At 65.3% G+C, this 111,630-nt stretch carries 103 protein-coding genes, 4 tRNA genes and 1 pseudogene (1 of these 108 only partly in view); 62 read left to right on the top strand and 46 right to left on the bottom strand.

All coding sequences use genetic code 11. From position 1 onward, the window contains the following. The 15 genes from ACF8ML_RS16245 to ACF8ML_RS16175 all read left to right on the top strand — a co-directional run. A protein-coding gene (locus ACF8ML_RS16245; protein WP_392407408.1) for an IscS subfamily cysteine desulfurase crosses the window boundary here: on the top strand, positions 1-323 show its 3' portion. 898 nt of this gene lie to the left of the window's left edge; only the last 323 of its 1,221 coding nucleotides appear in the window; the start codon falls outside the window, past its left edge; its stop codon occupies positions 321-323. Positions 324-366: 43 nt separating this feature from the next. Continuing rightward, positions 367-765 (top strand): Fe-S cluster assembly scaffold IscU, encoded by a 399-nt coding sequence (gene iscU, locus ACF8ML_RS16240; RefSeq protein ID WP_016447123.1) that lies wholly within the window; start codon positions 367-369, stop codon positions 763-765. A gap of 1 nt (position 766) precedes the next feature. After that, positions 767-1,090: an iron-sulfur cluster assembly protein IscA gene (gene iscA, locus ACF8ML_RS16235; RefSeq protein WP_016447122.1), complete on the top strand. Its 324-nt coding sequence runs from the start codon at positions 767-769 to the stop codon at positions 1,088-1,090. 116 nt (positions 1,091-1,206) lie between these two features. After that, complete coding sequence (gene hscB, locus ACF8ML_RS16230; RefSeq protein WP_212645384.1) at positions 1,207-1,725, top strand: Fe-S protein assembly co-chaperone HscB; 519 nt, start codon at positions 1,207-1,209, stop codon at positions 1,723-1,725. Positions 1,726-1,809: 84 nt separating this feature from the next. Continuing rightward, positions 1,810-3,678, top strand: coding sequence for a Fe-S protein assembly chaperone HscA (hscA, locus tag ACF8ML_RS16225; protein ID WP_016451691.1), 1,869 nt, complete (start codon positions 1,810-1,812; stop codon positions 3,676-3,678). A 25-nt stretch (positions 3,679-3,703) separates the two neighbouring features. Beyond that, a complete protein-coding gene (gene fdx / locus ACF8ML_RS16220; RefSeq protein ID WP_013802212.1) occupies positions 3,704-4,042 on the top strand; it encodes an ISC system 2Fe-2S type ferredoxin in 339 nt (112 codons plus the stop codon). Between the two features lie 11 nt (positions 4,043-4,053). After that, a complete protein-coding gene (dnaQ, locus tag ACF8ML_RS16215; protein ID WP_017403941.1) occupies positions 4,054-4,770 on the top strand; it encodes a DNA polymerase III subunit epsilon in 717 nt (238 codons plus the stop codon). 42 nt (positions 4,771-4,812) lie between these two features. Further along, positions 4,813-4,887 (top strand) — tRNA-Val (locus tag ACF8ML_RS16210). Between the two features lie 37 nt (positions 4,888-4,924). Further along, a tRNA-Val gene (locus tag ACF8ML_RS16205) sits at positions 4,925-4,999 on the top strand. A 40-nt stretch (positions 5,000-5,039) separates the two neighbouring features. Next, positions 5,040-5,114: transfer RNA gene (locus tag ACF8ML_RS16200), tRNA-Val, on the top strand. Between the two features lie 40 nt (positions 5,115-5,154). Further along, a tRNA-Val gene (locus ACF8ML_RS16195) sits at positions 5,155-5,229 on the top strand. A 159-nt stretch (positions 5,230-5,388) separates the two neighbouring features. Continuing rightward, positions 5,389-6,489, top strand: a complete 1,101-nt coding sequence (locus ACF8ML_RS16190) for an NAD(P)/FAD-dependent oxidoreductase (protein WP_017405839.1) — start codon at positions 5,389-5,391, stop codon at positions 6,487-6,489. A 201-nt stretch (positions 6,490-6,690) separates the two neighbouring features. Beyond that, on the top strand, positions 6,691-7,002 hold the full coding sequence (locus tag ACF8ML_RS16185; protein WP_016447117.1) for a DUF883 domain-containing protein: 312 nt from the start codon (positions 6,691-6,693) through the stop codon (positions 7,000-7,002). Positions 7,003-7,010: 8 nt separating this feature from the next. Beyond that, on the top strand, positions 7,011-7,430 hold the full coding sequence (locus tag ACF8ML_RS16180) for a phage holin family protein (RefSeq protein WP_392407405.1): 420 nt from the start codon (positions 7,011-7,013) through the stop codon (positions 7,428-7,430). Positions 7,431-7,432: 2 nt separating this feature from the next. Next, on the top strand, positions 7,433-7,804 hold the full coding sequence (locus tag ACF8ML_RS16175; RefSeq protein ID WP_017405841.1) for a hypothetical protein: 372 nt from the start codon (positions 7,433-7,435) through the stop codon (positions 7,802-7,804). Positions 7,805-7,888: 84 nt separating this feature from the next. Here the strand turns inward: ACF8ML_RS16175 and ACF8ML_RS16170 are convergent, their stop codons facing one another. Next, positions 7,889-8,935 carry a quinone-dependent dihydroorotate dehydrogenase gene (locus tag ACF8ML_RS16170; protein ID WP_046239218.1) on the bottom strand — a complete coding sequence of 349 codons (1,047 nt, stop codon included), beginning with the start codon at positions 8,933-8,935 and terminating at the stop codon, positions 7,889-7,891. Between the two features lie 34 nt (positions 8,936-8,969). Here ACF8ML_RS16170 and rpiA point away from each other — a divergent pair, with 34 nt between their 5' ends. Further along, entirely contained in the window at positions 8,970-9,662 is a 693-nt protein-coding gene (gene rpiA, locus ACF8ML_RS16165; RefSeq protein ID WP_392407404.1) for a ribose-5-phosphate isomerase RpiA, read from the top strand. Between the two features lie 30 nt (positions 9,663-9,692). On the opposite strand, the gene ACF8ML_RS16160 is transcribed toward rpiA, so the two are convergent. The 6 genes from ACF8ML_RS16160 to ACF8ML_RS16135 form a co-directional block, all read right to left on the bottom strand. Beyond that, the gene (locus tag ACF8ML_RS16160; RefSeq protein ID WP_223275203.1) at positions 9,693-10,067 is read right to left on the bottom strand and encodes a hypothetical protein; all 375 of its coding nucleotides are present in this window, start codon (positions 10,065-10,067) and stop codon (positions 9,693-9,695) included. A gap of 39 nt (positions 10,068-10,106) precedes the next feature. Further along, a complete protein-coding gene (locus ACF8ML_RS16155; RefSeq protein WP_392407402.1) occupies positions 10,107-10,796 on the bottom strand; it encodes a glutaredoxin family protein in 690 nt (229 codons plus the stop codon). 206 nt (positions 10,797-11,002) lie between these two features. Further along, positions 11,003-13,051, bottom strand: coding sequence for a M3 family metallopeptidase (locus ACF8ML_RS16150; RefSeq protein WP_017405846.1), 2,049 nt, complete (start codon positions 13,049-13,051; stop codon positions 11,003-11,005). A gap of 75 nt (positions 13,052-13,126) precedes the next feature. Then, entirely contained in the window at positions 13,127-13,981 is an 855-nt protein-coding gene (folD, locus tag ACF8ML_RS16145; RefSeq protein WP_016447109.1) for a bifunctional methylenetetrahydrofolate dehydrogenase/methenyltetrahydrofolate cyclohydrolase FolD, read from the bottom strand. A gap of 89 nt (positions 13,982-14,070) precedes the next feature. After that, a complete protein-coding gene (locus tag ACF8ML_RS16140) occupies positions 14,071-14,721 on the bottom strand; it encodes a response regulator transcription factor (protein ID WP_012205807.1) in 651 nt (216 codons plus the stop codon). Further along, the gene (locus ACF8ML_RS16135; protein ID WP_016447108.1) at positions 14,718-17,291 is read right to left on the bottom strand and encodes a PAS domain-containing sensor histidine kinase; all 2,574 of its coding nucleotides are present in this window, start codon (positions 17,289-17,291) and stop codon (positions 14,718-14,720) included. Before ACF8ML_RS16135 ends, ACF8ML_RS16140 begins: the two co-directional genes overlap by 4 nt. Before the next feature lie 320 nt (positions 17,292-17,611). Here ACF8ML_RS16135 and aceE point away from each other — a divergent pair, with 320 nt between their 5' ends. From aceE to lpdA, 3 genes are read left to right on the top strand one after another with little or no spacing between them, the layout of a single operon-like run. Next, complete coding sequence (gene aceE / locus ACF8ML_RS16130) at positions 17,612-20,329, top strand: pyruvate dehydrogenase (acetyl-transferring), homodimeric type (protein ID WP_016447107.1); 2,718 nt, start codon at positions 17,612-17,614, stop codon at positions 20,327-20,329. Between the two features lie 19 nt (positions 20,330-20,348). After that, positions 20,349-22,058: a dihydrolipoyllysine-residue acetyltransferase gene (gene aceF, locus ACF8ML_RS16125; protein ID WP_392407400.1), complete on the top strand. Its 1,710-nt coding sequence runs from the start codon at positions 20,349-20,351 to the stop codon at positions 22,056-22,058. Between the two features lie 15 nt (positions 22,059-22,073). Continuing rightward, a complete protein-coding gene (lpdA, locus tag ACF8ML_RS16120) occupies positions 22,074-23,918 on the top strand; it encodes a dihydrolipoyl dehydrogenase (RefSeq protein WP_043790151.1) in 1,845 nt (614 codons plus the stop codon). 90 nt (positions 23,919-24,008) lie between these two features. On the opposite strand, the gene ACF8ML_RS16115 is transcribed toward lpdA, so the two are convergent. Continuing rightward, entirely contained in the window at positions 24,009-24,938 is a 930-nt protein-coding gene (locus ACF8ML_RS16115; protein WP_016447104.1) for a LysR family transcriptional regulator, read from the bottom strand. 63 nt (positions 24,939-25,001) lie between these two features. On the opposite strand from ACF8ML_RS16115, the gene ACF8ML_RS16110 reads away from it, so the two are divergent. After that, on the top strand, positions 25,002-25,619 hold the full coding sequence (locus ACF8ML_RS16110) for a LysE family translocator (RefSeq protein ID WP_047327341.1): 618 nt from the start codon (positions 25,002-25,004) through the stop codon (positions 25,617-25,619). Between the two features lie 343 nt (positions 25,620-25,962). Beyond that, positions 25,963-27,201, top strand: a complete 1,239-nt coding sequence (locus tag ACF8ML_RS16105; RefSeq protein ID WP_392407399.1) for a CynX/NimT family MFS transporter — start codon at positions 25,963-25,965, stop codon at positions 27,199-27,201. On the opposite strand, the gene ACF8ML_RS16100 is transcribed toward ACF8ML_RS16105, so the two are convergent. Next, complete coding sequence (locus ACF8ML_RS16100) at positions 27,202-28,227, bottom strand: aromatic acid exporter family protein (protein WP_016447101.1); 1,026 nt, start codon at positions 28,225-28,227, stop codon at positions 27,202-27,204. A gap of 180 nt (positions 28,228-28,407) precedes the next feature. Next, entirely contained in the window at positions 28,408-28,899 is a 492-nt protein-coding gene (locus ACF8ML_RS16095) for an EVE domain-containing protein (protein ID WP_203400928.1), read from the bottom strand. A 129-nt stretch (positions 28,900-29,028) separates the two neighbouring features. Here ACF8ML_RS16095 and yghU point away from each other — a divergent pair, with 129 nt between their 5' ends. Then, the gene (yghU, locus tag ACF8ML_RS16090; protein WP_016447099.1) at positions 29,029-29,868 is read left to right on the top strand and encodes a glutathione-dependent disulfide-bond oxidoreductase; all 840 of its coding nucleotides are present in this window, start codon (positions 29,029-29,031) and stop codon (positions 29,866-29,868) included. A 7-nt stretch (positions 29,869-29,875) separates the two neighbouring features. Here the strand turns inward: yghU and ACF8ML_RS16085 are convergent, their stop codons facing one another. From ACF8ML_RS16085 to ACF8ML_RS16075, 3 genes are all read right to left on the bottom strand, one after another. Next, positions 29,876-30,547: a hypothetical protein gene (locus ACF8ML_RS16085; protein WP_213757825.1), complete on the bottom strand. Its 672-nt coding sequence runs from the start codon at positions 30,545-30,547 to the stop codon at positions 29,876-29,878. 75 nt (positions 30,548-30,622) lie between these two features. Continuing rightward, complete coding sequence (locus ACF8ML_RS16080; protein WP_012205794.1) at positions 30,623-30,880, bottom strand: GlsB/YeaQ/YmgE family stress response membrane protein; 258 nt, start codon at positions 30,878-30,880, stop codon at positions 30,623-30,625. A gap of 167 nt (positions 30,881-31,047) precedes the next feature. After that, positions 31,048-31,683, bottom strand: coding sequence for a C40 family peptidase (locus ACF8ML_RS16075; protein WP_016447097.1), 636 nt, complete (start codon positions 31,681-31,683; stop codon positions 31,048-31,050). A gap of 191 nt (positions 31,684-31,874) precedes the next feature. Here ACF8ML_RS16075 and ACF8ML_RS16070 point away from each other — a divergent pair, with 191 nt between their 5' ends. The 4 genes from ACF8ML_RS16070 to ACF8ML_RS16055 all read left to right on the top strand — a co-directional run bounded on the left by ACF8ML_RS16070 (position 31,875) and on the right by ACF8ML_RS16055 (position 37,458). After that, positions 31,875-32,477 (top strand): isochorismatase family protein, encoded by a 603-nt coding sequence (locus tag ACF8ML_RS16070; RefSeq protein ID WP_016447096.1) that lies wholly within the window; start codon positions 31,875-31,877, stop codon positions 32,475-32,477. A gap of 203 nt (positions 32,478-32,680) precedes the next feature. After that, positions 32,681-34,567, top strand: a complete 1,887-nt coding sequence (locus ACF8ML_RS16065) for a propionate--CoA ligase (RefSeq protein WP_392407398.1) — start codon at positions 32,681-32,683, stop codon at positions 34,565-34,567. Positions 34,568-34,734: 167 nt separating this feature from the next. Continuing rightward, positions 34,735-36,123: a phosphomannomutase/phosphoglucomutase gene (locus ACF8ML_RS16060; protein WP_392407397.1), complete on the top strand. Its 1,389-nt coding sequence runs from the start codon at positions 34,735-34,737 to the stop codon at positions 36,121-36,123. Between the two features lie 15 nt (positions 36,124-36,138). Further along, on the top strand, positions 36,139-37,458 hold the full coding sequence (locus ACF8ML_RS16055) for a 3-deoxy-D-manno-octulosonic acid transferase (RefSeq protein WP_392407396.1): 1,320 nt from the start codon (positions 36,139-36,141) through the stop codon (positions 37,456-37,458). A gap of 59 nt (positions 37,459-37,517) precedes the next feature. Here the strand turns inward: ACF8ML_RS16055 and ACF8ML_RS16050 are convergent, their stop codons facing one another. The 10 genes from ACF8ML_RS16050 to ACF8ML_RS16005 all read right to left on the bottom strand — a co-directional run bounded on the left by ACF8ML_RS16050 (position 37,518) and on the right by ACF8ML_RS16005 (position 48,654). Further along, positions 37,518-37,931 (bottom strand): type II toxin-antitoxin system VapC family toxin, encoded by a 414-nt coding sequence (locus ACF8ML_RS16050; protein ID WP_043790155.1) that lies wholly within the window; start codon positions 37,929-37,931, stop codon positions 37,518-37,520. Between the two features lie 11 nt (positions 37,932-37,942). Continuing rightward, entirely contained in the window at positions 37,943-38,203 is a 261-nt protein-coding gene (locus ACF8ML_RS16045; RefSeq protein WP_016451713.1) for a type II toxin-antitoxin system Phd/YefM family antitoxin, read from the bottom strand. Positions 38,204-38,285: 82 nt separating this feature from the next. Beyond that, positions 38,286-39,716, bottom strand: a complete 1,431-nt coding sequence (locus ACF8ML_RS16040) for a cell wall metabolism sensor histidine kinase WalK (RefSeq protein WP_047474044.1) — start codon at positions 39,714-39,716, stop codon at positions 38,286-38,288. Positions 39,717-39,718: 2 nt separating this feature from the next. Further along, the gene (locus ACF8ML_RS16035; RefSeq protein ID WP_013802240.1) at positions 39,719-40,396 is read right to left on the bottom strand and encodes a response regulator; all 678 of its coding nucleotides are present in this window, start codon (positions 40,394-40,396) and stop codon (positions 39,719-39,721) included. Positions 40,397-40,766: 370 nt separating this feature from the next. After that, the gene (locus ACF8ML_RS16030) at positions 40,767-42,221 is read right to left on the bottom strand and encodes a TolC family outer membrane protein (protein ID WP_016451715.1); all 1,455 of its coding nucleotides are present in this window, start codon (positions 42,219-42,221) and stop codon (positions 40,767-40,769) included. 87 nt (positions 42,222-42,308) lie between these two features. Continuing rightward, complete coding sequence (locus ACF8ML_RS16025) at positions 42,309-42,656, bottom strand: rhodanese-like domain-containing protein (RefSeq protein WP_392407395.1); 348 nt, start codon at positions 42,654-42,656, stop codon at positions 42,309-42,311. Positions 42,657-42,733: 77 nt separating this feature from the next. After that, positions 42,734-43,444: a protein-L-isoaspartate O-methyltransferase gene (locus tag ACF8ML_RS16020; protein WP_016447088.1), complete on the bottom strand. Its 711-nt coding sequence runs from the start codon at positions 43,442-43,444 to the stop codon at positions 42,734-42,736. Positions 43,445-43,487: 43 nt separating this feature from the next. After that, the gene (locus ACF8ML_RS16015) at positions 43,488-46,715 is read right to left on the bottom strand and encodes an efflux RND transporter permease subunit (protein ID WP_392407394.1); all 3,228 of its coding nucleotides are present in this window, start codon (positions 46,713-46,715) and stop codon (positions 43,488-43,490) included. A gap of 2 nt (positions 46,716-46,717) precedes the next feature. Then, positions 46,718-47,959: an efflux RND transporter periplasmic adaptor subunit gene (locus ACF8ML_RS16010; protein WP_392407393.1), complete on the bottom strand. Its 1,242-nt coding sequence runs from the start codon at positions 47,957-47,959 to the stop codon at positions 46,718-46,720. Next, positions 47,956-48,654 (bottom strand): TetR/AcrR family transcriptional regulator, encoded by a 699-nt coding sequence (locus ACF8ML_RS16005; protein ID WP_047473219.1) that lies wholly within the window; start codon positions 48,652-48,654, stop codon positions 47,956-47,958. Before ACF8ML_RS16005 ends, ACF8ML_RS16010 begins: the two co-directional genes overlap by 4 nt. Before the next feature lie 145 nt (positions 48,655-48,799). Between ACF8ML_RS16005 and msrA the strand changes: the two genes are divergently transcribed. The 5 genes from msrA to ACF8ML_RS15980 all read left to right on the top strand — a co-directional run bounded on the left by msrA (position 48,800) and on the right by ACF8ML_RS15980 (position 53,335). After that, positions 48,800-49,336, top strand: coding sequence for a peptide-methionine (S)-S-oxide reductase MsrA (gene msrA / locus ACF8ML_RS16000; protein ID WP_016447084.1), 537 nt, complete (start codon positions 48,800-48,802; stop codon positions 49,334-49,336). A 148-nt stretch (positions 49,337-49,484) separates the two neighbouring features. After that, on the top strand, positions 49,485-49,940 hold the full coding sequence (locus ACF8ML_RS15995; protein WP_016447083.1) for a transcriptional repressor: 456 nt from the start codon (positions 49,485-49,487) through the stop codon (positions 49,938-49,940). Between the two features lie 48 nt (positions 49,941-49,988). Next, a complete protein-coding gene (locus tag ACF8ML_RS15990; protein ID WP_016447082.1) occupies positions 49,989-50,309 on the top strand; it encodes a hypothetical protein in 321 nt (106 codons plus the stop codon). 209 nt (positions 50,310-50,518) lie between these two features. Then, positions 50,519-50,899 (top strand): hypothetical protein, encoded by a 381-nt coding sequence (locus ACF8ML_RS15985; RefSeq protein ID WP_392407392.1) that lies wholly within the window; start codon positions 50,519-50,521, stop codon positions 50,897-50,899. A 237-nt stretch (positions 50,900-51,136) separates the two neighbouring features. Next, on the top strand, positions 51,137-53,335 hold the full coding sequence (locus tag ACF8ML_RS15980; protein ID WP_209669080.1) for a TonB-dependent receptor domain-containing protein: 2,199 nt from the start codon (positions 51,137-51,139) through the stop codon (positions 53,333-53,335). A 35-nt stretch (positions 53,336-53,370) separates the two neighbouring features. Here ACF8ML_RS15980 and ACF8ML_RS15975 read toward each other — a convergent pair whose 3' ends face one another. Then, positions 53,371-54,432 (bottom strand): tyrosine-type recombinase/integrase, encoded by a 1,062-nt coding sequence (locus ACF8ML_RS15975; protein WP_392407391.1) that lies wholly within the window; start codon positions 54,430-54,432, stop codon positions 53,371-53,373. A gap of 265 nt (positions 54,433-54,697) precedes the next feature. Here ACF8ML_RS15975 and ACF8ML_RS15970 point away from each other — a divergent pair, with 265 nt between their 5' ends. Continuing rightward, positions 54,698-55,651, top strand: a complete 954-nt coding sequence (locus ACF8ML_RS15970) for an AEC family transporter (protein WP_392407390.1) — start codon at positions 54,698-54,700, stop codon at positions 55,649-55,651. Positions 55,652-55,688: 37 nt separating this feature from the next. On the opposite strand, the gene pdxH is transcribed toward ACF8ML_RS15970, so the two are convergent. Further along, a complete protein-coding gene (gene pdxH / locus ACF8ML_RS15965; RefSeq protein ID WP_012205769.1) occupies positions 55,689-56,336 on the bottom strand; it encodes a pyridoxamine 5'-phosphate oxidase in 648 nt (215 codons plus the stop codon). Positions 56,337-56,388: 52 nt separating this feature from the next. Between pdxH and ACF8ML_RS15960 the strand changes: the two genes are divergently transcribed. Further along, the gene (locus tag ACF8ML_RS15960) at positions 56,389-56,961 is read left to right on the top strand and encodes an NTP transferase domain-containing protein (RefSeq protein WP_063325992.1); all 573 of its coding nucleotides are present in this window, start codon (positions 56,389-56,391) and stop codon (positions 56,959-56,961) included. A gap of 2 nt (positions 56,962-56,963) precedes the next feature. Here ACF8ML_RS15960 and ACF8ML_RS15955 read toward each other — a convergent pair whose 3' ends face one another. Beyond that, positions 56,964-57,530 carry a MarR family winged helix-turn-helix transcriptional regulator gene (locus ACF8ML_RS15955; protein ID WP_392407562.1) on the bottom strand — a complete coding sequence of 189 codons (567 nt, stop codon included), beginning with the start codon at positions 57,528-57,530 and terminating at the stop codon, positions 56,964-56,966. A 243-nt stretch (positions 57,531-57,773) separates the two neighbouring features. Here ACF8ML_RS15955 and ACF8ML_RS15950 point away from each other — a divergent pair, with 243 nt between their 5' ends. Genes ACF8ML_RS15950 through ACF8ML_RS15930 form a run of 5 tightly spaced genes read left to right on the top strand, consistent with a single transcriptional unit; the run spans position 57,774 to position 63,211 of the window. Then, positions 57,774-58,757, top strand: a complete 984-nt coding sequence (locus ACF8ML_RS15950; protein WP_392407389.1) for a Bug family tripartite tricarboxylate transporter substrate binding protein — start codon at positions 57,774-57,776, stop codon at positions 58,755-58,757. A 1-nt stretch (position 58,758) separates the two neighbouring features. Next, complete coding sequence (locus ACF8ML_RS15945; protein WP_016451724.1) at positions 58,759-61,053, top strand: xanthine dehydrogenase family protein molybdopterin-binding subunit; 2,295 nt, start codon at positions 58,759-58,761, stop codon at positions 61,051-61,053. Beyond that, entirely contained in the window at positions 61,046-61,942 is an 897-nt protein-coding gene (locus ACF8ML_RS15940) for a xanthine dehydrogenase family protein subunit M (protein ID WP_016447072.1), read from the top strand. The genes ACF8ML_RS15945 and ACF8ML_RS15940 overlap by 8 nt, the downstream gene beginning before the upstream one ends. After that, positions 61,939-62,445, top strand: a complete 507-nt coding sequence (locus ACF8ML_RS15935; protein WP_016447071.1) for a (2Fe-2S)-binding protein — start codon at positions 61,939-61,941, stop codon at positions 62,443-62,445. Before ACF8ML_RS15940 ends, ACF8ML_RS15935 begins: the two co-directional genes overlap by 4 nt. After that, a complete protein-coding gene (locus tag ACF8ML_RS15930) occupies positions 62,435-63,211 on the top strand; it encodes a CoxG family protein (protein ID WP_392407386.1) in 777 nt (258 codons plus the stop codon). Before ACF8ML_RS15935 ends, ACF8ML_RS15930 begins: the two co-directional genes overlap by 11 nt. Before the next feature lie 21 nt (positions 63,212-63,232). On the opposite strand, the gene ACF8ML_RS15925 is transcribed toward ACF8ML_RS15930, so the two are convergent. After that, positions 63,233-63,844: a superoxide dismutase family protein gene (locus tag ACF8ML_RS15925; protein ID WP_046985507.1), complete on the bottom strand. Its 612-nt coding sequence runs from the start codon at positions 63,842-63,844 to the stop codon at positions 63,233-63,235. Between the two features lie 150 nt (positions 63,845-63,994). Then, positions 63,995-64,618 carry a gamma-glutamylcyclotransferase gene (locus ACF8ML_RS15920; protein ID WP_034348165.1) on the bottom strand — a complete coding sequence of 208 codons (624 nt, stop codon included), beginning with the start codon at positions 64,616-64,618 and terminating at the stop codon, positions 63,995-63,997. Between the two features lie 238 nt (positions 64,619-64,856). On the opposite strand from ACF8ML_RS15920, the gene ACF8ML_RS15915 reads away from it, so the two are divergent. Further along, entirely contained in the window at positions 64,857-65,381 is a 525-nt protein-coding gene (locus ACF8ML_RS15915) for an OmpA family protein (protein ID WP_016447067.1), read from the top strand. Between the two features lie 96 nt (positions 65,382-65,477). Here the strand turns inward: ACF8ML_RS15915 and gloA are convergent, their stop codons facing one another. Further along, on the bottom strand, positions 65,478-65,927 hold the full coding sequence (gloA, locus tag ACF8ML_RS15910) for a lactoylglutathione lyase (RefSeq protein WP_026062330.1): 450 nt from the start codon (positions 65,925-65,927) through the stop codon (positions 65,478-65,480). Positions 65,928-66,275: 348 nt separating this feature from the next. On the opposite strand from gloA, the gene ACF8ML_RS15905 reads away from it, so the two are divergent. From ACF8ML_RS15905 to ACF8ML_RS15890, 4 genes are read left to right on the top strand one after another with little or no spacing between them, the layout of a single operon-like run. Then, on the top strand, positions 66,276-66,932 hold the full coding sequence (locus ACF8ML_RS15905) for a response regulator transcription factor (protein ID WP_016447065.1): 657 nt from the start codon (positions 66,276-66,278) through the stop codon (positions 66,930-66,932). Positions 66,933-66,951: 19 nt separating this feature from the next. Continuing rightward, the gene (locus ACF8ML_RS15900; RefSeq protein ID WP_392407385.1) at positions 66,952-68,124 is read left to right on the top strand and encodes an EAL domain-containing protein; all 1,173 of its coding nucleotides are present in this window, start codon (positions 66,952-66,954) and stop codon (positions 68,122-68,124) included. A 25-nt stretch (positions 68,125-68,149) separates the two neighbouring features. Further along, positions 68,150-71,083, top strand: a complete 2,934-nt coding sequence (locus ACF8ML_RS15895; protein ID WP_392407384.1) for an ATP-binding protein — start codon at positions 68,150-68,152, stop codon at positions 71,081-71,083. Positions 71,084-71,130: 47 nt separating this feature from the next. Beyond that, positions 71,131-71,823: a response regulator gene (locus ACF8ML_RS15890; protein WP_016447062.1), complete on the top strand. Its 693-nt coding sequence runs from the start codon at positions 71,131-71,133 to the stop codon at positions 71,821-71,823. Between the two features lie 7 nt (positions 71,824-71,830). On the opposite strand, the gene ACF8ML_RS15885 is transcribed toward ACF8ML_RS15890, so the two are convergent. Both ACF8ML_RS15885 and ACF8ML_RS15880 read right to left on the bottom strand, forming a co-directional pair. Further along, entirely contained in the window at positions 71,831-72,619 is a 789-nt protein-coding gene (locus ACF8ML_RS15885; protein WP_392407383.1) for an Hpt domain-containing protein, read from the bottom strand. Between the two features lie 268 nt (positions 72,620-72,887). Continuing rightward, positions 72,888-73,163, bottom strand: coding sequence for an H-NS family nucleoid-associated regulatory protein (locus ACF8ML_RS15880; protein ID WP_016447060.1), 276 nt, complete (start codon positions 73,161-73,163; stop codon positions 72,888-72,890). Between the two features lie 454 nt (positions 73,164-73,617). Between ACF8ML_RS15880 and ACF8ML_RS15875 the strand changes: the two genes are divergently transcribed. The 5 genes from ACF8ML_RS15875 to ACF8ML_RS15855 all read left to right on the top strand — a co-directional run bounded on the left by ACF8ML_RS15875 (position 73,618) and on the right by ACF8ML_RS15855 (position 79,990). Beyond that, positions 73,618-73,905, top strand: a complete 288-nt coding sequence (locus ACF8ML_RS15875) for a hypothetical protein (protein WP_016447059.1) — start codon at positions 73,618-73,620, stop codon at positions 73,903-73,905. Positions 73,906-74,534: 629 nt separating this feature from the next. Continuing rightward, positions 74,535-75,122 (top strand): (2Fe-2S)-binding protein, encoded by a 588-nt coding sequence (locus ACF8ML_RS15870; RefSeq protein ID WP_016447058.1) that lies wholly within the window; start codon positions 74,535-74,537, stop codon positions 75,120-75,122. Continuing rightward, positions 75,119-77,419 carry a molybdopterin cofactor-binding domain-containing protein gene (locus ACF8ML_RS15865; protein ID WP_203400941.1) on the top strand — a complete coding sequence of 767 codons (2,301 nt, stop codon included), beginning with the start codon at positions 75,119-75,121 and terminating at the stop codon, positions 77,417-77,419. The genes ACF8ML_RS15870 and ACF8ML_RS15865 overlap by 4 nt, the downstream gene beginning before the upstream one ends. A gap of 17 nt (positions 77,420-77,436) precedes the next feature. Then, positions 77,437-78,768: a c-type cytochrome gene (locus ACF8ML_RS15860; protein ID WP_392407381.1), complete on the top strand. Its 1,332-nt coding sequence runs from the start codon at positions 77,437-77,439 to the stop codon at positions 78,766-78,768. Between the two features lie 109 nt (positions 78,769-78,877). Continuing rightward, on the top strand, positions 78,878-79,990 hold the full coding sequence (locus ACF8ML_RS15855) for an acyl-CoA dehydrogenase family protein (protein ID WP_374725856.1): 1,113 nt from the start codon (positions 78,878-78,880) through the stop codon (positions 79,988-79,990). 4 nt (positions 79,991-79,994) lie between these two features. Here ACF8ML_RS15855 and ACF8ML_RS15850 read toward each other — a convergent pair whose 3' ends face one another. Next, positions 79,995-80,609, bottom strand: a complete 615-nt coding sequence (locus tag ACF8ML_RS15850) for a TetR/AcrR family transcriptional regulator (protein WP_209669100.1) — start codon at positions 80,607-80,609, stop codon at positions 79,995-79,997. Positions 80,610-80,751: 142 nt separating this feature from the next. Between ACF8ML_RS15850 and ACF8ML_RS15845 the strand changes: the two genes are divergently transcribed. Genes ACF8ML_RS15845 through ACF8ML_RS15835 form a run of 3 tightly spaced genes read left to right on the top strand, consistent with a single transcriptional unit; the run spans position 80,752 to position 83,726 of the window. Next, positions 80,752-81,807, top strand: coding sequence for a sugar phosphate isomerase/epimerase (locus ACF8ML_RS15845; protein WP_209801802.1), 1,056 nt, complete (start codon positions 80,752-80,754; stop codon positions 81,805-81,807). 39 nt (positions 81,808-81,846) lie between these two features. Beyond that, positions 81,847-82,743: an alpha/beta fold hydrolase gene (locus ACF8ML_RS15840; RefSeq protein ID WP_016447052.1), complete on the top strand. Its 897-nt coding sequence runs from the start codon at positions 81,847-81,849 to the stop codon at positions 82,741-82,743. A gap of 2 nt (positions 82,744-82,745) precedes the next feature. Then, positions 82,746-83,726 carry an alpha/beta hydrolase gene (locus ACF8ML_RS15835; RefSeq protein ID WP_392407380.1) on the top strand — a complete coding sequence of 327 codons (981 nt, stop codon included), beginning with the start codon at positions 82,746-82,748 and terminating at the stop codon, positions 83,724-83,726. 17 nt (positions 83,727-83,743) lie between these two features. Here the strand turns inward: ACF8ML_RS15835 and ACF8ML_RS15830 are convergent, their stop codons facing one another. The 3 genes from ACF8ML_RS15830 to ACF8ML_RS15820 form a co-directional block, all read right to left on the bottom strand. After that, a complete protein-coding gene (locus ACF8ML_RS15830) occupies positions 83,744-83,953 on the bottom strand; it encodes a DUF4287 domain-containing protein (RefSeq protein ID WP_013802290.1) in 210 nt (69 codons plus the stop codon). Positions 83,954-84,025: 72 nt separating this feature from the next. Beyond that, a complete protein-coding gene (locus tag ACF8ML_RS15825) occupies positions 84,026-84,937 on the bottom strand; it encodes a bestrophin family protein (protein ID WP_392407379.1) in 912 nt (303 codons plus the stop codon). 129 nt (positions 84,938-85,066) lie between these two features. After that, positions 85,067-85,969 carry a nitroreductase family protein gene (locus tag ACF8ML_RS15820; RefSeq protein WP_392407377.1) on the bottom strand — a complete coding sequence of 301 codons (903 nt, stop codon included), beginning with the start codon at positions 85,967-85,969 and terminating at the stop codon, positions 85,067-85,069. A gap of 275 nt (positions 85,970-86,244) precedes the next feature. Between ACF8ML_RS15820 and ACF8ML_RS15815 the strand changes: the two genes are divergently transcribed. The 4 genes from ACF8ML_RS15815 (at position 86,245) to ACF8ML_RS15800 (ending at position 92,389) form a co-directional block, all read left to right on the top strand. Further along, a complete protein-coding gene (locus tag ACF8ML_RS15815; protein WP_012205745.1) occupies positions 86,245-86,661 on the top strand; it encodes a hypothetical protein in 417 nt (138 codons plus the stop codon). Between the two features lie 102 nt (positions 86,662-86,763). Further along, a complete protein-coding gene (locus ACF8ML_RS15810; RefSeq protein ID WP_392407375.1) occupies positions 86,764-87,927 on the top strand; it encodes an efflux RND transporter periplasmic adaptor subunit in 1,164 nt (387 codons plus the stop codon). After that, positions 87,927-91,043 (top strand): efflux RND transporter permease subunit, encoded by a 3,117-nt coding sequence (locus ACF8ML_RS15805; RefSeq protein ID WP_392407374.1) that lies wholly within the window; start codon positions 87,927-87,929, stop codon positions 91,041-91,043. The genes ACF8ML_RS15810 and ACF8ML_RS15805 overlap by 1 nt, the downstream gene beginning before the upstream one ends. Before the next feature lie 77 nt (positions 91,044-91,120). After that, positions 91,121-92,389, top strand: coding sequence for a TolC family protein (locus ACF8ML_RS15800; protein WP_392407373.1), 1,269 nt, complete (start codon positions 91,121-91,123; stop codon positions 92,387-92,389). 29 nt (positions 92,390-92,418) lie between these two features. On the opposite strand, the gene ACF8ML_RS15795 is transcribed toward ACF8ML_RS15800, so the two are convergent. Continuing rightward, complete coding sequence (locus ACF8ML_RS15795; protein ID WP_392407372.1) at positions 92,419-93,321, bottom strand: LysR family transcriptional regulator; 903 nt, start codon at positions 93,319-93,321, stop codon at positions 92,419-92,421. A 75-nt stretch (positions 93,322-93,396) separates the two neighbouring features. Here ACF8ML_RS15795 and ACF8ML_RS15790 point away from each other — a divergent pair, with 75 nt between their 5' ends. Beyond that, entirely contained in the window at positions 93,397-94,353 is a 957-nt protein-coding gene (locus ACF8ML_RS15790) for a DMT family transporter (protein ID WP_392407371.1), read from the top strand. Between the two features lie 41 nt (positions 94,354-94,394). Here the strand turns inward: ACF8ML_RS15790 and ACF8ML_RS15785 are convergent, their stop codons facing one another. The 6 genes from ACF8ML_RS15785 to ACF8ML_RS15760 all read right to left on the bottom strand — a co-directional run bounded on the left by ACF8ML_RS15785 (position 94,395) and on the right by ACF8ML_RS15760 (position 102,171). Then, positions 94,395-95,990, bottom strand: a complete 1,596-nt coding sequence (locus ACF8ML_RS15785) for a bifunctional aspartate transaminase/aspartate 4-decarboxylase (RefSeq protein WP_016447046.1) — start codon at positions 95,988-95,990, stop codon at positions 94,395-94,397. Between the two features lie 54 nt (positions 95,991-96,044). Continuing rightward, positions 96,045-97,736, bottom strand: coding sequence for an aspartate-alanine antiporter (aspT, locus tag ACF8ML_RS15780; RefSeq protein WP_174538894.1), 1,692 nt, complete (start codon positions 97,734-97,736; stop codon positions 96,045-96,047). Positions 97,737-98,102: 366 nt separating this feature from the next. Further along, entirely contained in the window at positions 98,103-98,486 is a 384-nt protein-coding gene (locus tag ACF8ML_RS15775) for a hypothetical protein (RefSeq protein ID WP_392407370.1), read from the bottom strand. An 84-nt stretch (positions 98,487-98,570) separates the two neighbouring features. Next, positions 98,571-100,298: an L-arabinonate dehydratase gene (araD, locus tag ACF8ML_RS15770; protein ID WP_392407369.1), complete on the bottom strand. Its 1,728-nt coding sequence runs from the start codon at positions 100,296-100,298 to the stop codon at positions 98,571-98,573. 14 nt (positions 100,299-100,312) lie between these two features. Beyond that, positions 100,313-101,152 carry an HpcH/HpaI aldolase/citrate lyase family protein gene (locus tag ACF8ML_RS15765; protein WP_392407368.1) on the bottom strand — a complete coding sequence of 280 codons (840 nt, stop codon included), beginning with the start codon at positions 101,150-101,152 and terminating at the stop codon, positions 100,313-100,315. Between the two features lie 20 nt (positions 101,153-101,172). After that, positions 101,173-102,171, bottom strand: a complete 999-nt coding sequence (locus tag ACF8ML_RS15760; protein WP_392407367.1) for a Bug family tripartite tricarboxylate transporter substrate binding protein — start codon at positions 102,169-102,171, stop codon at positions 101,173-101,175. 169 nt (positions 102,172-102,340) lie between these two features. On the opposite strand from ACF8ML_RS15760, the gene ACF8ML_RS15755 reads away from it, so the two are divergent. Together ACF8ML_RS15755 and ACF8ML_RS15750 are read left to right on the top strand one after the other, a co-directional pair. After that, entirely contained in the window at positions 102,341-103,375 is a 1,035-nt protein-coding gene (locus ACF8ML_RS15755) for a LacI family DNA-binding transcriptional regulator (protein WP_392407365.1), read from the top strand. Positions 103,376-103,691: 316 nt separating this feature from the next. Further along, the gene (locus ACF8ML_RS15750) at positions 103,692-105,134 is read left to right on the top strand and encodes an iron-containing redox enzyme family protein (protein WP_046239096.1); all 1,443 of its coding nucleotides are present in this window, start codon (positions 103,692-103,694) and stop codon (positions 105,132-105,134) included. Between the two features lie 42 nt (positions 105,135-105,176). Here ACF8ML_RS15750 and ACF8ML_RS15745 read toward each other — a convergent pair whose 3' ends face one another. Next, the gene (locus ACF8ML_RS15745) at positions 105,177-105,365 is read right to left on the bottom strand and encodes a hypothetical protein (protein ID WP_236884633.1); all 189 of its coding nucleotides are present in this window, start codon (positions 105,363-105,365) and stop codon (positions 105,177-105,179) included. Here ACF8ML_RS15745 and ACF8ML_RS15740 point away from each other — a divergent pair. Beyond that, positions 105,364-105,672: a hypothetical protein gene (locus tag ACF8ML_RS15740; protein ID WP_236884632.1), complete on the top strand. Its 309-nt coding sequence runs from the start codon at positions 105,364-105,366 to the stop codon at positions 105,670-105,672. The genes ACF8ML_RS15745 and ACF8ML_RS15740 overlap by 2 nt on opposite strands. A 171-nt stretch (positions 105,673-105,843) precedes the next feature. Here ACF8ML_RS15740 and ACF8ML_RS15735 read toward each other — a convergent pair whose 3' ends face one another. Both ACF8ML_RS15735 and ACF8ML_RS15730 read right to left on the bottom strand, forming a co-directional pair. Then, positions 105,844-106,356 (bottom strand): hypothetical protein, encoded by a 513-nt coding sequence (locus ACF8ML_RS15735; RefSeq protein WP_080945326.1) that lies wholly within the window; start codon positions 106,354-106,356, stop codon positions 105,844-105,846. Positions 106,357-106,367: 11 nt separating this feature from the next. Further along, positions 106,368-107,303, bottom strand: a complete 936-nt coding sequence (locus tag ACF8ML_RS15730) for a hypothetical protein (RefSeq protein WP_046239097.1) — start codon at positions 107,301-107,303, stop codon at positions 106,368-106,370. 449 nt (positions 107,304-107,752) lie between these two features. Between ACF8ML_RS15730 and ACF8ML_RS15725 the strand changes: the two genes are divergently transcribed. The 3 genes and pseudogenes from ACF8ML_RS15725 to ACF8ML_RS15715 all read left to right on the top strand — a co-directional run bounded on the left by ACF8ML_RS15725 (position 107,753) and on the right by ACF8ML_RS15715 (position 109,061). Next, entirely contained in the window at positions 107,753-107,893 is a 141-nt protein-coding gene (locus tag ACF8ML_RS15725; protein ID WP_016447034.1) for a hypothetical protein, read from the top strand. 364 nt (positions 107,894-108,257) lie between these two features. Next, positions 108,258-108,554 (top strand): annotated as a pseudogene (locus tag ACF8ML_RS15720) (YkvA family protein); the annotation flags it as partial. A 285-nt stretch (positions 108,555-108,839) separates the two neighbouring features. Next, entirely contained in the window at positions 108,840-109,061 is a 222-nt protein-coding gene (locus tag ACF8ML_RS15715) for a hypothetical protein (protein ID WP_070080425.1), read from the top strand. Positions 109,062-109,312: 251 nt separating this feature from the next. Here ACF8ML_RS15715 and ACF8ML_RS15710 read toward each other — a convergent pair whose 3' ends face one another. Further along, complete coding sequence (locus ACF8ML_RS15710; protein ID WP_046239081.1) at positions 109,313-111,370, bottom strand: DUF4238 domain-containing protein; 2,058 nt, start codon at positions 111,368-111,370, stop codon at positions 109,313-109,315. Positions 111,371-111,630 lie beyond the last annotated feature (260 nt).

Genomic DNA, 111,630 nt, shown 5'->3' with positions numbered 1-111,630 from the left:
CTCAGAACCTGAACATGAGCTTCAACTTCGTCGAAGGCGAGTCGCTCATCATGGGCATCAAGGGGCTGGCAGTGTCGTCGGGCTCCGCTTGCACTTCGGCCAGCCTGGAGCCCAGCTATGTGCTGCGTGCCCTCGGCCGCAGTGACGAGCTGGCGCACAGCAGCCTGCGCATGACCATCGGCCGTTTCACGACCGAGGAAGAAATCGACTACGCGATCAGCACCATCCGCACCAATGTGGTCAAGCTGCGCGAACTCAGCCCGCTGTGGGAGATGTACAAGGACGGCATCGACCTCAGCACCATCCAGTGGGCGGCGCACTGAGCGTCGGCCGGCACGCGAATCAAGTATTGAAGAGGTAGACATCATGGCTTATTCCGACAAAGTGGTAGACCACTATGAAAACCCCCGCAACGTGGGTTCGTTCGACAAGAGCGACGAATCGGTGGGCACCGGCATGGTCGGCGCGCCTGCCTGTGGCGACGTGATGAAGCTGCAGATCAAGGTCAACCCCGAAACCGGCGTCATTGAAGATGCCCGTTTCAAGACCTATGGCTGTGGTTCGGCAATCGCCTCGTCTTCGCTGGTGACCGAGTGGGTCAAGGGCAAGACGCTGGATGAAGCGGCTGCGCTGAAGAACAGCCAGATCGCCGAAGAACTGGCCCTGCCTCCCGTCAAGGTGCACTGCTCCATCCTGGCCGAAGACGCCATCAAGGCCGCAGTGGACGACTACCGTGCCAAGCGCACTGCGGTGGTGGCCGCCTGATATGGCGATCTCGCTGACCGAGTCCGCGGCCCGCCATGTGAGCCGCTACCTGTCGCGCCGCGGCAAGGGCATCGGCGTGCGCCTTGGGGTCAAGACCACGGGCTGCTCCGGGCTGGCCTACAAGCTGGAGTATGTGGACGAACAGTTGCCCGAGGATGTGATCTTCGAGGACCACGGCATCAAGGTGCTGGTCGACCCCAAGAGCCTGGCCTATATCGATGGCACGGAACTGGACTTTGTGCGTGAAGGCTTGAACGAAGGCTTCAAGTTCCACAACCCCAACGAGCGCGATCGCTGCGGCTGCGGCGAGAGCTTTCGCATCTGACCGGCATTTGCCGGGGGGCCAGGCTCTGGTGGCCTGGCGGCATGCCCGGCAGGCCCTGACTTTTCTACTCCCTCAAGAGGCCGCCATCGCTTCGGTGCTGGCGGCTTTTTATCGACATGAACCTGCAATCGGACGATTTCGAGCTGTTTGCGCTGCCGCGCCAATTTGCGCAGGAGCGCAGCACCATTGACGCGCGCTGGAAGGAGTTGCAGCGCGAGGCCCATCCTGACCGCTTTGCCTCGCAGGGCGCAGCTGCGCAGCGTGTGGCCATGCAATGGTCGGTACGCATCAACGAGGCCTACCAACGGCTGAAAGAGCCGCTCAGGCGAGCAGCCTATCTTTGCGAATTGCTGGGTGCACCCGTGCGTGCCGAGGACAACACCTCCATGCCCACCGCCTTTTTGATGCAGCAGATGGAATGGCGCGAGGCGCTGGACGATGCGCAGGACGAGGCGGCCTTGGACGCGCTGGACGGCGAAGTGTCGCGGGCCAGAAAGAGCATGCTGGCCGAATGCGGCCGCCAGCTCGATGAACTGCACGATGCCCAGGCGGCCGTGCAGCAGGTCAGAGCCCTCATGTTTGTTGCGCGATTTGCGCAGGACATAGAGCGTCGCCGCGATCAACTGGGACAATAGTCCGCGACCCGAACCTCCCACGAGAGTCCCTTATTCACAAGGCAGGCCGGCCGGCCCGGACCTGCAATTTCCCCGAGTATTTCCATGGCGCTTTTGCAGATTTCCGAACCCGGTCAGTCCCCCGATCCCCACCAGCGACGCATTGCCGTGGGTATCGACCTGGGCACCACCCATTCGCTGGTCGCCGCAGTCCGCAATGGCGTGGCCGAATGCCTGCCGGATGATCAGGGTCAGGTACTGCTGCCTTCCGTCGTGCGCTATCTGCCCCAGGGGCGCCGCGAGATCGGCTACGCCGCGCAGGCGGCGCTGTCCACCGATGCGGGCAACACCATCGCCTCGGCCAAGCGCTTCATGGGCCGCACGCTGGCGGACATCGACGCGCCGGAGAAGCTGCCTTACCGCTTTGCTGAGCAAGAAGCCGGTCGTGGCGTGATCGGGATCGAGACCATCGATGGCACGAAGACCCCCGTGGAAGTCAGCGCCGAGATCCTGGCCACGCTGCGCTTTCGCGCCGAGGACACCTTCAACGACGACATCCATGGCGCGGTCATCACCGTGCCAGCCTACTTTGACGACGCGCAGCGCCAGGCCACCAAGGATGCGGCCAAGCTCGCCGGCATCAACCTGCTGCGGCTGATCAACGAGCCCACGGCTGCCGCCATTGCCTATGGCCTGGACAACGGCTCCGAAGGCGTTTACGCCGTCTACGATCTGGGTGGCGGCACTTTCGATATTTCGGTCCTGCGCCTGTCCCAGGGTGTGTTCGAGGTCGTCTCCACGGGGGGGGACTCGGCCTTGGGTGGCGATGACTACGATGCGGCATTGGCTGAGTGGGTGGCCCAGCAGACCGGCGTGGTTCCGCAGACCGCCGAGGACAAGGCCCGCTGGCGCATGGCGGCACGCCTTTGCAAGCAGGCATTGACGGATGCTCAGGCCGCCACGTTCACGGCAGAGCTGTCCACCGGCACTGTGCATTTCGATGTCAAGCGTGGCGACTTCGATGCGAGCACGGCCCATCTGACGGCGCGCTCGCTGGCGGCGGTGCGCCGCGCACTCAAGGACGCTGGCCTGACGCGCGACGAGGTGCAGGGCGTGGTCCTGGTCGGTGGTTCCACCCGCATGCCCCAGGTGCGCGAGGCAGTGGCCCAGTTCTTTGGCCGCGACCCTCTCGTCAACCTCAATCCCGATGAAGTCGTGGCGTTGGGCGCTGCCATTCAGGCCAATCAACTCGCGGGCAACAGTTCCAGCGGCGACATGCTGCTGCTGGATGTGATTCCCCTGTCGCTGGGTGTGGAGACCATGGGCGGTCTGGTGGAGCGCATCATCACGCGCAACGAGACCATTCCCACGGCCCGCGCCCAGGACTTCACCACCTACAAGGACGGGCAGACGGCCCTGGCCATTCATGTGGTGCAGGGTGAGCGCGATCTTGTGGCGGACTGCCGCAGCCTGGCGCGTTTTGAACTGCGCGGCATCCCGCCCATGGCAGCCGGCGCGGCGCGCATCCGCGTGACCTTCACCGTGGATGCCGACGGCCTGCTGTCGGTGGGTGCCAAGGAGCAGATCAGCGGCGTCGAGGCGCATATCCATGTCAAACCCTCGTACGGCCTCTCGGACGACGAGGTCGCCCGCATGCTGCAGGACGGCTTTGCCACGGCCCAGCAGGACATTCAGGCGCGCGCGCTGGTGGAGGCGCGTGTCGATGCCGACCGCATGCTCATGGCCACGGAGAGCGCGCTGCAGGCCGATGGCGATGTGCTGGCTGCAGACCAGCGCGCAGCCATCGACGCTCTGGTCGACGCCCTGCGCGCCAGCGTGGGCTCCGAGGATGCCGCCGTCATCGAGGCCGCAACACAGGCGCTGGCCAAGGGCACGGAGTCCTTTGCCGCCGAGCGCATGAACCGCAGCATCCAGCAGGCCCTGGCCGGCAAGAGCGTGCAATCCCTTTCCTGATTTCTGATCCGAACGCAGATCCGCCATGCCCGTTATCAAAATACTTCCCCACGCCGAATACTGTCCTCAAGGTGCCGAAATCGAGGCGCCTGCCGGCACCTCCATCTGCGAGGCACTGCTGGACAACAACATCAAGATCGAGCACGCCTGCGACATGAGCTGTGCATGTACCACCTGCCACGTGGTGGTCAAGGCAGGCTACAACTCGTTGAACGAGGCCGAGGAAGAGGAAGAAGACCTGCTGGACCGCGCATGGGGCCTGCAGCCGCAGTCCCGCCTGTCCTGCCAGGCCATCCTGGCGCGCGAGGACGTGACCATCGAGATTCCCAAGTACTCGCTCAACCACGCCAAGGAAAACCACTGAGGACCCAGCACATGTCGCGTCAAATCATTCTCGACACGGAAACCACGGGCCTGTCCGCCGACAACGGCGACCGGCTGATCGAGCTGGGGTGCGTGGAGATGGTCAACCGCAAGCTGACCGGCAACAACCTGCATCTGTACTTCAATGCGGGGCGCGACAGCCATCCGGACGCGCTGCGCGTGCACGGCATCACCACCGAGTTCCTCAGGGACAAGCCTCGCTTCGAGCAAAAGGTCGATGAGATCTGGGAGTATCTGCAAGGCGCTGAACTCATCATTCACAACGCGCCTTTCGATCTGGGATTCCTGAACAAGGAGCTGGAGCTTGCCAACCGCCCGCCGATCAGGCAGTGCGTGAGCGGCGTCATCGACACCCTGGTCATGGCCAAGGAAATGTTCCCAGGCAAGCGCAACTCGCTGGACTCGCTGTGCGACCGTCTGGAAGTGGACAACTCCGGGCGCACGCTGCACGGCGCCTTGCTGGATGCGGAACTGCTGGCCGATGTCTACATCAACCTCACGCGAGGCCAGGAGGCCCTGCTGATGGTGGAGGAGCCGGCCCAGTCCGAGGGCGGCCTGGTGGTCGCGCAGGTCGATCTGCGCAGCTTCAGGCTGCGCGTGGTGAGCGCCAATGATCAGGAGCTGGCCGCGCACGAGGACGTGATGGTGCAGATGGATAAATCGAGCGGCGGCAAGACAATTTGGCGCAGCTTCGAAAATCAGTCCTAGAAGTTATGACATAATCTAAGTCTTGTCGCAGTAACGACATATGGGTGATTAGCTCAGCGGTAGAGCACTGCCTTCACACGGCAGGGGTCACATGTTCGATCCATGTATCACCCACCAGTTTTTCCAGGGAAGCGGGCCTCACAGCCGGCTTCATGGGTGATTAGCTCAGCGGTAGAGCACTGCCTTCACACGGCAGGGGTCACATGTTCGATCCATGTATCACCCACCAGTTTTTTCCAAGGAAGCATGGCCTCGCAGCCATGCTTCACGGGTGATTAGCTCAGCGGTAGAGCACTGCCTTCACACGGCAGGGGTCACATGTTCGATCCATGTATCACCCACCAATTTTTTCCAAGGAAGCACGGCCTCGCAGCCGTGCTTCATGGGTGATTAGCTCAGCGGTAGAGCACTGCCTTCACACGGCAGGGGTCACATGTTCGATCCATGTATCACCCACCATTCAAGCCCTCCTGAAACTTGTTCAGGAGGGCTTTTCCGTTTTGGTTGCTCCCATTTGTTCCAGGTCCTGGATATTCCAGTGCAGCCCGGTGATCTGCGGCGTATTCGTATCTGGCGCGGTCTGATAATCAGTGGCTGAACGACGAAAGGGCAGGCAGGATGAGCGAGCAGGTCGATTGCGTGGTGGTGGGGGCGGGCGTCGTGGGGTTGGCCGTGGCCAGGGCCCTGGCGTTGCAGGGCAGGGAAGTCATGGTGCTGGAGGCAGCTGAAGCCATTGGTACGGGTACCAGTTCGCGCAACAGCGAGGTCATCCATGCCGGCATCTACTATCCCCAGGGTTCGCTGAAGGCCCGGTTTTGCGTCGAAGGCCGCCAGCGTCTCTATGCCTATTGCGAGGAACGCGGCGTTGCCCACCAGCGCTGCGGCAAGCTCATCGTGGCAACGGATGAGGCGCAGCGCGGCCAGCTCCAGGCCATTGCGCGCAAGGCCGAGGCCAATGGCGTCAATGACCTGCGCTGGCTGGATGGCCCCGAGGCACGGGCCTTGGAGCCTGCGCTGCAGTGTGTGGCGGCACTGCATTCGCCCAGCACCGGCATCATCGACAGCCACGGCCTGATGCTGGCTCTGCAGGGCGATCTCGAAAACGCAGGCGGCATGGTGGTCTGCCATGCCGAGGTGCAGGAGGCCGCTGCCACGTCTGGCGGCGTGTGGCTGCGCACCGCCGATGGCACGCAGCTGCAGGCGCGTAGCCTGGTCAATGCGGCAGGCCTGAATGCCCCGTTGCTGGCGGCGCGCCTGCAAGGCTTTCCGCAGCAGTTGGTTCCACGCGCCTTCTATGCCAAGGGCAACTATTTCACGCTGTCCGGGCGCGCGCCGTTCTCGCGCCTCATCTATCCCGTGCCCGAGGCTGCAGGTCTGGGCGTGCATCTCACGCTGGACATGGGTGGACAGGCCAAGTTCGGCCCCGATGTGCAGTGGGTGGAAAGCGCAAGCGATCTGCAGGTCGATCCAGCGCGCGCCGACGCCTTCTATGCAGAGATCCGCCGGTACTGGCCGGCCCTGGCCGATGGCGCGCTGGTGCCCGGCTACGCTGGCATCCGTCCCAAGATCAGCGGTCCTGGCGAGGCGGCGGCAGACTTCACGATCCAGGGACCGCAGGTCCATGGCGTTGCGGGCGTGGTGCAGTTGCTGGGCATCGAATCGCCGGGTCTGACCAGCTGCCTGGCCATCGGCGCACATGTGGCGAAGTTGCTGGCCTGATGGTCTGCCGGTCCACGACACACGGCCACGGCAGGCCTTGTCTGACAAGGCTCAGGCCCCCTCGCTTCCCGGAAGCCAGGGAACAATTGGATAAGATGCTTGCATGTAACAAGGGCCTGCCCATGTTGCGTGACAGGTATCGGGCGACATGATTGCCTGCTCCCCGCTGTATTTGTTTTCACCTCAATAGAAAGGCTCATCATGACGAAGTCGATCACTGAAACCGTCTCCACCGCGCAAGCCGATCTTGAAAAACTGGTCAGCGACCTGCGTGGCCTGCTGTCTGCCAAGGAGCTGGATGCCGTGCCGGAAATCCACATGCTGCGCCAGCGTATCGATGACGGCATGTCCAATGTGCGTGACTCGGCTGTGCGCGCCGCGCAGGAAGCGGCCCGCCAAGCCAAGGATGCCGCCTATGCGGCGGATCGCTATGCCCACGACGAGCCGTGGCGTGTGGCTGGCGCGGCCCTGGCTGTGGGCGCCTTGCTGGGCTTCATGCTGGGCCGTCGCTGATCAACGGCATGCCTGACCAGAAAAGGATGCCTGTGAACTGGATTTCCCTTCTGGGTTTGGATGCCTGGGTGGCGCGCTGGCGTGCTGCCGTGATCGAGCTGGCCATTGCCGCCGAGGACCGTACTGACCTGGCTCGGCTTGAATGGGTCCAGCACAAGCGCAGCATGCAGACCGTGGTCGTGCTGCTGATCGCGCTGGCCGGACTCAGCGTCGTGGTCATGCTCATGCTGTCCGTGGCGGTGCTGGTGCAGTTCTGGGACACCGAGCACCGCGTGATGGTGGCCTGGCTGCTGTTTGGCGGCTGGCTGGCTATCCTTGCAATTGCCTTGTGGCAGTTGCTTGCGGCCGTACGACGCCTGGCACGCCCTTTCATCCTCACCCGCAACGAGCTGAGCCATGACTGGCAGGCGCTGAAGAAGAGGCTGTAACCATGGTCAATGCTTCCAATGCTTCCCAGTCCCGCGACGAGGTTGCGTCGCCCAGGCCCACGGGCCCCAATGCGGCGCTGTGGCCCACTTCCACCGTGGAGCAGCAGCAGGTGATGCAGCGCATTGCCCAGCAGCGCGAGCGCCTCAGGGCGCGCTCGGCGGCCGTGGCCCAGGCCCGGGCGCTGAGCCGTGCCGCCACACACGTGCGCCCGGATGCACCGCTGATCGAGCGCGTCGCAACGTTTGCGCGTCTGCACCCCGTGGCCGTGGGCGTGGCGGCTGCCGCTGCCTTGGTCATGGGGCCGCGCAAACTGATCCGCATCGGCACCACACTCATGCCTTTGCTGGCACGCCTTCAGCAGCGCAGGGGCTGAGATAACGCCTTGCAAGGCTTCTTGCACAACAAACGCCCGGCATGCCGGGCGTTTTCTTTGGTCAGCACGCGGATTACGCGGCAGTCAACGCAGTTGCGCGATGGCCCGTGCGGCCTCTGGTACCAGGCAGGGGCCCCGATAGATCAGGCCGCTGTAGATCTGGACCACATCGGCGCCCGCCCGGATCTTGCTGACCGCATCTTCGCCGCTGAGAATGCCTCCCACGCCGATGATGGGGTAGCGGCTTCCCAGCGCAGAGCGCAGTTGGCGGATGACCTGGTTGCTGGCCTCCAGCACCGGCGCGCCGGAAAGGCCGCCCGTTTCCTCGGCGTGGGGCAGGCCCTTGACGGCATCCCGGCTGATCGTGGTGTTGGTGGCGATCACGCCGTCCATGCCGTGGCGCTGCAGCGTGGTGGCGATGACGCCGACCTGCTCCTCATCCAGGTCGGGTGCGATCTTCACGAACACCGGCGCCCGCTTGCCGTGCTGCGTGGCCAGTTGCTCGCGCCGCTCGGCAATCGCTCCCAGCAAGGCATCCAGCGCTTCGTCGCTTTGCAGGGCACGCAGATTCTTGGTGTTGGGCGAGCTGATGTTCACCGTCACGTAGTCGGCATGCGGGTAGACGCCATCGAGCGCCTTGAGGTAGTCGCTGGTGGCTTCTTCGATGGGCGTGCTGGCGTTCTTGCCGATGTTCAGCCCCAGCAGCATGGGCTTGCCCATGGCGCGGGCCTGTGAGCGCTTGACGTTGCTCAGGAAGGCATCGAGGCCTTCGTTGTTGAAGCCCAGTCGGTTGATCAGCGCATTGCGTTCGGGGATGCGGAACATGCGCGGCTTGGGGTTGCCGGGCTGCGCGCGCGGAGTCACGGTGCCCACCTCGACGAAGCCGAAGCCCATGGCGGCCAGCGCATCGATACAGCGTGCGTTCTTGTCCAGGCCTGCAGCCATGCCGACGCGATTGGGGAACCTGAGTCCGGCAAGCTCGACGGGATCACTCACCATGGGTTGGGCCCAGGCCTGCTGCAGGAGCGTGTTCTGCCCCTTTGCCATCAGGTTCATCGTGAGATCGTGGGCGGATTCGGGGTCCATGCCGAAGAGAAAGGGACGGGTCAGGGCGTAGGGGATCAAAGACATGGGGATAATCGAAGGATTACCTGGATTTTCCCTCATGACGACATCTGCTGCCTCTTTTTCCCAAGATGAACTCAAAGCCCTGGTCGGGCAAGCCGCTCTGGCCTACGTAGTGCCCGGCGAAATCGTCGGCGTCGGCACGGGCTCGACGGTCAACAAGTTCATCGATGCGCTGGCCTCCATCAAGGACCAGATCCCTGGGGCCGTGTCCAGCTCCGTGGCCAGCACCGAGCGCCTGAAGGCGCTGGGCATCAAGGTGCTGGATGCCAACGAGGTGGACCGCCTGTCGGTATACATCGATGGCGCCGACGAGATCGACGGCCGGGGCTACATGGTCAAGGGCGGGGGCGCGGCACTGACGCGCGAGAAAATCGTTGCGGCGCTGGCCGAGCGCTTTGTCTGCATCGCCGATACCTCCAAGCGCGTCGAGGTGCTGGGAGACTTTCCGCTGCCGGTGGAGGTGATTCCCATGGCTGCTGCCCAGATTGCCCGGCGTTTCGAGGCCAGGGGTGGCCGGGCCGAGATCCGCATGAAGGACGGCGCTCCTTTGGTGACGGACAACGGCCAGCACATTCTTGATGTGCGCGGCCTGAAGATTGCTGAGCCGCTGGCCTTTGAGTCCGAGGTCAACCAGTGGCCCGGCGTGGTCACCGTGGGCGTTTTTGCGCACCAGAAGGCATCGGTCTGCCTGCTGGGCACGCCTGAAGGCGTGCAGACGCTCGACTACTGAGGCAGGAAGCCGGTCCTGGCCTCTCGGCTGCTAGCCGATGCTCTCGAACACCGCAGCGCCTGCGGTCCAGACGAGCAGGGCCATGCCACCGAGACACAGCGCGCGCAATGAAGCTTGCGTGCGCTGTTTTTTGATGCGCTGAATGAGCCAGGTGACGGCCGCCAGCCCGGCGTAGATGGCAAAGAAGCCAGCCGTCGTCATGTAGTAGGCCAGGCGGTTGAGACCGTTGCCCAGGCCTCCGTCATGCATGAACCACAGCGTGATCAGGCAGGGCACCAGCACCAGGCAGGTTAGCCGCAACGGCTCTCGCCACGAAGGCCTTGCCACCAGTACCCACCCGATGAGCGCAGGCAGGCCCACAAGAATGCCCAGCCTGGCCAAGGTCCAGGCCACGTCGGACAGCATGGAATCCACGGCCGGGCTCCTGACTGCGGCAGTGTCTGCCTAGAAGCTCAGGCCTGCGGGGTTGTCGCTGGTGCGTGCACCAGGCGCGGGGGCGGGTATGGGGGCGCGCCTGTTTGCCTGCTCCACGGCGGTGGGTGCTGCGGCGGGCGCTGATGCGGCCGGTGCGGCAGGCTTGGGTGTGGTCAGGGGCTGCGCGGGTGGCCGCTTGTACTGGGCAGGCAGCTGGGAGCTTGCGGGGTAGCCTGCGGCATCCAGGTACTGCGTCCATTCGCTGGAGGAGAAGCCGGTCAGAAACTGCTTGCCGATGGTGGCAAACGGCAGTCCGGTCTGCCCGCTGAGCTTGTTCAGGGCTGCCGCGTCCGCCTCGGTCTGCACCAGGCGCTCGGCATAGGGGATGCCCCGGGACTGCAGCAACTGACGAGCGCTATCGCAAGGCGTGCAATCGGACGAGGAGTACAGCGTCACTGGAAAGCGGCTCGCAATCTGGCGCAGCGCATAGGGCAGGCCTGCGTTGCTGTCCGAGGCGCCCGCCACTGCCTGGGCGGCGGGCGCTGCCTGCGGCTGTGCGCTTTGGGCGGGGCGGTCCGAGAAGGTGACTTTTCCATCCGGCCCGACGATACGGTAGACCTGCTGTGCGGCGGCTGGCAGCGCGGCGGCAAGGCAGGCGAGGGCGAGGCATGGCATCAGGTGGCGCAGGGCGCCGTGGCCAAGGCTGGGAGAAGACTGCATGGACGATCTCGGTTTCGGAAGAAGGGTTTCGTGCCGGGGCGGCGACCACTCGCCGGATGGATGCCCGCACAGGAGTGCCTGCAAGCATAGCGTGCCATTCATCCTGGGCCATCTTCTGGAGTCGCAGGATGTGGCTGCGCGTCCGGTGGAGTTGCCGGGCCAGGAAAAAGCGCCCCATCGGGGCGCTGCAGACCGGGTTGCCAGGCTCAGGCCTCGGCCATGCCCTGGTGGCGCAATAGCGCGTCCAGCTGGGGTTCGCGGCCACGGAAGGCCTTGAACGACTCCATCGCCGGGCGGGATCCGCCGGCTTCAAGAATGGCCTCGCGGTAGCGGCGGCCTGTCTCGGGGTTGGGGGTTCCATCGGCCAGCATGGTTTCCTCGAAGGCCGCATAGGCATCCGCCGAGAGGACTTCGGCCCACTTGTAGCTGTAGTAGCCCGCTGCGTAGCCGCCTGCAAAGATGTGGCTGAAGGTATGGGCCGAGCGGCTGTAGGCGGGCGAGGGCAGCACGGCCACTTCGGCGCGAACCTGGGCCAGCAGCGGCATGATGTCGGCCTTCGGATCGTGCTCGGTGTGCAGCAGCATGTCGAACAGCGAGAACTCGATCTGGCGCAGCGTCTGCATGCCAGACTGGAAGTTCTTGGCCGCGATCATCTTGTCGTACAGTGCGCGCGGCAGTGGCTCGCCCGTGTCCACGTGGGCGGTCATGTGCTTGAGCACTTCCCACTCCCAGCAGAAGTTTTCCATGAACTGGCTCGGCAGTTCCACCGCGTCCCATTCCACGCCCGCGATGCCCGAGACATCGCGCTCGTTGACCTGGGTCAGCATGTGGTGCAGGCCATGGCCTGTCTCATGGAACAGCGTGATCACGTCATCGTGCGTGAGCAGGGCCGGCTTGCCGTCAACGCCGGTGGCAAAGTTGCAGACCAGGTGCGCGACCGGCGTCTGCAGCTTGTGGCTATCGGGGCGCAGCCAGCGGGTGCGTACATCGTCCATCCAGGCGCCGCCGCGCTTGCCCGAACGTGCGGGCTGGTCCAGGTAGAACTGGCCGACCAGTTGGGGGCCTTGCGGCGTGCTGCGCTCGATGCGATAGAACTCGACAGCGGGATGCCACACCGGCGCCACGTCGCGGCGGATGGCCACGTCGAACAGCGTCTCCACGATCTTGAACAGTCCGGCCAGTACCTTGGGGGCGGGGAAGTATTGCTTGACCTCTTGCTCGCTGAAGGCATAGCGCGCTTCCTTGAGCTTTTCGGAGATATAGGCCCAGTCCCAGGGCTGGGGATCGGCCAGGCCCAGTTCCTTGCGTGCGAAGCTGCGCAGGTCGGCGACATCCTTTTCGGCATAGGGGCGGGCGCGGTGCGCGAGGTCACGCAGGAAGTCGATCACCTGCTGCGGAGAATGCGCCATCTTGGGAACCAGCGAGATCTCGCCGAAGTTGCGGTAGCCCAGCAGCTGCGCCTCTTCCTTGCGCAGGGCAAGTATTTCGGAAATGTTGGCCGTGTTGTCGAAGCGGCGGGCATCGCCCTCTGCCTGGTCGGAGGCGCGTGTCACATAGGCGCGGTAGAGCTTCTCGCGCAGCGCGCTGCTGGTGGCGAACTGCATCACGGGCAGGTAGCAGGGCATCTTCAGCGTGAGCTTGAAGCCTTGCTTGCCTTCGGCTTCGGCGGCGGCACGGGCGGCCTGGCACACGTCCTGGGGCACACCGTCCAACTCATCGGCCGTGGCGTAGTAGGCAAATGCATCGGTGGCATCCAGCGCGTTCTCGCTGAACTTCTGCGTGAGTTCGGCCGAGCGTTCCTGAATCTTGGCAAAGCGCAGCTTGGCTTCACCCTGCAGCTCCGCGCCAGACAGCACGAAATTGCGCATGGCATGGTCCCAGGCGGCGCGCTGCTCCACGTTGAGCGTGGCAGGGTCGATGGCCTTGTACTTGGCGTACAGCCGCTCGTCGGCGCCCAGGCGCGTCCAGAACTCGGTGACCTTGGGCAGGGATTCGTTGTAGGCAGCGCGCAGCTCGGGTGTATCGGCCACGCTGTTGAGGTGGCTGACGGCGCCCCAGGCGGTTCCCAGCTTCTCGGTGGCGACATCGAGCACGGCGGAGATCGAATCCCAGCGCGCGGGGAAGTCAGGTGCCGTGACGGTCTCCAGGGCCTCGCAGGCCCCGGTCAGAAGATGGTCGATGGCCGGGCCGACGTCGGCGGGGCGGATGCGATCGAACAGGGGCAGGTCGGAGGATTCGAGGAGGGGATTGCTCATGCGTGTCAGATGCCGTCGGGTGCATTGAAATCAAGCGGCTCCCCGGGGAGCCGCCCGATGCTTGTCAGCTCCTGGTCAGCCGGCGGCGCGCTCGGCCGCCTCCATGGTGTTGACCAGCAGCATGGTAATCGTCATGGGGCCGACGCCGCCCGGCACGGGGGTGATGAAGCCGGCCACTTCCTTGACACCGTCAAAGTCCACGTCGCCGCAGAGCTTGCCTTCGTCGTTGCGGTTCATGCCCACGTCGATGACCACGGCGCCAGGCTTGCACATGTCTGCGGTCAGCACATTGCGCTTGCCCACGGCGGCGACCACGATGTCGGCCTGGCGCGTCATGGCGGCCAGGTCCGCCGTGCCGCTGTGGCAGATGGTGACGGTGGCATTGGCGGCCAGCAGCATCATGGCCATGGGCTTGCCGACGATGTTGGAGCGGCCGATGACCACGGCGTGCTTGCCGCGCAGGTCCTTCATGCCGATGGATTCGAGCATCTTCATGCAGCCATAGGGCGTGCAGGCCTTGAAGCCGACTTCGCCCACCATCAGCGCGCCGGCGCTGGCTACGTGAAAGCCATCCACATCCTTGAGCGGCGAGATGGTCTCGATGACCTTGTGGTCGTCGATGTGGGCGGGCAGCGGCAGCTGGACCAGGATGCCGTGGATGTCGGGGTCGTTGTTCAGCGCCTCGACGCGGGCCAGCAGTTCGGCTTCTGTCATCGAGGCGTCGTACTTCTCCAGTACGGAATGAAAGCCTGCGTCCTCGCAGGCCTTGACCTTGTTACGCACATAGACCTGGGAGGCCGGGTTGTCGCCGACCAGGACCACGGCCAGGCCGGGCGTGGTCCCTCGGGCCTTCAGGGCAGTGGCGCGCTGTGCGACTTCGGCACGCAGTTGGCGGGAGAGGGCGTTGCCGTCGATGAGTTGGGCTGTCATTGCAGTGGATACCAAAATAAAAATGCTGCTAGGGCTTGTTGGTCAAGCGCTAGCAGCCCTTTGAAAAAAGCAGGGGATGGCGTCGGTGCTTATCCTGCGACGGCCGCCTTGGCCGCCGCAGCGGTCTGGCCCTGGCCCAGGGCGATCTTGAGCAGGTCGGCCACGGTGTTGGCGTTGAGCTTTTCCATGATGTTGGCGCGGTGCGCCTCCACGGTCTTGATGCTGATGCCCAGATCGTCGGCGATCTGCTTGTTCAGGCGGCCGGCGACGATGCGCTCGAGCACCTGGGCTTCGCGGCTGGTCAGCTTGGCCAGCAGGGCGTCGCGGCTGGCGGCCTGCTGGTGGCCGGCAAAGGCTTCGCGGGCATGGTCCAGCATGCGCTCGACCAGGTTCAGCAGTTCTTCCTCGTTGAACGGCTTCTGGATGAAGTCCAGTGCGCCCTTCTTCATGGTGTTCACCGCCATGGGCACGTCGCCGTGGCCGGTGATGAAGACGATGGGCAGGGGAGACTTGCGTTCGATCAGTCGGTCCTGCAGTTCCAGGCCGGTCATGCCGCCCATGCGGATGTCGACGATGAGGCAGGCGATTTCGCGTGGGTCGTAGCGCGAGAGGAAGGTCTCGGCCGAGTCGAAGCAGCGCACACGATAGTCCTTGCCCTCCAACAACCATTGCAGCGAATCACGAACCGCTTCGTCGTCATCAACTACGTACACAGTGCCTTTTTTGGGGATCAAGCTCATGCAATCGTCCTTGTTGTGGGTTCAATGGTCGCTGCCGGCGTTGTCGCGTCGCCCGGCGGGGCCAGCGGCAGCCAGAATGAAAATCGGCAGCCGACAACCTCGGAACCATTGTAGAGGTTCTCGGCACGCATACGGCCCTGGTGGGACTCGACAATGCTGCGGCACAGATTCAGGCCCATGCCCATGCCTTCGCTCTTGGTGGTGAAGAAGGCCTCGAAGAGGCGCTCCAGCACCTCGGGCGGCAAGCCCTTGCCGGTGTCCTGCACGTTGAATTCGATGACGCGCTGGTCCTCGATGGTGCGCGGCACCACGCGCAGTTCCACGTTGCGCTGGTGGCTGGGTCGGCCCGATTGCTCGATGGATTCGGCGCCGTTCTTCATGAGGTTGACCAGCACCTGCTCGATGAGGATGGTGTCGGCCATGATGGCCGGCATGCGCTCGGCCACGTGGTAGGTCAGCTGTACATTGCGGCGGCGCAGCTCGATGCCGGCCAGCTCCACCGCCTCGCTGACCATGTCGGTGACCTGGGCCAGGGTGCGGTTGGGTTCGCTGCGCTTGACGAAGGAGCGTATGCGCAAAATGATCTGGCCCGCGCGCTGCGCCTGGTGGGCGGTCTTCTCCAGCGCGAACTTCATCTGCTCCTCGGTCAGCGTGCCTTTTTCGAGGCGCGTGAGCATGCCGCTGCAGTAGTTGCTGATGGCGGTCAGCGGCTGGTTGAGTTCGTGGGCCACGCTGGAGGCCATCTCGCCCATGGTGATCAGGCGGCTGACGGACTGGGCGTGCTCGGCCTGGCGATCGGCCTGCTCCTCGGCCAGGCGGCGCGGCGTGATGTCGGTGGCGATCACCATTTGCGCCAGGCGTCCGTCCACCCAGCTCAGGTAGCGCGAGCGCACTTCCAGCCACTTGCCCAGTTCGGGCAGATAGATCTCGGCGTTCTCGCTGCGTGCGCTGGTCAGCGAGTCGGTGGGCAGGCCCATCAGGCCATCCTCATCGTCCATGCCCTGCGGCTGAGAGCGCACGGGCAGCACGCCGGCCTGGGCGACGAGCTGCAGATGGCCATCGGTCTGCGAGCCGAACCATTGCCGGTACAGCTTGTTGGCGAACAGCAGCTCGGCGCTGCCAAGCGGGGCGACGGACACCGAGGCGTCCAGCGCCTCCAGCACGATGGTGAAGCGCTCGTAGGAGGCCGACAACTGCTCGCGGATGCGGTTGGGCTCGGTGATGTCGGTCATGGACGACATCCAGCCCGTGTGCTGGCCGTGGGCGTCGATCAGCGGCGAGACATACAGGCGCGCGTCGAACTGCGTGCCGTTCTTGCGCTGCACGCGCACCTGAAAGCCCCCGACGATGGTCTTGCCCGACAGCTCCTCGCGCAGCTTGGAGTGCAGGTTGTCGTAGTCGTTGTCGGGCCAGTAGGAATAGGGCGGCATCTGGCCGACGAGTTCGGATTCGCTCCATCCCGTCATCTGGCAGAAGGCGGCGTTCACGTAGGTGATGCGGCCTTGCAGGTCCAGCGCGCGCATGCCGGTGAGCACCGAGTTCTCCATGGCGCGGCGGAAATTGGTTTCGGCAACCAGGGCTTCCTGCGCGCGCTGGCGGCGTCGCGTGTGGCGCCAGGTGGCCAGCAGCAGCCATGCCGTCATCGCGCTGAGCGTGCCCACCAGCCAGAACAGGCCGCTGCCCACCACGCCCAGCGAGGTGCGGTAGGCCTGTGCGCGCAGCACCAGACTGTTGCCCACGGGGGCGACCGGAGCCTCGTCCTCATTGGCCACCGTGCGCCAGCGCAGCAGGTCGGTGGCATTTTGCTTGCGCGGCGTCAGCGGTGTGCCGGCCAGAACCTGGCCCCGGCTGTCGAGCATGGTCATGGCATAGCGGGCCATGATTTCGGTGGGCGTGCCGTAGCGCAGCAGGCTGTCCACGGAATACTCGCCCAGCAGCTCGCCGATGTAGCGGCCGTCCTGCGCCAGCGGCACATGCAGCTGCAGCAGCGGCGCGGCCTCGCCCTTGTGGGCCAGGCCTTGCACGTAGATGGGCTGCTGCATCTCGCGCGCGAGCTGGTAGGCCTCCAGGGCGTCACCGGCGCGCAGGACCTCGCGGGGGATGCGCAACTGGTCGCTGCTCACGGTGGGGGCGGACTGGCTGGCCAGAATGCGGCGTTGGGAGTCGATCCAGGTGATGGACTGCAGTTCGGGATACTGGCTGATGAGCGCTTCCGCGCGGCTGGCGAAATCGGACTCGGCCAGATCGTGGTTGCTGATGTCGCGCGCCATGCGCATCAGTTGCTCCTGGCGCTCCAGCAGGCGCAGGCGCACGCGCTGCTGGGCATATTCCACGTCGCGGTGCAACGCTTCCTTCTCGCGGTCGATCTCCTCCATGCGCAGATACCAGAACGACGCGACGATGGCGGCCATGAACATCAGTACGGCGGCCAGCGGGGCGAGTGCCGCAAAGCGGTCCTGGCGCGTGGGGGAAAGACTGCGCCACCAGCTGCGCCACCAGCGCACTGGCGCGGCCACGCCTGCCATGGGGGCAGGGCTGTGCGTGCCGTGCTCGGAAGGGGAGGATTGCATGCGCCCAGTGTAGGGGAGAGTCTGACTGTTTTTAAGGAGTATTGGAGTCGCCACGCAGGCGCTTCGGCGACGTTCTTTGGGGTCTTCACTGTATGTGCGTTTGCAGCAAAATTTCAAATTATGAAATCAAAAAGCACCATTTGAAATTCGAAAAAAGTATGCGACACTCGCCGAGCATTGAGGCAGTGAATCGGTATCTTCAAGTTCGCCAGACAGGGTCTGTGCCGCGCAAGGCGTGGTGAACTACCCGCCTGCGATGGCGCGCTGCGCCGCTCACTGGTTCGACCCCAAGACGCTACCTTCTGCAAGGAGACATTCCCATGACAGCTCAGACTGACCCGCAAGGCAATGCAGGCGTTCCCGCCGGCCTGGACCAACAAGAATCGCGCGAATGGATGGACGCACTGTCGGCCGTCATCGATCGTGAAGGCGCCGAATATGCGCACAAGCTGATCGAGGACCTGCTCGAACATGCACGCCAGAACAGCGTGGACATGCCCTTCTCGGCCAACACCGGCTACGTGAACACCATCGAGGCCTCGCAGGAAGCGCGCTGTCCCGGCAACCTGGAAATCGAAGGCCGCCTGCGCGCCTACATGCGCTGGAACGCCATGGCCATGGTGGTCAAGGCCAACCGCCTGCACCCACCCGAAGGCGGTGACCTGGGTGGCCACATCGGCTCCTTCGCTTCGCTGGCCAACATGTTTGCGGCCGGCTTCAACCACTTCTGGCACGCCGAAAACGAAAACCACGGTGGCGACTGCCTGTACATCCAGGGCCACGTCTCGCCCGGCATCTATGCCCGCGCCTATCTGGAAGGCCGCATCTCCGAAGAGCAGCTGCTGAACTTCCGCCAGGAAGTGGACGGCAAGGGCCTGTCCAGCTACCCGCACCCCAAGCTGATGCCCGAGTTCTGGCAGTTCCCCACGGTGTCCATGGGCCTGGGCCCGCTGATGGCCATCTACCAGGCGCGCTTCCTCAAGTACCTGCACGCCCGCGGCATTGCCGACACCGAAAACCGCAAGGTCTGGGTCTTCTGCGGCGACGGGGAAATGGACGAGGTCGAGTCGCTGGGCGCGATCTCCCTGGCCGCCCGCGAAAAGCTGGACAACCTGATCTTCGTGATCAACTGCAACCTGCAGCGCCTGGACGGTCCGGTGCGCGGCAACGGCAAGATCATCCAGGAACTCGAGGGTGAGTTCCGCGGCTCCGGCTGGAACGTCATCAAGCTGCTGTGGGGCAAGGGCTGGGACGAGCTGCTGGCCAAGGACAAGGACGGCGTGCTCAAGAAGATCATGGCCGAGTGCAACGACGGCGACTACCAGTCGTTCAAGGCCAATGACGGCGCCTACGTGCGCAAGAACTTCTTCGGCCGCGATCCGCGCGCGCTGAAGATGGTCGAGCACATGAGCGACGACGAGATCTGGAACCTGCGCCGCGGCGGCCACGATTCGCAGAAGGTCTATGCGGCCTTCCATGCGGCCAATTCGCACAAGGGCCAGCCCACCGTGCTGCTGGTCAAGACCGTCAAGGGCTTCGGCATGGGCAAGATCGGTGAAGGCAAGAACACCGTTCACCAGACCAAGAAGCTGGGCGACGAGGACATCAAGGCCTTCCGCGACCGCTTCAACATCCCGATTCCCGACAGCCAGATCGCCGACCTGCCTTTCTACAAGCCGGCTGACGACACGCCGGAAATGCGCTACCTGCACGAGCGCCGCAAGGCCCTGGGCGGCTACCTGCCGCACCGCCGCGTCAAGGCCAGCGAGCAGTTCACGGCGCCTGCGCTGGACACCTTCAAGGCCATCCTCGAAGCCACGCCCGAAGGCCGTGAGATCTCGACCACGCAGGCCTATGTGCGATTCCTGACGCAGCTGCTGCGCGACAAGGAAATCGGCCCGCGCGTCGTGCCCATCCTGGTGGACGAGGCACGTACCTTCGGCATGGAAGGCCTGTTCCGCCAGATCGGCATCTACAACCCCGCTGGACAGCAGTACACCCCGGTCGACAAGGACCAGGTGATGTACTACCGCGAGGACAAGGCCGGCCAGATCCTGCAGGAAGGCATCAACGAAGCCGGCGGCATGAGCAGCTGGATCGCGGCAGCCACGAGCTACAGCACGAGCAACCGGATCATGATCCCGTTCTACGTGTACTACTCGATGTTCGGCTTCCAGCGCATCGGTGACCTGGCCTGGGCGGCCGGCGACATGCAGGCGCGCGGCTTCCTGCTGGGCGGCACCTCGGGCCGCACCACGCTGAACGGCGAAGGCCTGCAGCACGAAGACGGCCACAGCCACATCCTGGCCAACACCATTCCCAACTGCGTGAGCTACGACCCGACCTTCGCCCACGAAGTCGCCGTGATCATGCAGGACGGCCTGCGCCGCATGGTGCAGGAGCAGGAAAACGTCTTCTACTACATCACGCTGCTCAACGAGAACTACGCCATGCCCGGCCTCACGCCCGGCACCGAGCAGCAGATCATCAAGGGCATGTACCTGTGCAAGCCCGGCCAGAAGGTGCCGGAAAGCGGCCTGCGCGTGCAGCTGCTGGGATCGGGCACCATCCTGCGCGAATCCTTCTTCGCCCAGGAACTGCTGCTGGCCGACTGGGGTATTGCCGCCGACGTGTGGAGCTGCCCCAGCTTCAACGAACTCACCCGCGACGGCCAGGAAGCCGACCGCTGGAACCTGCTGCATCCGCTGGAAACGCAGAAGGTGCCCTTCGTCACGCAGCAGCTGCAGTCGCACAATGGTCCGGTGATCGCATCCACCGACTACATGAAGGCCTACGCCGAGCAGATCCGTCCCTACATGCCCAAGGGCCGCACCTACAAGGTGCTGGGCACTGACGGCTTCGGCCGTTCGGACTTCCGCCGCAAGTTGCGCGAGCACTTCGAGGTGGACCGCCACTACATCGTGGTCGCCGCACTGCGCGCGCTGGCCGAAGAAGGCAAGATCAACGCCACCACCGTGGCCGAGGCGATCGCCAAATACGGCATCAAGGCCGACAAGATCAACCCGCTGCACGCCTGAGTAAGAACGGGAGACACCTATGGCATTGGTAGACATTCAAGTTCCGGACATCGGCGATTTCGATGAAGTCGGTGTGATCGAAGTGCTGGTCAAGGCCGGCGACCAGATCAAGGCCGAGCAATCGCTGATCACCGTCGAGTCCGACAAGGCATCGATGGAGATTCCGTCCAGCCACGCCGGCGTGCTCAAGGAGCTGCGCGTGAACCTGGGCGACAAGGTCAAGCAAGGCAGCATCATTGCCGTGATCGAGACCGCAGACGCTGCGGCACCGGCACCGGCACCGGCAGCTGCTGCCCCGGCTCCCGTGGCAGCGCCTGCATCTGCTGCGCCTGCATCTGCGCCTGCGCCTGCGCCGGCCGCTGCTCCCGCTGCCGCGCCTGCGGCCTCGGGCGCCGCCACGCAGATCGATATCAAGATTCCCGACATCGGCGACTTCAAGGACGTGGCCGTGATCGAGATGCTGGTCAAGGTCGGCGACACCGTGACGGCGGAGCAATCGCTGTTCACTGTCGAATCCGACAAGGCCTCGATGGAGATCCCCTCGCCCGCAGCGGGCACCATCACGGCGCTGACGCTCAAGATCGGCGACACGGTCAATGTGGGCGACGTGGTCGGCCAGATGAGCGTGCAGGGCGCTGCCGCGCCTGCAGCCCAGGCTGCGGCCCCGGCACCTGCTGCTGCAGCCCCTGCACCGGCAACTGCTGCCCCGGCCGCTGCAGCTCCGGTGGCTGCCGCTGCAGCATCGGCTCCTGCCGCTGCACCTGCACACAACCCCACCGTGGCGCCCACCGGCAAGCTGCCCCATGCATCGCCCTCCGTGCGCAAGTTCGCCCGCGAACTGGGTGTGCCGCTGGACGAGGTCAAGGGCTCGGGCAACAAGGGCCGCATCACGGCCGACGACATCCAGGCTTTCACCAAGTCCGTCATGGCCGGTGCCGTGCAGACCAAGGCCCAGGCTGCGGCGGCTCCCAAGGGCGGCTCCGGCGGCGGCGCCGGTCTGGACCTGCTGCCCTGGCCCAAGGTGGACTTCGCCAAGTTCGGCCCGGTCGAGCGCAAGGACCTGTCGCGCATCAAGAAGATCAGCGGCGCCAACCTGTCGCGCAACTGGGTCATGATCCCGCACGTCACCAACAACGACGAGGCCGACATCACCGACCTGGAAGCCTTCCGCGTCTCCACCAACAAGGAGAACGAGAAGAGCGGCGTCAAGGTGACCATGCTGGCCTTCGTGATCAAGGCGGTGGTCGCGGCGCTCAAGAAGTTCCCGGAGTTCAACGCCTCGCTGGACGGCGACACCCTTGTCTACAAGCAGTACTTCCACATCGGCTTTGCGGCAGACACGCCCAATGGCCTGGTGGTGCCCGTGCTGCGCGATGCCGACAAGAAGGGCATCCTGCAGATCAGCCAGGAAATGGGCGAGCTGGCCAAGAAGGCCCGCGATGGCAAGCTCGGCGCTGCCGACATGCAGGGCGGCTGCTTCTCGATCTCGTCGCTGGGCGGCATCGGCGGCACGAACTTCACCCCCATCATCAACGCCCCGGAAGTGGCCATCCTCGGCCTGTCCAAGGGTCAGATGAAGCCCGTGTGGGACGGCAAGCAGTTCGTGCCGCGCCTGACGCTGCCGCTGTCGCTGTCCTATGACCACCGCGTCATCGACGGTGCCTCGGCCGCGCGCTTCAATGCCTTCCTGGGCCAAGTGCTGGCGGACTACCGCCGCATCCTGCTGTAAACGGAGGCCCGACACATGGCAATCATCGACATCAAGGTGCCCGACATCGGCGACTTCGCCGAAGTGGGCGTGATCGAACTGCTGGTCCAGCCCGGTGACACCGTCGCCAAGGATCAGTCTCTGATCACCGTGGAGTCCGACAAGGCCTCCATGGAGATCCCCTCCAGCCATGCCGGCGTGGTCAAGGAACTCAAGGTCAAGATCGGCGACAAGATCGCCGAAGGCGGCCTGATCCTGACGCTGGAGGCCGCTGGCGAAGCGGCCGCCGCACCCCAGGCGGCAGCACCAGCCCCTTCAGCGGCGGCTCCAGCGCCTGCCGCTGCAGCGCCGGCAGCATCGGCTCCCGCTCCGACTGCAGCCAGCTACGCTGGTGGCGCGGCCGACTATGACTGCGACGTGGTCGTGCTCGGCGGTGGCCCCGGCGGCTACTCTGCCGCCTTCCGCGCAGCCGACCTGGGCCTGAACGTGGTCATCGTCGAGCGCTACAAGACCCTCGGCGGCGTCTGCCTGAACGTGGGCTGCATTCCCTCGAAGGCGCTGCTGCACGTGGCGGCCGTCGTGGACGAGGTCAAGCATCTGGAAGTGGCAGGCGTCAAGTTCGGCGCGCCCGAGGTCAACATCGACCAGCTGCGCGGCCACAAGGACAAGGTCATCGGCAAGCTGACCGGCGGCCTGGGCCAGATGGCCAAGATGCGCAAGGTCACCGTGGTGCGCGGCTACGGCAACTTCGTCGGTGCCAATCACCTTGAGGTGGAAGAGACCACGGGCGACGGCCAGGAAAAGACCGGCAGCAAGAAGATCGTGCAGTTCAAGCGCGCCATCATTGCCGCCGGCAGCCAGGCCGTGCACCTGCCCTTCATGCCCAAGGACCCGCGCGTGGTGGACTCCACCGGCGCGCTGGACCTGGCCAGCGTGCCCAAACGCATGCTGATCCTGGGCGGCGGCATCATCGGCCTGGAAATGGGCACCGTCTACTCCACGCTGGGCGCACGCCTGGACGTGGTGGAGATGATGGACGGCCTCATGCAGGGCGCCGACCGCGACCTGGTCAAGGTCTGGCAGAAGATGAACGCGCCGCGCTTCGACAACATCATGGTCAACACCAAGACCGTGGGTGCCGAAGCCACGCCCGAAGGCATCAAGGTCAGCTTCGCGCCCGCCAAGGACGGCATCACCGTGCCCGAGCCCCAGGTCTACGACCTGGTGCTGCAGGCCGTGGGCCGCACGCCCAACGGCAAGAAGATCGCCGCCGAGAAGGCCGGCGTGGCCGTCACGGACCGCGGTTTCATCGAAGTCGACATCCAGATGCGCACCAACGTGCCCCACATCTTCGCCATCGGCGACGTGGTGGGCCAGCCCATGCTGGCGCACAAGGCCGTGCACGAGGCCCATGTGGCCGCCGAAGTCATCGCCGGTGAACTGCAGGGCAACAAGGAGCTGGCCGCCAGTGCCTTCAATGCCCGCGTGATCCCCAGCGTGGCCTACACCGACCCGGAAGTGGCGTGGGTGGGCCTGACCGAGGACCAGGCCAAGGCCCAGGGCATCAAGGTCAAGAAGGGGGTCTTCCCCTGGACGGCATCGGGCCGCGCCATTGCCAATGGCCGCGACGAAGGCGTCACCAAGCTGCTGTTCGACGACAGCCCCGAGGCGCATGGCCATGGCCGCATCCTGGGCGGCGGCATCGTCGGCACGCATGCGGGCGACATGATCGGCGAGATCGCGCTGGCCATTGAAATGGGTGCCGACGCCGTGGACATCGGCAAGACCATCCATCCTCACCCCACGCTGGGCGAGAGCCTGGGCATGGCGGCGGAGGTGGCGCACGGCTCCTGCACGGACCTGCCGCCGCAGCGCAAGTAAGCGCAACGCCCGGCCTTCGGAACGGGCAAGGACACAAAGGCAGCTTCGGCTGCCTTTGTGCTTTGGGGGGAGTACGGGCCGCAGGCCGGCTCAGGCCTGGGAGCGCAGCCACTGCAGCAACTGCGCGTGCACGCCATTCGGTGCAGGCGGGGCAGGGGACAGCAGGCAATAGCGCGATCCATCCTCCACAAAGCCCATGGGCGCTGCCAGCACGCCGCTGGCAATGTCGTCGCGCACCAGCTGCCAGGGGCCTATGGCCACGCCCATTCCGGCCACGGCAGCCTGGAGCGTGAAATAGAAATGTTCGAACTGCAGCTGCGGTCCCGAGGGCTGGGGCTGGCCGCTGCACTCGGCCCAGGTGGCCCAGGCGCCAGGGCGCGTGCGGCTTTGCAGCAAGGGCGCATCGGCGCGCAGCCTGGGCGTGTGCTCTTGCGCGGGGCGGTCGCACCATTGCGCCAGGCGATCTGGCCGGCAGACCGGGCCTATGCGCTCTGCGAACAGCGTTTCGGCATGGCAGCCTGCGGGCAGGGCGAAATCGTCGCGCCGTATGGCCAGGTCGATCCCGTCCGCAAACGAGAACGGGCCGCCGCCGGCCACCAGGTGCAGTTGCAGCTCGGGATGCATTTGCTGGAACTGTGGCCAGCGTGGAATCAGCCAGCGCATCAGCAAGGTGGGTTCGCAGGACAGCACCCAGCGGCGCGCATGCCGCGCGCGTGCGCGCAACTCCTGCGTCGCCTGGCGCATGCGCTCCAGGCCTTCATGCACGGCCTGTGCGAGATGGCGCCCAGCGTCGGTCAGGAAGACGCGGCGGCTGCGGCGGTCAAACAGGGTCACGCCCAGATCGTCTTCCAGCAGGCGCACGGCCCGGCTGATGGCGCCGTGGGTCAGATGCAACTCTTCAGCCGCCTTGCTGAAGTTCTCCCGTCGGGCGGCTGCTTCGAAGCAGCGCAGGGCCTGCAACGACGGCAGCCGCTTGCTGGGAGTCTGTGAATTGAGTTCACTAACTGTGTCAGAAAACATCGTTATGTATTTTCATGGAAGGCCAATACTATCCCGCGTTGCACTGAGTCGAACGGAGAATGCATGACCGAATGGATAGCTGTAGTCACCATTACCTTGCTGGCCGTGATCAGCCCCGGGGCGGATTTCGCCATGGTCACGCGCAACAGCCTGCTGCGCTCGCGCCGCGCGGGCATGCTCACGGCGCTGGGCATAGGTCTGGGCGTGCTGGTCCATGTCAGCTATACCTTGCTTGGGGTGGGGTTGCTGATGCAGCAGGCCACCTGGCTGTTCGATGTGGTCAAGCTGCTGGGTGCAGCCTATCTGATCTATCTGGGCGTGACCATGCTGCGCAGCCGGCCGGACGGAGAAATGGCCAGCCACCCGGCTGCCGTACTGTCCGACATGGCGGCGCTGCGCACGGGCTTTCTGACGAATGCGCTCAATCCCAAGACCACGGTGTTTGTGGTGAGCCTGTTCCTGCAGATCGTGGGGCAGGACACATCGCTGGCCACGCAACTGGCGTACGGCGGGTTCATCTCGCTGGCCCATGTGGGTTGGTTTTGCATCGTGGCGCTGTGCTTCTCTGCGCAGCGGGTTCGTGCCCGGCTGCTGGCCGTACGGCACTGGATAGACCGGGCCTTTGGCGGCATGTTGGTGGGCTTCGGTGTGTTGCTGGCCAGTGCCAAGCTGAGGCTGTGATGCCATGAAGGCCTGACAGGAATCGGTGGGGGAGGACGGGCGAAAGGCCGCAGCGCATGCGGCCTCTGCCCGGCATGCAAGGCCTGCGAGGTGCCATGGGGTGCCTCGCAGGCCAAGCTGTTTCTGGGGCAGCGGAAATGCCTGGCCGCGCAGCTGGAGCGCCTCACCTGGGCGTTCCAGTGCCACGGGCTATGTCGAATGCGCTGCCGATGCCCGCTGCCGCAAGCCGGTTGGTGGGCAGATGCCAGGGGCGCTGCTTGCGGGCGCCGCTTGGCCTATGCTTTCGATACTTCACACATCACCCACAGGGCGCACGGCATGTGCCCCCAGGAAACCGCATCCAATGGAAACAACAAGGCAGGGGGTGCATCCCTCATGGATCGTCGTGATGGCCGGCGTCAGCGCGGCCCTGCATGTAGGCAAGCTGCCGCCGGCCGTGCCGGTGCTGCAGCAGCAGCTGGGCGTGTCCCTGCTGCAGGCCGGCTTTCTGCTTTCCACCGTGCAGGTGGCCGGCATGCTGCTGGGCCTGGTGGTGGGCCTGGGGGCTGACCGCTGGGGACTGCGGCGCAGCATGCTGGCGGGCCTGCTGTTGATGGCGGGTGCCAGCGCACTGGGCGCCATCGCCACGGGTTTTGCACCGTTGCTGGCCCTGCGCGCCGTGGAAGGACTGGGCTTTCTGCTGGTCGCCATGCCCGGGCCAGGCCTGATTCGCCGCTGCGTGGCGCCGCACGATCTGAGCGCGCGCATGGGCTGGTGGGGCACCTACATGCCGCTGGGCAGTGCCATCGGCTTGCTGCTGGGTCCCTGGGTGATGGCCTGGGCTTCCTGGCCGCTGTGGTGGCTGCTTCTGGGGCTGGTCTCTGCCCTGGCTTGCGCCGCCGTGTGGTACGGCGTGCCGGCAGACGGCCCGAAGGCACCCGTTGGCTCGTCGGCGGCTGGTGGGGGGTGGCGTCCGCGCCTGGCGCTGACTTTGCGCAGCCCTGGCCCCTGGTGCGTGGCGCTGGGCTTTGCCGTGTATTCGGGACAGTGGATGGCCGTCATCGGCTTTCTTCCCACGGTCTATGCCGAGGCGGGCCTGGGAGCGGCGTTGTCGGGCACGCTGACGGCCGTGGTGGCGCTGGCCAACATGGTGGGCAATGTGGCATCGGGCCGTCTGCTGCAAGGCGGCTGGAGCGCATCGCGGGCGCTGCGCCTGGGCTTCGGCTGCATGGCGTTGTGCGCGCTGCTGGCCTATGTGCAATGGCAAGGCCAGCCGTTGGCACCTTTGTGGCTGCGCTTTGCTGCGGTAGTTGTGTTCTCGGCAGCGGGGGGACTGATTCCGGGCACGCTGTTTTCCATGGCCGTGCGGCTTGCCCCCGATGAGTCCACTGTTTCGACCACGGTGGGCTTCATGCAGCAATGGTCCAGCGTGGGCCAGTTTGCAGGGCCGCCTCTGGTGGCGGCCGTGGCAGTGCAGGCGGGCGGATGGCAGTGGACCTGGGTGGTGACGGCGGCCATGTGCGCCATCGGCTGGTGGCTGGCCGGAGCCATTGCGCGCATCAGCGCGGCGCCTGCAAGGCAGCGCGAACGCGCTGCCGCCTGATCACGCGTCGCGCGAACCTGTGAGCGCCTTCAGGGCCTCTTCCATCTGTCGTGCGTGGTCCAGCGCGGGCAGCCAGGCCTCAGGCAGCGGTTGGGTGGGCGCCTGGGGGGCCGAGGCGGCCAACCTGGCCAGGGCGTCGTCGGGCTGCAGGGCCACCACGTTGCCATTGGCGGCCAGTTGCCGGCAGGCTTCGATCAGCCATTCACAGTGCAGGACGATGGCGCGCGGCATGAGGCCGCTGTCATGCGACATTCCGCGCACCAGGCTTTCGCCCAGCAGCAGCGCGCTGGCGTACAGGCGCACGGCATGGCGGTCGTAGCGCGCCGTGACGGTCTGCAGTGCCGCGCCACCCAGGCGTCCGCGCACGGACCAGCGGCTGGCGCTTTGCGCCTCCGCCATGGCGGTGCGCAGCGCGCTCAGCGCATCGCTGCTGCGCGTGAGCTGGCCCAGTGCCACGGTGGCGTCGGGTGTGTCGTGGGTGGCGGTGGCACGCAGCGTGGCGTCCAGCCCGTCGGCCAGCTGGCCCAGCAACGCGCTTGCCGAACGTGATACGGCACGCAGCGGATTGGCCGTGAAGATGACCTGGCTGAACATCAGGCCCACGCCTGCGCCGACCAGCACGTCGACCAGCCGGGTTTCGCCCGCCGCGCTGGGCCCCATGCTGAGGACCAGCACCACGGAAACGCCGGCCTGTATCGGAACCACAGGCGGCTGCCCCAGCATGGCGGCCAGCGACAGCGCGACCAGCGAGGCCAGGCTCAGCCGCAGCAGGGGAATGGTGTCGGGCAGCAGCCAGGCCAGTTCGCCGACGATGATGCCGATGGCGCAGCCCAGCACCAGGCCCCAGGTTTGCTTGAGATGGCTGGGCAGGCCGGGCGCCAGGCAGACCAGGGCGGTGACGGCGGCAAAGACGGGTCTGGGGTGGCCCAGCAGGTAGTGGGACAGTTCCCAGGCCAGCATGGCGCCCAGCGAGGCGGCGATGGCATCGCGCAGCGCCAGCCGCAGGCGGCCTGGCGCCGCGGCCATGCCGCTCTTGAGTGGTCCAGTGGTTGTTTTTGCTTTTGATTTTCGCCAGCGCACGAAGATGGTCCCTCCAGCTTGCGAAATCCAGGTTCGCAAATGCCCAAAAGCATAGCGGCCGATGCAGGGCAGGAGTGCAGGAAAGAGGCTTCTTGCTTGTAAGAAAGCAGCTCGTGCGAGGCGTGTTCAGCCGCGCCTGAGCAGGCCTTCGATGAAGCTCCATTCCTCGGGCGTGACCGGCGTGATCGACAGCCGATTGCCCTTTTGCAGCACACGCATCTGCGCCAGTTCAGGATGCGCGCGCAGCTCGGCAATCTGCAGCGTGCGTGTCTTGCGCAGCGCCTGCACGTCCAGCGTGAGCCAGCGCGGCTTGTCGGGAGAAGACTTGGGGTCGTAGTACGGGCTGGCCGGGTCGAACTGCGAGGCGTCGGTGCGCAGATTGCCGGCAATGCGGGCGATGCCGTAGATGCCGGGCTCGGCACAGCTGGAATGCCAGTACAGCACCCCGTCGCCGACCTGCATGGCATCACGCATGAAGTTGCGCGCCTGGTAGTTGCGCACCCCGTCCCAGGCAATGGTGGCCTGCGGCGCGGCCAGCGCGTGGTCTATGGAGTATTCGTCGGGCTCGTTCTTCATGAGCCAGAACTGGCGGGCGGAGGGTGTGGGGGCTGCAGTCATGCAACGATTGTGGCAAATCCCCGGACGCCGTGGCGGCGTTCTGCGCGCGGCGGCAGGAGTGTGTCAGGGGCTGGACAATGGCCTTCAGCCGGGCGCCTTTCCCATGCCCGCGAACCACAGGAATCCTGCATGTCCGACCGCTCCACCTATGTCCCGCCCGCCGTATGGCAGCCTGCGCCCTCGGGCGGCACCTTCGCCAACATCAACCGCCCGGTCGCCGGGCCGACCCACGACAAGACACTGCCGGTGGGGCAGCAGCCTCTGCAGCTGTATTCGCTGGCCACGCCCAACGGCGTGAAGGTCACCATCATGCTGGAGGAGCTGCTGGCGCTGGGCCATGGCGGCGCCGAGTACGACGCCTGGCTGATCCGCATCAGCGATGGCGACCAGTTCTCCAGCGGCTTTGTCGAGGTCAACCCCAATTCCAAGATTCCCGCGCTGGTGGACCGCAGCGTGGAGCCGCCGGTGCGCGTGTTCGAGTCGGGCTCCATCCTGCTGTACCTGGCCGAGAAGTTTGGCGCGCTGCTGCCTGCCGAGCCCGCTGCACGCACCGAGACGCTGAACTGGCTGTTCTGGCAGATGGGATCGGCGCCTTACCTGGGCGGCGGCTTCGGTCATTTCTATGCCTATGCTCCCGAAAAATTCGAGTACCCGATCAACCGGTTCACCATGGAAACCAAGCGCCAGCTGGACGTGCTCAATCGCCAGCTGGCCGAGCACGCCTTCATTGCGGGAGAGCACTACAGCATTGCCGACATCGCCATCTGGCCCTGGTATGGCGCACTGGTGCTCAACGAGGTGTACGGCGCGGCCGAGTTCCTGGCAGCCCATGAGTACACGCATGTGATGCGCTGGGCCCGCGAGATTGCCCAACGGCCGGCGGTGGTGCGCGGCCGCCGCGTCAATCGCACCTGGGGAGACGAGGCCACCCAGGTGCCGGAGCGCCACCGCGCCTCGGACCTGGGCTGATCGCCATTTACTGGGAGCGGCCCCAGGGGCCGCGGTCCGGCTGGCGCCAAAAGCGCGGGCGCTTGCCGGATGGCTCGGCCCCGGGCTCGCCCTCGCCCTTGCCTTTGCCGTGCTCATGCAATTGCTTGCCGGTCTGCTCGACCTTGCGGGCCGTGCGTTCCAGCTGCGTGGGCAGATGCGAGGGAATGTCGAGCTCCGCCTGCTCGACCACACGAATGCAGTCCTGGATGTGGCGCTCTCCCAGGTAGCGCAGCGTGGCGTAGCCCAGGGCGGCCGCTGCAGCCTGGCCGGCCAGCGGCACGTACTTTGCCGCTTGGGTTGCCGTCATGCGCATGCCGGCAGCGCGTGCCAGGCGCACCACCATGTCGCGCGTGATCAGCTTGCCGATCAGTACCGAGCCGACCATGGCCACGGCCTTTTGCACCTGCTCGCGCTTGCCGGGGTCCAGCCTGTCCAGCTGTTCGGGCGTGAGGCCGAACTCACGGTTGATGCGCGGCAGCAGGCGCGCCAGCAGGGCTGCGTCAACCAGCCAGTCCAGCCCCGGGATCGGCAGGCTGCTGGCTGCGGCTCCCACCAGCGCACGCCGGTGCAGCAGCTTGCGCGCGCTCTCTGCGGCCTGCGCCACATCGTGGCGCGGTGGTGGAGGGGGAGGGGTCTTGTCCGATGTGCGAAAGATCATGCGTGCCAGTGGGTCCGGGGCAGATGTCGATCAGGAGAATGCGCCAGCCGGAGGAGGCGGCTGGCGCCGGTGCGGTCAGCGTGCGCTCTTGCTGCGCACCAGGCTGTAGATGAAGAGGATGACGATGGCGCCAACGATGGAGGCGATCCAGCCAGCGGGCTGCCCGGCTTCATACCAGCCCATGGCGACACCGACATAGCTGGCAAGAAACGATCCTGCCACACCAAGCAGGATGGTCATGATCCAGCCAAGGCTGTCGTCGCCGGGTTTGAGTGCGCGCGCCAGCAGGCCAACGACCAGGCCAACGATGAGGGTGCCAATCAAGGACATCATGCTTTTCTCCGAACTGAAGCTTCCATGCCGCGACTCTAGGGCCCGGCGCATGCCGGCCCTGTCGGACAGCGTCTCAACCTGGGACGAAGGCAGTGCAGTGCCCTGAAAAACAAAACGCCTGCATCTGCAGGCGCCTGGACTGGGGGAGGGCAGACAGCCCGCCGTGGTTACTGCAGCTGGCTTGCCTGCATCTGCATGGCCAAGGCAGCCTTGCTGGCATCCAGGCCCAGGCCGTCGGAGTCCTGCACGCGACGGGCGCCATCGAAGCGGCGGGCCCAGTAGGCGCTTTGCATGCTTTCCACGCGCACCTGTGCACCGGTGCGGGGGGCATGAATGAAGTTGCCGTCGCCGACATAGATGCCGACGTGGCTGAAGGCGCGGCGCATGGTGTTGAAGAACACCAGATCGCCGGGCTTGAGTTCGTTCTTGTCGATTTTTTCCGTGGCCTGTGCCTGCTGGTCAGCGCGACGCGGCAGGACCTTGCCCAGGGTCTCGGAGTAGATGGCACGGACAAAGCCGCTGCAGTCGAAGCCGGTCTCGGCACTGTTGCCGCCGCGACGGTAGGGAACGCCGATGAAGCCCATGGCGGTCACGACCAGGTCGGAGGTCTTTTCGGCGACGCTTTGTCGTGCTTCCTTGACGAAGTCGGAAGTGCGCTCCGCCATGTGGTGGCGGGCTTCGCGCAGCTGTGAGATGAGGCTGCGGTTGACCAGCAGCTGGTTCATATCGTCGTCACGCAACTCGGGCGGAGCCGCGTGTGCAGTGGCGCTGACGAACAGGAGTGCGATAAGCCATCGGGACATGGGGCGCGAGATTACCACGCAAAAACGTAGGACAAATTCGATAAGACCCCCGAAGGCCCGGGTTTTTGAGCCACCTCAGGAATCGCCGGTGCCCGGCGGTGATGGCCCCCAAGCTGCGACAATAGCGGGCTGTCCTGTTTTCCGATAAGAAGGGCGGCCCGCGCCGCCTCGTATTCCAAGAAAGATCCGCCATGCTGCTTGAAGCCTCCGACTCCCAGCTTGTACTCGTCGATTACCAGGAGCGCCTGATGCCGGCCATCTTCGAGGGCCCGGCAGTCCTGGCCAATGCCGTGAAACTGGCTCGTCTGGCGCATCTGGTGGAAGTGCCGGTGTTCGGCACCGAACAGAACCCCTCGCGCCTGGGTGCCAACGATGCCCAACTGCGCGCGCTGTGCGACAGGACACTGTCCAAGATGCATTTCAGCGCCGTGTCCGAAGGACTGGGCGAGTGGCTGCGTCCGCCGGCACGTCCCCAGGGCGGCAATGCGCGCAGCCTGCCCAAGCACCTGCAAAAGCCCCAGCAGCAGGCGCCCGAGCGCAGCATGGTGGTGATTGCCGGCTGCGAAGCCCATGTCTGCTTGCTGCAGACGGCGCTGGAACTGCTGGAAGACGAGTTCGACGTCTGGGTCGTCACCGATGCCTGCAGCTCGCGCACCGAGCGCAACCGCGATGCTGCCTTCGATCGCCTGGCCGGCGCGGGTGCCGAACTGGTGACCACGGAGATGGTGGCCTTCGAGTGGCTGCGCAGCTGCGAGCACCCGGCCTTCAAGGATCTGCTGGCCCTGGTCAAGTAAGCGGCTGAAGCGATGGTTTTCCGTCGAGGCGCCTGCACGGCGCCTTTTTTTACGCCCGTCGCAAGGCGGGGCCATGAAAGACGAATGGGACGGAGGGGGCCGGCCCGGGGCGCTGTGCAGGATTTGTCAGCTTTGGGCAAGCGCATTATGAATAATTATGAATTCAGAAGCCGCCAATCCATGACAACGACAGGAGACAGACAATGGCCCCGCGTTTCGACGATTTCCACCGCCGCTCCATCCAGGAGCGCGATGCCTTCTGGGCCGAGCAGGCCGGCCGCATCGACTGGCATGTGCCGCCCCAGCGCATCTGCGACTATGACAACCCGCCGTTCGCCAGGTGGTTCGTGGGCGGCCAGACCAATCTTTGCCACAACGCCGTGGACCGGCACCTGGCCGAGCGCGCCGACCAGAATGCGCTGATCGCCATCTCCACCGAGACCGGCACTGAGAAGGTCTATACCTACCGCGAACTGCATGCCGAGGTGCAGCGCATGGCCGCCGTGCTGCAGTCGCTGGGCGTGCAAAAGGGCGACCGCGTCCAGATCTACATGCCCATGATTGCCGAGGCGGCCTTTGCCATGCTGGCCTGTGCGCGGCTGGGTGCCATCCATTCGGTGGTGTTCGGCGGCTTTGCGTCGGCGGCGCTGGCCTCGCGCATCGACGATGCCGAGCCCAAGGTCATCATCAGTGCCGACGCGGGCTCGCGCGGCGGGCGCGTCGTGGCCTACAAGCCTTTGCTGGACGAGGCCCTGCAACTGGCCAGCCACAAGCCAGCGGCCGTGCTCATCGTGGACCGTGGCCTGGCGCCTGCGCCCATGCGCGCCGGCCGCGACCACGACTGGACCAGCCTGCGTGCGCTGCACGCCGACGCCCAGGTCGCCTGCACCTGGGTGGAATCCACCGACCCCAGCTACACGCTCTACACCAGCGGCACCACGGGGCGCCCCAAGGGCGTGCAGCGCGACACGGGCGGCTACACGGTGGCGCTGGCCGCCAGCATGCCGCTGATCTTCGGGGCCGAGGCGGGCCAGACCTTTTTCTGCACCAGCGACATCGGCTGGGTCGTGGGGCACAGCTACATCATCTATGGGCCCCTGATCGCGGGCATGGCCACCGTGCTCTACGAGGGCCTGCCCATACGCCCCGACGCGGGCATCTGGTGGAGCATCGTGGAGAAGTACCGGGTCACCCACATGTTCTCGGCGCCCACGGCCATCCGCGTGCTCAAGAAGCACGATGCCGAGTACCTGCACCGCCACGATATCTCCAGCCTCAAGGCGCTGTGGCTGGCCGGCGAGCCGCTGGACGAGCCCACGGCGCAGTGGATCAGCCAGGCCCTGGGCAAGCCCATCATCGATAACTACTGGCAGACCGAGACCGGCTGGCCCATCCTCACGCTGTGTAACGGCGTGGAGCAGCAGACCACGCGCTTCGGCAGCCCGGGCAAGGCCGTCTATGGCTATGACGTCAAGCTGATCGACGAGGCCACGGGCGAGGAGCTGCGCGGCGCCGGGCAAAAGGGCGTGCTGGCCATCGAGGGACCGCTGCCGCCGGGCTGCATGCAGACCGTCTGGCGAGACGACCAGCGCTTCGTCAACACCTACTGGAAGAGCATTCCGGGCCGCATGATCTACAGCACCTTCGACTGGGGCATACGCGACGAGGACGGCTACTTCTTCATCCTGGGCCGTACCGACGACGTGATCAACGTGGCCGGCCACCGCCTTGGCACGCGCGAGATCGAGGAATGCATCTCCGCCCACCCCCAGGTGGCCGAAGTCGCCGTGGTCGGCGTGGCCGATGCGCTCAAGGGCCAGGCGGCGCTGGCCTTTGCCGTGCCGCGCACGGCGCTGGAAGGCGAGGCCGAGCGCGCGGCGCTGGAGGCCGACGTGATGAAGCTGGTCGATGCGCGCCTGGGAGCCGTGGCCCGGCCCTCGCGCGTGGTCTTCGTCAGTGCGTTGCCCAAGACGCGCAGCGGCAAGCTGCTGCGCCGTGCCATGCAGGCCGTGGCCGAGGGGCGCGACCCTGGCGACCTCAGCACCATGGAAGATCCGGCCGCGCTGGCCCAGGTGCAGCAGCAGCTGTGAGGCAGGGCACGCGCCGCAACCGCTTGGAGCCGGGGTGATGTGCGCCGGCGCCCCTGCCTGCCGCGCCTACAAGCCTGCCGCGCCTACAATCGCGCCTTGGGCCGCAGCCGGGCCAGGTCCCCAGGCTGCGGCGCCCTGTTTTCAACCGACGAGAAAGCGTTTTCGACGTGCAGGTCGCATCTTCCATCTTCAAAGCCTATGACATCCGCGGCATCGTGCCGTCCACGCTCAACGAGGAGGTCGCGCTCGGCGTGGGCCGCGCCTTCGGCATGGCGGCCCTGGCGGCCGGCGAGACCGTGGTGGCCGTGGGACGCGATGGCCGTCTGTCGGGACCCTCGCTGTCCGCGGCGCTGATCGCCGGGCTGACCGAGGTCGGCATCGAGGTGATCGACATCGGCCTGGCCACCACGCCCATGCTGTACTACGCAGCCAGCACGCTGGCGCGCTCGGGCATCCAGGTCACGGGCAGCCACAATCCCAAGGACTACAACGGTTTCAAGATGGTGCTGGCCGGCCGAGCCATCTACGGCGAGGAGGTCCAGGCGCTGCGCCGCCGCGTCGAAAGCGATGACTGGACGATCACGGGCACCGGCAGCGTGCGCCGCGCCGATGTGCAGGCCGACTACCAGGCGCGCATCGTGGGTGATGTGAAGCTGGCGCGCCCCATCAAGATCGTGGTGGACTGCGGCAACGGCGTGGCCGGGGCCTCGGCGCCCGGCATCTTCCGGGCCCTGGGCTGCGAGGTGATCGAGCTGTTCTCCGAAGTGGACGGTGAATTCCCCAACCACCATCCCGATCCCAGCAAGCCCGAGAACCTGCGCGACGTGCTCGAGGCGCTGCGCACCTCGGACGCCGAACTGGGCCTGGCCTTCGATGGTGACGGCGACCGCCTGGGCATCGTCACCAAGGACGGCCAGAACATCTTCCCCGACCGCCAGATGATGCTGTTCGCCAAGGACGTGCTCTCGCGCGTGCCGGGCGGCAGCATCGTCTACGACGTGAAATGCACGCAGCGCCTGGCGCCCGCCATCCGCGAGGCCGGGGGCGAGCCCGTGATGTTCAAGACCGGGCACTCCCTGGTCAAGGCCCGCATGAAGGAACTGGACGCGCCGCTGGGCGGCGAGATGAGCGGCCACATCTTCTTCAAGGAGCGCTGGTATGGCTTCGATGACGGCACCTACGCGGGCTGCCGCCTGCTGGAGATCGTCAGCCGCGAGGCCGACCCCAGCGCCTTGCTAAACGCGCTGCCCACCAGCTTTTCCACCCCGGAACTGAATGTGGCCTGCGCCGAGGGCGAGCCCCATCGCCTGGCCGCCGAACTGCAGGCCCTGGCCGCCGAGACCTTTGCCGCACCGGCCCAGGTCAGCACCATCGACGGCCTGCGCGTGGACTGGGCCGACGGCTTCGGCCTGATCCGCGCCAGCAACACCACGCCCGTGCTGGTGCTGCGCTTCGAGGGCCAGACCCAGGAGGCGCTGTCGCGCATCGAGGCGCAGATGCTGGCGCTGCTGGAGCGCGTCAAGCCCGGCGCGCAGGTTGGCGGTGCCGCGCACTGATTTGCGCGCCAGGCGATGACTTCCCGCTCTCCCACGTCCTGGGCGCGCGCGCTGTACAGCGCTGTGACCTGGGCGGCGCAGCCGCTGCTGCGACGCAAGCTGCTGCGCCGCGCCGAGGCCGAGCCCGTCTATGCCGAGCACATTCCCGAGCGCTTTGGCCGCTACCAGCCGGCCACGCTGGGGCAGGACGGACGCGGCCTGTGGATCTGGATTCATGCCGTATCGCTGGGTGAGACGCGCGCTGCCGCCATCTTGCTGACCGCGCTGCGCGAGCGCCTGCCCGGCATGCGCCTGCTGCTGACCCATGGCACGGCCACAGGCCGCACAGAAGGCCGCCGGCTGCTGCAGTCCGGCGACCTGCAGGTCTGGCAGCCCTGGGATACCCCGGCGGCCGTGCGCCGCTTCGTGCAGCAATTCAGGCCCGCGGTCGGCGTGCTCATGGAAACGGAGGTCTGGCCCAATCTGGTCGCCATCTGCCGCGAAGAGGGCGTGCCGCTGGCGCTGGCCAATGCGCGGCTCAGCGACAAATCGCTGGGCCAGGCGCTGCGCGTGGCGCCGCTGGCGCGCCCTACCTATGCCGCCCTGGCCGCCGCCTGGGCACAGACCGAGGACGATGCCCGGCGACTGCGCCTGCTGGGCGCGCCCGTGCACGGCGTGCTCGGCAACCTGAAATTCGATGCGCGTCCGGACGCGGCGCTGCTGGAGCGCGCCCGGCAATGGAAGTCCGGCCTGTCCCGCCCTGTGGTGCTGCTGGCCAGCAGCCGGGAGGGCGAGGAGGCCATGCTGCTGTCCGCCCTGCGCACGCTGGGGCCTGTGGGCCGGGCCGTGCAATGGCTGGTCGTGCCGCGCCATCCGCAGCGCTTTGACGAAGTGGCGGCGCTGCTGGCTGGCGGCGGCCTGCATGTCTCGCGCCGCAGCCAGTGGGTGGGTGGCCCGCCCTGCGGGGCTGCGGCGGATGACATCGACATCTGGCTGGGTGATTCGCTGGGCGAGATGGCCCTGTACTACGGCCTGGCCGATGCCACGCTCATGGGCGGCAGCTTTGCGCCGCTGGGCGGACAGAACCTCATCGAGGCCCTGGCCTGCGACTGCCCCGTGGTGCTGGGGCCGCATACCTTCAACTTCAGCGAAGCCTCGGACCTGGCCTGCGAAGCCGGCGCCGCGCTGCGCGCACCCGACCTGGAGCACGGGCTGCGCCTGGCCGTGGACCTGGCCGGGGACCGCCAGTCCCACGCCCATGCCGTGGCCCAGGCGCGCGGCTTTCTGGACCAGCACCGTGGGGCCGCACGGGCCACGGCGCAGGCGGTGGCCGGGCTGGTGCAGCCGCTCTCCTGATCCTCCTGTGCAAGGGGAGCGGGCAGGCAAGACTACGCACCAAAGGGGCTTGTGCCAGTTCAGCGAAAGGGCGACTCAAAAGGGTTGACAAGCGCCACACCAAAATCCGCGAAGTCTCGAATGTTGCGTGTGGCCACGACCAGCCTGTGGCGGATGGCCGTGGCTGCAATCATTGCGTCCTCATACAGCGCATCGGAGCGTCCGTGCATCAGCCGGGCCCAGATCCGAAAGCTCTCGGCATCCATCGGCAGCACGTTGTAGGAGGCGGAGACCAGATCTGCCCAGCGTTCGATTTCCCGGGCCTTCTCAGCATCCTGTTGCCGGGTCAGCTCTATGCCCGCCTGGATTTCGCCCAGGCTGACCGCGGACAGATGGAGTTCCGGCTCAGGCAGGGCTTGAAGCCAGGCCAGGACGGCTCCGTGGGGCCTGGGGCGCCGCAGCTCTGAAATGATGTTGGTGTCCAGCAAATACATTTCTGGCGCACTCAGTTGGCGGGCTCGATGGGCCTGCGGTGCGCCTGGCCGCGCGGCGGGATCAGCAGGTCTGCGCGGCCCGCTTCCGAGAGCAGCAGTTCCTTGAGCGAAGCAGGTTCGGCAGCGGGATGCAGACGGCGCCACTCTTGCATAGGAACGAGCACGGCAGTGTCCGCGCCACGCCGGGTCAACACTTGCGGACCATCGGTCAGGCAGGCTTCGAGAAGCTCGTTGAAGTGGTCTTGGGCATCTTGTACAGGCCAGGATTTCATGATTGCACTCCTTCGCTCACGGGTTACAGGCCCAGTCTAGTTCCTGGACTGTTGGCTCTGCAATCCTGGGCCCATGCATGCATCAAGGGCCCGATCCTTCCTGCAGCACGGGCAGGCTGACACTCGCCAGCAGCCCTCCATCCTCCGCACTGAGCAGCTCGATGCTGCCGCCGTGCCGCTCGGTCACGGTCCTGGCGATGGCCAGGCCCAGGCCGCTGCCGCTTTGGCTCTGGTCGGGTACGCGGAAGAAGCGGTCGAAGACACGCTGGCGCCAGGCCTCGGCGATGCCCGGGCCACGGTCGCGCACCTGGAGCACGGCCTGGTCGCCCTGGCGCTGCAGGCGCACGCTGATGGTGGCGTGCGCGGGGCTGTATTTGATGGCGTTGTCCACGAGGTTGTCGATCAGCGAGACCAGGCCTTCGCGTTCGCCCATCACGCTCAGTGGCTCGCTGGCTTCCAGGGCCAGTTCCACCGGGCGGCGGCAGGCCAGGGCGTCGAGTGCGGCGAGCCGGTCTTCCAGCAGCAGGTCCAGGCGCAGCGGCTGCATGGCCATGCCGGGCGCTTCGGTCTCGCTGCGCATGAGCTGCAGCAGCTGGGCCACCATGCGGCTGGCGCGCTGGTTGCTGCGCAGCAGGCTGTCCATGAGTTCCTGCTGGCGCGGTTCGCTGCCAAGGCGCAGCAGGGCCTCGACGTTGACGTGCATGGCGGCCAGCGGCGTGCGCAGTTCGTGGGCTGCATCGGCGATGAGGTTGCGCTCGCGCTCGCTGCTGGAGCGCACGCGGGCCAGCAGGGCGTTGATGTCCTGCACCAGCGGCCGCAGCTCGGCGTGTGGCGGCGCATAGGTGAGCGCGCTGAGGTCGTCGGGGCCGCGCGTGGCCAGCTCGTCGCCCACGCGGCGCAGCGGGCGCAGCGCCGCGCGTACCGACCACCAGGCCGGAAAGGCCAGGAAGGGCAGGCTGATCAGCAGTGGCAGCAGGTAGTAGCTGCGGGTGTTGAGGGTGATCAGCAGTTCCTTGAAGGACGGCAGCATCAGCGTGACTTCGGTCTGGCCCGAGGCCGAGCGCAGCGTGCTCATGCGCCAGGTCTGCCCTTCGAAATCTATGTCCTCGACCGTGTCCAGCACGCGGTTGCGCAGGGTGGGTGCCGGCGTGGGCGAGCGGTACAGGAGCTGGCCGCGCTGCCAGACCAGCAGCGTGGGCGTGAAGCGGATGTCGTCGTCTCCATCGCTGTATTCATGGCGCAGGGCCGTGTCCAGCGCGGCCAGGCTGTGCTGCTGGCGGTCCGGAAGGTCGGCCAGGTCCTCGGCCACTGCCATGACAAGTTCGTAGACAGGCTTGCTGACCAGCAATTCATTGTGGAAGTGGGCCATGTAGATGGCCGCCACCAGCAACGCGGTCCAGATCGCGGTGAGCACGCCCATCTGGGCCAGCAGCATCCGCCGGCCCAGAGTGGGCCGCAGCCAGCGGCGCCATCTCGGGCTGGCCTGCTGCCCCTGCACGGTCTGCGATGTCATGGTCAGGACAGGGGAGCCATCGGCTGCGAGTCGATGACATAGCCAATGCCGCGCACCGTGCGTATGAAGCCCGGCCCGATCTTGCGGCGCAGGTTGGAGACATGGACCTCCAGCGCATTGCTGCCGTTGGCGCTGCCGCCCGGGATGACTTCCTCCTCGATGCCGCTGCGCGTGACCACGCGGTCCATGCGCCGCAGCAGCAGGGCCAGCAGGTCGAATTCGCAGCGGGACAGCTCGACGTTCTGGCCTGCAACGCTGACACGGCGCGTGGGCTCGTGCAGCGACAGGCCGCGCAGATGCAGCGTTCCGTCGCCCTGCCCATAGCTGCGGCGCGCCAGGGCGCGCACGCGTGACACCAGTTCGGCCAGGGCAAAGGGTTTGACCAGATAGTCATCGGCGCCGCTGTCCAGGCCGTGCAGCCGGTCATGCAGGCTGTCGCGTGCGCTCAGGATCAGCACGGGCAGGCGGCGCCATTCGCGGCGCAGGCGCGTGAGCAGGCTGATGCCGTCGCCATCGGGCAGGCCCAGGTCCAGCAACACCATCTCGAAGCTTTGCTGCTCCAGCGTGCGCAGCGCATCGGACAGGCGGCGCACCCAGACCACGTCCATGGCGTGATCGCCCAATGCGATGCGCACGCCATTGCCCAGATCCAGATCGTCCTCCACCAGCAGCAGTCTCATCGTGTGTTCCCTGTGCCGCTCCCATGCCGCGGACCGGCGCCTGCGGGAGGGCTGCCGCGAGTATCGGTCAAGGCGGGGACGATGCGCTTCAGCATCCCTTCAGGAAAGCCGGAGCAGGTCTTCAGGCGGGTTTGCCACAGTGGCCCGCTCGACAACTCCGAAGAAGGCAAGGCGCGCATGCCAAGACTCTCCCGCTGTTCCTTGCTGAGCCGCCTGGCGGTGCTGTGCGCGCTGGCTGCCTGGATTCTGGTCGTGGCGGGTTTGCGTGCCTCGGCTTTGCCAGAGCACAGGGCTGCGGCGCCAGGCGCGCGGCCCACGGCGGCCGGGCATCAGCCCGGGGCACTGCCGGCCGTGCGGGCGCTTCAGGGATTCAAGGGGCTGGCGCGCGGAGCGATAGCGCATCGATGGCGCGCAGGTCGTCGTCGCTGAGCGTGCCGGCGGCCTGGCGCAGCTTGAGCTGGCCCAGCAGCACCTGGTAGCGCGCCAGGGCCAGGTCGCGCTGGGTCTGGTAGAGCTGGCTCTGTGCGTTGAGCACGTCGATGTTGATGCGCACGCCGACCTCGTAGCCAAGCTTGTTGGCGTCCAGCGCGCTCTGGCTGGACGCCAGCGCGGCCTCCAGCGCCTTGACCTGGGCCTGGCCCGACTGCACGCCGAAGAAGGCCGTGCGCGTGCTCTGCTCCACGTTGCGCTGGGCGTCGTCCAGCTGTGCCCGCGCCTTGTCTTCCAGCGCCAGGGTTTCCTTGATGCGGTTTTGCACGGCAAAGCCGGCGAACAGCGGCAGGTTCATGACCACGCCCACGCTGGCGGCATTGGTGCGGTAGCTGGTGCCGATCTGCGGGGTGACCGAACCGTTGGGATAGCGGTTGACCACGTAGCCGGCCTGCAGGTCCACGGTGGGCTTGTGGCCGGCCTCGGCTTTCTTCGTTTCCAGCTGGGCGATGTCCAGCGCCAGGCGGGCCTGGCGCAGCTGGGGCTGGCCTTGCAGGGCGGTGTCCACCCAGGCCTGGGCATCGGCGGGCATCAGGGCCGGCAACTGCAGCGGCTGGGCCAGCGGGCGGGGCACGGTGCCCACGGCGCCGACGATCTGATCCAGCACCAGGCGCTTGACGCGCAGGTCGTTCTCGGCGGCGATTTCCTGCGCGCCGGCCAGGTCGAACCGGGCCTGGGCTTCGCGCGAGTCGGTGATGGTGGCCGTGCCGACCTCGAAGTTGCGCTTGGCGAATTCCAGCTGCTGTGCAATGGCTGCCTTCTGTGCCTTGACCACGGCCAGGCTGTCCTGGGCACCGAGGACATCGAAGTAGGCCTGGGCCACGCGCACCAGCAGGTTCTGCTCGCCGCTGTCCAACTGGGCGCGCGCCACGTCCACGCCGCGCTGGCCCTGGTCGTAGGCGATCTTGTTGGCCGGGCGGTACAGCGGCTGCTGGGCGCTGAGCTGCAGGTTCTGCTGGGGCGAGCGAAAGCTCCCAGGCAGCACGCTGACTTCCACATGCGATGTGTTGGCGCCCGCCTGCAGGCCCACGCTGGGCAGAAGGCCCGAGCGCGCCTGCTCGGCACGGCTGGCGGCGGCCTGGGCGTCGGCCTGCTGGGCCTGCCACTGGGCGTCGTAGCCGCGTGCCTTGGCGACCAACTCCGACAGGCTCTGGCCCGTGGCCGATGAGGCTGTCACGGCGGGCAAGCCCGAGGCCGGGGCGGCAGGGACGGTGGACTGGGCCAGAGCGGTCCCCATGCCGCAGGCACACAGCAGCAAGGCAATCTGGCGAAGGGGCCAGGCGTGTGGGCGGGGCGGGGCGTAAGCGACAGGGGCAAGGGGCCGAAGCAGGGGCATAGAGGTCCTCGAATCAAAACACAGTCGTCACGAAGCACCGGGGACGGCGGGTTGGCCGTGTCCCGGGCTTCTTTTGCGTCTTGCCGCTCAGTAGCGCGGCACGCCTGGGTCGCGCTCGCGCGACCAGGCATCGATGCCTCCGCTGATATTGGCCACGGTCTCGAAGCCGTTGTTCATCAGGAAGGCAGCGACATGCATGCTGCGTGCGCCGTGATGGCACAGGCAGGCTGTGGGGTGATCCGGATCGAGTTCCTGCAGGCGCGAGGGAATCTCGCCCATGGGGATGCAGCGCAGCTCGAAGCCCTCGGGGCGTACGCTGGCCTGGGCCACTTCCCAGGGCTCGCGCACGTCCAGCACCAGGGGCAGGGCATCGGAGCCGCTGGCGTGCTGGGTCAGCCAATCGTTGAGTTGCGCGGGAGGCACTTGGGGAAGCATCGGAAAGATCCTTGCGGAATGGAATGGGGTTGCGGCAGCGGCCATGGTCCTGCGGGCATCGGCCGCTGCAGCGGGTTTCAGAACGTGAAGCGCGAAGGCTCTTCGAAATTGGCCAGGCGGGCGGTCACCACGTCCCAGGGCTGGCTCGTCTCGAACTGGTGGCCGTTCTTGCGCACCAGCGTGAAACGCATCATGGGCAGCTGGCCGACGATGGCCGCCAGGCGGCCGCCGTCGTTGAGCTGGGCCAGCAGGGCCTGCGGCACCTGGGCGACCGAGCCGCTGAGCACGATGGCGTCGAACTGGCCCAGGGCAGCCGCTGCCGTGGCGCCATCGGCCAGCTTGACCTCGGCATTGGTGATGCCGGCGCCCAGCAGGTTTTCGCGGGCCATCTCGGCCAGCTCGGGCACGATTTCCAGCGTCACGACTTCCTTGGCCTGGGCGGCCAGCAGGGCGGCCATGTAGCCCGAGCCGGCGCCGATTTCCAGCACGCGGTCGGTGGGCTTGATCTTCAGGTCCTGCAGCATGCGCGCCTCGATGCGCGGGGCCAGCATGCACCAGCCCTTGGCGGCGGCTTCCTCGGCCGGGGCGACCAGGGGGATTTCCAGGTCCATGAAGGCCAGGCCGGCATGCTCGGGCGGCACGAAATTCTCGCGGTGCACCTTGCCCAGCAGCGCCAGCACTTCTTCATCAAGCACGTTCCAGGGGCGGATCTGTTGCTCGATCATGTTGTAGCGCGCGTGCGCTTGGGCGCTGTGGTGTTCGGGCAGGCTGTTCAGGGGCAGGCTCATGGGGTATCTCCGGAGAAAGACTTGTCAGGACAAACCTTTGATTCTACGAGTCTCGCGGCAGGGTGGGGGCGCTGGCGGCGCCTTGGCCGGGGGCCGCGTCGTGCTGGTTGCCGTTCCACAGGCGCCGCAGCCACTGGGAGAAGTCATCGAGGTAGCAATAGACCACGGGCACGACCACCAGGGTCAGCAGGGAGGAAGTCACCACGCCGCCGATCACCGACTGGCCCATGGGCGCACGCTGCTCGGAGCCCTCGCTGAGCGCGAAGGCCAGGGGCACCATGCCGAAGATCATGGCCAGCGTGGTCATCAGGATGGGGCGCAGCCGCACGCGCGCTGCCAGCAGCAGGGCCTGCTCGCGCGGCAGGCCGTCGCGGATCTGGCCGGTGTCCGGGTCGCTGTGCGGCCCGCGCGCACGGATGGCGAAGTCCACCAGCAAGATGGCGTTCTTGGTGACCAGTCCCATGAGCATGACCACGCCGATGATGGAGAACATGGACAGGGCCGAGCCGAACATCATCAGCGCCAGCACCACGCCGATCAGCGTCAGCGGCAGCGAGGTCATCAGCGCCAGCGGCTGCAGGAAGCTCTTGAACTGGCTGGCCAGGATCATGTAGATGAAGATGATGGCCAGCGCCAGGGCGGACACGGCATAGCCGAAGGACTCGTTCATGCTCTTGGTGGCGCCGCTGAACTGCGTGCGGTAGCCGGGCGGCAGGGCGATGTCGGCCAGGGCCTTGCGGATGTCGGCCGAGACCTCGCCGCTGGAGCGCAGGTAGACGTTGCCGCTGAAGGCGACCTCGCGCGTCATGTCGCGGCGGTTGATCTGGCTGGGGCCGGTGCCGGGCGTGACGGTGGCCACCTGGTTCAGCCGCACGATGCGCATGCCGCCGTCGCCCGAGGTGGAGGGCAGGGCGAAGGGCAGGCGCTCCAGGTCCTGGGGCGTGCTGCGCGACTCGGGCGCCAGGCGCACCTTGACGTCATAGGTCTGGTCGTCGCTGGCGCGCCAGTTGCCCACGGTCTGGCCGGCCACCCAGGTGCGCAGCGCCGCTGCCATGGAGCCTACCGACAGGCCCAGGTCGGCGGCCGCATCGCGCCGCACGGTGATGTCGATCACGGGCTTGTCGGGCTTGAGGCTGCTGTCCAGGTCCACCAGCCCGGGAATGCCGCGCAGGCGTTCCATCACCACGCGGTTCAGGCGCTCCAGCTCGCCCAGGTCCGGGCCCTGCAGCGAGAATTCGACCTGTTTTTGCCCGCCCACGGGCTCGCGCTGGCCCACATGGGTGACGGTGATGCCGGGCACGCTTTGCAACTGCTCGCGCAGCACGCCCGACAGTTCGTCACCGCTGCGCTGGCGCAAATGGCGGTCCAGCAGGCGGATGTAGATGCTGGCGTATATCTTGCCCTGGGCCGTGCCGGTGTTGATGGTGGCCAGCGTGTAGCGGACCTCGGGCAGGGCCCGGATGATGGCATCGACCTGGCGGGCCTTGGCCTCCGTGGCCTCGATGGACGAGCCCACGGGCGTGTTGAAGCTCACCGTGGTCTCGGAGAAATCGGCCTTGGGCACGAATTCCGTGCCCAGCAGCGGCACCAGGAAGATGCTGGCCACGAAGATGGCCAGCGCCGCCGCCAGCGTGGCGATCTTGTGGCGCAGCGCCCAGCCCAGCACGTCCTGGTAGAAGTGGGACAGCGAGTCGGTGGCGCGCTCGAACCAGGCCGTGACCCGGCCCAGCGTGCGGTCGTAGAGGCTGCGGCCGCGCTGCTCGCCATGGGCGTGGATGGTCGGGTCGTGCCAGACGCTGGACAGCATGGGGTCCAGCGTGAAGCTCACGAACATGGAGATCATCACGGCCGCCACGATGGTGATGCCGAATTCGTGGAAGAACTTGCCGATGATGCCGCCCATGAAGCCGATGGGCAGGAACACCGCCACGATGGACAGCGTGGTGGCCAGCACGGCCAGGCCGATCTCCTGCGTGCCGTCGAGCGCGGCGGCATGCGCGTCCTTGCCCATCTGCACATGGCGCACGATGTTCTCGCGCACCACGATGGCGTCGTCGATCAGCAGGCCCACGCACAGCGACAGCGCCATCAGCGTGATCATGTTGATCGAGAAGCCGAACCAGTACATGAACAAAAAGGTGCCGATCAGCGCAATGGGCAGCGTCAGCCCCGTGATCACCGTGGAGCGCCAGGAGTTCAGGAACAGGAAGACGATGAGCACCGTCAGTGCCGCGCCCTCGATCAGCGTCTGGCGCACGTTGTTGACGGCCACGCGGATGGGGCGGGCGCTGTCGGCAATCGGCTCCAGCCGCACGCCGGCCGGCACTTCGGCGGCGATCTCGCGCAGCGTGGCGTTCAGGCCGTCCACGACTTCGATGGTGTTCTCGTCCTGGGCCTTCTGCACGGACAGCAGCAGGGTGCGGCTGCTGTTGTACAGGGCCACGGTTTCCAGTTCGCCCGCGCCGTCCTGCACGCGGGCCAGCTGGCCCAGCCGCACGGGCGCGCCGCCGCGCTGGGCGACGATGATGCGCTCGAAGTCCTGCGGGCGCTTCATGCGTGCGTCGATCTGCACCACGCGCTCCTGCTCGCGCGAGCGGATGGCGCCCAGCGGCAGGTCCTGGTTCTCGCTGCGCACGGCGTTCACGATCTGGTCGGGCGTGATGGCATAGGCTTCCAGCGCCTCGGGCTGCAGGTAGATGTTGATTTCGCGCGGCGTGGCGCCCACCAGGTTGACGGCGCCCACGCCGCGCACGTTCTCCAGCCGCTTCTTGAGGACCTGGTCGGCCCAGCTGGTCAGCGCGACGGCATCGGGCGCCTTGGCGCCGGCATCGGCCTGGGGCAGCACGGCCACGGACCAGATGGGCGAGCTGGCCGGATCGAAGCGCAGCACGCGCGGCTCCTTGACCTCGTCGCGCAGGGTGGGGCGCACCGAGGCCACCTTCTCGCGCACGTCTTCGGCAGCGCGGCGGCCATCGACATGCAACTGGAATTCGATGATGACGACGCTGGTGCTCTCATAGCTGCGCGAGGTCAGCGCGTTGATGCCGGCAATGGAGTTGACGCCTTCCTCGATCTTCTTGGTGACCTCGGACTCCACGATCTCGGGCGAGGCGCCCGGATAGTCCACCGTGACCACGACCACGGGGAAGTCCACATTCGGGAACTGGTCCACCTTGAGTCGCTGATAGGAAAACACACCCAGCACCATGAGGGCCAGCATGAGCATGGTGGCGAACACAGGGTTGGCCAGGCTGACGCGCGTGAACCACATGGTCAGCGGGCTCCGGGGGCTGGCGCAGCCTGGGGCTGCGGGGCCTGCTGCATTTGCTGCATCTGCACCGCCGTGCCTGCGCGCAGGCCGCCCACACTGCCGGCCAGCACCCTGTCACCGGCCTGCAGGCCGGTGGACACGGCAATCCAGGTGGCCCCATCCTGCGCGCTCTGGCTGCCCAGCGTGACCGGGCGGTGCTGCACGCGCAGCAGGCTCTTGTCCGCTTCGGACTCGCCCGCAGGCCGCAGCAACTGCACATAGGGCTGGGGCTGGTCGGTGCGCACGGCGGTCAGGGGCACGGCCAACTGTTCGGTCTGCCCCGTGACAATGCTGCCCTGCAGGTACAGGCCCGGACGCACGATGGGAATGGATCTGCCGGCGGCGCCTGCGTTGACCGGTGCAGCCTGCACACGCAGATAGACGGCCACGCTGCGCGAACCTGGCTGGGCGCTGGGGTTGATGCGTACCACGCGCGCGGGCACGGCGGCCACATCGTCGCCCGCGCCCTGGACCTGCAACAGGGCCTGCTGGCCGACCTGCACACGCACCGAATCGGCGGGCGCGAGCTGGGCCACCACCTCGAGCTCGGAGGGATCGACGATCTCCAGTACCCGTGTTTCCACGCCCACGCGCTCGCCGTCCTGCACCAGACGCTGGGCGACCTGCCCGTCCATGGGGCTGCGCAGCACGCTGTCGGTCACGCTCTTGCGTGCCACATCGGCGGCGGCCTGGGCGGCGGCCAGGTTGGCGCGGGCGGCGTCAAGATTGGATTGGGACGTGGCCAGTGCCGTGGTCGAGATGAAGCCCTGGGTGACCAGGGCCTGGTTGTTGTCGTGCTGGCGCTGGGCCAGCTGCAGCTGCGCCTGGGCCGCGTCGGCCTGCTGGCGGGCCTGCCGCCAGCGGGCCTCGACCTCGGTGGCGTCCACGCGGGCCAGTTCCTGGCCCTTGCGCACGCTGTCGCCCTCGCGCACCTGCAGGCCGCGCAGTTCGCCGGCCACATAGGCCTTGACCACGGCGCTGCGCACGGCCTGCACCACGCCGCTGACAGGCACGGTCAATTGCAACTGGCGCGGCTGCAGCTGCACCACCTCCTGCGGGCCCACGCGCACGGGCATCTCGCGCGGCTGGGTGGCCGCGGCAATGGCGGCTTGCTTGCTGTGCCGGGTGGATGCGGCGCGCCATGCGCTGGCGCCGATGGCGATCAGTAAGGCCAGGCCGATCAGCCAGCCGGTGCGACGCTTCATGGTGTGGGCGGGGAGGTGGGTGGTGTGGTGGCTGCAAGGGGCTGGCACATGCCATGCAGCAGGTAGTCGATCTGGGATTCCAGAAACCGCTCGGGATCGAAGTCGCCGTGCGGCAGGCAGCCGCCCAGCGAATGCTTCCAGATCATCAGGAACATCATCGGGGCGACCACGCAGTGCACGGACAGGTCCAGATCCATGGGCCGGAACTCGCCGCGCTCCACGCCGCGCTGCAGGATGCGCCGGATCAGCTCATGGCCTGGAAGAACCACCTCCTGGTGATAGAACTGCGAAAGCTCGGGAAAATTACCCGCCTCGCTGAGCATGAGCTTGGTGATGCCCGACGCCTTGGTGCTGCCGATGCGCTCCCACCAGGACTTGAAGCAGTAGCGCAGCAGATCGGTGGACGGTGCGCAGTAGTTGTCGAGTTCCTCGCTCCACTCGCCGAAGCGGCCCGCGATGCTGTGGCGCACCACGGCCTTGAAAAGCTCCTGCTTGCTCGCGAAATAGAGGAACAGCGTGCCCTTGGAAACCCCGGCCCGGGCGGCGACCTCTTCGACGCGGGTGGCGGCGTAGCCCTTTTCCACGAAGAGGTCGAGCGCGGCTTCCAGCAGCTCGCCCGGACGCTCGTGCTTGCGGCGGCTGCGCTTTCCGGAAGGCTCGGCGGGGGCGGGTGAAGAGGCGGGGGAGTCGGTCACGGAAAATTAATGACTGATGGGTTAGTTATCGTAACCGCAGAACCGTTCGTCGTCACCTGGCTTGTGCATGGGCTAACCTGTAGGCGCAACGGCCTGCATGCATTGCGTGTGGTCATTTTTTCGATTTCTCACAGAAAAGGCGCATATGACGACTGAAACCATTTATCTGGGCGGCGGCTGTTTCTGGTGCACCGAAGCCGTTTTCGACCGCGTGCGCGGCGTGAGCGACGTGCAAAGCGGCTACGCCAATGGCGATCTGGACGATCCCAGCTACGAAGACATCTGCACCGGGCAGACCGGCCATGCCGAGGTCATCCGCGTGCAGTTCGACCCTGCTGTGATTCCGCTGCGCGACCTGTTGACCGTGTTCTTCGGCACGCACGATCCGACCACGCTCAACCGCCAGGGCAACGACGTGGGCACGCAGTACCGCAGCGCGATCTACACCACGAATGACCATCAGGCGGAGGTCGCACGTACGCTGATCTCCGAGCTGGCCCAGGCGGGCGCGTATGACGCTCCCATCGTGACCGAGGTCCAGCCCCTGGCCAGCTACTGGCCCGCAGAGGACTATCACCAGGACTACTTCCTGAACCATCCCAGCCAGGGCTACTGCGCCTTCGTGGTGGGGCCCAAGGTGCAGAAATTCCGGGGTGCCTTTGCGCGCTGGGTCAAGCAATGAGCCCAGGTCGGCGGGTTGTTTAAGCGGTTGTGATTTGCGGGCATAATGCAACTCGGTTGCGATAACGGTGTCCTGTCGCGCTCTGCAGCCCGCTCTTGCATTGCCCATGTCATCGCCGACTCCCTCCCCCTTGCTCTTGCCTTGCGGCATGCGTTCGACCCGCGCCACGCGGGCCGTGCTGGCGCTGTGGGAGGCGCGCGCCGATGCGCTGTTGAGCGAGGCGGATGTGGAAGCCGCCCTGCATGCCCAGGGCGTGCAGGTCAACCGCGTCACCGTCTACCGGCTGCTGGACCGGCTGGCCGCAGCCGGCGTGTTGCGCCGCAGCGTGGATGCGGCACGCGTGGCCCGGTACGGCAGGCCCCTTCAGGGCGCGGCCTGCGAAGGCGACGCCGCTGCGCACTTCGAGTGTGCGGATTGCCACAGCGCCTTTCGTCTGGGCGGCGAGGCAGGCGGGGGCGGTGAGCAACTGCAGGCCGCCTTGCTGCAATTGCGGCAGGCGCTGGCAGCCAGCGGCCTGCAGGGCCAGGCCATCGATGTGTCGGTGACGGGGCGGTGCCAGGTCTGCAGCGGCACCGGGCACTCCCGGAATGATCCGTCCGTGTGAGGTGGCCGTCTTCCCCTTTTTCTCTTGCATAGCCCTTCAGGATCTCGCATGACTTTTTCCCCCTTCCGTTCCGTTTCCCTGATCCTGGCCGCTGTCTTTCTGGCCGCTGCGGCCCAGGCGCACGATCACGGCCAAGACCATGACCATGCCAAGACCCCGGCGGACGCCAAGGCACAGGGTGGCCCGGTGCAACTGGATGCCCATGCCCGTGCCGACATGGAGCGCCACCGCTCGATGGCCAAGGCCCACGAGGCTGCCGCACAGTGTCTGGCGGCAGGGCGTGACCATGCGCAATGCCACAAGCAGCTGCAGGCCGACTGCAAGGGCCTGGCGCTGGGCAAGTTCTGCGGCATGCGCCATGCGCATTGAGCGCGGCATTGCCCGCCGTGCACTGCTGTGAGCAGTCGCCCGTCTTTGTGACGGGATGCTGGAACCTGCCCCGCCAATTGGCGCATACACTCTGCGCTGCCTGACCCGCTCCTGATTCATCCATGCCCTTCAAACTCCCGAGTCGCCACTCGCCTGCGCCCGCCTCACGGCTTGCGTTGCGCGGTGCCGTGCCGAATCGGGGTTGGCTTTTGGCCTGGTTGCTGGTCTGGTCCATCGCACTGGCGCCGTTGCTGGGCCAGATGCACCGTGTGGTGCATGCTGGCGGCCTGGCCTCGGCCTCGGCCACGGCCACGGCCCATGGCCCGGTCGAGGTGGTGGCCACCTCCTGCGCTGCACCCGTCGACTGGGTGCATGCGCTGTTCTCGGGCCACGGCCCGGCGGACTGCCAACTGCTGGACCAGTTGCACGAAGGCATGGCGGGGCCACCGCCCGCCGTGGCGCTGCCGCCTTTCTGGGGCGAACAGGCCGAGCCCGCCCAGCCGCCCATCGTGCGCGATGGCCGCGTGCTGGCGGCTTTCTTCGATGCGCGTGGTCCCCCGCATCCCATCACTGCCCGCCTGGCGGCTTGAACCTTGGGCGGCGGCGCTGCATGCGCCCTCCCATTGAAGCTGTTTGCGCGCGCCTTCCTGCATTGCACGCAAGAGGCGCTGTGCCCAGGTTGGACAGATCCTGAATGCATATCCGATCGGATGGCTGCGTGCGCCCGCATGGCGCACCCCGGTTGTCCGTTTCCGACGCCATTTTTTGCAGCGCCCGCATTCCCACGTCCCCGGGGCCGTGGCCGGCCGCTGCCGGGAAGACCAGTGATGAGAGTGACAACAAAGCAATACCACCAGGACGCCAAGGTGCAGGGGGAGAGGATGAAGCTGCGCCCGCTGCTGCAGCAACTGCTGCTGGCGGGCGTGCTCGGCCCCGCGATGGCAGGGCTGGCCATGGCAGCAGAGCATGGGGAGGCTGGAGTCGCCGCCGCGCCCGGAACTGCCACCGGCGCCCAGGCGGATGCCCCGCGCAGCGACACGCCTGTGCTCAATGAGGTGACGGTCAAGGCCAGCGGCCTGGGCCTGACCTCGGCCGATATGTCCACGCCAGCCACGGTGCTGGAAGGCGATGTGCTGACGCTGCGCCAGACCGCCACGCTGGGCGAGACGCTGGACGGCGAGCCCGGCATCCACGCCAGCCATTTCGGTGCGGGCGCAAGCCGCCCCATCATCCGCGGCATGGACGGCCCGCGCGTGCAGATCCTCAGCGATGGCTCGGAGCTGCATGACGCCTCCACCATCAGCCCCGACCATGCCGTGGCCAGCGAGCCCATGCTGGCCACGCAGATCGAAGTGCTGCGCGGCCCTTCGGCGCTGATCTACGGCGGCGGCGGTGCCATGGGCGGCGTGGTCAACATCCTGGACGACAAGATCCCCACGTCCATTCCCAAGAACGGCATCACGGGCTCGGCCCAGCTGCGCGGCAGCACGGGCGCGGGCGAGACGGCCGGCGCGTTCTCGCTGACGGGCGGCGCGGGCCAGTTGGCCATCCATGCCGAGGGCATGGCGCGCGATGCCGGCGACTACCGCGTGGGCAGCGGCTGGGCGCCCAACGGCCAGTCGCAGGGGCGCGTGGGCGGCAGCTTCAACCGCACGGATACGGGCAGCCTGGGCCTGTCCTGGATCGGCACGCAAGGCTACCTGGGCCTGGCCTACACGCGCCAGACCGCGCGCTATGGCCTGCCGGGCCACAACCACAGCTTCGAGGGCTGCCACACCCATGGCGACCATCTGCACTGCGGCGGCCATGACCACGGCGACGAGGACGGACATGACCATGGCGACGAAGAACACGATCACGACCATGGCAGCGTGCCGGTGGTCGACCTCAACAGCGAGCGCTGGGATCTGCGCGGCGAATGGCGCAATCCGACGGCAGGCATTGCGGCGTTGCGCGTGCGCGGCGGCTGGACCGACTACCGCCATGACGAGATCGAGGACGGCCAGGTCTCGACCACCTTCAAGAACCGCGCCCATGACCTGCGCGTGGAGGCCGAGCTGGAGCCCATCGCCGGCTGGCGCGGCGTCATCGGCCTGCAGACCGTGCAGCGCAAATTCAGTGCCGAGGGTGAGGAGGCCTATGTGCAGCCCACCGAAACCCGCCGCAACAGCATCTACCTGCTGGAGGAATACCGCTGGCAGGACTGGCGCTGGCAGGCTGCGCTGCGCCACGAGCGCCAGACCGTGGACGCCCAGCAAAGCGGCATCTCGCGCAGCCACAGCGGCACATCGTTCTCGCTGGGCTCGGTGTGGAAGTTCACCCCGGGCTACAGCCTGTCGGCCTCGCTGACGCAGGGCAACCGCCTGCCCACGGCCGAGGAGCTGTATGCCAATGGCCTGCACATGGCCACATCCACCTATGAGCGCGGCAATCCCGACCTCAAGCGTGAACGCTCCCAGGCACTGGACATAGGCCTGCGCAAGACCTCGGGGGACACCACGTTCAGCGTCAATGCCTTCCACCATCGCGTCAAGGGCTACATCTACGGAGCCACGCTGGACGAGCATGACGGCCTGCAACTGCTGCAATACACCCAGGCCGACGCACGCTTCACCGGCGTGGAGGGCCAGGTGCGCCAGAAGCTGTCGCGCCAGTGGGGCGTGACCCTGTTCGGTGACGCCGTGCGTGCGCGGCTGGAAGACGGCTCCGCCTTGCCGCGCATTCCCGCGGCGCGCGTAGGCCTGCGCGTGGACACCTTCTACAAGGGCTGGGATGCCCAGGCCGAGTGGGTGCAGGTGCTGCGCCAGAACCGCGTCACCGCCTACGAGACCGAGACGGACGGCTACGGCATGCTCAACCTCTCGGCCAGCTACACGCTGCGCACCTCGGGTGGCACGCCCTGGCAGTTCTTCATCAAGGGCAACAACCTGACCAACCGCCTGGCCTTCGCCCACACATCGTTCATCAAGAACGCTGCGCCGCTGATGGGGCGCAATATCACCGTGGGCGTCAAGGTGTCGTTCTAAGGCGGGTTGCCCGCGCTGCGCTCCCGCGCCGTCTGCTACAGGTAATGCTGCAGATGGCGCAGGGCGCGTGCGCTGTCGACGCCTATCCACTGCACCACTTCGGTCTCGGCACGGCCCGCGCGCAACCACTGCACGATGGCCGTGTTGCGCAGCACCTGCGGCCCGACCCGGTGCAGCGGCGCCTTCTGGGCAGAAGCGGGCTGGGCCGCATGGGCACGCTGTATCAGCTGCGAGGCCACATGGAACAGCACGCGCACCGACAGCGGCTGCCCCTCGCGCGAATAAAAGACCGTGGCATCGGGTTGAACGGCCTCCGGCCCGCGCTGGCCGGCGCTGAAACCTTTCCAGTCCTGCAGCGCCTTCACCACCGTTTCCGACAGATCCAGCGTGCGCTGCTGCGCGGCGCGTGCGCCATCGATATGCAATTGACAGGGGAGGCCATCGCCTGGTCCTGCGCATTGCACATCGCGCCAGCACAGGCCGCGCACCTCCTCGGGCGCCAGCGCCAGTTCGTACAGCAGCAGCAAGATGGCGCGGTCGCGCGCTGACTGAAAGCCATCTGCCACCGGAATGTGGCGGGGCAGGGCATTCCACAGCGGCGCGGGAAGGCAATGGCCCTGGCCGTCTTCGGCAGGGGGGCGCTCCTGCGGCGCCAACCCTGCGGCGGGATTGGCGCTGACCCAGCCGTGGTCCAGCGCATGGTCGTAGATGCGTTCCAGCAGGCGCCAGTAGCGCCTGCGCGTGACCTCGCTGATGCGGCGGCCGGGCTGGTGGCCCGACAACTGGCCTTCGCGCGGGCGCAGGAAATTCTGGACATCCACGGCGGTGGCCTGTTGCCAGGCGCGGGCCTTTGCGTTGACTTTGCCTTTCGGCGTGGTGGGGGAGGGGGAACTTTCTTTGGCTGGGATGCCCGCATCGCCCAGGCTGCGCAGCCAGGCACGCCATACCTTTTCGTAGCCGCTGTCGGGCGCCGTGTCCAGGGCATCCCAGCCCTTGGTGCCCTCGGTTTCCAGCCAATGCCGGAACAGGGCCAGTCCGTCGGGGACAGTGGACGGCGGCTTGCCGGCAGCGGGTGCCTGGGATGGTGATGAAGTCATGGACGTCTAGAGCAAAACGAATCAACCAATAGGGATGATCAATGTAACTTACATGAAGTTGAGTGGCAACCTTGTTATCGACTGATGAATGTCAGTGGCGACAAGTCGCCAGAAAAGGGGGCTGTTCGGCATGAATCTGAGCCTTGGCACGTCCGTGGAGGCTCGAGGCCCGGGACGACGCCTGAACGAGGCAGGGCCGGGTCTGCGGCGCATAATCTGCGCGCGCCGCAAGCCTGCGCAGGCGCAGCTTCCCGGTCCTGCTTCAGTGAACTCTCCCGTCTTTGCCTCCCTCATCCCTGTCATTCTTTGCATAGGAGCAGGCTTTCTTGCCGCCCGGCTGGCCTGGGTGCGTGCCACAGCCATCAAGGATTTGTCCAACCTTGTGTTTCTGGTGCTTACGCCGGCGCTGCTGTTTCGCACCATGGGTGCGGTGCGGGTACAGGAGCTGGACTTTCAGCCCGTGGCCCTGTATTTCCTGGCGACTGCGCTGATCTTCGTGGTGTCCATGGTGCTGGGCGGTTTTTCCACGCGCTCGGCCGCGCGGGGGCTGGCCAATATGTTCAGCAACACCGTCATGATCGGCGTGCCGCTGGTGGGGCTGGTCTACGGGGAGGAAGGGCTTGTCACGTTGTTCACCCTGGTCTCGCTGCATGCGCTGATCCTGCTGACCGCAGCCACCATCGTGTTCGAGCTGGCCGAGGCCCACGAGCGCCAGCGCTGCGGCCAAAGCGCACCGCGCCCCATGTGGCGCACGGTGCTGCAGGCCGTGCGCAACGGCATCGTGCATCCTGTGCCGCTGCCCATACTCGCTGGCTTGCTGTTCGCTCAGACTGGGCTGGTGCTGCCCGAAGCGGTGGACCGGTCCCTGCAGGTCCTGGGCCAGGCGCTGGGCCCCATGGCGCTGCTGTTGGTCGGCGTGACACTGGCCTACACCAGGGTGGGCCAGAACTTGCGAGAGGCTGCTGGCATCGCGCTGGTCAAGAACCTGGTGCATCCGCTGCTGATGCTTGCGCTGGCCTGGGCCTTCGGCCTGGGTGGCCTGCCCGTGGCCGTGATGTTCACGGCGGCGGCGCTGCCCGTGGGGGCCAACGTGTTCCTGTTCACGCAGCGCTATGGCGTGATGCAGGAGGAGGTGTCCGCCAGCATTGCGGTGTCCACGGCGCTGGCCCTTCTTACCGTGCCGCTGATGCTGTGGCTGGCCCAGCGTTTGCTGGGCTGACGGGTTTCAGCAGGAGCAGCGCCGGCAATCCGGGGGATCAGGGCGCCAGGCGCTGGCGCAGCCAAGTTCCAGCTTCAAGCTGGTAGCAAAGGCGGTCGTGCAGCCGGCTCTTGCGGCCTTGCCAGAATTCCCAACGCTCGGGCACCAGCCTGAATCCGCCCCAATGCGGCGGGCGTGGCGGGTTCAGCAGGAACTGCGCGCCGTACTTGGCCGCATTGGCCACCAGCACGCTGCGGCCGCTGATGACCTGGCTTTGCGGACTGGCCCAGGCACCGATGCGCGAGTCCAGCGGGCGGCTGTTGAAGTAGGCGTCGCTCTCGGCATCGCTGACCTTTTCCACGCGGCCCTCGATGCGCACCACGCGCTCAAGCTCCACCCAGTGGAACTGCAGCGCTGCAAACGGATTGCCCGCCAGTTGCTGGCCCTTGCGGCTGTCGTAGTTGGTGTACCAGACCAGGCCGCGCTCGTCATAGCCCTTGATGAGCACGATGCGCGTGCTGGGCCGCAGGTCGCCGCCCACGGTGGCCAGCGTCATGGCATTGGGCTCGGGCACCTGGGCGCTCAGGGCTTCCTGCAGCCATTGGTCAAACTGCTGCAGCGGATCGGCCAGGGAGGCCGATTCGCTCAGTTCCGCGCGCTCGTAGCTTTTGCGCAGATCGGCGATCGAGGTGGAAATGCTGCTCATGGCCTGCATTGTGCCTGCGCCCGACCTCCCATTTGCTGCGCTAGAGTTGCGCATGCTCAGAGACTTCAAAGGCCGCCCCTGCGTGATCATCCTCGCCTCGGGCCGTGGCGAGCGTTTCCGCGCGTCGGGCGGCACCATGCACAAGCTCGCCGCGCCGCTGGGCGGCAGCACCGTGCTGGAACACACACTGGCCGCCGTCCGCGCCAGCGGCCTGCCCTGGCATCTGGAAGATGCGGGCCACCCCGGAATGGGCGATTCGCTGTCTGCGGCCGTGCGTGCCACAGCCGATGCGCCAGGCTGGCTGGTCTTGCCGGCCGACCTGCCGCTGGTGAGTCCACAGACCTTGCTGAAAGTGGCCGATGCATTGCATGCGGGGGCCCGAGCCGCCCAGCCTGTCCATCAAGGCGAGCGTGGACATCCCGTGGGTTTCGGCGCCGCATGCGGCGCGGCGCTCATGGCGTTGAGCGGAGAGAAGGGCGGGGCGCCTGTGCTGAAGGCGCTGCGCGAAGCCGGACATGTGGTTCAGGTCGATGTGGACGATGCTGGTGTGCTCACCGACATCGATACGCTGGACGATCTGGCGCGCGCTGAGGTGTTGCTGCAGAACCGGCCTGAAGTGGGCTGAATTCAGGCTTCGCCGTCTGCCGTAGCGGGGCCGCCTTCGGTCGCTGGGTCGGCTTGGCTGTCTTGGCAATAACCGCGCAGTTTGAGCAAGGCCCGATACATCACCTCCCGTTCCTCCTGCGTCAGCGCCAGCAGAGCAGCGGCCTGGTGTTGCCGGGCCACGGGCATCACCTCGTCATGCAACTGCCGGCCCGCAGGCGTGATGGAGCACAGGATCTTCTTGCGTGGAGTGGAGCCTTGCGCCAGCAGGGCCACCAGGCCGCGTTCCTCGAGCAGCCGCAGCGCCCGGCTCACCAGGGCCTTGTCCGAAGTGGATTGCACCACCAGCGCGCTGAACGGCAACTCGCCTGCATGCGCGACAAGGGCCAACAGCCGCCACTCCGAAACCGTCAAGCCCGCCGTATCGGCATAGGGCACGGTGATGGTGCGCCGCAGCGCATTGCCCACCTGGCTCATCAGTGTGGTCAGAAAGGCATCGACGGTCAGGCTGCTGCCTGCCTCGTCAAGGTGGGACCAGGGATTGCCTGCGGGCGTGCTGGGCACAGGGAGAGGAGAAGGTGGGATGGGCATGTTCCCATCAATTGTTTCACAGGCTGCCTGATGTTTGTCTTGTGGAATTTCTGTATAGAAATCAATAGAGGTCAATCGGTGTTTTCGGTAAGTTGATTCATCAACTTACTGGAGAAAATCGTCATTGATTCTTTTGAGGATCAATGTTTCATGAGTGAATCGTATGAATTCATCCCATAGCCAGCCCCAGCTGCCATGCCCGTATCTGACCGATGCATGTCCGCGCTTTCAAAGGAGCCAGTGATGACCCTCCATCGTCGGCAAGGCCTGACCATTGCAGCATTGGCTTTTGCCACCGCTGTCTGTGGTCCGGCATTTGCACAGGACTACCCCGCCAGGCCGATCACCGTGGTGGTCGCCTATCCCGCAGGTGGTGACACGGACGCCATGGCGCGCCTGTTCGCCGAAAAGCTCACGGTGCGTCTGCGCCAGCCCGTGGTGGTGGACAACCGGCCCGGGGCGGGCGGCACCGTGGGCAACAACCTGGTTGCGCGGGCCGTGCCCGATGGCTACACGCTGCTGTTCACGCCCAACCCCTTCACCATCGCCCCCATGGTGATGAGGCTCCCTACTGCCGCGACCTATGACCCCTTGAAAGGTTTCACCCCCGTGGTGCAGACCGCCAGCCAGGCCGTGCTGCTCGTGGCCCATCCCTCCACGGGATTCAAAAGCGTGGCCGACATGGTGGCTGCGGCCAAGTCCGGCAAGACGCTCAGCTACGCCAGTCCCGGCGCAGGCTCGCCCATGCACATAGGTGCCGAGTGGCTGAACCGCGCTGCCGGAGTGAGCATTCAGCATGTGCCCTATCGCGGCGTGGCACCGGCCGTCAACGATGTGGCAGCGGGTCATGTGGGGCTGGCCTACGTCACGCTGGGGCCGGTGGCCCAGTACATCCAGGCGGGCAAGCTGCGCGCGCTGGCCGTGACCGACCCGAAGCGTTCGCCCCTGCTGCCCGATGTGCCTTCGCTGGCGGAACTGGGCTACAGGGACATAGCCGCAGGTGCCTGGAATGGCTTCTTCGCGCCCAAGGGCACGCCGACCCCCGTGGTGCAGACCTTGAACACCCATCTCAACGAGATCCTCAGGATGCCGGAGGTGGCGGCAAAGATGGCCACCTTCGGTGCCGTGCCCGTGGGCGGGTCGCCGCAGGTGCTGGCCGATGTCAACGCTGCCGACTACGAGCGCCTGGGCAAGGTGATCCGCGAACTCGGCATCACCGCTGAATGACATGAATACCTCGAATTCCACGCTGGGCCGCGAGACGGCCCAGGTCACGGCGCTGTCCAAGGTACTAGGTCGTGCCCAGTACGCGGGCGACCTCAAGCTGCCGGGCATGCTGCATGCCAAGCTGTTGCGCAGCCCCTATCCGCATGCGCGCATCGTGCGCATCGACATTGCTGCAGCGCGTGCGCTGCCCGGTGTGAAAGCCGTGCTGACCGGGGCAGATGCACCGCGCACGCCCTGGGGCGTGAGCCACAAGGAGCGGCGCATCCTGGCCGACGGCCTGGTGCGCTTTGCGGGGGAAGAGGTGGCAGCCGTGGCTGCCGCCACAGAAGAGATCGCCCGCGATGCGCTGGACCTGATCGAGGTCGAGTACGAAGAACTGCCCGCCATCCTGTCGCCCGAGGAAGCCCTGGATGAAGAAGCGCCCGGCGTTCATCCGGGCCGGGGCAACATCGCCCACGAGATCCGCTTCGAGCGCGGCGATGCCGATGCCGGATTCGCCGCAGCTGATCTGGTTCACGAAGCCACGTACACCACGCATGCGCAGTACCCGGGCTACCTGGAACCCATGGCCACCCTGGCCTCCATCGACGCCGATGGCCGCCTGTTGGTACAGACCTCCACGCAGTCGGTTTTCCTGGCGCGTGCCCGGCTGGCGGCGGCGCTGGAGCTGCCGGTGTCCGCCATCCGCGTGGTGCAGGCCACCACGGGCGGCGGCTTTGGCGGCAAGATCGTCGAGGACGACAACCAGCTCGTGGCGGGCCTGCTGGCCCTGCGCACCGGGCGGCCCGTGCGCCTGGTCAACAACCGGCTGGAGGACTTCCTGGCCTGCTGCTCCAGCGTCCCCGAGCGCATCACGCTCAAGCTGGGCATGGCGCGTGATGGCCGCATCCTCGCCAAGCAGGTGCACATCGTTGCCGAGTGCGGTGCCTATGCGGGTCTGTCGGCCGAGGTCATGCACGTCAGTGCCATGCGCAGCGACAACATGCACAGGCAGGGCAACGTCCGATCGCACGCCACCCTGGTCTATACCAACAACCCGCCGCACGGCGCGTTCCGCGGCTTTGGCGGTACGCAGATGCTGTTCGCGCTCAACAGCCACATCCACATCATGGCCGAGCAGCTGGGGCTGGATCCGGCCGAAGTCCACAAGCTCAATGCAGTGCAAGCCGGCGACGTGACAGTGCATGGCTGGAAGATCGGCAGCGCCGGCCTCAAGGAGTGCATAGACCAGGCCACCGATGCCATCGACTGGCGCGGCAAGCGCGCCCGCCCCCGCCAGGCCCTTGGCGCCCGCCGCAGGGGCGTGGGCATGGCTGCGGCCATGCATGTCAGCGGCAACCGCACCATGGGCAACTGGGACGGCTCCACCGTGGTGGTGCGCATCCATGAGGATGGCCAGGTGCTTGTGCTCAGTGGCGAGTGCGACATGGGCCAGGGCGCGGCCACCATGCTCAGCCAGATCGTCGCCCATGAACTCACGCTGCCGTTGTCGCAGGTCCGCGTGGCCGCACCCGACACGGACAGCACGCCCTTCGCCATAGGCTCGCTGGCCTCGCGCGTGACCATGGCTGCAGGCAATGCCGCCATAGGTGCCGCGCAGGCGGCCCGCAGCAAGCTGCTGGCCCTGGCCGCCGTCGTGCTGGAGGCGCAGGTCGACGACCTGGAGCTGGCCGATGGTCAGGTGCGCGTGCGCGGCACCGACCGTGCGGCAGGCATGGCCGAGCTCGCTCGCCAGCACATCTGGCGCCATGGCGGCGAGGGCATACAGGTCAGCCACACCTGGGATGCCCAGACGCAGATGCACGACGCCCAGCTGCACGGCAACATCGCGCCGGCCTATTCCTTCGCGGCCCAGGCAGTGGAGGTCGAGGTCGATACGGAAACCGGCCAGGTCCTGGTGCTTGACAGCTATGTGGCCGACGACTGCGGCAAGGCGCTGAACCCCGTCGCCATCCATGGGCAGACCAACGGGGCCACCGTCCAGGCCATGGGCTGGGCCCTTTACGAGCAACTGCACCTGGAAGGCGGGCGCCTGGCCAACGGCAACTTCGCCGACTACACCATGCCAACGGCCGACGCCGTGCCCTTGCTGCGCGGCGGCTTTGTCGAGTCCAACGACCCCAACGGCCCCTATGGCGCCAAAGGGGCCAGCGAAACCGCCATCCTGCCGGGAGCGCCTGCCATCGCCAACGCCGTGTACGACGCCATCGGCGTGCGCATATGCGATCTGCCGATCACGCCCGAAAAAATCCTGGCGGCGCTGCGCGCACGCGCCGAGGAGGGCCGTCATGCATGACTTCGACTTCCTGGAGCCCACCTCGGTGGCGGAGGCCAGCCGGTTGCTGGCCGAACTGGGCGAGGACTGCCGCGTGATCGCCGGCGGCACGGCCTTGATGCTGGGCATGCGCCAGCGCATGCTCGCGCCCACGCACCTGGTCTCGCTGGCTGGCATCGATGCGTTGCGCGGCCTGGACTTCGACCCGGTGCGTGGCCTGCGTATCGGCGCCCTGGTGCGCCATGCCGAACTGGCGGCCTCGCCGCTGGTGTCGCATCACTATCCTGTCCTGGCCGGCATGGCGCAGCGCATGGCCAACCCGCAGGTGCGCAATCAGGGCACGGTGGGTGGCAATCTCTGCTATGCCGACCCCTCCACCGACCCGCCCGGCTGCCTGATGGCATTGGGCGCCCAGATCGTGCTGGCCAGCGCAAGAGGCGAGCGCCTGTTGGACATCGAGGACTTCCTGGTCGACTACTACGCCACGGCGCTGGAAGGCGACGAGATCGTCAGCGAGATCCGCGTGCCGCCCATGGGGCAAGGAGACGACCGGCGCAGCGGTGTGTACACGCGCTTTCTGCGCACAGCGGCCGAACACCGGCCGCTGGCCAGCGTGGCCCTGGTGGCGCACACCGCCGGGGGCATCTGCCGCGACGCGCGTCTCGTCGTGGGCGCCTCTACGCCCATACCCGTGCGCCAGCGGCGCGCCGAGGGCTTTCTTGAAGGCCGTGCCCTCACCTGGGCCTTGGCGGCCGAGGCGGGTGACATCGTCGCGGCCGACATCACACCGGTTTCGGACCTGCGCGGCTCGGCGGATTTCCGCCGAGAAATGGTGCGCGTCAACGTGCGGCGCACCGTGGCCGAACTGTTTGGCCTGGACCTGGCACTGGAACAAGGAGAGCTGGCATGAGCCGACATCGCATCGAATGCACCGTCAACGGCGAGCCCTGCAGCGTGGACGTGCCTGCGCGCCGGCTGCTGTCGGATTTTCTGCGTGATGACCTGCACCTGACGGGCACCAAGCGCGGCTGCGAGACGGGCGTGTGCGGCGCCTGCTCGGTGCTGCTGGATGGCGAAGTGGTGAAGTCCTGCCTGCTGCTGGCCGTGCAGGTCCAGGGCCGCGCGCTCACCACCATCGAAGGCCTGGCCGACCGTATTGCTGGGGGTGCGGGCGCAGACCCGTCACAACGGCTGCACCCGCTGCAGCAAAGCTTCATGCAATGCGGCGGCCTGCAGTGCGGCTACTGCACACCGGGCTTCATCATGGCCGCCTGCGATCTGCTGGGGCGCAACCCCCTTCCCGGCGCGGACGAAGTTCGCCATGGCCTCAACGGCAACCTGTGCCGTTGCACGGGCTACACCCAGATCGTGGAATCGGTCCTTGTGGCCGCGGAGAAAATGCATGGAAATTGAGAAAACCCTGACTGTTTCGGCCTCGCGAGAGCGGGTATGGGCCTTGTTGCTCGATCCCCAGGTCATGGGAGGTGCCGTGCCGGGCATGCAGTCCATCGAAGTGGTCAGCCCCACCGAATACGTGGCGGTGATGCACCAGAAGATCTCCTTCATCAGCGCCAGATTCAAGCTGCGCACACGCATCGTCGAGCAACGCGCTCCCGAGTATCTGCGCGTGGAAGGAACGGGAGAAGACACCTCGGTGGCCAGCTCGCTCAAGCAGTGCAGTGAAATCTTCCTGAGCGCCACGCCGGATGGAGGCACCGAACTGCGCATCAAGATCGACGTGGACCTGCTGGGCCGTCTGGGCGCCTTCGGCCTGAGCGTGATGAAGACCAAGGCCGACCGAATATGGGAGGAGTTCGGTAACAATCTGGCCGCGCGGCTCGAAGGCGGGGGAGGGGAGCCCGCTGCGGGCAAGGCGACCATGCAGGCGCCTGCACCTGTCGCGCCCGCGCCGGCCTCCGAGCCAGCCAGGGAAACGGTGGTGCAAGCCCGGAATTCGCCAGCACCAGCGCCAGCTTCGGAGCTCTCCTCCACGGCCCAAGACCTGCGGGGCCGTGGCTGGTGGGGGCGGCTAATCGGCAGCTTGAGCGGTGAGGGCAGCGCGGGCGCTGCCGACACCATTCATGTCGAGCTGCGCCGTGGCGATACCACGGTCAGCGTCCAATGGCCGGGCGCGCGCGCCGAGCAGTGCGCGGCGTGGCTGCGCGACTGCCTGCGCTGAACGCAGACCCGGCCGAGCACATCATCCGCGCGTGATCACCGCACAGGCTAGGCGCGCCCCCGAATTGCCGGTGGGCTGCGTGGTGTAGTCGTCAGGGTCCTTGTGCACGATCAGGCCGCGGCCCACCACGCTGTTGGGACTCTGATCCAGTGCCAGGCCGCGCGAAACGAAATCTATGCTGGCCATGCCTTGCGCGTCGGACCGCAGGCTGGGCAGATCCCCTGCGTGGTGGACAGCGGAATCGAAGCGGCCATGGGCGTGGCCGGTGGGGTTGAAATGGCCGCCCGCGCTCAGGCCATCAGGGCTGGAGCAATCGCCTTTCTCATGGACATGAAAGCCATGCTCGCTGTTGGGCGCCAGCCCCTGAACCGAGCCCTGAACGCGCACGCTGCCATCGGCCTGGGCAGTGAACTGCAGGCTGCCGCTGACCTTGCTGCCTTGCGTGGGCTGCAGCTGGGCCATGGCCACGTTGCGGGCGGCAGGGGCTGCGGTGACGGCTGCCGGGGTGGACGCCGCGGCTGCGGCAGGAGGCTTGGCCTGGCTGCCGCAGGCCCCAAGGGCCAGCACCATGCCGGTTGCCATCAGCAGCTTCACGGCGGTGGACGGGGTGGATGGGGAAGCGTTCAAACGCATGGTGGCAATCTCCTGGTTGATATCCGTGCTGGAAAAGTTGTGAGGCGCATTGCGCGCAGCCGCCATCTTGCAGCGTGCAATACGGTGGACATGTCGGAGAGGGCAGCGTTGTGCGCCTGCGCGCATCAGCGTATCAATCGCATCAAAGCGTCAGCGCGAGGCTTGCGCACCCGCTTCAGGCTGGCCCGCGTAGCTGAGCAGGCGCTGCAAGGCACGGTCCCGGATGCCGAGGCGCTTGAGCTCATCGAAGGTTGCGCGCGCATAGTCATGCGTGCTGCCATAGATGCCCTTGGCCTCGCTGAAGATGCGGCGATAGTCTTCGGGCGCCAGCTCGCCCGTGTGATTGGGGCTTTGACGGGACAGCGTGAACGCCAGCGCCTGCACCGTGCCCTGGCCGGTGCGGCAGGGCAGCCAGCGGGGGTCATAGACGGCATTGGCCATCTCGCGCTGCCACAGCTTTCTCATGACGTCATGGCCGTGGTGCCGGGGAATGCGGAACACCATGCCCTGGCAACTGCCGCCGGACAGCATGCCAAAGACCAATCCAGGATTCTGGGGCGTGCCGCGGTTGATGGTGCTCCACATCTTCAATGCCCGGTGCCAGCCAAAGACACGGGCCGTGCGGCGTTCGCAGAAATCGAAATCCGGCCGCCAGATCAGCGAGCCGTAGCCAAAGATCCAGAGGTCATCGCTTCCGCCCCATCGGTGCAGCGCCTCGTCCAGCATGGGCTGGGACTCTCGGCGGGCAAATGAGAATTCTGGCAGGGCGGACATGGGCGCTGTGGCGTGAAGGAACAATGACGTTTTAACGCCTGTCGGCCCAAACGGTGCACAAGCGCCTGCGTTGCCCTTGCACGGCCGGTCTTTTGTCTCTGCGGCGCCACAGTTCGTGCCGGGTGGCATCACGGGGCTTGGGCGGTGCGCAGGGCCGTTGGCGGCGGCCCTCTACAATCGGCCGGTTTTTCGCAGTCTTTCTGGTTTCCTTCAACAGTTCATTCACGGAGAGTGCTTCATGTCCTTCAGTCAATCCGACGACGACAGCCAACAACGTTTTGCCCTGGGCTTTTTGTTTGCGCTGATTGCGCTCGTCGTCTCCACGGTCGTGGGTGTCGTGGTCTACCAGCGCGGCATTGCGCATGGTCCTGCAAAGACGACAACCGGCGCCACACCTGTGCCGGCGATGGCGCCTGTGGTCCTGGAGGAAGACGTGGCGCGTGTCGTTGTCGAAAACGGCGTGGTCAAGTTCTACTTCGCATCGGCCAAGGCCGAGCTGGCGGCTGGCGCCAATGAAGCGCTGGCCGATGTGGTGGCTGGTGTGCAGGGCGGCAAGCGCGCCGTGATCTCTGGATACCACGACGCCACCGGCAGCGCCGAACTCAACGCCGAACTGGCCAAGAAGCGCGCCCTGGCAGTCCAGGCTGCCCTGTCGGCACTGGGCGTGGCCGAGGAAAAGGTCGAACTCAAGAAGCCCGAACAACTGCAGGCCGATGGCAGCAATGCCCAGGCCCGCCGGGTGGAAGTGATCCTGGTGGATTGAACCGGATCAGCAGTGCGGCTGGCAGCAGCCGCAGCTTCAAAAACAAAGGCCCGGAGCGATGAACGCTCCGGGCCTTTGTTTTTGGGGCTGCGTGGATCAGGAATTGCGCAGGGGATCGAACTTCTCGCCGCCAGCTGGCTGCACGCCGGCATGGGCGCGTGAGTTCTCCTGTATGAGTTCTATCTTGTAGCCGTCCGGATCCGTCACAAAGGCAATCACCGTGGTGCCGCCCTTGACGGGGCCGGCCTCGCGCGTCACGTTGCCGCCGGACGCCTTGATCTTCTCGCAGGCGGCATAAGCATCAGGCACGCCAATGGCGATATGGCCGTAGGCCGTGCCCATGTCGTAGGACTCCGTACCCCAGTTGTAGGTCAGCTCGATCTCGGCCTGGCCAGGGTTGCCGCCCTCGAAGCCCAGGAAGGCCAGCGAGTACTTGTACTCGGGGTTCTCTGAGGTTCGCAGCAGCTGCATGCCAAGAACCTGTGTGTAGAAATCGATGGAACGCTGGAAATTGCCAACGCGCAGCATGGTGTGAAGGATTCGCATCCACGGATTGTGCCGGGATTTGGCGGTCTCTTCACGCGCTCGGCCATGGGGTGAGGTCGCTTCAGCCCCACCGCGGCATCGGTCGCGGGCTCCTCCCCGGGCGCGTGCATCTCATCCACAGACTCCCGCGTGGTCCGGATGCTTGGCCTGCAACGCATTCAACCACCGATTCAACTATCTGTTGAATTCTAGGAGTGCTGCCTAGGACTGACGCCCGAATTCGCAGCAATTTGGCCAAAAAATCAGACAAATCTTAGATTTTGAAGTGGAAAAATCAGATTAATCCAATTAAATCCTAGTGCGCCACTGCCTAGAATAGGAATGTTCTTCTTGCTAATTTTTTGAGTCATGAAAAATTTCGTCTTGCGGATACTGATTGCCGATGACCATCCGGCGGTTCTGGCAGGCATAGAAAGTGTTTTGGAGGAAAAAAATGAGATAGAGATTGTGGGTCGAGCGAAAAACTCCACGGAAATCATCAATTTTCTCAGGCAGAACGAATGCGATGTGCTGGTGACTGATTATTCAATGCCCGGCGGAACCTATGGCGACGGCCTGGTCATGCTGAATGTCATCCGGCGACGATTTCCCGGCGTCAAGATCGTGATGCTGACAATGATTGAGAATATTGGGATCATCAAGTCGCTTGCCAATCAGGGGATCTACAGGATAGTCCATAAAACAGATTCTTTGGGGAGCCTGGTGCCGGCGATCTATGCGGCATACACAGATGGTCAATTCATTTCGCCGAGCGCAAGCAAACTGCTTGGCGGCGAATGGCTCGGGGCGGTACGAACATCGATAGAACTGTCAAAGCGTGAAGAGGAAGTTCTGCTGCTTTTCATTTCTGGCATGACAGTGTCTGAAATAGCGAAAAAACTCTATCGCAGCATCAAGACGGTCAGTACGCACAAGGTGGCGGTCATGAATAAACTGGGCATCCGCAAGGACATTGACCTCATTCGCTATGGAATAGAGATGGGATGGATTGATGCCAGAAAATAGTCCCGGTCATGGCAAAAGAATGATCGTTGCCACAAACGATCCGATGGCCCCATATTGGATACAGCAATGTTGCAAACAGCAAGGAATTTTTCACGGCATTCAATGGATCAGCAATACGGGTGAGCTTCTGGCGGAACTGAAGAAATCCAATGCGGATGCGGCCTTTGTGGATATGGATTTCATCGGCGAAAAGCTGATGAGGTTCCTCAATGATCTGGCAGTGTGTGAAGTGGATGTCCCCATCATCCTTGTCAGCAGCTGCGAACCAAGAATATTCCATGCGGTCGCTGACTATGCCCGGAGCCTGGCACTCAACATCGTCTGTGCAATATCTCGCTCCAGAATGGCAAGAGAGGTGCCGGTCAACGGGGATTTCCTGCTGCGTATCCTGGGGCGGAGCAAGACGGAGGGCCAGCCCAGGACGATCTTGCCGATTCCGAGAGCAAGGTTGACGAACGCTTTGCACAGCGGCGAAATCGTTGCCCATTTTCAACCCTTGCATCATGCAGGCTCGGGCAGGATCATCGGGGCGGAAGCCTTGGCCCGGTGGCCTATTTCGGCCACGGAACTGTTGCCACCTGCTGCGTTCATGAAGGCCATCGGAGACCATGGATTGATGCATGAGCTCACTCTCCAAATGCTCCTGCAGTCCATCTCTTTCATCAAATCGGCAGCACCTTCAGGGCAGTTCATCTGCAGCATCAATGTATCCGCCTCCCTGGCGGCATCCTGGGAGTGGATGGATTCGGCATTGCGCGTGATCAGGGATGCAGGGGTCTCCCCTGAAAATATCGGTTTTGAGGTGACGGAAGATGGGGCGGATGATCTCGACAAGTCCCTGGGCGGTGTCATTGCGAATTTACGAATGAGCGGCTTTCAGTGCGCAATGGATGACTTTGGCGTGGGCGGCTCGACCCTAGGGCGCCTGCTTAGCGTTCCTTTCAACCAGATCAAGATTGACAAGGCTTTGCTGCATGCTGCAAGAAACCAGGCCCATGCAAAGAGAGTGCTAAGCAAAGCGGTGTCGCTTGCGAAAGATGTTCGGGCACAGGTGGTTGTTGAGGGAGTGGAGGACGTTGATGATCTGGGAATGATCAGGAGGATGGATGCCGATGTCGCCCAGGGATTCTTGTATTCCAGAGCACTTTCCTGCAAAGATTTTATCGACTACATGAGGCGATCATTGGCCTGAGCAATGGCTGTATATCGATGTCCAGATGGAAATCCATAAAAAAGAAATTGCAGAAAAGGAAGATCTTCTGCTTCTGGCTAGATATAACAAGAGACTGCTTTTTGGTGGGGGGCTGATCTTTTCTTTCCTTGTGATCATTGTCGCGTTATTTGCGGCATCGTTCGAGTTCAATGATTTCATGGAGGAAAGAAGGTCAATTTTTCAGAACAAGAGAACTAGAATTCTGGTGGAGATAGAAACAAAGCAGGTCATCATGATGCGTGGAATAATCGCATCAGAATTGCTTTGGGGGCAAGCGCATATATCGCAACCGGCGGGAGTTGGCAGGCCGGGCGCTATGATCACGGGTGTGAGTCCGGTGGTTTTGCTCGAGGATAAGGGCGACAAGCCTGCATGCAGGCGATACAGGGATATGCTGGAGGAGCTTGCATACCTGGCAAACTCGAGTTTTCTTCAGGATGGAAGAGCCATATCTGTATATGCCTTCAGTCCGGATGGCGGGTTCATCGGTGCTCTCCTGCCTCAGATTCCAGATGAGCCTGAGCGGGAACGGATGCTCTTGGAGCTTCAGCAACAGATTGCCGGGCTGCCGAAAGACAAAGGCGTTCCACTTCATTCCGGACAAGTGCGCCACCCCATTTGGCTTCCCCCGACCAAAAGTATTCTGACGGGTGAAATGTCGTTCCAGGTTGTTGTTTCTGCATTCCATAGGGGTAAGCCATTTCTCACCGTGGTGAGTGACATGCCTACCCAGCATATTGAGAATCTGATGCAGCAAGGTGAGGATAGAAGTTCCTTTCTGATCATGGACTCCCAGGGAAGCGTTGCCCTGGGTGTTGAACCAGAGGGCTACAGCAAAGCGGATTTCTTTAATATTGAATCATCGAAATTCCAAGGCAACCTGGTGAGTCGCTATCTTCTGTTCAAGTATGGTGCTGTATACAAGGATGGTTTTTTTCATTACTACTCGAGGATATCGAATACAAATATGGTTCTGCTCCACGTGTTTTCGTGGAAGGATGCGGTTTTTCTAAAGGGAAAATCGTTCGTATATTTGATTCTTTCGTTGATATTCATTGTCTTGTTCTGGTGCTTTTTGATATATTTCTACGAAAAGGTATTTATTCCAATCTATGAAAAGGCAAAGAATGTTTTCGATACCGAGCAGCTGAGTCGAACCATCATTGCCATGGCTCCTTACGGATTGGGTCTTCTTGATTTCAAGGAGAAAAAGATGCTGTTGGAGAACAGCATGATGTTCAAATACAAGGAGAGTGCAGTACTGCGTGGCCCGGTCCCTGGCGAGCTATTGATCGGTTATTTCCACAGAGTTTATGTGGAGAAATATCTTGGTGGCGGGAAAAGTGACTATGTGCCCGTGTCCAGCGAGGTGGTGATTTCCAACGATGGAACCATTGCAGAGCTGTCCATGATCATGGTGAAGGCAAAATACCAAGGTCGGAACGTGCTGTTGTGCGGGTTTGCCGATATCACGGCTCACAAGCAGGTCCAAAGAAGCCTGGAGGATGCAAAGAAGGCTGCGGAAGAGGCAAACCATGAAAAATCATCTTTTCTCGCCGTAATGAGCCACGAGATACGCACTCCACTCAATGCGATACTGGGGAATCTGGAAATACTGGGAAGAAGCATTCTGTCCATGGAGCAGAAAACACGGCTGGACATCATTTCGAATTCCTCACATTCTCTTTTGTCTCTGTTGAATGATGTCCTCGATTTCTCGAAGGTCGAGTCTGGTCAGATGAGTGTCGAGATGGCCGGATTCGATCTCAAGTCCGTGATCAGGCAGGTGGCGTCCATCTATAAACCCTTGGTGACAGAGGCAAAAATTGAATTTTCCCTGACCATCGATGATTCGCTGAAGTCTGGATATCTTGGCGATGCTGAGCGCATCAAGCAAATACTCAACAATCTTCTCAGCAATGCCTTGAAGTTCACCAAGAGTGGAAAAATAGAGGTATATGCATCCGACAGATCCGGCGAGCTGAACATCAAGGTATCCGATACTGGAATAGGTATTCATCATTCGCAGCATGCGTTCATCTTCGATGCGTTCAAGCAGGCCGGCTCGGAAATCGCCACGAAGTTTGGAGGAACCGGACTTGGGCTGACGCTGTGCCAGCGGATGGCCCACCTCATGGGAGGGGAGATCCGGTTTTCAAGTGTCCTTGGAAAAGGCAGCATTTTCGAGCTGGTGCTGCCCGCATACCATGCGCAGCCCGCATCATCCGCTGTCGCTTGGGAGGATGGCGATGTCCTGCTTTCGGAGGACGAGCGAGAGGATTTCTCGGCAAGGATTCTGGTGGTGGATGACCACCCTGTTAACAGAATGCTGTTGCTGGATCAGCTGAGGATCATTGGGTATGAGGCCGATTCTGCAGAAGGAGGGGAATCTGCCTTGAGCATGCTGGCACAGCTGGCCTATGACCTGGTTCTAACCGACCTGCAGATGCCCGGCATGAACGGTTATGTGCTTGCACAGCACATCCGTAAGAATTACCCCGGGATTAGAGTGGGGGCAATAACGGCAAACGCAGGCAAGCATGAAAGGGATAAATGTGCCAAATTCGGCATATCTGACATCATCGTCAAACCAGCCTCCCTGAAAAGCATCAAGGAATTCATTGATAGAAATATCGGCAAGTCCGGGGTTTGCCAAGTGGATGCATTGCCGGCAAGAACAAGCAAGATTTCTGGCTACCGTGACATTCTTGTCTCAACAACACAAGCATCCTTGATCTCCTTGAAGAAATCCTTGGAAAAAAGAGATCTCGTGGCTGTGCATAGGGAAATTCATGCCATGAAGGGGGCATTTGCAGTGGCAGGGTTCAATGACATAGTCCAGGCGCTTGATAGGATTTCTTCTCTTGTCAATGCGCGAGATTTTCGAGCGGTCGATGGGGAGCTCGTGAATTTCATGGACGTTCTGAAAGATTTGTGAGAAAGGTTGAAAGCCGGCTGGTGTCAGGTTATTAATATTTACGCGCCATGGACTATAAAAAATACCTGAAAATATCCGTATTGTTGGCGGACGATCATCCTGGGATAATATCAGGTGTCAGGCATGAATTGTCTGGTGAGTCAGAAATTGCATTGAATGGGAGTGTTTCAAATTCAACCGATCTGATTAAAAAACTGGAAGAGGGAGGTTTTGATGTGCTTGTATCCGATTACTCCATGCCGACCGGGCAATATGGAGATGGACTGCATCTATTCGGATATATATCGAGAAGATTCCCAAAATTGGGTCTGGTGGTCCTGACCATGCTGGATAACTCGGCAATACTGCAGGCTCTGGGTCGTGTCTCGAACATCAGTATTGTCAGCAAGGCCGATCCGGTGCTGCATCTTGTTCCCGCGATCCACGCGGCATTCACTGGCGGAGTTTATTTTTCGCCAGCCATCGCCGAGCGGCTGGAAAGAGGTGGTGCAGGCGGGTTGGGCGGAGTGCAGGGGGAGAGAAGAGTACCTGCTGAGCTGAGCCCCAAGGAGTCCGAGGTAGTCCGGTTGTACGCTGCTGGCCTGCGCATTGATGAAATTGCAGCCAAGCTCAACAGGAGCAAGAAGACCATCAGCACGCAAAAAGTCAAGGCCATGCAAAAGCTCGGCATAGAGCGAGACATAGACCTTATGAAATATGCCTTGGAATGTGGGTGGGTGACATCATCGAGATCTCAATGATGCATGTTCATTCCACCTTCAGTGCCTGTATGTCCTGGATGACTGCTTCAAGCTGGAGCTCCAGCAGCGAGAGCGAATGTCTGTGATATGCCAGCCCATCATGGCCCATGCGGCTTTCCAGGTCGGCACACCGTATTGACAACTCGACCAGATCAAAGAATCTCAGTGAGCCAGACAGGTTGTGAAGCTCTCTTTGCACATCTTTGCAGTTTGGGCTGGATTTGATGGTTGCCAGAGAAGAGCGCGCAGATTCCAGGAAGGCATTTCTGATGGGTGGCGCAATTTTCTCGAAATGGACGACTTCGTCAGTCGGCAGGAGGCTGTCGGGGTTGGCATGCGTTGAATGGATCGCCATCGTCAGCGCATCAAAAATCCCCTGCGGTGAATGCCAGGATACCGCGATGATGCGGGCATTGATCACTCTGGGCTGCATGGGATGGCTGGCTTCACATTCGATGATGCGTGCCGCTCCTGCCACCAGGCGGTTTTCGTCCTTGGCATTCCATAAAGTCTTCGGCCCGCACAGCACGACAACGTGGAACTTCTGTAGCCGATCCTGGCGAATCGCGGTGGGATGGCGGCATGCCGTGGTCACCAAACCCCACTCCTTGAGCAAAGGGAGCAGATGGGCGTGCTGATCGTCGCATGACGAGATGAACAGAATCTGCTGTCCTGAAAATGGCAGATGGGGCCGCAAGAGTGCATCTGCGACAGGTGTCGTTCCAAAGGCGGTCGGTAGCTTGTCAGGACGGCGTGCGGTGGGGGCACTGTCCAGGGCGGAGATCTGTTTTGTCATGGAAGGCCGAACGTCGGGGGCCGGTCTCTACAGCGAGAAATTTCAAGATGCAGATCAGGCCGACTGATTGAACCACGGCATCCATCCACAGTGCATGTCTAAGGGCATGTGCGCGTGCTTGCCGCGATTGCACGGGGCCAGGCCTGGGCAATGCCGCCCTGCAGAAGTGCAGGCACGCCAATTCAGGTGCACGTTCCAGGTGGGGCCAGAATGAAAAAAGCCTGCAAGTGACTGCAGGCTGTTTTCATGGAGGCGTTTATCCAGGGCTTCAGATGGCGAACTGGGCGCGATCCTTGTCCTTGATCCAGGCGGGCGGCTTGCCGCGTCCGGTCCAGGTGTCACCTGTCTCTGGATTGCGGAACTTGGGGGCCACGGTGGAGGAGGCGCGGCGTGCCGTGAAAATGTCGTCGGCTGTCAGGCCGTAATCCTGAACCAGACCGCGAATCTTGGCGATCACATCACTGACTTCTTGCTTGCGTGCTGTCTGGATCTGGGCCTCAAGTGCTTCGCGCTGCGCCAGAAGTTCTTTGTATGTGTTGCTCACGGTAGTTTGCCTTTCATGGATTGAAGCGCGAATATTAACTGTTTTTTAAGAACCGGTTTGCATGCTTTCGATTATTTCCCCCTATGACCACCATTGCCCGTCCCGAATGCGTTCAAACTGCCAGGTAAACCTTGGGTAAAGAGCCGTTGCGCAGTATGGCGCTGTATGTTCTGCGGGTTTTCAAAATCCTGTGCACCCTCGCTTTCGGGCTGGGCGGAACTGGATAAGCCGTGACTCCGGGTTCTTGGCCGGCGGTGCTGGTATTGAGCGATGCAAGGGCCGCGATTTACCCAAACTCCGGTGCGGATTCGGAATCCTTCAAGTCCAGTCTGTACGCTGCTTGCCAGATGAGATGCGAACAAATCAGAGGGTGTGGCCGTCCCGTCGACGTGCCTTGTGCAAGCGTCTGGATTTTTCTGTGCAATGCTGTTTATTTGTACAGTATGATGCAGTCATGAGCATCGATCAGATCGCCTTCGCACTCCCCGCAGCCCTTGCCGTCTGGCTGTCCCAATCCCGTTCCGCCGCGCTTCGGCGATGGGCCTGCCTCTTCGGCCTGGGGGGCATGCCGTATTGGATTTACAGCGCGCTGTCTGCCGGGCGCTGGGGCATGTTGGCCTTGGCCTGCGTGTTTGCGCTGGGGTGGCTTTGGGGGCTGTGGGTGCATTGGCTGACTCCCCGGCGGCGTGTGGCCATGGATTCGGGCCTTGGCACGATCCAGATCACACCGGGCACCCGCTGATGCTTGGGGTGGCAGCCAGCAGCCTTGCGTGGTGCCGATCCTGCAGACGAGCAGGTGTTTTGCAGGCGCTGCGCATGATGCATTCGTGAATTTCAAGCGTTCTCACTGGAATTTGATGCAGGTAAAAGCCGAGTGTTTTGCTGGGTTGGTGTGATTTTCGAGCCGACGCGTTGAACGCCTGGACGGGCTGCGATCTCTATGCCCGGCCGTGCATGGCTGAAAGATCCGGACGGGAATTGCTGCAGCGTGTCCTGCCCTCCTGTGCACTGCGGTGGTGCACTCCTTTTCGCTCTTGGTGCAGGCTCACTGATCAGCCTGCTGCGCTGTGCTTTAGTGGATATTTCCGATGGATGAGTTTGGTCTTGTGCATAAAAAGCCACGGAAATCTGCAGTCTGTGCGGGTGCCGGGATGGCGGCACGCTGGCAGCGGCGAGCAAGTGCGAGGCATAGAATCGTTTGCATACAACAGGCAGCCAGCCATCCGACTTGCCTCTAAAAACCACGTGAAATAGCCCACCCCGCCGGCGGTGGGCTTTCTTTTTCGGGCCCTGCTGCGGCGTGCCTGACGCCTGATTTTTCAGTGCGCACCTATGGTTTGCACCTGTTGTCAACCACAAGGTTTGCATACGATGAAATTCACTCTCAACCAACAAGAGGTCGAGATCCAGGGCGTCAGCCCGGAGACGCCGCTGCTTTATGTGCTGCGCAACGACATGCAGCTCAACGGTCCCAAGTTCGGCTGCGGCCTGGGCGAATGCGGCGCATGCGCCGTGCTGATCGACGGCAAGGTGGCCCGCTCCTGCTCCGTTCCCGTGAGCGTGGTCCAGGGCATGAAGGTCACGACGCTGGAAGGCCTGTCCCAGGATGCGACCCAGGCCGAGCACGCCCGCGTGGCGCGTGACTGGGAAGCTGCCCATCCGGCCGCCGTGCCGGGAATGCCTGCCGGCAAGCCGTCGGCTGACACGCATGGCAAGACCGTCCACACACTGCACCCCGTGCAGCAGGCGTTCATCGACGAGCAGGCCGCCCAGTGCGGCTACTGCACCAACGGCATGGTCATGGCCCTGGTGGCCTTGTTCGACCACAAGCCCACGGCCACCGACGAGGAAGTCACCCAGGCCCTGTCCGGCCACCTGTGCCGCTGCGGCACGCATGTGGAAATCATGCGTGCGGCTGCACGCGCCCGCGTGCTGATCGCCCAGGGAGGTGCAGCATGAGTGCATCCAACCCCCTTCAACTGACGCGCCGCAACCTGCTCAAGCTGGGCGGCATGGTCATGGTCAGCTCGGTGGCGGCCGCTGGCCTGGTGGCTGAAAGCACGGGTACGGCGCCCGCCGTGGCCGGCGCCTTCCCCATTCCCCCCATCGACCGGGTGAGCAGCTTCATCGCCATTGGCGCGGACGGCAGCGTCACGGCCTACCACGGCCACGTAGACCTGGGCACGGGCATCCGTACCTCGCTGGCGCAGCTGGTGGCCGATGAGCTCGATGTGGAGTTCGAGCGCATCACCATGGTGCTGGGCCACACGGGCCGCACGCCCAACCAGGGCCCGACCATTGCCAGCAACACCATCCAGGTGGATGCCATCCCCATGCGCAAGGCCGCCGCGCAGGTGCGCCAGCTGCTGCTGGGCCTGGCTGCCGAGAAGCTGCAGCAGCCCGTGTCTGCACTCACCACGTCCAAGGGCGCGGTGGTGGCCAAGGGCGGCCGGCGCATCGGCTACGGCGAACTGGCCCAGGGCCAGGACCTGAACATTGCGCTGGACAAGGAAGTGCCGCTGCGCACCGGCGGCTTCAACTACATCGGCAAGTCCGTGCAGCGCGTGGACATTCCGGCCAAGGTGCTGGGCGCGCTGGCCTATGTGCACGATGTGCGCGTGCCGGGCATGCTGCACGGCCGCGTGGTGCGCCCGCCCTATGGCGGTGCCGATGCGTCGGCGCCGCTGGGCAGCAGCCTGATTTCGGTGAACGAACAGTCCGTCGCTCATCTGCCGGGCATCGTCAAGGTGGTGGTGCAGGGCGATTTCGTGGGCATCGTGGCCGAGCGCGAAGAGCAGGCCATTGCCGCCATGCGCCAGCTGGAGGTGAAGTGGAAGGACTGGGCCGGCGTGCCCGACCTGTCGCTGAACGCCATGCACGACACCCTGGTCAAGCACGAGAAGACCGACCGCATGCTGCGCGAGGACGCGGGCATTGACGAGGCCTTCTCGGGCGCCAAGAAGGTGATCGAGGCCGACTACGTCTGGCCTTACCACCTGCATGCCTCCATCGGCCCGTCCTGCGCCGTGGCCGAGGTGTCCGCCAGCCAGATCCAGGTCTGGACCGGATCGCAGAACCCGCACGACGTGCGCAAGGACATCGCCACGCTGACCGGCATGGCGGCCGACCAGATCAATGTGACGCGCCTGGAAGCCTCGGGCTGCTACGGCCGCAATTGCGCGGACGACGTGGCATCCGACGCCGTGCTGCTGTCGCAGGCCGTGGGCCGCCCGGTGCGCGTGCAGCTGATGCGCGAGCAGGAAGCCGCCTGGGAGCCCAAGGGCACGGGCCAATTGATCCGCGTGCGCGGCGGCCTGGACGAGAACCATGCCGTGCTGGGCTATGAGCTCAAGACCTGCTACCCGTCCAACGACGCGGCGGCCCTGGCCCTGATCCTGACGGGCAAGGTGCCCAACAAGCCCAAGGTGCTGCAGATGGGCGACCGTACGGCCATCCCGCAGTACGAGTACCCCAAGATGCGCGTGGTCTCGCAGGATGCGGCGCCCATCGTGCGCGCGTCGTGGATGCGCGGCGTCTCGGCCCTGCCCAACGTCTTTGCCCATGAGTGCTGGATCGACGAATGCGCCTACCTGGCCGGCGAAGACCCGCTGGCCTACCGCCTGCGCTACCTGAAGGACCCGCGCGCCGTGGCGCTGACGCACGCCGCCCGCAAGCAGGCCGGCTGGCAGGACGGCCCGGCCCACCGCAACCCCGCGCCGGCCGACCAGCGCCTGGTCAAGGGCCGCGGCTTTGCCTACGCCCGCTACTACCACAGCAAGTTCCCCGGCTACGGCGCGGCCTGGGCCACCTGGATCTGCGACGTGACCGTGGACCGCGAGACCGGCGTGATCAAGGTGGACAAGGTCTTCGTGGCCCATGACTGCGGCGAGATGGTCAACCCGGCCGGCGTGCGCCACCAGGTGCACGGCAACATCATCCAGTCCACCAGCCGCGTGCTCAAGGAGTACGTGACCTTCGACAGCAAGGGCGTGACCTCGCTGGACTGGGGCGGCTACCCCATCCTGCGCTTTGACGAGCTGCCCGAGATCGACGTGCAACTGGTCGAGCGCCCCGGCGAAGACCCCATGGGCGCGGGCGAATCGGCCTCCGTGCCCAGCGCCGCCGCTGTCTCCAACGCCGTGTTCGACGCCACCGGCGTGCGCCTGCGCGAAGTGCCGTTCACCCCGGCACGCGTGCTGGCCGCACTCAAGGCAAAGGCTGCCGATGCAGCCCCGGCCGACAAGGCACAGAACTGAGAGCGGAGGACCGGAACATGCACACACTCAAGAAAATCACCCTCGGCGTGGTCGGCCTGGCCGCCGTGGCCGGCGCCGCCTTCTGGCTGGCCACGGGCCGCAGCGAAATCGCGCCCCTGCAGCAGATCCCGGTGCAGGAATTCAGCCAGCAGCAGATCGACCAGGGGCGCCGCCTGGCGCACATGGGCGACTGCGCTGTCTGCCACACGGCACCGGGCGGCCAGCGCAACGCAGGCGGCCTGGCCATGCCCAGCCCTTTCGGCACCATCTACTCGACCAACATCACGCCCGATGCCGAAACCGGCATCGGCCGCTGGTCGTACGAGGCCTTCGAGCGCGCCATGCGCCATGGTGTGGACCGCGAGGGCAACTACCTGTACCCCGCCTTCCCGTACACGGCATTCACCCGCGTGACCGACGAGGACATGAAGGCGCTGTACGCCTTCCTGATGACCGAGCCGGCTGTCTCCAACGAGGCGCCCAAGACCGCGCTGAACTTCCCGTTCAACGTGCGCCGTGGGCTGGCCCTGTGGAATGCGCTGTACCTGGAGCCGGGCGAGCAGCCCGCGCCCGCCAACCAGTCGGGCGAGTGGATTCGCGGCGCCTACCTGGTCGAAGGCCTGGGCCACTGCGCGGCCTGCCACTCGCCGCGCAACCAGTTCGGCGCCGAGAAAAAGGGTGCCGACCACCTGGCCGGCGCCTTCATCGACGGCTGGGATGCGCCCGCGCTCAACGACAAGGCCGTGGCTCCGCTGCCCTGGACGCGAGAAGACCTGGTCCGCTACATGCAGACCGGCTTCTCGGAGCGCCACGGCGTGGCCGCCGGCCCCATGGCGCCCGTGATCGAAGGCCTGTCCCACCAGACGGCCGAGGACATCAACGCCATGGCCACCTACCTGATGTCGTACCGCAAGCCTGTGGCCGATGCCGCTGGCACGGGTGACGCCGAGGCGCTGGTGAAGGAAAAGACCGAGGTTGCCAAGCTGCCGGTCGACGCCCAGGGCTACCGCCTGTACCAGGGCGCCTGCATGGCCTGCCACCGTGCCGATCCCAGCGGCGTGCTGGCCGGCAGCAGCTTCGGGGTGCGTCCCCAGCTGTCGCTGAACACCAACCTGTACAGCGACTCGCCGACCAACGCCATCCATGTGGTGCTCAACGGCATCACGCAACCGGCGCGCCCGCAGCTGGGTACCATGCCCGCCTTCCGCCACAACCTCAGCGACGATCAGATCGCCACGCTGCTCAACACCATGCGCAGCCAGTACGGCCTGCAGCCATGGTCCGGCCTGAGCGACAAGGTCAAGGCCCTGCGCGAGGAAACACGCCCCGGCAAGGTGGCGGCGCACTGAGCTTGCGCCGCGTCATCTGCGCAGCCTGTGTGCTGCGCTAGGATGGCAAGGGACCGCTGTTCCCACAGCGGTCCCTTTTTTTATGGTGACCCGCAAGATGACAAGCCCCATGCCCGATCCCATGCCTGAGCCCATGCCCAATTTCCCCCTGCTGACCGACGCCAACCGCCAATGGCTGGATGCACGTGCCCAGGCGCTGGATGCCGGCAACGGCGAGGCCACGGCCGCCGTCGTGCCCTATCTGGCCGAAGCCGGGCTGCTGGGCCACGGCTTGGCCGATGCCTTGGGCGGGCAGGGCGGCAGCGCCGGCGATGCCATCGAGGCGATTGCCCAGGTGGCCACGCACTCCATGTCCGCCGCCTTTGCCTTCTGGGGCCAGCGCGTGCTGATCGAGATGCTGGCGAACACCGGCAATGCGGCCCTGCGCGAGCGCTGGCTGCCCGCGCTGCTGGCGGGCGAGGCGGCCGGTGCCTCGGGGCTGTCCAACATCATGAAATTCCTCAGCGGGCTGGAGGCACTCAACATCCGCGCCACGGCCCGGGAAGGGGGCGGCTGGCTGCTCAACGGCAGCGTGCCCTGGTGCACCAACCTGCGCGGGCCGCGCTTTCTGGCCGCGATTGCCGTGGCGCGTGACGACGGCGCGCCGCCCATGATCGTGGCCCTGCCGTCCGACCGGCCGGGCCTGGAGCGCTCGCCGGATCTGGAGTTGATTGCCCTGCGCGGCACCAACACCGCCGCCTTGCAACTCAAGGACGTGGCCATCACCGAAGACGATCTGCTGGCCGAGCGCGCCGGCGGATTCCTGCCGCGTGTGCGGCCGGCCTTCCTGGGCATGCAATGCGGCCTGTCCATCGGCCTGGCGCGCGCGGCCTGTGCGCAGGCCGCCTCGCGCATGGGGCAGGGCGGGCATGTGCTGCAGCAGCCGCTGGACGATACCCGCAGCCATCTGGAGCAGGCGGTGGCGGCACTCAAGGCCGGTGTAGAGGCCGGCGATTTCGTGGAGGCGCCCGAGCGGCTTTTCGCGCTGCGCCTGGCCCTGCACGACTGCGTGCAGCAGGCCATGCAGCTGGAGCTGCAGACGGCCGGTGGCCGCGCCTACAGCCTGGATGCGGACGATGGCTTTGCCCGCCGCTGGCGTGAATCGGCCTTCATCCCCATCGTCACGCCCAGCGTGATCCAGTTGCGCGCCGAGCTGCAAAAACTGCAAAAGCTCGGCGCCTGACGGTTCATTCCGCCTTGCCTGCGGACGTCAGCGCCGTGTCCAGCAGCAGCAAGGCGGTTTGCACTGCAGCCAGCAGCCGCTGGCGCGGCACGCCATCGCGGGCTTGCACGGAGATGCCGTGCAGTTGCGTGGCATAGAAATCCCCCAGCGCCTGCACATCGGTGCCGGCGCGCAACTCGCCTTCATCCAGCGCGCGCTGAAGGCGGTCGATCAGGGACTGCGTGCGCTGGCGACGGTGTTCGGCCAGCCAGGCGGCGACTGCCTCGTTTTCCTCGGCGCAATTGGTGGCGGCGGTGACCACCATGCAGCCCAGCGGATGGGCATCGTCCGTATAGGTGGCCACGGCATCGCGCAGCACGCGGGCCAGGGCGTCGCGCACGCGCGGCTCCTGGGCCATGGCGCGGTCGGCAAAGCCGCCATCACCGGCCTCGTAGCGCTGCACGGCCTCGCGGAACAGGTCCTGCTTGCTGCCGAAGGCCGCATAGATGCGCGCTGACGCAATGCCCAGCGCCTGCACCAGGTCGGCCATGGACGTGCCCTCGTAGCCTCGCCGCCAGAACGCCAGCATGGCGCGCTCCAGCGCCTGGTCTCGGTCAAATTCCCTGGGTCTTCCGGCCATCTTCCTCATCCTTCTCAACAGTCAGGGCGGCATCTTAGCGGCGCCGTGATGCTGTCTTGCATCGGCTTCGCAAAAGCAGCCGTGTTGGCGTGATACTATTCTTTGTCGATTAACAAACAATAGCTCAACGCAAGGAAATCACATGCAGACCATCAAGGGCCCCAGCCTTCATCTGGCGCAATTCGCCGACAACAAGGCACCGTTCAATTCCCTGGAAGACATCGCACGCTGGGCAGCCGGCGTGGGCTTCAAGGGCCTGCAGATTCCCGCCTGGGACCAGCGCCTGTTCGACGTGGCCACGGCCGCCAGCAGCCAGACCTATTGCGACGATGTCAACGGCATGCTGGCCTCGCACGGCCTGGTGGCCAGCGAGCTGACCACGCACATCTTTGGCCAGCTCGTGGCCGTGCACCCGGCCTACGACGCCATGTGCGACAGCTTTGCGCCCGAGGCGCTGCGCGGCAATCCGGCCGCACGCACGGCCTGGGCGCTGGAGCAGCTCAAGCTGTCGGCCGTCGCATCGCGCCGCATGGGGCTGAGCGACATGGGCACGTTCTCGGGCTCGTTCGCCTGGCCCTATCTGTTCCCGTTCCCGCAGCGCCCGGCCGGCCTGATCGAAACCGCCTTCGAGGAGTTGGCGCGCCGCTGGCGCCCCATCCTCGACGCCTGCGACGAGCAGGGCGTGAACCTGTGCTACGAAATCCACCCCAGCGAAGACCTGCACGACGGCACCAGCTTCGAGCGCTTCCATGAACTGGTGGGCCAGCACGCGCGCTGCAAGATCCTGTTCGATCCCAGCCATTTCGTGCTGCAGCAGCTCAACTACCTCGACTACATCGACATCTACCGCGAGCACATCCGCATGTTCCATGTGAAGGATGCGGAGTTCCTGCCCAGCGGGCGCCAGGGCATCTACGGCGGCTATTCCTCGTGGCTGGAGCGGGCAGGGCGCTTCCGTTCGCTGGGTGACGGGCAGGTGGACTTCAAGGCCATCTTCTCCAAGTTCGCCCAGTACGACTACCAGGGCTGGGCCTCGCTGGAATGGGAGTGCTGCCTCAAGGACCAGGAAGACGGGGCACGCGAGGGCGTGGACTTCATCAACCGCCACATCATCCGCGTCACCGACAAGATCTTTGACGACTTCGCCGGCGCCCCCGTGGACCAGCGCCAGATCAACGCCATGCTCGGTATCGCCTGAGCAAGCCCGCAGCCAAAGAACCTCAAAAAGAATCCAACAATGAACGCCTTCACATCGAACGCCCTGCGCAAGCAGGAAGACCAGGCCTGCGGGTTCTCGCACGACTACGTGCGCATCGACGGCCGCCGCATCCACTGCATCACGGCCGGGCAGGGTGCGCCCGTACTGCTGATCCCGGGCTGGCCCCAGACCTGGTATGCCTGGCGCCACGTCATGCAGGCACTGGCGGCGCAGGGCTTCCAGGCCATTGCCGTCGATCCGCCGGGCACGGGCTTTTCGGACCGGCCCGACACCGGCTACGACACGGGCTCCATTGCGCTGACCCTGCACCGCACCATGCTGGCGCTGGGCCATGAGCGCTACCAGGTCGCCGGCCACGACGTGGGCATGTGGGTGGCCTATGCACTGGCCAGCGACCAGCCGCAGGCCGTGCAGTCCCTGGCGCTGACCGAGGCCGTGATCCCTGGCCTGGCGCCCGAGCCCAGCATCTTTGCGCCGCCCGAGCAGAACATTTTCCTGTGGCACTTCATGTTCAACCAGCTGGCCGATCTGCCCGAGACCCTGATCGCGGGGCGCGAGCGTGCCTACCTGGAATTCATGTTCAACCGCTGGTCGCTGCGGCGCGACCGCGTGGCCGTGGACGTCTATGTCGATGCCTATGCGGCGCCCGGTGGCCTGCGCGGCGGCTTTGCCTACTACCGCGCCATTCCCGAAACCATCCGCCAGAACCGCGAGCGTGCGCTGCGCCCGCTGGCCATGCCCGTGCTGGCCATTGGCGCCGAGCACGCCACGGCCGATGCGCCGCTGGCCACGCTGCGCGGCCATGCCGATGACCTGTCGGGCGTGATCGTGCCGGGCTGCGGCCACTTCATCATGGAGGAGGCTGCCGAGCCCTTCATCGCCGAGCTGCTGCCCTTCCTGCAAAGGACGCTGTGACCATGGGCCTGGACGCTGACATTGCGCGCTATCTCGCCGAGCTGGCGCAGGCAACCCAGGCCGTGGCCCCGCCCACGCAGCCCACGCTGGCGGCGCTGCGCGAGGCCACCGACGCCGGGCTGCGCGCCCTGCATGGCCCGGCCGAGGCCGTGGCCCGTACCGAAGACTTCACGCTGCCCGCGCGCGACGGTGCGCCGCTGCGCGTGCGCATCTACCGGCCGCTGGCCTCGGACACACCCACGCCCCAGCCCGCCCTGGTCTTCGCCCACGGCGGCGGCTGGTGCCTGGGTTCGCTGGAGGTCTACGACAACCCCTGCCGCGCATTGGCCGCGGCAACGGGCGCCGTCGTGGTCTCGGTGGACTACCGGCTGGCGCCCGAGCACCGCTTTCCCGTGCCGTTGCATGACTTCTGCGATGCCATTGCCTGGACCTTTGAGCAGGCCGATGCGCTGGGGCTGGATCGCAGGCGCATCGGCGTGGCCGGAGACAGCGCGGGCGGCAACCTCGCGGCCGCCGCCTGCCTGCTGGCGCAGGAAAAGCAAGGCTGGGGAGCGGCGGGCGCACCGGCCATCGCCCACCAGCTGCTGCTGTACCCGGCACTGGACGCGGCCATGGATTCGCCGTCGTTCCAGCAGTTCGGCGAGGGCCACTACCTCACGCGTGCGGCCATGGAGTACTGCTATGGCGCGTACCTGGGCGATGCGGCACCGGGGCGGCAAGAACTTGTCTCTCCGCTGCGTGCGGAACACCTGGCAGGCCTGCCGCCTGCCACGGTGATCAGCTGCGAATACGACCCGCTGCGCGACGAGGCCGAAGCCTATGCGCTGCGGCTGGCGCAGGCTGGTGTGGCGGTGCAGGCCGTGCGCCTGCCCGGCATGGTGCACGCCTGCATGCACATGCTGGGTCTGGCGCCGGCATCACGCCGCCTATTTGACGAAGCGGGTGCCGCCGTGCGCCAGGCTTTCGGCACGGCCATCGGCTGAGGGTTGCTGGCTGCAGGTCAGGCCTGCGCCAGGAACACGGCCACCAGCGCATTCGCATGGCCGTGCCCCATCTGGTGCTGGGCCTTGAGCCAGCCCACCAGTTCCATGTGCTTGCGGGTGTCCTGCTGCTGCAGCAGATCCATCCAGTGCGCAATCGGCTGGCCGTAGGTCTTCTCGATGGAAGGGAAATACGAGGCCGGTCCCTTGACCTTGCTTGTCTCCGTCATGGCGCCTGTCCTTTTTCTGTGATGCGGGTGGGCAGATTGTGCCGCTGGCGCCGTCCGGGCCGGCAGGCAGGGTCAGGTCAGGAACAGCACATCCTTGTGCTGCGGCGCAGGCGGCAGCACCTCGCCGGTCAGCTCGCGCAGCGTGGCCTCGATCATCTGCGACATGGCGTCCAGCGCCAGGTCGTTGGGCGCCGTGCCGAAGGGCTCCTCCAGCTCGGCGCCCAGTGCCTCCAGCGCGAAGAAGGTGTAGGCGATGAAGGCCACGATCACCGGCGTCATGAAGCCGATGGAATCCACCAGGCCGAAGGGCAGCAGCAGGCAGTACAGGTAGATGGTGCGATGGATGATCACCGCGTAGGTGAAGGGAATCGGCGTGCCCGCAATGCGTTCGCAGCCGCCCAGCGCCTCGCCCAGCTTGCACAGGGGCGCCTCCATGGCGGGCACCAGCACCGGCTGCAGGCTGCCGTCTTGGCGGCGTGCCTGCAGCCATTCGCCGGCCATGAGCAGCAGCACGGCAGGCTTTAAGCGCGCCGTGGCCAGGCGCTCGCAGTCGGCGGCGGGCAGCAGGCGGCGCATGTCGGCCGCGGCATCGGTGCCGCGCAACTGGTGGCGCAGCGCATGCACGAAGGCCGCCAGCACCATGGCCAGGGCCGGGGCGTGCTGCGGTGCATCCGTCAAGGTCCGGGCCTGGCGCACCAGGGAGCGCGTCTCGTTGAGCAGGGTGCCCCACAGCGTGCGCGCCTCCCAATAGCGCGCATAGCTGGTGCTGTTGCGAAAGCCCAGGAAGATGGCCAGCGTCAGCCCGATCAGCGAAAACGGGACGAAGTTCAGCGGCACCTTCCAGGCGAACAGCTGGCCGTGCAGGGCCGTGACCAGCACGGCGAACAGGGTGGCGGCCATCAGCTGGGGCAGGATGTCGGGCAGCACCGAGCCGCGCAGCACGAAGAGCATGCGCAGCCAGTGGGGGCGGGGCCGGATGATCATGAAAGCTTGTTCCGTGATGGAAAAGAGGGCGCAAGAGGGGGCAAGAGGGCGCAGCAGCCCCGCAACTCTAACCGCCCCGCGCAGTCAGTGCGCCACCTGTGCGCCACCCTGCACGCGCTGGCTGCGGCTTCAAAGATCGCTGCCGTGGCTGTCGTGGTTGCCGTCTGGCTGGAGAAGGGTCTGTGCCGTGACCGCTGCTGCCTGCTCCGCCTGCCATGCCGTGCGCATGGAAGAGGGCGCCACCGTTGCGCGCGGGGATGGCTGGCTGGTGATGGAGCCCAGGCTGATGAAGCCGGCCAGATGCTCGCCCTCGCGCAAACCCAGCGCTGAATGCAGGGCCGGGTCAAAACAGCGCTCGCCACTGAGCACGATGGCACCAAAGCCCAAATGGTGGGCGGCGTTGAGGAGGTTGCCCAGGGCCGCGCCCGCAGCCAGCCATTGCTCACGCACCGGCACGCGCGAGCGCGGCCGGGGCGAGATGATGAAGGCGATCAGCGCCGGGGCGCGCGTTGCATGCTCGCGCGCACGGCGGATATCGTCGGCCGGGGCCAGCGGGTCGCGGCGCAGTTTTTCCTGCTCGAACAGGCAGGCCAAGGCCTCGCGCTGGTGGGCGGGAAACTCCAGAACCCGCCAGGGGTGCAAGGCACCGTGGTCCGGAGCGCATAGCGCCGCCTCGATCATCAGGACCATGTCGCCGCTGTCCGGACCCGGCATGGCCAGCCGCCTGGGCGAGACGGAGCGCCGCGCCAGCAGGGGCGCCAGGCCCGCCCGCTTGCGCGTGTCGGCAAAGCAGTGCTTGAGTGCATCCACCGCCTGGGCGAACTGCCGTGCCCAGGCCAGCACCTGTTCGCCTTCCTGCGTGAACCCCTGGAAGGGCCGGCCCGCACGCACCAGCGCGTGGCCGAACTCCGCCTCGGCCGAGCGTATGGCCTGGGCCAGCGCGTTGTCGGAGATGCCGCAGGCCTGCGCTGCGCGCGCCCAGTCACGCTCGCGGTCCAGGGCCAGCAGATGGGGGATGTATTTTTGCGTCAAGTCGGTTCTCCAGCACAGCCCGGCGGACTCCGGCGGGCTCCGAGGGGGCGAAGTGCTCCATGAATGGCTTCGTTATATCCGAAAAAATACAATGAAATCCGTCACTCCAGCTTGAACCGAGGCCTGGTGCGGCTTGCGGGCCTGCCGCGATGGCGGGGGCTTGCTTTGGTATGTGACAGGTGAATGTGCCCTTGCCGAACTGCGGGATTGAACCGATTGCGCAGGCACCGGCACTACAATCCCCGGCCATGTTGCATGCCATCCGGAGCCTATCCATGCGGAGCGCCTTGCTGCTGCTCATCATGGTGGCGCAGCTGCTGATACCGCTGCTGCACAGCCATTTCGGCACTCCGAACCAGGCCGGCCTGCACATCCACGCGGCGCCGTCGCGCGTGGCCGACTCGCATTTCCACCTGTTCGTGGCCCACGGCTCCTTCACCGATGTGGATGAAGACCATGTCGAGCCTTTCGAGGTCGATGTGCAGGACGCCATACAGCCGCTGGACCTGCTGCCCATGCCTTTGCTGGCCGTGGTCGGCCTGGTCTTGCTCACCCTGGGCCTGCGTGCCGCTCGCATGCGCTGCATTGCGCCCCGGCCCGCCCTGCCGCTGCAGCCCATGCGCCTGAGTCCGCGCTGGCGCGGGCGCGTGATACGGCCTTCCCCCGCCCAGGCACCGCCCCTGGCTTCCTGACCTCCCCGGCCTGGTTCACAGGCCCGCCTCAGTCCTTCTTCGCCCGCGCGCAGCGAACCGCCTGCGCGTGGACGGCGTTCGTCTTTTTTCCCGGAGTCAGGAATGATGTTTTCCCCATGGCTGCTGGCCGGCGCACTTGCGCTGCCAGCCGTCGGCATGGCCACCCAGGCCCAGGCCGCACCCGCAAGCCCGGCCAACCCCCCGTCCGCATCCGCATCCGCACCCACATCCGGATCTGCACCCACGCCCACATCCGTTGCCTTGTCCGCCGAACAGGCACAGGCGCTGGGCGTGCGTTTCGAACCCATTCAGGCGGCACAGCGCATCGAGGTCTCGGCCCACGCGCGCGTCGTGCTGCGGCCCGATGCCCAGGCCGTGGTGGCCGCCCCCTATGCGGGCGCGGTGCCGCGCGTGCTCGTGGCCCTGGGCCAGACGGTGCGCACCGGCCAGCCGGTGGCGGTGTTCACCAGCCCGCAGCTGTATGAGGCGCGGCGCGCGCTGCTGGAGGCCGAGTCCCAGTCGCGCCTGGCACGCCAGGCCCTGGCGCGCGACCAGGCGCTGCATGAGGACGGCATCATCGCCGCCAGCCGCTGGCAGGCCACGCAGGCCCGCGCCGCCGAGGCCGCGGCCATGGCCCAGGCGCGGCGCGCCGAACTGGCCGCCAGCGGCCTGCAGTTCGTGGGCAACGAGGTGCACCTGGTGGCGCCCCGCGCAGGCCTGGTGACCGAGGTGCTGGCGGTGCCGGGCGCGCGTGTGGAGGCCTCGGCGCCGCTGCTGCGCGTGGCCGACCCCAAGGCGCTGGAACTGGACCTGCTGCTGGGCCGCGAGGTACCGCTGCCCGGCGTGGGCGACCGCGTTCAGGTGGCGGCGCGCGGTGCGCAGGGCAGGGTGGCTGGCATGGCCCCGGTCGGTGATGGATCGGCCGGCATGCGGGTACGCGTTGCGCTGGAACGCGCTGGCGACCTGCGCGTGGGCGAAAGCGTGACCGCGTCGCTGGCCCTGGCTGGTGCGGACGCCGGGCCTTCCGGCGGATCTGCTGGTGGCTCTGGCGGTGCACGCCTGCGCGTACCCGCTGCGGCGCTGGCGCATTGGAACAACCGCACCGGCGTCTTTGTCGCCACCGGGCAGGGGGCGCGCTTCATGCCGCTGTCCGTGGAGGCCAGCGACGAGGCCACGGCCGTGGTGCGCGGCACGCTGCCGCCCAAGGCGCGCATTGCCGTGACGGGCATTGCCGCGCTCAAGGGCCTGCTGGGCGGGGGTGAGTGATGCTGGCGCGCCTCATCGATTTTTCGCTGCGCCAGCGCGCGCTGGTGCTGATGGCCGCCTGCGCGCTGGCCCTGGCCGGTGCCTGGGCCTATGTGCACCTGCCCATCGATGCCTTCCCCGACATCTCGCCCACCCAGGTCAAGGTGATCCTGAAGGTGCCCGGCATGACGCCCGAGGAGGTGGAGCAGCGCGTCTCCACGCCTGTCGAGCAGGAATTGCTGGGCCTGCCGCACAAGACCATGGTTCGCTCGGTGTCCAAGTACGGCATCAGCGACGTGACCGTGGATTTCAGCGAAGGCACGGACGTGTACTGGGCGCGCCAGCAGGTTTCCGAGCGGCTGGCCGGCCTGCAGCGCGAGCTGCCCGCCACGGCCGAAGGCGGGCTTGCCCCCATCACCACGCCGCTGGGCGAGATGTTCATGTTCACCATCGACGGTGAGCAATGGTCTCTGGCCGAGCGCCGCCATGTGCTGGACTGGGTGATTCGCCCTGCGCTGCGCACCGTGGCCGGCGTGGCCGACGTGAATGCCCTGGGCGGCATGGTGCGCGGCTACGAGGTGATCCCCGACCCGGCCCGGCTGCGGGCGCGCGGCGTGACGCTGGACCAGCTGCGCCAGGCGCTGGAGGCCAACAACCGCAACGACGGCGCAGGCCGGCTGGACCGCGGGGAAGAGCACTGGGTGGTGCGCGTGGAAGGCGGCGTGCGCGGGCTGGACGACCTGCGCGCCATTGTCGTGGCGCCCGCCCATGAGGGGCGCGTTGCCGCCACCGTGGGCGATGTGGCCACCGTGCGCCTGGGCGAAGCCACGCGCAACGGCGCCGTCAGCCGCGACGGGCGTGGCGAAGCCGTGCAGGGCCTGGTGCTGGGACTGCGCGGGGTGGATGCGCGCAGCCTGGTGGACGCCGTGCAGGCGCGGCTGGACGAACTGGCTCCCCGGCTGCCCAAGGGCATGAGCACCCAGGTCTTCTACAACCGGGGCGACCTGGTCTCGCGCGCGGCGGGCACCGTGGTGCGCGCCCTGGTCGAGGCCAGCGTGCTGGTGCTGGTCACGCTCTACCTGTTCCTGGGCGGGCTGCGGGCGGCCCTGGTGGTGGCGGCCACGCTGCCGCTGTCCATGCTGGCCACCTTCCTGCTGATGCGCCATGCGGGCCTGACGGCCAACCTGATGAGCCTGGGCGGCCTGGCCATCGCCCTGGGCATGCTGGTGGATGCTGCGGTGGTGGTGGTGGAGAACATAGAGACCGCGCTGGCGAATGAGTCTGCGGGCGCAACGGCCATCGAAACGGCAGGCAGCGCCCCGCCGCAGGACCGGGCCGTGCTGATCCGCCAGGCGGTCTCGGCGGTCTCCGTGCCCATGTTGGCCGGCGTGTCCATCATTGCCATCGTGTTCCTGCCGCTGCTCACGCTGCAGGGGCTGGAGGGCAAGCTGTTCGCGCCCGTGGCGCTGACCATCGTGCTGGCGCTGGGGGCCTCGGTGCTCATCGCCTTCACCGTGGTGCCTGCGCTGGCCTCGCTGCTGCTGCGCTCGCATGGCGGCGATGAACCCTGGCTGATGCGGCGCGTGGCCCGGGGCTTCGAGCGGATGCAGCGCTGGAGCCTGGCCCACCGGCCTGCGGTCTTCGGCATTGCCGGGGCATCGCTGGCCGGGGCAGCCGTGCTCTACCTGTCCGTGGGCAAGACCTTCATGCCCACCATGGATGAGGGCGACATGATCGTGCAGCTGCAAAAGACGCCCTCCATCTCGCTGGCCGCTTCGCTGGACATGGACGGGCGCGTGCAGCGCGCGCTGCTGGAGCAGGTGCCCGAGATCCGCTCCATCGTCGCGCGCACGGGCTCGGACGATCTGGGCCTGGACCCCATGGGCCTGAACGAGACCGATACCTTCCTGGTGCTGCGCCCGCGCGAGGAGTGGCGCGGCAGCAAGGAAGACATCGCCGAGGCCATACGCCACGTCATGCAGGGCTTTCCGGGGCTCATCTACGGCTTCACCCAGCCCATAGAAATGCGCGTCTCCGAAATGCTGACCGGCACGCGCGGCGACGTGGCCATCAAGATCTTCGATCCCGACCTGGCGCGGCTGGACACAGCCGCCCAGGCCGTGGCCGCGCGCATGCGCGCGGTGGCCGGGGCCTCCGAAGTCATCGCGCCCAGCAACAGCGGCGTGCAATACCTGCAGGTGGCGCTCAACCGCGCGGCGCTGGGCCAGTCCGGGCTCAGTGGCGATGGCCTGCAGGCGCAACTGCGCGCCCTGGTGGAAGGCGAGCGCATTGGCATCGTGCCCGAAGGCGTGGCGCGCACGCCGCTCATCCTGCGCGGCGGCACGGCGCTGCGCCAGTCGCCCGAAGGCCTGGCCGGGCTGCTGGTGACGGCGGCGGACGGCAGCAGCTGGCCATTGACCTCCCTGGCCACGCTGGCGGCCCGCGACGGCCCCGTGCGCGTGGACCACGAAAACGGCGCACGCTTCGCCGTGGTGCAGGTCAACGTCGAAGGGCGCGACCTGGCCAGCTTTGTGCGAGATGCCCAGGCGGCCGTCGCCGGTGATGCCGGCCTCAAGGACATGCGCATCGTCTGGGGCGGCCAGTTCGAGAACCAGCAGCGCGCCGCCGCACGGCTGGCGCTGGTGGTGCCGCTGGCGCTGGGCGCCATCTTCGTGCTGCTGGTGCTGACCTTCCGCTCGCCCAGGCAGGCGCTGCTGGTCATTGCCAACATCCCGTTCGCGCTGGTGGGCGGCATGGCGGCGCTGAGTGCGGCGGGCGAGTACCTGTCGGTGCCTGCCTCCGTGGGCTTCATCGCGCTGCTGGGCATTGCGGTGCTCAACGGCGTGGTCCTGGTATCGCACTTCAACAACCTGCTGGCTGCGGGCCAGCCCCTGTCCCAGGTGGTGCGGCACGGCGTGCGCGACCGGCTGCGGCCCGTGCTGATGACGGCCTGCATCACCGCGCTGGGCATGGTGCCGCTGCTGCTGGCCAGCGGGCCGGGCTCGGAGATCCAGCGGCCGCTGGCCATCGTGGTGGCGGGCGGGCTGGTCAGTTCCACGGCGCTGACCCTGCTTCTGCTGCCCTTGCTGTTCGAACGCTTCGGCCTGCCGCGCCGCCAGAGGAAGGCCCGGCCATGAACGCCACCCGCACCCACACCACTTCCCCCCACTGCAGGGCGCAAGGCCTTGCCGGACTCTCTTTCAGGAACATGCCCATGAAACCCCTGCTGCATGCCTGGGCCGCTGCCTTGCTGTGTGCCTGCGCTGTCCAGGCCCAGGCCCAAAGCCATCTGCCGCCCGAGGCCGCCGTGCGCGAGGCCGTAGCCCGCTCTCCTGCCGTGCAGGCTGCCGACGCCGCGCAACGCGGCGCTGCGGCGCGCGCCCAGGCCCTGCGCGCCGGCCCGCATGAAACCGTGGTGCGTGCCAGCGGCCAGCGCCGCTGGGTGCACGACGGCTCGGGCCAGCGCTTTACCGAAGGGCAGATCGCCATCGAGCGCCCGCTGCGCCTGGGCGGCAAGGCCGAGTCCGATGCGCAGCTTGCCGAAGCGACCCAGGCCGCATCGCGCGTGGCGGCCCAGGATGTACGGCACGAAGCCGCACGCCAGTTGCTGGCGCTGTGGTTTGCCGCACAGCGCGCAGGCCAGGCGCAGCAGACCGCCCGGGACAATGCCGACGCTGCCGCCGAACTGGCCCGCGTCACCGAACGCCGGCTGCGCGCAGGCGATGCCGCCAGGCTGGACGCCGAACTGGCCGCCGCCGAGCACGCGCGCATGCAGGCCGCGCTGGCAACGGCCCAGGCCGCGTACCAGGCGGCCCAGGCCGACCTGCAGGCACGGTTTCCGGGCCTGGAGGCTGCCCGGGCGAAGGAGGGGGAGGCTGCGCCACCGCTGCTGGATCTGCCACCGCTGCCCGATCTGCCACCGCAGCCACCGGCCCAGCTGCGCCTGCGCTACATAGAGCACAGCCACGAATACCTGCTGGCCCAGGCCGAGGAAACCCTGGCCCTGCGCCAGGCCCGCCGTACCGATCTGGAGCGCCGGCCCGACCCTACCGTGGGCGTGTTCGCCACCAGTGAGCGAGGGGGCAGCGAGCGCATTGCGGGCGTCAGCCTGTCCGTGCCCCTGGGCTCGGTGCACCGCCAGGCCCAGGCAGACCAGGCCCTGGCCGATGCCGACGCCGCGCTGTCCCGCCGCCTGGCGGCCGAGCGCCGCCTGGGCGCGGAGTTCGACGTGCTCTGGAGCCTGCTGGCCGGCAAGCGCGCCGCCGCCCAGGCCCAGGCCCGCGCCGCCACGCTGCAGCAGGGCGCCGCCGACCGCGCACTGCGCGCCTACCGCGCCGGTGAATCGGGCCTGACCGAACTGCTGGCCGTGCGCCGCACCCTGGCCGAAGCGCTGCTGGCCGAACGCCTGGCCCGCAGCGAGGCGCTGGAGGGCGACAGCCGCCTGCGGCTGGATCTGCATGAGCTGTGGGATTTTGATGACTGAGTGGGCGAGCAGAAGCCGCTGCGGATTTCTCAGGCAACTCCAGACTTGCTCTGCGCCTGGCCCAGCGTCGCAATCAACTGCTCGTACATGGCATCCACGGCCGCCGAGCCCTGCGAGGCCTTGCTGCGCAGGGCCGACACTTGCATGGACACCAGCGGCGGCAGCTCGAAGCCGGCCGGCAGGTTCTGCAGCACCTGCAGGTGCGGGGGCACGCTGCAGCGCGTGAACACCGCCACGGCCAGGCCGCTTTCCACGGCGGCCAGCTGGCCGGCAAGGCTGGAGCTGTGATAGACCACGCGGTGCGCGCGCCGCTGGGCCGCCAGGCTGGACAGCGCGGCCGTGCGCGCCAGGCTGGCGGCCTCGTAGACGGCAATCGGCAGGGGATTCTTCCTCCACACCTCGTGCTGCGGCGCGCCCACCCAGACCAGGGGCTCGTGGAACAGCAGGCGCCCGCGCTGGGGCCTGTCGCGTGAGACCAGGGCCAGGTCCAGCGTGCCGCGCACCACCTGCGGGATGAGTGCGGTGGACTGCTCGCAGGTCAGCTCGATCTCCACGCCCTGGTAGCGGCCTGCAAAGCTGCGCAGCACGGGCGTCAGATAGGTGGATGCGTAGTCGTCCGGCACGCCCAGCCGCACGCGCCCGGACAGGTCGGGGCCGAACAGGGCCTGCTGCGCCTGGGCCTGCAGCTCCAGCATGCGACGCGCATAGCCCAGCAGTTCCGCGCCTGCGGGCGTGAGCTGCAGATGGCGCGGGCCGCGCAGCAGCACGGGCCGGCCCAGGGTGGTCTCCAGCTTCTTGATCTGCATGCTCACGGCGGCCTGTGATCGGTGCAGCAGCGGCGCGGCAGCCGAGAGCGAGCCCGCATCCACCACGGCCACCAGGGCACGCAGCCAGTCGATCTGCAGGTCGGGGTGGTTCACGGCACGCTCCATTGATTCGAATATCGAATACTAAACCTGCAAACTATTTGCTTTACGAGAATTTCCTGCCACGAGACGATCGTGGCCATGCAAGACAGAACCCATTCGTTACAGGCCGCATCCGTAGCCTCCACCGCGCCCGCTCCCGCTCCCGCGCCCGCACAAGCCGCTCCCACAGCGAAGGAGACACGCGGCCAGTGGCTGATGATCGCGGGCGGCGTGCTGCTGGGCACCGTGGGCGTATTTGTGGAAGAGGCCCGCCAGCACCCGTTGGTCACCGTGCTGTTTCGCTGCGCCTTCGGTGCCCTGGCGCTGCTGGCCTGGGGGCTGGCCACGGGCCGCGTGCGGGAGTTGCGCGTGCGCGGCAGGAGCTGGCCGGTGGTGGCGGCCACCGGCGTCCTCATGGTGCTGAACTGGGCGCTGTTCTTTGCGGCCATACCGCGCACCTCCATTGGCGTGGCCACCATCGTGTTCCATATTCAGCCCGTATGGATCATGCTCTTTGGCACCCTGGTGCTGCGCGAGGCCGTGGCGCCACGGCAGGTGGTGGCCATGCTGGCGGCGTTGCTGGGACTGGTGTTGACCACGGGGCTGCTGGGTGGCGATGCGGCGGCCTGGGGACCGGACCATGTGTCCGGGCTGCTCATGTGCCTGGCCGGCTCGCTGTGCTATGCGGCCGTGACCATCCTGGCCAAGACCGAGAAGGTGGTCACGCCGTTTGCGCTGGCCTGGTGGCAATGCGCGATCGGCACCGTGCTGCTGCTGTGGGTGCCGCTGGTTCATGGCTGGCCGCAGGCGCCGTCATCCTGGGCCTGGCTGGCAGGGCTGGGTGTGCTGCACACGGGCCTGGCCTACGCCATTCTCTTTGCGGGAATGGCCCGCCTCACGCTGGGCCGCATCGCCGTGCTGCAGTACGTCTATCCGTTGACGGCCATCGTGCTGGACTGGGCCGTCTACGGGCGTGCGCTGGACGCCGTGCAACTGGCCGGTGTGGGCCTGATGGCCGGGGCGCTGCTGGTGGTCAAGGCCCGACAGCTGCGATGAGCCGTGCGGGCGATGAGCCGTGCGGGCCTTGTGCGCAGGGCCTACTCCTTGCCCAGCGCCTTGTACTGTTCGTACAGCTCGTCGGCCAGCCGGCGCAGGGCGCGGCCTATGGCGGCGTACTCGTACTCGTTGAGGTTGGCCAGCGAGGCACGGCCGGAAGGCCGGTCGGACCCGAAGCCACGGCCTGGCAGCAGCACGATGCCGGTCTCATCGGCCACGCGGAACAGCATGTCGCCCGTGGACGACTGCTGCACGGCCCATTGCGAGAAGGCCTCGCCGTAGAGCCGGCAGGTCACGTTCTGCAGGTCGATCAGCGTGTAGTAGTTGACCGAGTTGGGATTTTCCAGCGGGGGCATGCCCAGCTCGCGGTACAGCGTGGCCTCGCGGCGGCGGATCAGCTGCTTGAGGGCCTGCTTGTAGGCGTCCGCTTCATCCATGAGCGCAAACAGCGAGAACAGCACCATCTGCACCTGCTGCGGCGTGGACAGGCCGGCCGTGTGGTTCAGCGCCACCACGCGGCTGTCGGCCACCAAGCGGTCGATGAACTTGAGCGAGCGCACATCGGGCAGCAGCGAGCGGTAGCGGTGGTCCAGCGCCTTCTTGGCGGACTCGGGCAACTGCGCCAGCGCATGGTCGAACACGTTGTCCTTGTGCGCAGCGATCACGCCCAGGCGCCAGCCCGTGGCCCCGAAATACTTGGAGAACGAGTACACCAGCAGCGTGTTCCGGGGGCATACCGAGAACAGGGACTGGAATTCATCGGCAAAGGTGCCGTAGACATCGTCGGTGAGGATCAGCAGGTCGGGCCGCTGCTCGGCCACGATGGCGCGCACGCGGTCCAGGCTGCGCTGGTCCATCTTCACGGACGGCGGGTTGCTGGGGTTCACGCAGAAGAAGATCTTGACATCCGGGTCCTTGAGCTTGTCCAGCTCGGCGTCGGAGTACTGCCAGCCGTTGTCGGGGTCGGCGTGGATGGGCACTTCCTTGAGGTCGTACTGGGCCAGTTCGGGAATCTCGATATACGGCGTGAACACCGGCATGCCGATGGCCACCTTGTCGCCGGCCTTGAGCAGGCCGCTGATGCGCAGGCTCTCGAAGATATAGGCCATGGCCGCCGTGCCGCCCTCGACCGCGAACAGGTCCACCGACTCGGGCGGCACGGCGCCGCCTGCCATCTCGCGCACGATGTACTGGCGCACGATCTGCTCGCTCACGGTGAGCATGCGCGGCGGCACGGGGTAGTTGCAGCCCAGGATGCCGTCCACCATCTCGTGCAGGAAGGCGGCGGGGTCCAGCCCCAGCTGGTCGCGCACATAGCTCAGCGACTTGCCCAGGAACTTGACGCCCTCCTGGTCGCGGTGCTCGGCGATGAAGCGCTCGAAGCGCCCCTCGATGCCGTCGAGCTTGGCCAGCCCGCCCACGCCCACCGTCATGTAGGAGTACGACAGCTCCGACTCCGCCGCCGCGAACAGCCCCAGCCGGAAGAACGCCCGGCGCGGCGTGGTCGCCAGGAAGTTGGGATTGCCGCGCCCCGCATTGAGCATGAGGCGGTTGGCCTTGCCCGAGGCCACCTTGATCAGTTCGTCCTTGAGTTCGAACGGGCTCAAATTCGCCAGACTCCGATAATCCTTGCTCATTGCGCAGCTCCTTGTGATGGTCCTTGGTGGTCCTTGGGGATAGATCCGGGGTGTTCAGGCAAAGGCAATGACCAGCGGCCCCAGCAATGTGAGGAACACATTGGCCAGCGCATAGGTGATCGCGAACGGTGCCGTGGGAATCGAGTTGCCGGCCTTGTCCAGAATCTCGCCAAACGCCGGGTTGGCGCTGCGCGCCCCCGACAGCGAGCCCGCGAACACGGCCACGTTGTCATAGCGCAGCACGTACTTGCCGAACAGCATGGCGATCAGCAGCGGCACGATGGTCACCACCACGCCCAGCAGGAACAGCGTCAGGCCCTGCTGCATCACCGTGGTCACGGCCTGCTGGCCCGACTGCAGGCCCACCATGGCCACGAAGCCGGCCAGGCCCAGGTCGCGCAGCAGCGTGGAGGCGGCCGTGGGCATGTTGCCGAAAGTGTGCTTGCGGCTGCGCCACCAGCCGAACAGCAGGCCCGCCAGCAGGGCGCCGCCGCCGCTGCCCAGCGTGATGGGAATGGAGCCCAGGCGCAGCACCAGCAGCCCGATCAGCAGGCCCACCGTGATGCCCAGGCCGTGGAAGACAAAGTCCGTCTTGTCGCTGGGAACGATGATGGGGCCCACCGACTGCGCAGCCTTCTGCACATCCTGCGGCGTGCCGAACAGCGTCACCACATCGCCCGGCATGACCATGGTGGCCGGCGCAATCGGCACCGGCGTGCCCGCGCGCATCAGCGCCACTGCGTACACGCCGTGCTTGAACTCCTGCGACAGGCTGTCCAGGATGTCCTTCACGCTGCGGTTCAGGTACTGGTTGTTGGAGATGGCCACGTCGCGCCGCACCATCACCACGTCCATACCCTCGGCACCCTGCAGCTCCTCGCCCACCGAGGCGCCCAGCGCCACCACGGCCGCACGCCGGCCCACCAGCAAGATGATGTCGCCGGCCTCCAGCGCCAGGCTGCCGTCCACGCCCACCATCGCGTTCCTGCGCTGTATGCGCTCCACCGTCACCGTGCCGCCGTTGGCGGTGGCGCTGGCCTCCAGCTCCGCCACGGTGCGGCCCGCCTGGCCCACGCGGAAAATGCGGCCCACCAGATCCGGCACGGCCGGTGACTCGCCGGTTCCGTACACGCGCACGCCCTTGAGCAGCTCCTGCTCGGCCTGGATCGCGTCCTCGCGGATCTTGCGGCCCGTCAGCCACTGCAGCACGTTCACGCACATGATGATGGCGCCGAAGGAGCCGAAGATATAGGTCACCGCATAGCCGATGGCCACATTGGCCTGCATGCGCTGCACCTCGCCGGGCGCCAGCCCCAGCTTCTCGATGGCCGAGCCCGCCGTGCCGATGATGGCCGACTGCGTCAGCCCGCCAGCGGCCAGCCCCGCCGCCAGCCCCTTGTCCAGATGGAACACCCGCGCGATCACCACCACCGTGACCAGCCCCGACACGGCCACCACCAGGGCCATCAGGATCTCCTTGACCGATTGCCGACCCAGCGAGCGGAAGAACTGCGGCCCGCTCTCGAAGCCCACGGCATAGATGAACAGCGCGAACAGCACCGCCTTGATGCCCGAATCAATGGTCACCCCCACCTGGCTGATCAGCACCGCCGCCAGCAGCGACCCCGCCACGCCCCCCAGCTGGAACGACCCGAACCTGAACTTGCCCACCCAGTAACCGAGCGCCAAGGCCGCAAACAGCGCGATTTCCGGAGCCTGATGAAAGATGCTTCTGAGAAAGTCCACAGCCACCTCTGCTTCTGGGTTGAGGTCCACGGCGGCGCAAGGCAACGGAAGCTGCTGCCCCGGGAGGGCAGGGGGCATTGCGTGCGCGTGGACTGGGAAACGGCGAGTCACTATTGGAAATAGCTATCGAAAATACTTCTGCACAAATGATTGTGACCAAGAAATATTCAATCGAATATGGCTATTTCATTGGCTTCTTTGGGTCGATCCTTATTGAGAACAGAGCCACTATTCACGACAAAGACCAACGGCAATGTAGGACTGCGCCGTCAGCAAAAGCGGATACATATACAGGCCTGCCTTGCTTGCAGGCCCAGGGTTCCAGTTTTTGGATGAAATCTATTGCCCGCCAGCTGAATTCATCAATTACGCCTCTCGCGCCCAGATGAGGTGAAGCTCTCCGTCCACAAAACCGGCGCTCACCGCTTGCGACTGGCGCAGCCGAAGGGCTCCTGCCGCTTCCGAGGCCACGTAGGAGCCAAGCAGCTTCCTGGCAGCAGCAAGTCCCTTCTCCCACTCGCTTCCCACGACTTCGTGCGGCAACTCGAAGTGAGGGTCGTCGGACATGAATATGTCATCGCACGCCCAGTCCGGGTCCTGCGGGTCGTAGGTCGGGCAGCCCACAATCTGGAGCTCGTGCGATGTGGGCGAGTCATACAGATTGAAGTGGAATGCTGCGATTCCTTCTGGCAGATCGCCGGACAGTGTTTGGTCGACCCATTGGGAAAATTGCTTTTCAATTGCTTTCATGGTTTCAATATTCTGATGCAATGTGGATCAAAAAATCTTTCCATCATATAGGGAAGTCTGAAAGAAAGAATTGATTTGCATGCTTCAAAAAATATCCGGCTCCGGCACAGCCCGCCCAAAGCCCGTCTCCAGAAAATCAAAATCGCATCCCTCATTGGCCTGCAGGATATGGCGGCCGAACAGCCAGCCATAGCCGCGCTCGTAGCGCGCGGGCGGGGGCGTCCATGCGGCGCGGCGGGTGGCGAGTTCTGAGTCGCTGACTTCCAGGTGGATGCGGCGGGCGGGCACGTCCACCGTGATGCGGTCGCCCGTGCGCACCAGGGCCAGCGGCCCGCCCACGGCGGACTCGGGTGAGCAGTGCAGCAGGCAGCCGCCGTAGCTGGTGCCGCTCATGCGGGCGTCGGACAGGCGCAGCATGTCTTTCACACCTTGCTTGAGCAGCCTGGTGGGAATGGGCAGCATGCCCCATTCGGGCATGCCCGCGCCCTTGGGGCCGGCGTTGCGCAGCACCAGGATGTCTTCGCCGTTCACATCGAGATGGGGGTCGTCCACGGCCTGCTTGAGGCTGGGGTAGTCGTCGAACACCAGGGCGCGCCCCGTATGGCGCAGCAGGTGCGGGGCGCAGGCGCTGGGCTTGATGACCACGCCGTCCGGCGCCAGGTTGCCGCGCAGCACGGCCAGCGCACCTTCGGCGTAGATGGGGCTGGACAGGGCGCGGATCACGTCGTCCTCGTGGACCTGGCTGCCCGCAATGTTCTCGCCCAGGGTCTTGCCGTTGACCGTCATGGCCCCGGTGTCCAGATGCGGGCGGATACGTTCCAGCAGGGCGCGCAGGCCGCCTGCATAGAAGAAATCCTCCATCAGATAGCGGTCGCCGCTGGGCCGGATGTTGGCGATCACGGGCACGCGGCGGCTGAAGGCGTCGAAGTCATCGAGGCTGACCGGATGGCCCGCGCGCCGCGACATGGCGATCAGGTGAATGATGGCGTTGGTGGAGCAGCCCATGGCCATGGCGCAGGCAATGCCGTTCTCGAAATGCGCACGCGTGAGCATGCGGGCGGGCGTGAGGTCTTCCCACACCATCTGCACGATGCGGCGGCCGCACTCGGCGCTCATGCGGATGTGGTTGGCGTCGGCGGCCGGAATGGACGAAGCGCCCGGCAGCGCCAGGCCCACGGCCTCGGCAATGCCCATCATGGTGGCCGCCGTGCCCATGGTCATGCAGGTGCCGTGGCTGCGGGCAATGCCGGCTTCCATCTCGCGCCAGGCCTGCTCGTCCAGGCGGCCGGCGCGGCGTTCGTCCCAGAACTTGAAGGCGTTCGAGCCCGAGCCCAGCACCTGCCCCTTCCAGTTGCCGCGCAGCATGGGGCCGGCCGGCAGGTAGATGAAGGGAATGCCCATGGAGATCGCCCCCATGGTCAGCCCCGGCGTGGTCTTGTCGCAGCCGCCCATGAGCACGGCGCCATCCACCGGGTGGCTGCGCAGCAGCTCCTCCGTCTCCATGGCCAGGAAATTGCGATAGACCATGGTCGTGGGCTTGACCATGCTTTCCGACAGCGAGATGGCCGGCAGCTCCAGCGGAAATCCGCCCGCCTGCAGCACGCCGCGCTTGACGTCTTCCACGCGCTGCTTGAAGTGGGCATGGCACTGGTTGGCATCGCTCCAGGTGTTGACGATGGCGATCACGGGCTTGCCCATCCAGTCCTCGTAGCCATAGCCCATCTGCAGCACGCGCGAGCGGTGGCCGAAGGAGCGGAAATCATCGGGAGCAAACCAGCGTGCGCTGCGCAGGGATTCGGGGGAACGTGTCATGGTTGTGGGGCTCCTCAGTAGCTGCCGGCGGTGGATGCGGGCCCTGGCGGGCTCGCGGCCAGCGGCCCTTTCCTGAAGCGCGCCGCCGCCGCATCCAGCCCGTCGCGCAGCAAGAGCGTGTCCAGCGCCACGGCCACGAACTGCGCGCCCAGCTCCAGGCATTCGCGCGCCCGTGCCTCGTCCACCATCAGGATCCCCGGCGCCTTGCCGCAGGCGCGGATGCGGGCGATGGCCTGGTCGATGGCCCGGTTCACCACAGGGTGGCGCGCCTGGCCCGGATAGCCCAGGCTGGCCGACAGGTCGGCGGGGCCGATGAAGATGCCGTCCACGCCATCGACGGCCGCAATCGCCTCTATCTGCTCCAGCGCCTCGGCCGTCTCCACCTGCACCAGCAGGCACAGCTCGTCGGCCGCACGTGCCACATAGTCGGCCGTGCGCCCGAAGTTGGCCGCGCGAGTGGAACCGCCCATGCCGCGCATGCCCTGGGGTGCATAGCGCATGGCGCGCACGGCGTCCCGCGCTTGCTGCGCGTTCTGCACAAAGGGCAGCAGCAGGGACTGGGCGCCCAGGTCCAGGTAGCGCTTGATCAGCACCGCATCGTTGCAGGCGGGCCGCACCACGGCATGCACGGGCAGGGCGCCCGGTGCGGGCAGGGCGGCGGCCACGGCCTGCAGCTGGCCCAGCATCAGCGGCACGTCGGTGGGCGTGTGCTCGGTATCGAGCAGCACCCAGTCGTAGCCCGCGCCGCCGATCATCTCGCAGACAAAGGGGGAGGGAATGGTGGACCACAGGCCGATCTGCGGGCGGCCTTCGCGCAGCGCGCGCTTGAACGTATTGGCGGGCAGCATGCTCATGGGGACTCTCCTGACGCTGTTCATTGGACCTGGATGTTTCCCTTGCGCACCACCTCGCTCCAGCGCGCCACCTCGGCGGCGATGAAGCTGGCGGCCTGGGCGGGCGTGCCCGGCGTGGGCTCGTTGCTCATGGCGGCCAGCCGGGCCACCACCTCGGGCTCGGCGAGGAGGGACTGGCAGGCCTGGTTGAGCCGCTCCACCACATCGGCCGGCATGCCCGGCGGCCCCGCCAGGCTGGTCCATGAATAGTTGACGACCTGCGGCTGGCCGGCCTCGGCCATGGTGGGCACATCGGGCAGGGCCGCCAGACGCCGCTCGCCTGCCACGGCCAGCGCACGCAGCTTGCCCGCCTGCGCAAAGCCCACGGCCGAGGTGGCGGGCACGAACAGCAGGTCTGCCTGGCCGCCCATCACATCGGTCATGGCGGGCACATCGCCCTTGTAGGGAACGTTGTTGAAGCTCACGCCGGCCGCCTGGCGCAGCAGCTCCGTCGTCACATGGCTGGACGAGCCAATGCCCGTCAGCGCCACATTCACCGTGCCGGGGCTGGCCTGGGCCAGGGCCACCACATCGGCCACCGAAGCGAGCTTCAGCCTGGGCGAGGCCAGCAGCAGCATGGGCACGCGCCCCAGCATGGCAACGTGCGTGAAATCCCGCCGCGCGTCGTACTTCACGTTGGGATTGACCAGCTGGTTGATGGCATGCGTGCCCGGCCCGCCAATCACCAGCGTGTAGCCATCGGCCCGCGCCCGCGCCACGGCCTCGGAGGCCAGCGAGCCATTCACGCCGGGCCGGTTCTCCACCACCACGGGCTGGCCCAGGCGCTGCGACAGGCGCTCTCCCACCAGCCGGCCCACCACATCGGTCTGGCCACCGGGAGGGAAGGGAATCACCAGCGTGATCGGCCTGACCGGCCAGGCGGCCTGGGCCTGGGACTGGGCCGGCATCGAGGCCGGAGCCAGGGCCGCAGCCAGCAGGCGCGCCATGGCGCTGCGGCGGTTGGAGAGCGAAGGGCGCATGGTGGTCTCCTCTTGAATGATTGCGCAATCATTTCAAGCAAAGCCAGCGCTCTCCATTCGGACGTACGAGGGGAAACAATCAGACCGTGCTGATGGACATCATCGTTAACATGACCACGCAATCATCCTCAAGCCGCCTCTCCATCGCCATTCCAGGCAAAGGCCCCGCATGACCCTCCGCACCCTGCGCAACGCCAATGCGCCCACGCTCAAGGACCTGGCCCGCATTGCCGGCGTGTCGCCCATCACCGCATCGCGCGCGCTGCACCGGCCTGAACTGGTGGCCGAGGCCACGCGGCTGCGCGTGGCGCAGGCCGTGGAGCAATCGGGCTACGTGCCCAACTCCCTGGCGGGCGGGCTGACCTCGCGCCAGACGCGGCTGGTGGCGGCCATCGTGCCTTCGGTGGGGCACTCGCTGTTTTCCGACATGCTCGATGCGCTCATCCACACCCTGGCCGCGCAGCGCTATGAAACCACGCTGGGCATCTCCAGCTATGACCCGGAGCATGAGGAAACCTGGCTGGCCGCCATGCTCAGCCGCCGCCCGGACGGCATCGTGCTCACCGGCACCGAGCACACGGCCCGCACGCGGCGCCTGCTGGTCAATGCCGACGTGCCCGTGGTCGAACTCTGGGACTACCAGCCCCATCCGCTGGATATGGCGGTCGGCTTCTCGCAGGAAGACGCGGGCCGCGCTGCCTTCCGCCACCTGGCCGCCTGCGGCTACCGGCGCCCGGCCATCCTGCGCGCCGACGACAGCCGCGCCGCCCGCCGTGCCCTGGGCTTCACCCGCGCTGCCGCGGAAGCCGGTGCCCCGGTTCCTGCGCAAATCGTCTTCTCGGAAGCCATCCCCCAATCCGGCCGTGGCCGCGATGCCCTGAACGCCCTGCGCGCCCAGGTACCGGAGGCCGATGCCGTCTTCTGCAGCTCCGATGCGCTGGCGCAAGGCGTGCTCTCCCACGCCCACGCACTGGGCCTGCGCATGCCCGAGGAATTCGGCGTGCTGGGCTTTGGCGACCAGGCCCTGGCGCTGGACGCCTGGCCCGCCCTGTCCACCGTGCGCGTGGACGGCGCCGCCATCGGCCGCCTGGGCGCAGAGGCGCTGATTGCGCGCATGGCCGGTGGCGTGGCGGTGGCCGCGCAGGATATGGGGTTTGAGGTGGTGGGGAGGGGGAGTACGCGTGGGCACCAAGATGCGCGCTGAGCGCCAGCGTGAGGCGATGGCCGGGCAGCGGCAGGAAGACCGGCTTTATCTCAGTATCAGCAAGGCGCCGCGCTAGTCCATAACCGGGCCCAGCCCATGCCCAGCAGGCCGGCGCCCAGTACCAGCCAATGCTCGCCGGCAAGGCCGGGCCGGATCCTGTTCCCCTGCCATGAGCGCGGGCGCCAGGGCGACGGCGGGCCGGCCCGGGCGCCTGCGCGAAGGGTAGGCGTATTACGACGCACAGGAAGGCGTTGGCCCGATGGCTGTACCGAGGGCCACACCGCATCCTGAAGGCGTTACGGACCAAAGCCCCACCATGAACACAGAACTGCTGGACCCCCCACGTACCGAACTGGCCGCTGGCGCAGGCACGCTTGAGCCTTCTTTCCTGCATGTGCCGCTCTACGAGCGCCTGGCCAACCATCTGCCCACCGAACAGGAGCGCCAGGCTGCTGCGGACTTCCTGCACGGCGTGATCGCCGAGACCTCTGCCGATGCCGATGGCCTGCCGGACAACCCGGAGCACCTGACCGACTGGATGCGTGCCAATGTCGAAAAAGTGCACGCCCAGTACCAGGCCTACCTTGCAGAGCGCAAGGCGGGTGCGGCACGCCGCTACTTCGGCAACCGCGCCCATGCCCTGTACTTCCTGCGCAATGTGGCACCTACCAAGCTGGTGGACGGTTCCTGGCTCTACGGCCTGTGCGCGCACGCGGGCAACTCACGCATGTCGGACCTGGTCACCACCTATGTGGAAGAACTGGGCGACGGCATGGCCGACAAGAACCACGTCAAGCTCTACCGGGAGCTGCTGGCCAGGTATGGCCTTGATCCCGTGGAGGACCTGCCCGACGAGCTGTACCGGCAGGGGCTGGTACAGCTGGCGTTGGGCTGGAATGCGCAGCAGTTCCTGCCCGAGATCGTGGGATTCAACCTGGGCTATGAGCAATTGCCGCTGCACCTGCTCATCACCGCCTACGAACTCAATGAACTGGGAATAGATCCCTACTACTTCACGCTGCATGTGACCGTGGACAACGCCGACACCGGCCATGCCCGGCGCGCCTGCATTGCCGCCTGGGAGAACGCGCCGCGCATTGACGATGGCGGCGACTACTGGCGCCGCGTACGCGCAGGTGCCCGGCTGGCAGACACGGGCACCAGCACGCTGGACGTGATCAGGTCGTTCGACATCGAAGCTGAGGTGGTGCGCATCCTGGCGCGCAAATCGCCTTCCGGGCATGGCGCGCACTCGGACTTCTGCAAGGTGGCCGGCCGCAGCGTCAATGACTGGCTGTCCCGTCCGCAGGACATGCCTGCCTTCCTGGCCGCGCTGGAGCAGGCACGCTGGATACAACGCAACCGGCCTGCGGAGGAAAGCCGCTTCTGGCAGCTGCTGCAGGGCGAGCGGGCAGAGATGTTCGGTGTTTTCTCTCCCTATGAGCTGCAAGTCATTCATGACTGGCTGCGTGGGCCGGCCAGTGCGGATGGCGCCTCCTTCGAATCCGTGGCCGAGCCCGGCAAACCGGCGCGGCGCATGAGCTTTCGCGTGGCCGAGCGCCTGCGCACATCCCGTGGCGCGCGACCCGACCCGGGCCGCAGCGCGCAGGAACTGGACACCGACCTGATGCTCTTCGAGCAGCGCTACCCCACGCTAGATCCAGCGGCCCAGCATGAGTTGCTGGTACAGGCCATGTCACCGGGCCTGCACTGGACGCCCCTGGGCCTGCGCGCCACCCGCCTGTTCCTGGGCCGGTAGGCCATTCGACCCCTCTTTACCTACCCGGGAAAAATCATCGGGTCATTGGGCAAGACGGGCTTGCTCTTTGACCCATTCCCGGCTTTTGCCGCGCACACACCAGGCGGGATTCTTTACCCAGTCTGTGAAATAAATGGTGGGGTGGTCTTCCAGAATATTGCAGCGTGTATAGCCTAATTTTGGCATGGCATAGTATTGCAAAGGAGTTAATACAAGAAGGCAAGTAATCATGATCACTCCTCCCGTGATTGTGGTAATCGTGAAAATGCGCTCTGAGATTTTCAGGATACTTGATCTGCAAGGAATTGATTTTTGTACAAGAAAAATAATTCCTGTGATTGACATTATAGGGAAATACGCCACTAGCAAACTGGATGGTGTAATTCTTACGGATGGGGCGGAATTTTTTAGATCAATTATTGTGTTTAGAAATGAGTATTTTGTACTCCATATTGATAGTGCTGAAACCAATAGAAGGGAAGGAATGCCATGGATTAAAGATTTTCTGAACTCGGTCAGATTATTTTCTTCCACTTAAATATCCATATTTTTTTGGTTAATAGGTGCCAGCAGATTGCTGGACTTTCCCGAGAGTTTGTCTTTTTTTTCTTCTTTTGCTTCTGTTGCTTAATTCTCTCAGGTTGATGGCGCTATCTCTGATTTCCCTTTGTCATACCACCACTCAGGTGGATACGCCTTGGACGACATTTCACCGAGATCCATGGTCTGAATCATTGGGCAGGCGAGCTTGCTCATTGACCCATTCCCGGCTTTTGCCGCGCACGCACCAATCCGGATTCTTTACCCAGTCCGTGAAATATATGGTGGGATGATCTTCCAGAATGTTGCAGCGGGTATAGCCAAGTTTTGGCATGGCATAGTATTGAAAAGGCGTAATTGCAAAAATACAAAAAAACATAATAAAAACTCCTGCGGCTATGGCGGATAAAAAAATACGCGTTGGGATTTTTATGGCGTCTTCCATGCAAGGGATTGCTTTTTGTATTGCAATGATAATTCCTGTGGTTGAAATTATTGGCACACACAACGCAATTGGATCAAATGGTGTGATTCTTACTGATGGTGCGAGTTTATTCAAATCATTTACGGTTTCGCATAGAGAATAGAAAATACTCCAAATTGACATTGCTAGAAGCAGTAGAAAAAGTGGAATACTCCATATTAGTGATCTTCTGATTTCGGTTAAATTTCTTTTGTCCATTTCAAGACTAATCAATTTTTGCGATTGATAGGGGATAGTAAATTTTTAGGATGGTTCTGGGGTATTTCTTTGATCTCTGTTGTTTCATGATTGCCACTCAACTGTTCTGTGACGAGAGCGTCAGTATTAACGCGGTATATGCCAGAAGGTGTGCTGTTTGTCAAAAATTTTAATGAAGTAATAACATTTTTCTTTATTTCCCAACTTTTATCGATTCCATTTAAAGCTATCCCGGTAAAAAGTACCATTAAGGCCATGGCACCTAAAGAAAAAACAGCAATAGTGGTTACGCTTGCGACAAAAATTCCCGTGCCTATACCAACCATCGTCGCCAACCCCGCCTTGACCGCCTCCACCCCAATCCCTCCCACCAGGTCATGCATGGTCTTCTCGTCGTTGAAGATGAAGTCCAATGTCTCCACGCCGATGCCCACGACCAAGCTCAAGATGAAGCCCCCTCTGGCAACGCCCTGAAGACCGCGCATGCCCAGACCCATCTGGACCATGCGGGGATTGGTGGTGAGAAAGCGCGTGCCCTGCAGCAGATTGCCGCGAAACCCGGCTCGGCCTGTGATGATGATATAGGTGCCTTTGGGCGTCGCCTTGACATAGGTGCGCGCACCGGCAAGGCGCAATGCAATCAGCGTTCTGGTGAACAGGTACGCGTCATTGGCCAACATGGAGGCGGGAATGGTCCAGGGTTTGCCGGCATTGGGGCTGGCCGTCTGCGTCCAATACTTGCCCAAGGCGCTTTGGGCCAGGATGGCGCGCAGGCTGGCCTCCAGGCGCGGGTCATTGCGCGACCTGTCTTGCAGGACGCCTACGAACTCTTGCGGCGTGAGTACCACCACGTCCACCTGCTGGCTGTCCATGGCGCGGGTGATCTGCCTGTTGAAGGCCTTTTCATAGCTGATATACGGGCGGGTGAGATCGGTGGATGTTGCCATGGCCTGCAAGCGAATGGTTAATGGAATGAATAAGGAAATGGTGGTTTGCCAAATGCCAGAAAAATCACAAACGCAGGCCTACCCTCGGTCCTGTGAGAAATCAGGTCCGATCAAGGTGTGAGAGTGGGAATTGCGCGTTCGCAATCATTCCCAAGGCCGATGGCAATCAATGGCCTGGGAATTCCGTTGTGGGAGTCCGGCTATTTGATTTCTTGGGTATCTGGAAGTCAAGCAGAAAGGCTTGTGGCTGATTATTTTCAGATTATTCCTAGATGCATATACGAGATGCATGCCTTGAGTGCAGTCGATATGGATTTGGAATGGGGAAGAGGGCGGTGACAAGGCTTTGCCAGTCAGTGCAGCCATTTGCCCCAGTGGACGCAGGCCAGCCGACACCGCCGTGCTGCGGGCCTTTGCGGCCACAGGCACGGCACCGTGGTGATGTGGTCATGAAGACCCGGTACAAGTACACCGCGCGCAGCGGGCTGGCGTTCCATATCATCGAGTGCTGCGCGGGCCTGGCGGCGCAGCCCCAACGGCAACAGCCGGCCGCCATCATCCAGCCCGGTCACAACCTCGTATATCCATGACAGCCAGTGAAAGATTGAAGGCTTGGGCACGACGCATCAAGCGCGATGGCGTCACCCTGTGGTTTGCCTGCAAGAGCCCGCAGACGCCCTGGTACGGTAGGGCCTGCTCACACTAATGTGGGGTCGCGAAGCTACCTGCCAGCCCGCCAATCAAGGCGCGCGACGCCGTGCGTGTGCCCACACGCACAAGGAGCGCAACGCCGAGCGGCGGGCTGGCAGGCAGCTTCCCTTCGGGTTGCCCGGCTGCGGGGCCGTCTGCGGCGTTGCACGCGCTTGCAAGGCACGGGCCTTGCTGCGCACGTGCGCCTTGCATACGACCCCGCAGCCGGGCAACGCGATCCCCAGATTAGTGTGAACAGGCCCTAAGACCCTGGGCGCCTTCGTAGTCGCCTACGCCCTGAGCCCCATCGACCTGATCCCCGACTTTATCCCCGTGCTGGGCTATGTGGATGACGTCCTGCTGCTGCCCGCGCTGATCTGGCTCACCGTGCGGCTGCTTCCCCCGGCCGTGTTGGCCGACAGCCGCCAGCAGGCCGAGGCCTGGATGCAGGCCCAAGGCCGCAAGCCCCGAAGCCGTGCCGGAGTCGCTCTGATGGTGGGCGTCTGGCTATGTGTTTGCGTGGGGGCCTTCCTTGTGCTCCGAGGGCGCTGGGGGCTTTGAGCGCGGCGCCTCGCCGGCTGAGCGGCGGCGGGTGGACAACCGTCAGGATGCGGGCGCTGCGCCAGAGCGATGTATCATCTCTCCCAGGTGCTGAACACACCTTCACAGGCGGTCCCGCCACACTCCCGAAAGCAGTTGGACGTACTCACAGGAGGCCTTATGGCTGCTTTCCTTGCGGGCGTATCAATGCCCGAACCCTCTCCCAATCCTTTGCGTGGTCCCGTGCTTCGAGCGCATGGGCATTCCTTTGCTTCAGCCGCCAAGCGCGCTCATTGAGGAGTTGCCATGCTGTACTTTCAACTTTCCGAGCCGGAGTACAACAGCCTCCGGCGCGTGCAGGATCAGTTGGGGCTGATTTCCAGTTTGATCATTGGCGCCTACCCAGGGCATGCCTTGGAGCCGGTGACTCCTGGGCAATTGCTTGCGTTTATTCAGGCGCAGGAAGAGGCGATTGAGGGGGTGATGGGGGGAGTGAGTGAGCGCGGGGTGGTGCGGGGGACAAATTGACTGGGGTGCTGCACTGGGAGGCCACGCATGATATGCGTGGCCTTTCTGGGTGGTTCGGGGCTGCTAACGGGGTTTGGAGCATGTGGACAGTCAGTCTCTTGATGACTGCTCTCGGCCAGGAGCGGAAGTTCAGCGTCTCGGCCCCGAGGCCCGCTTCAGGCTGGCAGCGGCCGTTCTGGTTTAGACCCTCAATGTCGGCTCTAGCCAAATAAGGGCATTCAAACACATGCACTGCCACTGCCTTCGTCGCATCAGACCCGTAGCATCAGACGCATATTCTCGAGTTGTTCTTCCGCACATACGTCCATCCAGATCTGCTCCGGTGTCGGCGTTGACAGCACAATACCGAAAGACCAGAGCACCCGCTCAAGGTGGCTGCCCAGGAGAATCAAATCGCTATCTCCTGTGAGGTTCTCACGGGAGTCGAAGAAACGCTCCAAATCAAGGGCAAGCAGCTCGAACCACTCGCCTAGGCTGACTGCCTGCAGTGCTTCGATGCTCTTGCTCTTCTTCCACCGGTCGATCTTGTTGCCAGCGGTCGCGCAGGCATTCGCTGTAGCGCAGAGTAACTGTTCAACATGCCCAAGTGCTAGACCTAGTGCTACATCTACATCACGGTGTTTAATAAAGTGGAGGCGCGCACTGGTAATCCCTTGCACGCAACCTGCCAAAACCTGACCGTAAAGACTGTCGGCGGCAGCGAACTCTTCGTCTGAGGCCAGTCCTCTCCCCGAAAGCCGGCCACCGAAGTAGTGAGAACAGTAGAAGTGTGCTATGCGCAGTCGGATGGCCTCTAATGGCGGCCTCTGGCGTTGCAATGTCTCCTTTGGAATTCGAGTTGCCACGGTGGCGTAGTACGTCGCTCGGCCTGCCTGATGACGAATCAGTGCTGCTGCGGTGCGCGCCAGCGGATGGCCTTTGGTAACCAGATTAACGGCCTCCGTGGTGACAAAGAGCTGGCTAGACACCCCATCTGGAGTCTCAGTTGTGTGGCAAGTCCCCAGCTTCACTACTTGAGCCGCGTGATCATTCAGCGTCACCCCACGCTGACGCAATGAGCGCACTATGTTGTCAGAAACCACGATGGCCTCAACGGTGCGCAAGCCCATCTGCAACTCGGGCGCACTCATCAGCTTACGAACAGTGGCTTGCGCTTTGCTACTCATACGACTTGAGGGCTCGAACTTGATGGGAACTCGGTTCGGGTTAGGCTCCAGCGCCCCGGCCTCAGTCTCTGGTGATTCGCCATTGCTGCCGCTTTTTGCAGGTGCGGAGAACGCTTGCTCAACGACCAAACTGTCGACATACTTGGAAAACGTGCTTCCAATCAACTTCGCGGCTTCGGCTGTTTGCGCATCAGCCTTTGAACTGATGAAAAATTCCAATGAGCACTGGGCGAAACAACGATTCAGCGACGCTGGATTGAGCTCTGGATTGCCGAAGCAGCCCACCAACACCTTGTCTGAGCAAACGGGCATCACAACTCCGGCGAGTTCATCGTTGCTCAGGAGTGAGTACGGGCTGATCTCCTGGAAGTTCGATGTCTTGGACCCAACCGCGAGACAGTCTGGGAGCACGAAGTGGGTCGGCGGTTCGGCCGCAATAATTTGCCAGTTCATCGCCTTCAGGCGTTCCACGCGAAGCGCGGGCGCCAGGTCTCTTTCCAGTGCTTTGCTGTGCCCGCTAACAATCGCCTCGGGAATTTTCTCGAGCAGCATTCCGAAATGCTGCAGGACCATCGCGGTAAGGCCTGGTAGCATTTGGGGAAACTTCTCTCGAGCTCGGAAATGCACCAGTTTTGCTAGAGCGTTGCGGCTGCTCTCCGGGATAGCATCAAACTGCAGAAGAATTTCTTCTTCAATCGACTTGACCAGCATTGACTCCGATTTGAGTGTGTCAACCTCGAGCAAGGCGCGCGCAGTCTGATCGCTTCGCATAGCATCTGCAAAATAGTGCAGCATTTCAGTTGCAGCAGCCGAGAAGCTACTTCTGACGAAAGCAGTACGGATTGACAGGTGGACCATCACTGCTGCTGCCACGTGTGAGTCGACGGGGCCGGCCGGGGCCTCACGCAGAGCCGCGATGGCTGGCGCCAATACCGTGCGCTCATAGATTGTGATTTTGTCGTCGAGTGACTGCTCATCGGACGGCGCTGAGTAGAAGTCCCGCTGCGCAGCGACGCCCTCTGTCGAGGAATAATAGGGCTCCTGTCCTTTCTTGAAGACATACACCTGACTCTTTTTTCCCTTGGCTACCCCAAAGCCCCTTTGCAGGGCCTGCGGGATGAAATGCTGCTTTCGACCTGCCACTGTGCTTCCTCCTCGTGCGCAAACTTTAGCACCGACTCGCAGCGTGCAGGATCGAAATAACGCGCTTGAATAGATCAAAGTTTTCTGCCAGGAAATTAGATATTCGCTGAGCGTTTTCCTTCAGCTCCTCTTGTGCATAGCGTTCTGCCGCTGTTGTAGCGTCCAGTATTCGCTGGATAGCCCGAAACACGTCATAACGCGTGATGACTACGCAGTGATGAGAAGTCATTCGGGAGTACGACACGACAGGCAGCTATCGC

It is taken from the genome of Delftia sp. WSY_10 (assembly GCF_043104705.1).
Lineage (GTDB): Bacteria > Pseudomonadota > Gammaproteobacteria > Burkholderiales > Burkholderiaceae_C > Comamonas > Comamonas tsuruhatensis.
The sequence above is the reverse complement of the archived record's forward strand: the minus strand, read 5'-3'. Positions and strand labels throughout refer to the sequence as shown.

Bases quoted from the DNA above. Each gene is read 5' to 3' on its own strand.
- iscU (WP_016447123.1), top strand. From the start codon at position 367: ATGGCTTATTCCGACAAAGTGGTAGACCACTATGAAAACCCCCGCAAC.
- pdxH (WP_012205769.1), bottom strand. From the start codon at position 56,336: ATGAGCAGCATTTCCACCTCGATCGCCGATCTGCGCAAAAGCTACGAG.
- ACF8ML_RS15960 (WP_063325992.1), top strand. From the start codon at position 56,389: ATGCTCAGAGACTTCAAAGGCCGCCCCTGCGTGATCATCCTCGCCTCG.
- ACF8ML_RS16070 (WP_016447096.1), top strand. From the start codon at position 31,875: ATGCTGCTTGAAGCCTCCGACTCCCAGCTTGTACTCGTCGATTACCAG.
- ACF8ML_RS15790 (WP_392407371.1), top strand. From the start codon at position 93,397: ATGCAAGACAGAACCCATTCGTTACAGGCCGCATCCGTAGCCTCCACC.
- ACF8ML_RS15860 (WP_392407381.1), top strand. From the start codon at position 77,437: ATGCACACACTCAAGAAAATCACCCTCGGCGTGGTCGGCCTGGCCGCC.
- ACF8ML_RS15915 (WP_016447067.1), top strand. From the start codon at position 64,857: ATGTCCTTCAGTCAATCCGACGACGACAGCCAACAACGTTTTGCCCTG.
- ACF8ML_RS16160 (WP_223275203.1), bottom strand. From the start codon at position 10,067: ATGCTGTCCGACGTGGCCTGGACCTTGGCCAGGCTGGGCATTCTTGTG.
- ACF8ML_RS15905 (WP_016447065.1), top strand. From the start codon at position 66,276: ATGAAAAATTTCGTCTTGCGGATACTGATTGCCGATGACCATCCGGCG.
- ACF8ML_RS16110 (WP_047327341.1), top strand. From the start codon at position 25,002: ATGACCGAATGGATAGCTGTAGTCACCATTACCTTGCTGGCCGTGATC.
- dnaQ (WP_017403941.1), top strand. From the start codon at position 4,054: ATGTCGCGTCAAATCATTCTCGACACGGAAACCACGGGCCTGTCCGCC.
- ACF8ML_RS15920 (WP_034348165.1), bottom strand. From the start codon at position 64,618: ATGTCCGCCCTGCCAGAATTCTCATTTGCCCGCCGAGAGTCCCAGCCC.
- ACF8ML_RS16085 (WP_213757825.1), bottom strand. From the start codon at position 30,547: ATGATCTTTCGCACATCGGACAAGACCCCTCCCCCTCCACCACCGCGC.
- ACF8ML_RS16135 (WP_016447108.1), bottom strand. From the start codon at position 17,291: ATGCAATCCTCCCCTTCCGAGCACGGCACGCACAGCCCTGCCCCCATG.
- ACF8ML_RS15885 (WP_392407383.1), bottom strand. From the start codon at position 72,619: ATGACAAAACAGATCTCCGCCCTGGACAGTGCCCCCACCGCACGCCGT.
- ACF8ML_RS15890 (WP_016447062.1), top strand. From the start codon at position 71,131: ATGGACTATAAAAAATACCTGAAAATATCCGTATTGTTGGCGGACGAT.
- ACF8ML_RS15870 (WP_016447058.1), top strand. From the start codon at position 74,535: ATGAAATTCACTCTCAACCAACAAGAGGTCGAGATCCAGGGCGTCAGC.
- ACF8ML_RS16190 (WP_017405839.1), top strand. From the start codon at position 5,389: ATGAGCGAGCAGGTCGATTGCGTGGTGGTGGGGGCGGGCGTCGTGGGG.
- ACF8ML_RS16020 (WP_016447088.1), bottom strand. From the start codon at position 43,444: ATGAGCCTGCCCCTGAACAGCCTGCCCGAACACCACAGCGCCCAAGCG.
- ACF8ML_RS16105 (WP_392407399.1), top strand. From the start codon at position 25,963: ATGGAAACAACAAGGCAGGGGGTGCATCCCTCATGGATCGTCGTGATG.
- ACF8ML_RS15730 (WP_046239097.1), bottom strand. From the start codon at position 107,303: ATGGCAACATCCACCGATCTCACCCGCCCGTATATCAGCTATGAAAAG.
- ACF8ML_RS16080 (WP_012205794.1), bottom strand. From the start codon at position 30,880: ATGATGTCCTTGATTGGCACCCTCATCGTTGGCCTGGTCGTTGGCCTG.
- ACF8ML_RS15945 (WP_016451724.1), top strand. From the start codon at position 58,759: ATGAATACCTCGAATTCCACGCTGGGCCGCGAGACGGCCCAGGTCACG.
- ACF8ML_RS16100 (WP_016447101.1), bottom strand. From the start codon at position 28,227: ATGGCCGCGGCGCCAGGCCGCCTGCGGCTGGCGCTGCGCGATGCCATC.
- lpdA (WP_043790151.1), top strand. From the start codon at position 22,074: ATGGCAATCATCGACATCAAGGTGCCCGACATCGGCGACTTCGCCGAA.
- ACF8ML_RS15995 (WP_016447083.1), top strand. From the start codon at position 49,485: ATGCGTTCGACCCGCGCCACGCGGGCCGTGCTGGCGCTGTGGGAGGCG.
- ACF8ML_RS15760 (WP_392407367.1), bottom strand. From the start codon at position 102,171: ATGCGCCCTTCGCTCTCCAACCGCCGCAGCGCCATGGCGCGCCTGCTG.
- ACF8ML_RS15775 (WP_392407370.1), bottom strand. From the start codon at position 98,486: ATGAAAGCAATTGAAAAGCAATTTTCCCAATGGGTCGACCAAACACTG.
- ACF8ML_RS16015 (WP_392407394.1), bottom strand. From the start codon at position 46,715: ATGTGGTTCACGCGCGTCAGCCTGGCCAACCCTGTGTTCGCCACCATG.
- aceF (WP_392407400.1), top strand. From the start codon at position 20,349: ATGGCATTGGTAGACATTCAAGTTCCGGACATCGGCGATTTCGATGAA.
- aceE (WP_016447107.1), top strand. From the start codon at position 17,612: ATGACAGCTCAGACTGACCCGCAAGGCAATGCAGGCGTTCCCGCCGGC.
- ACF8ML_RS15785 (WP_016447046.1), bottom strand. From the start codon at position 95,990: ATGAGCAAGGATTATCGGAGTCTGGCGAATTTGAGCCCGTTCGAACTC.
- ACF8ML_RS15725 (WP_016447034.1), top strand. From the start codon at position 107,753: ATGAAGACCCGGTACAAGTACACCGCGCGCAGCGGGCTGGCGTTCCAT.
- ACF8ML_RS16035 (WP_013802240.1), bottom strand. From the start codon at position 40,396: ATGAGACTGCTGCTGGTGGAGGACGATCTGGATCTGGGCAATGGCGTG.
- ACF8ML_RS15925 (WP_046985507.1), bottom strand. From the start codon at position 63,844: ATGCGTTTGAACGCTTCCCCATCCACCCCGTCCACCGCCGTGAAGCTG.
- hscA (WP_016451691.1), top strand. From the start codon at position 1,810: ATGGCGCTTTTGCAGATTTCCGAACCCGGTCAGTCCCCCGATCCCCAC.
- ACF8ML_RS16140 (WP_012205807.1), bottom strand. From the start codon at position 14,721: ATGAGCTTGATCCCCAAAAAAGGCACTGTGTACGTAGTTGATGACGAC.
- ACF8ML_RS16175 (WP_017405841.1), top strand. From the start codon at position 7,433: ATGGTCAATGCTTCCAATGCTTCCCAGTCCCGCGACGAGGTTGCGTCG.
- ACF8ML_RS15795 (WP_392407372.1), bottom strand. From the start codon at position 93,321: ATGGAGCGTGCCGTGAACCACCCCGACCTGCAGATCGACTGGCTGCGT.
- ACF8ML_RS16065 (WP_392407398.1), top strand. From the start codon at position 32,681: ATGGCCCCGCGTTTCGACGATTTCCACCGCCGCTCCATCCAGGAGCGC.
- ACF8ML_RS15805 (WP_392407374.1), top strand. From the start codon at position 87,927: ATGCTGGCGCGCCTCATCGATTTTTCGCTGCGCCAGCGCGCGCTGGTG.
- rpiA (WP_392407404.1), top strand. From the start codon at position 8,970: ATGACGACATCTGCTGCCTCTTTTTCCCAAGATGAACTCAAAGCCCTG.
- yghU (WP_016447099.1), top strand. From the start codon at position 29,029: ATGTCCGACCGCTCCACCTATGTCCCGCCCGCCGTATGGCAGCCTGCG.
- ACF8ML_RS15980 (WP_209669080.1), top strand. From the start codon at position 51,137: ATGAGAGTGACAACAAAGCAATACCACCAGGACGCCAAGGTGCAGGGG.
- ACF8ML_RS15735 (WP_080945326.1), bottom strand. From the start codon at position 106,356: ATGGACAAAAGAAATTTAACCGAAATCAGAAGATCACTAATATGGAGT.
- ACF8ML_RS15955 (WP_392407562.1), bottom strand. From the start codon at position 57,530: ATGCCCATCCCACCTTCTCCTCTCCCTGTGCCCAGCACGCCCGCAGGC.
- msrA (WP_016447084.1), top strand. From the start codon at position 48,800: ATGACGACTGAAACCATTTATCTGGGCGGCGGCTGTTTCTGGTGCACC.
- ACF8ML_RS15940 (WP_016447072.1), top strand. From the start codon at position 61,046: ATGCATGACTTCGACTTCCTGGAGCCCACCTCGGTGGCGGAGGCCAGC.
- folD (WP_016447109.1), bottom strand. From the start codon at position 13,981: ATGACAGCCCAACTCATCGACGGCAACGCCCTCTCCCGCCAACTGCGT.
- ACF8ML_RS15840 (WP_016447052.1), top strand. From the start codon at position 81,847: ATGAACGCCTTCACATCGAACGCCCTGCGCAAGCAGGAAGACCAGGCC.
- ACF8ML_RS15895 (WP_392407384.1), top strand. From the start codon at position 68,150: ATGGAAATCCATAAAAAAGAAATTGCAGAAAAGGAAGATCTTCTGCTT.
- ACF8ML_RS15715 (WP_070080425.1), top strand. From the start codon at position 108,840: ATGCTGTACTTTCAACTTTCCGAGCCGGAGTACAACAGCCTCCGGCGC.
- ACF8ML_RS15750 (WP_046239096.1), top strand. From the start codon at position 103,692: ATGAACACAGAACTGCTGGACCCCCCACGTACCGAACTGGCCGCTGGC.
- ACF8ML_RS15865 (WP_203400941.1), top strand. From the start codon at position 75,119: ATGAGTGCATCCAACCCCCTTCAACTGACGCGCCGCAACCTGCTCAAG.
- ACF8ML_RS16115 (WP_016447104.1), bottom strand. From the start codon at position 24,938: ATGTTTTCTGACACAGTTAGTGAACTCAATTCACAGACTCCCAGCAAG.
- ACF8ML_RS16095 (WP_203400928.1), bottom strand. From the start codon at position 28,899: ATGACTGCAGCCCCCACACCCTCCGCCCGCCAGTTCTGGCTCATGAAG.
- ACF8ML_RS15975 (WP_392407391.1), bottom strand. From the start codon at position 54,432: ATGACTTCATCACCATCCCAGGCACCCGCTGCCGGCAAGCCGCCGTCC.
- gloA (WP_026062330.1), bottom strand. From the start codon at position 65,927: ATGCGAATCCTTCACACCATGCTGCGCGTTGGCAATTTCCAGCGTTCC.
- ACF8ML_RS16030 (WP_016451715.1), bottom strand. From the start codon at position 42,221: ATGCCCCTGCTTCGGCCCCTTGCCCCTGTCGCTTACGCCCCGCCCCGC.
- ACF8ML_RS16040 (WP_047474044.1), bottom strand. From the start codon at position 39,716: ATGACATCGCAGACCGTGCAGGGGCAGCAGGCCAGCCCGAGATGGCGC.
- ACF8ML_RS15850 (WP_209669100.1), bottom strand. From the start codon at position 80,609: ATGGCCGGAAGACCCAGGGAATTTGACCGAGACCAGGCGCTGGAGCGC.
- ACF8ML_RS15935 (WP_016447071.1), top strand. From the start codon at position 61,939: ATGAGCCGACATCGCATCGAATGCACCGTCAACGGCGAGCCCTGCAGC.
- ACF8ML_RS15755 (WP_392407365.1), top strand. From the start codon at position 102,341: ATGACCCTCCGCACCCTGCGCAACGCCAATGCGCCCACGCTCAAGGAC.
- ACF8ML_RS15990 (WP_016447082.1), top strand. From the start codon at position 49,989: ATGACTTTTTCCCCCTTCCGTTCCGTTTCCCTGATCCTGGCCGCTGTC.
- ACF8ML_RS15875 (WP_016447059.1), top strand. From the start codon at position 73,618: ATGAGCATCGATCAGATCGCCTTCGCACTCCCCGCAGCCCTTGCCGTC.
- ACF8ML_RS16010 (WP_392407393.1), bottom strand. From the start codon at position 47,959: ATGAAGCGTCGCACCGGCTGGCTGATCGGCCTGGCCTTACTGATCGCC.
- ACF8ML_RS15745 (WP_236884633.1), bottom strand. From the start codon at position 105,365: ATGATTACTTGCCTTCTTGTATTAACTCCTTTGCAATACTATGCCATG.
- ACF8ML_RS15765 (WP_392407368.1), bottom strand. From the start codon at position 101,152: ATGAGCATGCTGCCCGCCAATACGTTCAAGCGCGCGCTGCGCGAAGGC.
- ACF8ML_RS16025 (WP_392407395.1), bottom strand. From the start codon at position 42,656: ATGCTTCCCCAAGTGCCTCCCGCGCAACTCAACGATTGGCTGACCCAG.
- araD (WP_392407369.1), bottom strand. From the start codon at position 100,298: ATGACACGTTCCCCCGAATCCCTGCGCAGCGCACGCTGGTTTGCTCCC.
- ACF8ML_RS16155 (WP_392407402.1), bottom strand. From the start codon at position 10,796: ATGCAGTCTTCTCCCAGCCTTGGCCACGGCGCCCTGCGCCACCTGATG.
- ACF8ML_RS16055 (WP_392407396.1), top strand. From the start codon at position 36,139: ATGACTTCCCGCTCTCCCACGTCCTGGGCGCGCGCGCTGTACAGCGCT.
- ACF8ML_RS15835 (WP_392407380.1), top strand. From the start codon at position 82,746: ATGGGCCTGGACGCTGACATTGCGCGCTATCTCGCCGAGCTGGCGCAG.
- ACF8ML_RS16045 (WP_016451713.1), bottom strand. From the start codon at position 38,203: ATGAAATCCTGGCCTGTACAAGATGCCCAAGACCACTTCAACGAGCTT.
- ACF8ML_RS15800 (WP_392407373.1), top strand. From the start codon at position 91,121: ATGAAACCCCTGCTGCATGCCTGGGCCGCTGCCTTGCTGTGTGCCTGC.
- ACF8ML_RS15855 (WP_374725856.1), top strand. From the start codon at position 78,878: ATGCCCGATCCCATGCCTGAGCCCATGCCCAATTTCCCCCTGCTGACC.
- ACF8ML_RS15740 (WP_236884632.1), top strand. From the start codon at position 105,364: ATGATCACTCCTCCCGTGATTGTGGTAATCGTGAAAATGCGCTCTGAG.
- fdx (WP_013802212.1), top strand. From the start codon at position 3,704: ATGCCCGTTATCAAAATACTTCCCCACGCCGAATACTGTCCTCAAGGT.
- ACF8ML_RS16150 (WP_017405846.1), bottom strand. From the start codon at position 13,051: ATGAGCAATCCCCTCCTCGAATCCTCCGACCTGCCCCTGTTCGATCGC.
- ACF8ML_RS16180 (WP_392407405.1), top strand. From the start codon at position 7,011: ATGCCTGACCAGAAAAGGATGCCTGTGAACTGGATTTCCCTTCTGGGT.
- ACF8ML_RS16170 (WP_046239218.1), bottom strand. From the start codon at position 8,935: ATGTCTTTGATCCCCTACGCCCTGACCCGTCCCTTTCTCTTCGGCATG.
- ACF8ML_RS15815 (WP_012205745.1), top strand. From the start codon at position 86,245: ATGCGGAGCGCCTTGCTGCTGCTCATCATGGTGGCGCAGCTGCTGATA.
- ACF8ML_RS16185 (WP_016447117.1), top strand. From the start codon at position 6,691: ATGACGAAGTCGATCACTGAAACCGTCTCCACCGCGCAAGCCGATCTT.
- hscB (WP_212645384.1), top strand. From the start codon at position 1,207: ATGAACCTGCAATCGGACGATTTCGAGCTGTTTGCGCTGCCGCGCCAA.
- ACF8ML_RS15950 (WP_392407389.1), top strand. From the start codon at position 57,774: ATGACCCTCCATCGTCGGCAAGGCCTGACCATTGCAGCATTGGCTTTT.
- ACF8ML_RS15830 (WP_013802290.1), bottom strand. From the start codon at position 83,953: ATGACGGAGACAAGCAAGGTCAAGGGACCGGCCTCGTATTTCCCTTCC.
- ACF8ML_RS16050 (WP_043790155.1), bottom strand. From the start codon at position 37,931: ATGTATTTGCTGGACACCAACATCATTTCAGAGCTGCGGCGCCCCAGG.
- ACF8ML_RS15810 (WP_392407375.1), top strand. From the start codon at position 86,764: ATGATGTTTTCCCCATGGCTGCTGGCCGGCGCACTTGCGCTGCCAGCC.
- ACF8ML_RS16075 (WP_016447097.1), bottom strand. From the start codon at position 31,683: ATGTCCCGATGGCTTATCGCACTCCTGTTCGTCAGCGCCACTGCACAC.
- ACF8ML_RS15845 (WP_209801802.1), top strand. From the start codon at position 80,752: ATGCAGACCATCAAGGGCCCCAGCCTTCATCTGGCGCAATTCGCCGAC.
- ACF8ML_RS15900 (WP_392407385.1), top strand. From the start codon at position 66,952: ATGATCGTTGCCACAAACGATCCGATGGCCCCATATTGGATACAGCAA.
- ACF8ML_RS15825 (WP_392407379.1), bottom strand. From the start codon at position 84,937: ATGATCATCCGGCCCCGCCCCCACTGGCTGCGCATGCTCTTCGTGCTG.
- iscA (WP_016447122.1), top strand. From the start codon at position 767: ATGGCGATCTCGCTGACCGAGTCCGCGGCCCGCCATGTGAGCCGCTAC.
- ACF8ML_RS15930 (WP_392407386.1), top strand. From the start codon at position 62,435: ATGGAAATTGAGAAAACCCTGACTGTTTCGGCCTCGCGAGAGCGGGTA.